This is a genomic window from Streptomyces sp. NPDC058985 (assembly GCF_042740985.1).
Lineage (GTDB): Bacteria > Actinomycetota > Actinomycetes > Streptomycetales > Streptomycetaceae > Streptomyces.
Genome location: NZ_JBHYJX010000007.1, coordinates 111,212 through 224,592 on the forward strand (window position 1 = coordinate 111,212; position 113,381 = coordinate 224,592).

Here is a 113,381-nt window from a genome sequence, read left to right on the forward strand (position 1 = left end):
GTTCGTGGCGCTGACCATCGCGCTCCTCCTCGCCTACTACCTGCTCGGCATCCGGCGCGGCTGGTCCCGCAAGTCCCTGGAGACCGTCTCGACGGCCTCGCTGAAGCCGGTCGGCAACATCCTGCTGGTCGTCGGCGCGGGCGGGGTCTTCGGCGCCGTCCTCAAGGCCAGCGGCGTCGCCCAGGCCCTCTCCGACACCTTCAACGACGTCGGCCTCCCGGTGATCGTCCTGTCGTACCTGATCTCCCTGGTGCTGCGGGTCGCGCAGGGCTCGGCGACCGTGGCCATCGTCACGACGGCGGGCATCGTGGCGCCGCTGCTGGCGGAGGGCGACCACTCGCAGGCGTTCGTCGCGCTGGTCATCATGGCCATCTCGGCGGGCTCGATCTTCGCCTCGCACGTCAACGACGGCGGCTTCTGGATGGTCGCCAAGTACTTCGGCATCAGCGAACGGGACACCCTGAAGACGTGGACCGTCCTGGAGAGCGTGCTGTCGCTGGCGGGCTTCGTGGTCGCGGCGGTACTGAGCCTGTTCGTGTAGGCGCGTGTGTAGGCGTCTGATAACGAAGTCGGGGCCGACTGTGTCCGGCACAGGTTTGTCGACCATACTGCCCGCTGTGGAGCAGCGCAGAGGATCGAGCAGCCAGCCCCTGGAAGGCGCCGGATTCGACCCGGCATTCATCCCCGGGCTCACCGCGCCCGTGTCCGGTGAGCCGGAGGACGTGAGACGCGACAAGGCGGACGCGGACGCGAAGGCGGACGCGGAGACCGGGGTGGAGGCGGACGGCGTCGCGGACGCCGTACCGCCCGCCCGGGAATCCGCCGAGGACTCCGCGGAGTCCGACGAGGAGGAGGCGGCGGCCCCCGTGGACGGCCCCGTCTTCGAGGCCGCCGACCGCCGCGCCCGGATCGTCGCGGACCACAGGGGCGTACGTCTCTCCCTCGACGACCAGGGTTGCGAGTTCCGCTGGGACGAGGTCGGCGCCGTGGAGACCGAGACGGGCCGCTTCGGCAAGCGGTTCACCGTCACGGTGCACACGCCGGACCGCCGTTGGTACCCGATCGAGATCGAGGCGACGTCCCGGAGCCGGTTCGCGGAGTGGGAGTCGGCCCTGGACGAGGTCCTGGACGCGTACTTCGAGGACGAGGAGGCGGAGTCGGAGCCCGAGCCCGAGTCCGAGTCGAAGGCGGACGCCGAGCCGGACGCGAAGACGCCCCTCGCCAAGCCGGACGCCAAGACGGAAGCCAAGACGGAAGCCAAGCCGGAAGCCAAGACGGACGCCAAGCCGGACGCCGAGTCCGACGGGAAGCCCGCGGCGGACGCCGAGGAGTAAGCGCATCGGGTGAAGATCCGCGCACGCCCTCTTGTCCGACCGGCGGCCATGGGCTTTCTTGACCCTCATGGCGGACCTCACGGGCAACACCAGAGACACGGGCGCGGTGGGCGGGACCGACTCGGCCCCGCGTAAGTCCAGTTGGCGCTACATCGGCCCCGGCATCGTCGTCGCGGCGACCGGGGTCGGCGCCGGCGACCTCGTGGCCACCCTGATCGCGGGCAGCAACTTCGGCTACACGCTGCTGTGGGCCGCGGTCATCGGCTGCCTGGTCAAGATCTCCCTGGCCGAGGCGTGCGGCCGGTGGCACCTGTCCACCGGGACCACGGTCTTCGAGGGCTGGGCGAGCCTCGGCCGCTGGACCACGTGGTTCTTCGCGATATACGCCGTGATCTGGGGCTTCGTCTACGGCGCGGCCGCGATGTCGTCCAGCGCGCTGCCGCTCCAGGCCCTCTTCCCGGACGTGATGGACCTCGAGTGGTGGGGCATCGCCTGCGGTCTGGTGGGCCTGGTGTTCGTCTGGTTCAACAAGTACAACGTCTTCGAGAAGGTCATGACGGTCCTGGTGGGCGTCATGTTCGTCGTCACCGTCTACCTGGCGATCCGCGTCACCCCCAACCTCGGCGACGCCTTCGCCGGCCTCCTCCCGGTCATCCCGGACGAGAAGGACTCGGTCCTCAACACCCTCGGTTTGATCGGCGGCGTGGGCGGCACCATCACGCTGGCCGCGTACGGCTACTGGGTCAACGCCAAGGGCTGGACCAACACCGGCTGGATGAGGATCATGCGCCTGGACAACCGGGTCGCGTACGCCACGACGGGCATCTTCGTCGTCGCCATGCTCTTCGTCGGCGCGGAACTGCTGCACTCGGCGAACATCGCGATCGCGAGCGGCGACAAGGGCATGATCCAGCTCGGCGACGTCCTGGAGCAGGAGTACGGCACGGCCACGGGCAAGCTCTTCCTGATCGGCTTCTTCGCCACCTCCTTCACCTCCCTGATCGGCGTCTGGCACGGCGTGAGCCTGATGTTCGCCGACTTCCTGGCCCGGCAGCGCGGCGAGCGCGAGGCACGCGGCGACGAACTGGCCTCCGGCCGCCGCGAACGCTCCTGGACCTTCCGCGCGTACCTGCTCTGGCTCACCTTCCCGCCCATGATCCTGCTCTTCCAGGACGAGCCCTTCCGCCTCATCATCATCTACGGCGTCCTGGGCGCCGCCTTCATGCCCTTCCTCGCCCTGACCCTGATGTGGCTGCTCAACTCCTCACGCACTCCCCGCGAGTGGCGCAACGGCTGGCTGAGCAACGGGATGCTGGCGATCGCGGGCCTGCTGTTCCTGGTCCTGTGCGTGAAGCAGGTCTGGGACCAGCCGTGGTCGGAGTTCTTCGGGTAGCGGCAGCGGCGGCTCAGCCGCGCCCCTGCTGCGGGGGACGCTGCCCGTCCGGGCCTGCCTGGTCTCCGTGGCCGGCGGGTTGCTGCTGCAGGGCCCCGACCAGGTACTCGGTCAGCTCGGCACGTCCGGCCGTGTCCGTTCGCCGGACGGTCCCGCCGGGGCCGGACTTCGTCCGGGGCGGGTGCTTCATCGTCGGCCCCGGGCCGCCCATCTCCGCGTACTGCCCGTGGATCAGAGCCGGTCCCGGGCCGTCCGCCTCGAAGTGTTCGTAGCCTCCCGCGGGAGCGGGAGCGTGCAGCGGCTCGTAGTAGCTCTGCGGTGTCTGCAGCGAGGAGAAGGTCGGGATGACGATGGTCCCTGTCGTGCCCGCGACCGCCGGCCCGTCGTTCTCGTACCAGGGGCGGTCGTAGCGGGACTCGGTGGGCTCCAGATCGTCGCTGGTGAGGTCCAGTCCCTGTCCCCTCTCCAGGGCGTCGGCGATCTGGTTCAGGGACCGTCCGCCCTGGAAGAGCTGGTCCATGTCCTTGAAGATCACCGGCTGGAAGCCGGCCGCCAGGAGCAGTCGCGGCAGGAGCACGTGCACGTTCAGCCGCCGGTTGGTGTCCTCGAACGGGTGGACGATATGGATACTCCGAACCGCTCGCCCGATGGCCTTGAAGCGGTCACGGTCGGTCTCCGACCGGTCGAGTTCCGCATACAGACGGTCGAGGAGCTGCGTGACCAAACGCTCGACCTCGTCGTGCTTGTAGAGGGTCTCGATGAGGACGTTGGGAGCCCCGTGCATGCGGCCGTACCAGGTGAGGGCGTCCGGTCTGACGCCCGTACCGGCGAACCCGTCCCTGTTGACGGTCAGCCGCCTGCCGTCGATCTCCTCGTCCAGCACCGAGGGTGTGGGGGAGCTCGCACGCAGGGGAAAGCTGGTCGCGTAGCCGTCCTTGCCGGAGGGGTCGAAGTCCTTGCCGAGCCCGGACACCACGGAGTCGTGCATCGCCTTGTACTTGGCGAAGTCGACCCGTTCGCCGATGTCCTCGCCGTTGAGGTGCTGGTCGTACGCGGCCGTCATGCTGGACTGGTAACCCGGCGACTCCTGGTGGTCGTACAGTTCCCCGGGGTTCTGCGGGTGCGTCCGCCGTGCCTCTTCGTGGTGGGCCGGGTCGAGTTGGGTCCGCCACCAGCTGTCACGGGTGAGTACCTCCTCCAGCCGCCGGGGCGCGCGTGCGCCCGGAGCCGCCGTGTTGCCGACTCGCTGGACGGGCAGGTCCTGCACCGTACGCGCCACCGCGTCGTTTCCCGCGAGCTGCTGGAGAGACGGAACATCGAGCGGGCGCGACGGGCACATGCCCCGCGACGGGGCCGGGGGCCTCGGAGCGTCGGGGCGCACAGGCGTTTCGTCCGTACGAGAACGACGCAAGTACACGCTTGTCCCTCCGGTTCGGCCTGTCGTCATGCTGGCACTTCCGCAAGATGCCGGAAAAGGGCCGAACGGGCAGCGAGGGTGCCCTGGAAGGACGGTTCGCAACCCCGCAGCCGATCGTGAGCGGCGCAATGGCGACAGGCCCGTCGCGGCCTGGTGAGCCCGAGTGCAGGGCCCGGCCCGCCCGCAACCGCCGTGGGACCGGACCATGGATCAGTCAAGATCCATCTTTTCCCCGTCGCTTGCAAACCTCTCCTTGGCGATGCTCGCCAGATTGTCACGCAAACCGGCGGTACGCGGGTCACCCGCCTTGATGGCCGGCTCGATGTTCGAAGTCCAATAGGCTTCGACATCGGCGGTCGTACGGCACCCGGTCGCCCTCAGAAGGCCGGCCACTTGATTGTCGTCGCCCTTGGCCTTCGCGGTATCGGGCTTCTGGATCATCCGGTCCAGGTAGTTGAGGATCAGTTCGTCGCGCGAGATCTTGTCTCCCGAAATGACGGCATCGCCTTCCACCTGCATCGATTCCTGCAGCTCGAACGGGCTGTTGAAGGCCGTGGTCTCACTGGACACGTCGAACTGGAATTCCGGCACCTTCGCGTTCTTGCAATATATGGACTCGAGCTTGTTGTCCCGCCCACCGGTCTGTCCGGACCAGTCGCCTGAACTCTCCATGGCGTTGAACAGCCGGGTCATGTTGTCGCCGTTCGACACGTCGATGTCGATGTCCTGAGGGGACCTCTCAGCACCGTAGAGGTACGCGATGAGGCTGCCACCGAACCGGTACCCGACCTCGATGCTGCGCATCCATGCGTCGAATTCCTTCAGGACGACGTGCAGCTTTTCCCACCTCGGCCTCTGCTCCTCGGCCAGTTGTGGGTTTTCGGCCGCCAACTTTTTGAACCGCGCTTCCACCTCCGCCAGTGTGAGGTCGATCTTGGCCCCCTCCGGAACAGCGGGGGCATTCGCCGGTGCCCGCTGCACCACCTGGCTGTACGCCTGGTTGCCGATGGCACGCTGCAACACCACGGCCGAGTGCGGAGTGCCGGGCATCCGCGAGGCGGTCACCGCGGCGTCGTCGACGCGGCGGGGCACCGGACGGGTACCCCCGGGCCGGTGAGCTTGGGGGCGTTCGTCTTGGGCGTGCATGATCCGTCCTCCTGGGGGGCAGGGCCTGTTGGCACTCTAGCCTCGTGCCCTCACGGGCGGCCTGCCCGTGGGGCGGAGAAGGGAACATCGGGCATCAGGTGTGCCTCAAAGAGCAGTTGACCCGATCCCCCGGCACCGTCATCCCAACCGGTCCCACTCCTCGCTCAGCGCGATCTCCCGCAGCTGATCCATGGTCAGCGCGGGGGTCTCGCGGGTGGCGGCCTCGTTCTGGTCGCCGGTGTTGAAGGCGCTGACGACCACGCGGAAGCCGTCCGCTCCGGCGCGCAGGGTGTCGGCGGTCCACATCACGACCCCGGAGCCGCCCTTCTCGCCGGGGCTCTGCCGGGTGGCGACGCGGGTGCCGTCGGGCAGGGTCTCGCCGTCGCCGTACAGTTCGTCGGCGGCGCCGCCCATGCCGTGCTGCACGTTGATCTGGACGAGGCTCTCGCCCCGACCGTCGTCCACGACGGCGTACGCGTACTCGGACTCCTGCCCGCCCCGCGCGACGACGCTCAGCTTCCTGGGGAGCAGCCGGGCGAGAGTGTCGGCGACGGCCTTCCCGGAGGCGGCCCGGGGCCGTTCGGCGCTCGGTGTGGCCGACGGCCTGCGGGGCTCCGGGATGGCGTCGGCCACCTCACGCCACACGCCGGCGGTGACAATCTCCCGCAACTGCGCCGTCGTCAGGGGAGGTTCGTCGCGGCTGACCGGGGCGCCCTTCTGGGCCGGGGAGTTCCACTCGGACAGGGTGACGTGGTGCCCCTCGGCGGTGACCAGATCGGCGGACCAGAGCTTGGTGTCCGCGCGGCGGTCCGGATACTCGTAGCCCCGGTACAACCGGAGCAGCGAGCCGTCGGCCAGCCGGTCGGTGACGCAGTCGTCGTATGCCGTGAGGTTCTTGTCGGGGCACTTCCCCACCTCGCGGACATGGTCGCTCCCCGGCCGGAGCCGCTCGACGCCCAGGGAGATCGCGGCGGCCCCGGCGCTGTCGTCGAACACGAGCGCCGCGGTCGGTCCGGGCCAGTCGTGCGTCCCCCTGGCCTCCTCCTGGCTGGTCACGCCCTTGGGGAGCTGAGCCTTGAGTTCCCGCAGCAGGTCGTCGCCCGAGTAGGCGGTGGTGGCGGCGGTCGGAGTGCCGCTCGAGGCGACGCTGGACCGGGTGGGCCCGGCCGGTTCGTCCACCGGCAGGACCAGAGCCCCGCCCACCCCGGCCAGGGCGACCCCGGCCACCCCGCCCACCACGGCTGTCCTGCGCCGCAACAGCGCACGCCGCCCCCGGACCCGCCCGGCGGTGACGAGGGCACCCCGATCGGTCTCGAAGCGGTCACCGGCGTCGCGCAGGGCGCCGGAGAGCCGGTCCTCGAACGCATCCCGGCCATGTTCCTGGGGCATGGCGAAACCACCCTTTCCACGAGGTGAGACGAACCGATCGGCAGCCGCCGCGGCTCTCAAGGTCTGGCGTACTCCGACAGGTCCTCGCCCAGCAGCCCCCGCAGCCGCCCGAGCGCCCGCGAGCACCGGGTCCGCACCGCCGCCGAACTGACGCCGAGTACGTCGGCGGTCTGCTCGACCGACCGGTCCTCCCAGTACCGCAGGACGACGACGGCCCGGTCCTTGGCGGGCAGCCGCGCGAGCGCGTCCAGCAGCGTCAGCCGCAGCGACGCGTCCCCGTCACCGGCACCCGGCAGATCGGGGAAGACGTCGGTCGCCCGCTCCCCGCTGCTGCGCCGCCGCTGGTGGGCGAGAAAGGTCCGCGTGAGCACGGTCTGCGCGTACGCGGCGGGGTTCTCCACCCGCGCCACCCGCCCCCACCGCAGGTACAGCCGGCCGAGGGTCTCCTGCACCAGGTCCTCGGCCAGATGCGTGTCCCCGGCGGTGAGCAGACAGGCGGACCGGTACAGATGCCCGGCCCGCGCCCCCGCGAACTCGGCGTACTCGTCCGCCCGCCCCTGCCTCATGAACACGTTCCCCCGGCCCACCGCTGTCGTGTACTGCCTTCACCTCATTGATGCGGTGAGCCCCGGAAATGTTTCATCCGAATCTCACAGCAGGTGCTCACCCTTCCCGGCAGGCCGACCGCATGGGAAGGCCCCCGCCCGCGTCACCGCGGGCAGGGGCCGGAGCCGGATCAGGATCAGCCGCCCCTACGGGAGGTTGTCCACGTGCGGTCCCACCGCGTTCGACCACGCGTTGCCCGCCGTCGCATCCCAGTTCGTGGACCAGGTCATCGCGCCGCGCAGGGCGGGGTACGTCTTCGACGGCTTGAAGGAGCCGCAGTTGGTCCCCTTGGTGAGGCAGTCCAGGGCGGCGTTGACCACCGACGGGGCCACGTAGCCGCCGCCGGCCGCGCGGGTGGAGGCCGGGAGGCCGAGGCCCACCTGGGACGGGTCGAGGCCGTTCTCCAGCTGGATGCAGGCGAGCGCGGTGAGGAAGTCCACCGTGCCCTGGGCGTAGACCTTGCCGTCGCAGCCCAGCATCGTGCCGCTGTTGTAGTACTGCATGTTGACGACCGTGAGGATGTCCTTCACGTTCAGCGCCGTGCGGAAGTAGCCGCCCGAGGTGGACTGCATGTCGATCGTCTGCGGGGCCATCGTGAGGATCATGTCCGGGCCCGCCTTCGCCGACAGCGCGCGCAGGGCCTGCGTCATGTAGGTCGCGTTGAGGCCGTTCTCCAGGTCGATGTCGACGCCGTCGAAGCCGTACTCCTGCATCACGGCGTACACCGAGTTCGCGAAGTTGGTCGCGGAGGCCGAGTCGTTCACCGAGACGGTGCCCTTCTCGCCGCCCACCGAGATGATGACCTTCTTCCCCGCGGCCTGCTTCGCGCGGACGTCCGCCTTGAACTGGTCGACCGTGTAGCCGCCGAGCCCGGCCGAGTCGAGGTTGAAGGCGACCGCGCCCGGCGTCGCGGTCGCGTCGGCGAAGGCCACCGCGATGATGTCGTACGCGGCCGGTACGTCGGAGATCTTCTGGACCGTCGCCCCGTTGTCGAAGTTCTGCCAGTAGCCGGTCACCGCGTGCTTGGGCAGGTCGCCGCCCCCGCCGCCCTGCTCCGTGGTCCGGGCCGTCACCGCCGCCGACTTCGCGGACTCACCGGCCGCGTTGACCGCCGTGACCTGGAAGGAGTACGACGTCGAGGCCGCGAGGCCGGTCACCGTCGCCGACGTGCCGGTCACCGCCGTCACCTTCGTACCGCCGCGGTAGACGTGGTACCCGGTGGCGCCCGACACCGCGTTCCAGGCCAGCGACGCCGTCGAGGACGTCGTACCGGAGACGCTCAGGCCGGCCGGGGCCGACGGGACGGTGGGCTCGGGGTCCGTGCCGCCGCCTCCGTCGGGGCCGAAGACGGAGAGGTCGTCGACGTGGTAGGCGGACTGCCCGTACCAGCCGTGCGTGTAGACCGACACCGACGTCGTCGAGGAGCCGGTGGTGAAGGTCGTCGTCAGCTGCTTCCAGGAGGCGGAGTCCGGGGTCCAGGTGGACACGTCCGTAGTGCCCGTGCCGGTCACGCCCAGGTAGGAGTACCCGCCCTGCACCCACGCGCTCAGCTTGTACGTCGAATTGGGCTTGACCGCGACGCTCTGCGAACAGCGGGCGTTGTCCTGCCCGGCCGGCGTGGCCTTCAGCGCGGCGGAGCCCGTGCGTGCGGGGGAGGAGACGGTCGTGCCGCTGTTCGCGGAGCAGGTCCAGTTGGAGAGGCCGGCCTCGAAGCCGGCGTTCTTCGCGTTGTTGACGTCGGCGGCGGACGCCTGTCCGACGGCCGTGACCGAGAGGGCGAGCGCGGCGGTGACGGCTCCCGCCCAGAACTTCGTCCGTCTGCCGAGCCGTCTGCCGAGCGGTCTGCCGAGCGGTCTGCGTACGGGCTCCACTGGGGCCTCCGGTGGGGGAGTGGGGACGTTGACGTACAAGTTGGTCCAGACCAATTGCGGTGTCAAGAGGTAGGTCCGGACCAGACCCGTGGCCCGGTGGCTGCCTCGTGGAATTGCTCAACCTGCCCCGGTTTACTGCGCCTTGTGCACCATAAGTTGTTCTGCAGCTGCACAAACGCTGTTCTCCGGTCACAGACGCGTGGTTAGAGTGCTCACGTAGTCACGCAGTGAAGTCATCCGGGTCTGCCGGGGCACCGCCGACGGACCGAACGGGCATGGGAGACGGGGAGCCGCGCGTGCCAACTGCCATTGCCGTGACCAGTGCCGACATGGCGCTGCCGCCGCAGGACGAACGGACCCTGCCCGCGGTCGTGCTCCAGGACGTCGGCCGGCGTCCCCTGGAGCACGTACTGGCCGAGTTCCAGTCCCTCCTCGATCAGTACGGGCACGTCATCGTGGTGTGCTCGCAGGCCGCCCCGGCGAGCGTGGAGCGACGGCTGCACACCGTCCGCGGCCTCCTGGAGAGCGACCGCATCGCCCTGTTCCGGCCGTCCCTGCCACCGCTCGGACTCGCCGTGCTGGCCCGGCAGTTGCGCCAGCTGGCCTCCTGCGACCTCAGTCCCGGCGTGCTCGCCTCGGCCGGCCGCCTCCTCACCCACTACATCCACGCCGGCGCCCTGCTCGGCTCCGTCGCCCGGCTCGACCACGTCCCGGTGGGCCTGAAGACGCACGCCAGGTCCTGGATGCCCGGCAGTCAGTTCGGGGTCGTGGCCCACCCGGTGCCGCAGCTGGTGCGGATCGGTCCCGAAGCGGGCCTGGAGGGACCGGAGTTCGGCACCTGGCTGCTGGTCGCCAAAGGGCAGCAGGGGCAGCATCCGTCCGACTGGGTCACCGGCACCCTCGCCCCGTCCTGGCGCGTGCAGGGGCTGCGCGAGATGCCGCTGCCCGCCGAGTCGCCCGGCTGGTGGGGGACCGGCCGGCTGACCGAGTTCTGCGCCTACCTGCCCGACCTCTCGGTCCTCTACCAACTGGTCACCTCGGTGCGGCAGAGCGTCTGCCACTGGTGCGGCATCGACGTCATCGGCGACCGCTGCGTGTTCTGCTCGGCCACCCCGCCCGTCTACGACGCCCCCGGCGGCAAGGCTCCGGTCCGCGGCGCCGATCCCGCCCTCGGCCACCGCCGCGATCCCGCCCTCGGCCGCCGCCGTGAGAGACGGGCTCTCACCGGGTAGGTCCCCAGCGCCCCGTCCGCCCCGCCATCCGATCCGGTCCGACCGATTCCCCCAATGAGGTTGCACGGCTCATGAACTCCCGTCAGCGCCGCGGCATCATCCTGCTGATCCTTTCCGTCCTCTGCGCCCTGGGCGCGTTCGCCGGCGTGCTGTCCGTCGTGAACGACGTGAAGTCCAAGGTCGGACCGGAGGTCGCCGCCTACCGGCTCAAGTCGGACGTGGAGCCCTACACCCCGCTGAGCGAGGGGCAGTTCGAGGAGATCGAGATGCCGGAGCGCTGGCTGTCGAAGAACGCCGTCACCGACCTCGACCAGGTCCGCGGCAAGATCGCCGTGACGAGACTGAAGGCGGGCTCGCTGCTCCAGACCGACATGGTCGTCGACCAGCCGGCCCTGCGGCCCGGGCAGCAGGAGGTCGCCATCATGATCGACGCGGCCACCGGCGTGGCCGGCAAGATCACGCCGGGCTCCGCCGTCAACGTGTACGCCACCTTCGAGGGCCGGCGCGAGGGCGACCCCGCCCAGTCGAAGATCATCGTCACCAACGCCAGGGTCATCGACGTCGGCGAACTCACCTCACTGGAACCCGACGAGAACAGCCGCGACCGGGAGCCCACCGACGCCGTCCCCATCACCTTCGCACTGTCCACCATCGACGCCCAGCGCATCACCTACGCCGAGTCGTTCGCCCAGCGCGTCCGGCTCGCGCTGGTCGCGCCCGGCGGCGACACCACGGTCCCGGACAAGGACCGGACGTACGAACTCGCGAAGGACAAGTGAGAACCCGTATGGCCACGAGGATCCTCCCCGCAGTCGGCGACGCGGACGCCGTACGGTCCCTCACCACCCTGCTCAGCCAGCTCCCGGACGCCGAACCGGTCGCCCCGGTGGCCGACTCCACCCAGCTCGTCGACACCCTCGCCCGCCTCGCCGCCGAGTCGGTCGACGAACTGCCCGAGGTCGTGATCGTCCACGAGCGGATCGGCCCGGTGCCGGCCCTGGAGCTGATCCGCGAGGTCGCCCTCCGCTTCCCCGCCGTCGGCGTCATCCTCGTCACCTCCGACCCCGGCCCCGGCCTCTTCCAGGCCGCGATGGACTACGGCGCCCGCGGCCTGGTCGCCCTGCCGCTCGGCTACGAGGAACTCGCCAGCCGCGTCCAGGCGGTGGCCCAGTGGTCGGTGGGTGTACGCCGGCACCTGGGCAGCGGCGGCGACGTGTTCACCGGCGCCGGTGGCACCGTCGTGACCGTCAGCGGCGCCAAGGGCGGTGTGGGCACCACCCTCACCGCCATCCAGCTGGCTCTGGCCGCGCAGGCGTCGGGCCGCCCCACCGCGCTGCTCGACATGGACCTCCAGGCGGGCGACGTCGCCTCCTTCCTGGACGTCCAGTTCCGCCGCTCCGTGGCCGACCTCGCCGCCATCACCGACCTCTCCCCGCGGGTCCTGGCCGACGCCGTCTTCCGGCACGACAGCGGCCTCGCCCTGCTGTTGGCCCCCGGCGAGGGCGAACGCGGCGAGGAGGTCACCGACCGCGCCGCCCGGCAGATCGTCGGCGCCCTGCGCCAGCGCTACGAGGTAGTCGTCATCGACTGCGGCGCCCAGCTCGGCGGGGCGGGCGCGGCCGCCGTGGAGATGGCCGACACCGCGCTCCTGGTCACCACGCCGGACGTGGTCGCCGTACGGGGCGCCAAACGGGCGGTGCGGATGTGGGACCGGCTCCAGATCCGCAAGGCGGAGGAGACGACCGTGGTCGTCAACCGGCACACGCGGGGTACGGAGATCCAGCCCCAGCTGATCCAGCGGATCACCGGCACCGCGATCGCGGGCACCGCCGTCCCCGCCAACTTCAAGGAACTCCAGGGCGCCGTGGACGCCGGCCGCGTCCACGCACTCGACTCCCGGTCCACGGTGAAGCAGGCCCTGTGGGCCCTCGCCGGCGAACTGGGCCTGGTCAGCGCCCCCGAGGAGGCCCGCAAGGGCCACGGCCGCTTCCGCGGCGACCGCGGCTCGGCGAGCTTCCGGCGCCGGAAGGACGGTGCGGGATGAGCGGGTTACGGGACGGATCGGGCGGCTCGGGCCGGTCGGCTGAATCGGCTGGATCGGGCGGAGCCGGGGACTCCGGGGACTCGGGGGACTCCGGGGACTCCTGGGACTCCTGGGACTTCGGTCAGGTCACCATCGAGTTCCTCGGCATGATCCCGGCGATCGTCGCCACGCTGGTGGTGCTGTGGCAGCTCGTTCTCGTGGGATACACGTACACGCTCGCGGGGAATGCTGCCGACGAGGCGGTACGGGCGGCCACGGCGGCCGACCGGGGGGCGCGGCAGGGAACCTGCCAGGACGCGGGCCGGGACAAGCTGCCGGGCGCGTGGGAGGGGAGCGCCGGAGTGGACTGCGGCACCGCGGGCGGCTATGTCACCGCCGACGTGCGCATCGAGGTCCCCATCCTCTTCCCGGGCACCGTCAGCTTCCCGTTCACCGTGCACGGGCACGCGGGAGCGGTAGAGGAGGAGGACGACTGAGATGGCGTACTCCAAGGGCTCGTACTCCAGGGGCTCGTACTCCCGAGACTCGTACCCCAGGGGCCCGGGCGGCGGGCGGGCGAGGGACCGGGGCCAGGCGGCCCTCGAGTACCTCGGCTTCGTCCCGGTCCTGATCATCGTCGGCATGGCCGTCGTACAGCTGGGCCTGATCGCCTACACCGCCCAGCAGGCCGGCACCGCGGCCCGCGCCGGGGCCCGCAGCGCCTCGCTCCAGGAGAGCGCCCAGGGCGCCTGCGCGGCGGCCGTCAGCAGCTGGCTGGCGGACGGCACCGACTGTCCGCCCTCGTACGGCGGCGACGAGGTGACGGTCACCGCCACCGTCGACATCCCCTCGATCGTCCCCGGTTGGGACTTCGACCCCGCCACCCGGACGGCCACCATGCCGCTGGACCACTGACCGAGGAGCCGAGGACGCATGAGCCTGCGCGCACGCATCCACTCGCCCGAGGAGCACGGCGGCCGGGGCGAGGACGGACACCTGGTCGCCGCCTACCGGGCCAAGCTCCTGGAGGAGATCGACCTCGCGGAGATGAGTTCCCTCGCGATGGCCGAACGCCGGGCCCGCCTGGAACGGGTCCTCGGCCACATCATCAGCCGCGAGGGCCCGGTCCTGTCCACGGTCGAACGCTCCCAGCTGATCCGCCGGGTGGTGGACGAGGCCCTCGGCCTCGGCATCCTGGAACCGCTCCTGGAGGACGCGTCCGTCACGGAGATCATGGTCAACGGCCCCGACGCGATCTTCGTCGAACGCGGCGGCCGCGTGGAGCAACTGCCCCTCCGCTTCGCCTCCCACGACCAGCTGATGCAGACCATCGAGCGGATCGTCTCCACGGTCAACCGCCGCGTGGACGAGTCGAACCCCATGGTCGACGCCCGCCTCCCCTCCGGCGAGCGCGTCAACGTCATCATCCCCCCGCTCTCCCTCACCGGCGCCACCCTCACCATCCGCCGCTTCCCCCGCTCCTTCACCCTGCACGAGCTGATCGGCCTCGGCTCGCTCGACGAGCACATGCTGTACCTGCTGGCCGGCCTCGTGCAGGCCCGCTTCAACATCATCGTCTCGGGCGCGACCGGCACCGGGAAGACGACGCTCCTGAACGCCCTCTCCGGCCTGATCCCCGAGTCCGACCGCATCATCACCATCGAGGACTCGGCGGAACTCCAGCTCCAGCAGGCCCACGTCATCCGCCTGGAGTCGCGCCCGCCCAACGTCGAGGGCCAGGGCCGCGTCACCATCCGCGACCTGGTCCGCAACTCCCTCCGCATGCGCCCCGACCGCATCGTCGTCGGCGAGGTCCGCGGCGGTGAGTCCCTGGACATGCTCCAGGCCATGTCGACGGGCCACGACGGCTCGCTCGCCACGGTCCACGCCAACAGCGCGGAGGACGCCCTGATGCGCCTCCAGACCCTGGCCTCGATGTCGGACGTGGAGATTCCGTTCGTCGCCCTGCACGACCAGATCAACAGCTCCGTCGACGTCGTCGTCCAGCTCACCCGCTTCGCCGACGGCGCCCGCCGCATCACCGAGATCGCCCTGCTGGCCAGCCACGGGGGCGAGCCGTACCGCCTGGCCACGGTCGCCCGCTTCAACGCCCGCCCGATGACGCCGGACGGCCGCGTGCACGGCGCGTACGAGTACTTCCCCCTCCCGCACCGCACCGCCGAGCGCCTCTACATGGCCAACCAGCCCGTCCCGCAGGCCTTCGGCGTCGCCCACTCCCTGGACCAGCTCACCACCCGAGAGGCCAGGTAGGACGCCCGATGGAACCAGGTATGACGACGCACAGGACGAAACCAGCTAGGACCGCCCGATGAAACTGGAATCGCTCGTCACGCTCACCACCGGCATCACGCTGCTGACCTGCGTCCTGGCGGTCGTCGGCCTGCACTCCTACGCCGCCGGCCGGGCCCAGCGCGCCGCCCTGGTCGACCGCCTCGCGGCCACCGGTCAGATACCCGTCATCGGCCGACGGCGCCGCTTCCCCACCCTGGACCGCCGCCTGCGCCGCACCAAGCCCGGCAGGAAGCTGGAGCGGCGCCTGGCCGCCACCGGCCTGGACGTCACGCCCGGCGAGTTCTTCGCCTACATGGTCGCGGCGGTCGCCGGCCTGTGGCTGGTGGGCCAGGCCGTCCTGGCCCCCTTCTTCGGCCCGCTCGCCGGACTCCTGGGTATCGGCGCCGCCGTCCAGTTCCTCAACTGGCAACGCCAGAAACGCATCGAGAAGTTCATCAACCAGCTCCCCGAACTCGCCCGCATCCTCGCCAACGCCACCCAGGCCGGCCTCGCCCTGCGCACCGCGATCGGCATGGCGGCCGAGGAACTGGAGGCGCCGGCCGGCGAGGAACTGGGCAAGGTCGCCGACCAACTCGCCATCGGCGCCTCGATGGACGACGCCCTCGGTGAACTCGCCGAGCGCCTCCCCTCCCGCGAACTCGTCGTCCTGGTCACCACCCTCGTCCTCTCCAACCGCGCGGGCGGCCAGGTGGTCAGCGCGCTGCGCAACCTCACGGAGACGCTGGAGGAGCGCAAGGAGACCCGGCGGGAGGTCCGTACGCAACTCTCCCAGGTCAACATGACCTCGTACGCCGTCCCCGTCCTGGGTGTCGGCTCGTTGTTCCTGATGAACGGCGTGAAGGACGGCGCCCTGGAACGCATGACGGGCTCCCCGATCGGCCAGGCGGCGGTGATCACCGCCTTCGCCCTGTACGCGGTGGGCTTCGTCCTCATCCGCCGTCTCTCCCGCATCGACGTCTGAGGGAAGCTGGAATGGGACCCGGAATCGAATGGCTCCTCGCCCTCCTCATGGGCGCCGCCGTCTGGGGCGTCTTCGCGGGCGTCCGCATGTACCGGGCGGAGGTGAAACTCCCCGACGACCTCGCCCTCGCCCTGGAGGTCGGCTCGACCCGCGCCGGCCCGGTGGACTCCCTCATCGACCGCATGGGCATGCGCTACGCCCCCGCCGTCCTGCGCCTGATGGGCCCCGCCCTGGTGGTCAAGTACCGCCGCAGGATCGACCTGGCGGGCAACCCCGGCGGCCTGACCATCGACCGCTACGCCGCCCGCCGCGCGGTCTACGGCTTCCTGGGCGCGCTGGGCTTCCTGGTCTTCGTCCTCCGCGGCCAGTTCGTGGTCGCCCTCCTCCTCCTGGCCTTCGGGGCGTTCTGGACGGAGGTCGGCATATGGTCGGCGATCCGCATCCGCAAGGACGTCATCGAGCGCACGCTCCCGGACTTCCTGGACGTACTGGCGGTCGTGGTGAGCGCGGGCCTCGGCTTCCGCCAGGCCCTGGACCGCGTGGCGATGCGCTATGAGGGCCCCTGGGCGGACGAACTCCGCATCACGCTCCGCCAGATGGACCTCGGCATGAGCCGCCGCCAGGCCTTCGCGGAGCTGCGCCGGCGCAACGACTCCGAACAGGTGGCGATGTTCGTGACGGCACTCCAGCAGGGCGAGGAACTGGGCGCCCCCATCGTCGAGACCCTGGTCTCCCTGGCCAAGGACATGCGCCGCACCGACGCCCAGAACGCCCGCCGCAAGGCCGCGCGAGCGGTGCCCAAGGCCACGATGATGATCACGACCTTCATGGTCCCGGCCACGATGATCCTCCTCGGCGCGGGCCTGATCCTGGGTTCGGGGACGGACTTCGGAACGATCACGGGCGAGTAGGGAGGGAGGAGGACGCCATGTCGAACACGCAGCCGGTGAAAGGGGGCGGCGTACACCATCACAGTGCGACTGCACACGAAGCGACGACATCAACAACCAATGATCTATGGCCCAGTCGGGCTACTTCCGTGCAATACCTTTCGCACTTGCAATCTGCTGTGGGAGAGTCGTTGTCTGGTACTCCCGACAGGTCGGGGTCCCAACGGAGCGCGAGGGGGGTGGAGTTCGTGCACAACACGGCACCCGGCACGACCAGCCGGCGGCCCGCTCCCCACATCCGCCGCGCACCGGGGGCGACCTCGATGGACCGACCCACAGCAGCCGTCCACCCTGGAGGGGAACACCATGAACAACTGGCTCCACACCACAGCCGCCTACTTGCACTCCCGCGCCGCCGCCCGCAACGACAGGGGTCAGACGGCTGTGGAGTACCTGGGGATCATCGCGGTGGTGGTGGCGATCGTGCTGGCGATCACGGGGACGGATATCGGGCAGACGATCTTCGACGCCATTACATCGAAGATCGCCGAAGTCACCGGTGGTTGAGGCAGCTCCGTAGGCGCGGCGACACAGGGCAGGCATTCCCCATCTACATCACCGTGGTGGGGGGCCTGCTCTTGCTCGCACTCGCGTACTTCGCGGTCGGGCAAGCCGCGGCGACCCGAAGCGAGGCGCAGACGGCGGCAGACGCTGCCGCCCTGGCCGCGGCTTTGGAAACACGAGACCAGCTTGCCGGCCAGTGGCTCACGGACATCCTCGACCCTGACTCATGGCAGGCCATCTTCGACGGTGAGGCACCGGTGGCCAGCGGATGCTGGCGGGCTCACGAACTCGCGGCCCGCAACGACGCGAGCGTGACATGCCGTCCGGACGGCCTGCTGGGTTACACCGTTGTGGCGGAGACCAATGAGACCGTCGGAGACAGCATCGTCCCGGGTACGGAGGAGCAGAAGGCCACGGAGTCCGCCACAGCCGTCATTGAGGCTCGGTGCTTATTCGAACTGCCTGCTGAGGACGCCGGTGACGAAACGCTGCCCAGCCTCTCGTGCGAGGGGGAGGAATGGGATCTGGACCCAGAAGATCTCGTGGATCTGCCGGAACCCGAAGACCTGTTCGATGTCCACCTGGCCGACTCATAGGCGAATGACGAATGACGAAGGAATCAAGACATGAGCATTCGGTTCACGAAGACGGCCCGTAGGGGGGCGCTCGTGGTGGCCGCCCTGGCCGGACTGACCCTCGGCGCTGTCGGCTGCGGCGGCGGTGGCGACGATGAGAAGCCGAAGGCTTCGACGTCAGCCTCGAAGGAGGACGGGTCCGGACCGAGTGCCCAGGAGGGCGAGTCGGAGGAGCCCTTGGCCGAAATGCGCGGAAGCAACGGCCTGCTCCTGCAGATCACCTCCGCTGAGCGTGATTCAGGTGGCTTCGTGACGGTCAACGGTGAGCTGAAGAATGATGGTGACAAGAGCGTCGCGATTCCCTCCGGTCTGAGCGGCAACGAAACGGAGATCATCAGAAACGGCAGGTCGCTCGGTGGCGCGACACTCGTCGATTCCAAGAGCAAGAAGCGGTACTACGTGCTGCGGGACACGGATGGTCGTCCGCTGACGACCACAGGCTTCTCGACGATCAAGGCGGGCGACCGCCTGGCGGTATTCATGCAGTTCCCAGCCCCGCCGACGGACACCACCGAAGTCACCTTCCAACTGCCGACCTTCGCCAGCGCGACCATCTCCATCGCCGGGTGAGGCCCACCATGACTCCGACCTCGCGCCTCACCCGCACCCTGACCACGGTCACTTTCATGCTCGCCACGACCATGTACGGCACGACGACCTCCCACGCCGACGACGACCCCAACGACCCCCCAGGCACCGAACCCTCCGCCTCCGCCCCCATGGACGTGGACCCCAACGACCCCGACCTGAAGCTCCCCGACGGCGCCACGCTCGCGCAAGCGAAGGTGCTGGACATCAAATCCGTCGTGGAGGAGCAGAGCGGCGACGAACGCCGCGAGGACACCAACACCAGCGTGACCCTCGCGCTCCAGGCGGAGGTCCTCTTCGGCAAGGACAGCGCGAAACTCGGCGCGGAGTCGAAGTCCCGCATCACGGGAATCGCCGAGGAGATCAAGACCCAGAACGCCACCCGCGTCAGGGTCTTCGGCTTCACCGACAACCTGGGCTCCTCCGCCCACGGAGACACCCTGTCCAAGAAGCGCGCCAACGCCGTGCACGACGTCCTGTCCGCGACCCTGAACGACGCCGGCATCACCTACGAGGTCCGCGGCTACGGCGAGCAGTACCCGATCGCCGACAACTCCACGGAGGCCGGCCGCAAGAAGAACCGCAGGGTCGAGGTCTCCTTCCCCCGCACGGAACCGTGATCCCCAAGAAGCAGATGCCGATGCCAATGCCGCCGGGCCGACAGCCCGACAACGCTGTCGCACACTCCCGCCACCGCTACTCCTCCGCCCGCACCGTCACCCGCACCCCGACCCGCACCCCCCACCTGGCCATCACCCCGGCCTCGGCCTCCAGCACATGCCGGGACCGCACCCGGGGCAACCCCAGCCGCCCCGGCCGCATGGTCCGTACGGAGATGACACGGAACCGCCGGTCGAGGTAGGCGACGTCGATGGCCATCCGCATCCGAAAGGTATGCACGCTACTGGCAGGCGTGAGCAGCATCGCCCCGTCGAGCCGATCCCGCCCGAGCAGCCCACGGGCACGCGCACGGTAGGACCGAGCAATCTCCACCGGCACGACCACCTCGCGCCCCCCGCTCTCCGAACCACCCCCCTCCACCACCAGAACCCCCACCCCGTCCCGCCACCGCCTCCCCATCCCGACCTGCCTCCCCGCCACGCCGTGAGCCTTTGCTGCTCCCTCTACGAAATGTTCCCGGAACCACAGGGGGACTACGCACCCGATAGGGCCACAAAGGGCATCACAGGCAACGGCGTTCGCCCTGGTGTGCCCGCCCCTCGGTGGATAGCGTTGCTTCGCTGAAGAGAACCCTCGTCCCACGCAGGAGCCACAGTGACTCGCCGCCCCGTCCGCCTCACAGCGCTCACGCTGACCGCCGCTGTGGCCCTGACGCTGTCCGCATGCGGAGGCGACGACAACTCCTCCGAAGGCAAGGACAAGATCGCCGGCGCGAACACGGGCGACTCTTCCCCCTCGCCCTCACCGGCCACTTCCGATCCGGCGGCGGCGACTCGGCCGAAGATCGACCTTCCGTCGGACCTGTCCTACAAGTTCGAGTGGCCCAAGACGGGCGACAAGGACAAGGACGCGGTGCTGGCCGACAGCGAGCAGTCCATCAAGGCCGTGGACCTGGCCATCGTGAACCAGGACGCGCTCGACAAGGCGTACCTGACCTACTACGAGGGTGAAGCCGCCGCATCCACGCAAGAGTTCATCCAGGCATACGTCGACGAAAACGCGCGGGTAACGGGCTCCTACCGCTATTACGACGCAGTCGCGCAGGTCCGTACGAAGGACACAGCCTCCCTCGTGTACTGCGAAGACCAGAGCAGGGCCTACGACATGTATCTAAAGCCCCAGAAGGTGAACAAGACCCCCGTCACCAAGAACAGCTACGTGCTGTACAACACGCAGCTGGCCAGGACTGACAAGGGAATCTGGGTCGTCCAGAAAATGCTTTCCCAGAGGGGGAGCACAAAGTGCCAGCCCTGAGCGACGTCATCCTCGACCGCCGCCGCGCCGGAAAGTGAAGCGCTGCATGCCGGCCCACCCCACACAGGAGCTGCCCCGACCGTGTTTCACCGCCGCGCACCTCTGTCAGCAGTGCTCATGCTGAGCGCAGCCGTCGTCCTGACCTTGTCGTCGTGCGGGGCCAGTGACGGCTCGGAAGACAGCGACAAAGCCGGGACGGCGGACACGGGTGGCCGTACCCCCTCGCCCTCGCCGCCCGCACCCGAGCCGTCCCGGACGAGTCGTCCGCAGATCTCGCCTCCCGCCGATCTGTCCTACGCCTTCGAGTGGCCGAGAACGGGTGACAAGGAGAGGGATGCCGTCCTCACCGACAGCGAGCAGTCCATCAGGGCGGTGGACCTCGCCATTGTCAAACAGGACGCTCTCGACGGAGCTTATCTCCACTACTACGAGGGCGAAGCAGCCTCCGGCACGCAAGAGTTCATCCAGAACTACGTTTATCAAGAGGCGACTATCACCGGCAGCTACCGGTTCTACGCCCCACAGGTGACTGTCCGCAAAGACGGGACGGCTTCCTTCACGTACTGCGAGGACCAAGGAAAGGCGTACGTGAAGTACCTGAGAAACAATGAGGTCCGGAAAACTGAGATCACAGCGAAGAGCTACGTCGAATATCGCACCTCCCTGAAGAGGGACGGTGACGGTGAGTGGAAGATCCGAGCGGTCTCCTCGCAAAGCGGCAGCGCGGCTTGTCAGCCATGACCTGGGCTGATCCGCCCTCAGTGCGGCAGATGGCCGTGGTCCCCCGGGTGACGAGGGAGGGCGGCACGGACCGCCGGTCGAACTCGCCGGGGGCTGATCAGCATCTGCAACGAGCCACCTCCACCCCGCCCCGGCACGCCCGCCTGTCCCGTCGCGAGACTTTGCTGCTTCCTCTACGAAATGTTCCGGATCAACACGAGGGCACTGCAACCGGAGCGTGGCCCCTCTCGTGTTACGCAACCGTTATGGCCCAAGAAGCCACGCGAAGCCCTGATTTGGCCGCATAGGGTGCCGTCGGCAGCCGGCCTCAGCTCTGGCGTCCCGGTGCCCCGCTGGATAGCGTTGCTTCGCTGAAGAGAACCCTCGTCCCACCCAGGAGCGCACAGTGACTCGCCGCCGCCCCGCCCGCCTCGCAGCGCTCACGCTGACCGCCGCTGCGGCCCTGACGCTGTCCGCATGCGGAGGTGACGACAGCAGCTCCGACGGGAAAGACAAGATCGCGGGCGCGGATACGGGCGACAAGGCGTCTGCTTCGCCCACCCCCAGTGAGTCGACGGCAGAGGGCGCGCCGGAGATCACGTTCCCCTCCGACGCCAAGAACGTCTTCGAGGGCGAGAAGACCGGTGACGCCCAGAAGGACGCAGTCCTTGCCGCCAACACCCTGAGTGTCAACGCGGTGGACGAGGCCATCTTCGAGGGGAGCACCGACACGAAGGCCCTCGGCTTCTACAACGCCGACAAGGCTCTGAGTTCGTCGATCACCTATGTGCAGGGCTACATCGACAGCAATGACACGTGGATCGGTGTGACGCGGTACTTCGACCGGAAAGTCACACTCAAGGGAGATGACAAGGCGTACGTGAGGTACTGCTCCGACGAGAGCAAGTCCTACATCAAGAACAAGAAGAGCGGGAAGGTCGACAAGTCGGCGGCGTCCGCCGACAGTTACGTCCTCTACAACACCGCACTCACCAAGAACGCCGCCGGCGTATGGCAGACCACTGACATCGCGTCGAAGAGGGGGGACGAGGCGTGCCAGCCCTAAGGACCTCAGCGAGAATATTGACCGTACTGACTCTCGTCTGCGTTCCTGTCCTGGCCGCGCAGTCGGCGTATGCCAGTCGCGGCAAGCACGGGAACAACGGTCAGACGGAGCAGAGCGCGGAGACCGGAGACGGCGGCAGCCTCTCGGTCACCGTCGGTGCCGTGGTGTTCGACCACTCCAAGAACGGCAGCGGCGGCTCCGCCGGGGCCTTGACCTCGTCCACGTCATGGACCCCGCCTGCGTGCTGGTACGCCCCCAAGTTCTCCCCGGAGCAGTTGCAGGACTACCTGGAGCCGATCTGGGAGGCGGAGTCCACCGGGTACCAGTGGGACGCCGAGCAGCGGGAGAAGTACAACGCCAAGGACGAGAAGAAGGGCTTCAACAAGGACAAGTCCGGCAAGGGCTACTGGTGGGGCTCCTACGTCAATGACAGCTACCCGCCGGGCTGGGACGCCTGCAACAAGGACTACTTCTGGGTGGACATCGGCGACCCCCCGCCGGCCGACATCCCGAACGCCGTGACCCCGCAGGTCCTCGCCGAACTCGCCTACGAGCAGATTCGAGTTCCGGGCACCGAGGTGACGCTGGCACCCGCGAACGCGACCAAGGTGAACCTGCCCACCTGGGCGTGGCTGGACGGAGCGGCGTTCAAGCCGGTCTCCGTAACCGCCACAGTGGAGGCCATCCAGGTCAGTGCGACGGCCACAGCCGTGCCGGTCTCCCTGGAGATCAAGGCCGGCACCCCGGACGCCGAGACCTACCCGGCTTCGGGCGTGTGCGAAATCAACAACGGACGCATCGGTGAGCCGTGGGCGAAGGGCAAGGCCGACGCCACGCCCCCGTGCGGAGTGAAGTACCTGCGCTCCTCGGGCGATGGCTCCTTCCCGCTCCAGGCCACGGTCAACTGGGAGATCCACTGGACCGGCACCGGCGGCGCGGGCGGTGACCTCCCCGACGGCTCGTTCGGCGCGACGCAGGACGTCGTCGTCCAGGAGATCCAGGCCGTCAACCGCTGATGCGAGGACGTCCCACTGAGGAGCCGATGATGATCCGTCGCCGGCCCGGCGTACTCGCGGCGCTGGCGCTGACCGTGACCAGTGCTCTGGCGCTGTCCGGATGCGCGGTTGACGACAGCGCGTCGCCGGATGCGGGCGAGAGGGAGGGGGCGGAGGCGGACGCCGACAACGGCGCCGCGGGGTCCCCTCGCCCCTCGTCCTCCTCCGCGACAGGCCGGCCGCGGATCGACCTTCCGTCGGATCTGAAACTGATCTTCGACGGCGGGCGCACTGGGGATCAGGTCAAGGATGCGGTGCTCGCCGACAACGCCGAGCGGATGCGTGCCGTGGACGCCGCGATCGCCGGAACGGATCCCGACGGCGAGGCGGTCGGCTTCTACAACACGGGCAAAGCCTTGGAAGCAGCGACGTCGTGGGTCGCGCAGTTCGAGAAGGCAAACGCCACTGTGACCGGTGAAGTCCGATACTTCGACCGGAAGGTCACGCTCAAGGAGGAGGGATCGGCCCTCCTCACGTTCTGCGCGGACGAGAGCAAGGGCTTCAGCAAGGACAGGACCACCGGGAAAATCGCGAAGACGCCCGTCACCCGCAACAGCTTCGTCCGATACAGCACCAGGCTCGACCGAAACTCCGCCGGCGTCTGGCAGACGTCCCAGATCCTGTCCACGCGGGGAGCCGAGGAGTGCCAGTCCTGAGGCATGTCCTCACGGCGAGATCGGCTCCGGGGTGGCGGTCCGTGTTGTGAGCTGACGAGTGGTTCAGCCGCCGGTTCGTGAAATGCCTGAGGATCGGGCAAAGCCGGCGAGGGTGTGAAAGTCGTTTTCCCGCAGCCCGATCCGCGGGTTGACGTGGTGCAGAAGCCCGACTCCCTGGTGGTGGGCGGTCACGTATGTCTGATCCCGCTCGCTCTGCTCGTCGTCCGCCCATGCATAAGTACGGCCGCCCGCGTAGTCCAGTCCACCAGCGGACCAGTCTTCCAGTGGACTCCATCGGGGCGTTGCTTCAGTAGAGCGTCGTCGAAGTCGACGAAGGGCAGTTCTGGAAGGCCGAGGACCGGTGCGATCCCTCTGGGTTGAGCCAGACGCGCAAGGGGCGCCGTCGAGATCACAGGTCCCTGTCGTCCGTACGTGCGTCGTTTCGGGGGACTCTCAGTGTGGTGTAGCCGTGAGGTCGCCTCTCTGGCTGGGCCGCATAGGGGTTGAGTGGTCCGTCCACGTCAAGGAACAGCAGCGGTCGGTCCACGATTCCCCCGGTCAGTCATGCTCACTGTTGCCGCCTGCCCCTGTCAGCGTAGCTGTGCAGTTGCTCCATCCGATGCCCTCCTGGTTCCGCCCCGGGGCAGCCTTACGTCCGCCGTCAACCACTGAGCTGTTGCGGCAGCCCTCAGTGAGGAATCTGCTGCCTCAACGAGGGGCGGGCAGCTGAACGGCGCCACGAAAGGCGGACGACGTCGTTCCTCACATCGGTACAGGTGGGCCGGTGAGAGGGGACGGGGCAGATGGCGGAGCGGCTTGTCGTCGACGGGGATGAGCTCGGGCGGTTCATGAAGTCGCTGAGGCGGTCGTCGGCCTCGCTCAACGGTGTGCGCAAGGCGTTGTCGGACGCGACGATCGTCGGGCTCGGTACGGATGATCTCGACTCCGCGTGCGAGTCCTTCCAGGAGGACTGGAAGTACGGCTCCGAGGAGATCGGCAAGCAGACGGAGGACCTCGCCGAGATCATCGGCAAGAGCAAGGACAGCTACCTCGAGGTCGACAAGGCGCTTGAGGAGGCGGTGCGGGCGGCGCGCGAAGGCAAGGGCGGTGGCGCGAAGTGACCGCCACGGCCGGGAACGACCCGTACGGTGCCGCGCTCGATCCGCGGTCCCGGGAGGACCTGGGCAAGCCGCAAGGGCTGAAGTCCGCACCCCGTATGCCGAACCCGGCCTGTCCGAACCTTGGCTTCAACCCTGTCCCGGGTGACACGGAGGCCGTGCGGGCGCTGGAGAAGAAGCTCAGCGGGTGCGCCAAGGTACTCCAGGAGGCGCACGACCTCGTCACCAAGCTCCTCGACGGCAGCTACTGGAAGGGCGACGCCGCCGTTGCCTTCCGCGAGCAGCTCGATGGCGGGCCGCTGCCACTGAACCTCAAGAACGCCGCGCACTCCATCCGCAAGGCGGCCCGGCAACTCGACCGCTGGGAGGGCGAACTCGGCGACTTCCAGCGGCGGGCCAGAAAGCTGGAGGAGGACGCGAGGGACGCGCGGGCGGCGGTGGAACGGGCACAGGGGCGCGTGGAGAAGCTGGGCGACGCCACTGACCTCAAGGCGGGCGGGGCCGACGGTGATGCCGCCCGGAAGCACCTCACCCGCGCGAACGGCGACCTGGACGACGCCCAGGCTGAGCTGGCCAAAGTCATCGGCAAGGCGAAGCGGCTGGCCGAGGAACACGAGCAGCAGGCCGGACTGCGCGCACGCAAGATCCGCGACGCGACGAAGAAACTCGTACCGCAGGAGCCGGGCTGGTTCGACGAGGCCCTCGACTGGCTGGGCGACAACCTGCCGGACATCCTCAGCTTCACGGCAGGGTTGGTGGGGGTGGCGGCACTGCTTCTGGCGGGGCCTATGGGGTGGGGAGCCGCCACCTTGGCGGCGCTGCTCTTGTCCGCCTCGGGCCTGAGCGCAGGGGCGCTCGCCCTGCGGCTCATGGATCCCGAGGTGAGGGGTTCCATCTTCGACGGCGTCACCAAAGGCGAGCTCGACGCCGACTTCTGGAGTAACACCGTCTCGGTGGGGGCGGACCTTGCGGGTGGACTACCGGGGGTGGGGGCTGTCGCCAAGGGGAGCATCGAGGCGTTGCACGCTACTCGGACAGGCGCCTCGTCACTGAGCTTCTGGCAGAAGGCGGCCACCTGTGGTTCGGGATCACTCGAGGAAGCTGGCCGTATCTCGAGGCTTGAGAACGGTCTGGTGGCCAGGGCAGTGCGCGGCTTCGGTAATCCAGAGAAAGCTGCGAAGGTGGCGGCCGCAGTGTCCGGCCTCACGGGGACTGCCACTGGCGGGTACGGGCTCTATGAAAAAGCCGTTGACGTGGAATCCGACGGCATCAAGGACGGGGCGGTGGCAGCCATCGACGGTTCTCGCTTGATTATCGACAACGGGGGGATCATTGGTCTCGTTCGGCATGTCTTCTGACATCGGCGTCGCACAGAAGGTTGCGCATCGTGGATCCTGTGTCGTGCAGTAGGGCGTGGGCTCATGCGCCCACGCGGTGGTCATGGTTCTCGCACATGGTGGTGAACGTTGTCGGGCTTGTGTGCTGGGCTGGTGGCTGGGTCGCCCTGCTGGGGATTTCGACTTACACGCCGAACTGGGTGGTGTGGGTGTTCATGCCGTACTTCATCTATGGGCCCTATCGAGTTGTCACGCAGCTGAAGTATTTTCCGGCAGCATTTCTGATGCTGCGCATCCTCCGCACGTATCCGTGGCAGGTGGTGCAGGGTGCCCCGCATGGGCTGACGAAGCGTCCCGAAGTGACGGGTAGACAGTATGGCTGGTTCGAGTTCGCCAATCCGGCCAAGAGGGATCAGAACTTGCCGCTCGTATTCCCTCGACATCTCCGGGTGGAGTGGTGGGCCCGCCGTATGGCTCCGCGAGCAGACGCTCGTTTGAAGGCGGACATCGAGACCGTTTGGTTTGCTGGCGATCCACGGTTCATCGGGGTCCTTGCCGCACCCGGCCGCAAAGGCGCGGCTCCTCGCCGCATGCACGTCGTCGAGCAGCGGATCGACGCACGGAGCGGTTGGCGCTTCGCCGACTGGGGTGCCACACACGATGACATCGAGCGCGGGCGCCGGGTCGGCGTCCATCCCGTCAATCCCTGAGGCGGTGCGTGATGAGTTCCGTAACGATCAGTGCCCACGCGTCCGTCTGGGATCCGCACGCGGAACTCTGGTTCGCGGAGCCGGCTGGCTTCACGGCTCTGCCGCTGGACGCTCTGCTTGCCGAACCGGGCGCTCAAGCTGCCGACGGCATGCGTAGGGCCATGGCACCGCTGCTTGCGGCGGCACCCAGCGAAGCGGCTCGGCAGCAGTTCATCGCTCTGGTCGCCTCGGGCCAGCAGATGCTTGCCGCATTGTGTGAGTTCGGAACCGTTCACTGTTCCGTCGGCATGCACCGCGACGACATCGGTCGTGGGTCTCGTCCCCTGCTCTCCTTGTTCTCCATCGCATGGCGAGCCACTGCGACCGCACCAAGGGCGGCGACCGCGGCGCGAGCCGTGACCGGGGCGGTCGGCCACAGTCGTATCGAGTACCTCGAACTGCCCAGCGGTCCCGCAACGCTCAGCGAAACGACCTCACCCCCACCCCCCACCCCCATCCCCGGCCTCGCCCCGCTCTCCCTTCTCCAGATCCACGCCCACCTCCCACACCCCGACTGCAACCGCATGGCCGTTCTCACCTTGAGCACCACAGCTCTCGCGCGTCGGGGCGAGTACCGGGCGATTCTGCGGCAGGTGGTCGAGACGGTCAGGTTTGTGGATCCGCTGGCGGCGGAGGCGTAATGCTGTTGTCCGGTGGGGCGGGGCGCGGGTAGGAAGTGGGGCATGACTGGACTCGGTGCCGTATTCCGCCCCCAGCTCGCCCCCGAGCGGCTGCGTTCCGTGGCTCGTGTCGCCGACGAGACCGGGCTGGAGGAGCTGTGGCTCTGGGAGGACTGCTTCCGTGAGGGTGGGATCTCCACCCTCGCCGCCGCGCTCGCGTGGACCGAACGGGTGCGGGTCGGGGTCGGACTGCTCCCCGTGCCCCTGCGCAACGTGGCCATCACCGCGATGGAGGCCGCGACCCTGCACCGGATGTTCCCCGGCCGGGCCGTTCTCGGCGTCGGGCACGGGGTGCAGGACTGGATGGGGCAGGTGGGGGCGCGGGTCGAGTCGCCTCTGACGCTGTTGCGCGAGTATGTGCTCGCTCTACGGGGCCTGCTGGACGGACAGCGGATGACGACCGAGGGGCGCTACGTCCGGCTCGACGACGTCGCGCTCGACTGGCCGCCCGCCGGAGCCGTCGACGTGTTCGCCGGCGCCGCCGGGCCCCGTTCGCTGCGGCTGGCCGGTGAGGCCGCCGACGGGACCGTGCTCACTGCGTCCACCTCGCCCGACGGGGTCCGACGGGCCCGGCGGCTCATCGACGAGGGGCGGGAGGCCGCCGGGCGGACGGACGCGCACACGGTCGTCGTCTATCTCCTCACCGCCACCGGGTCCGGCGCGGCCGAGCGGCTGCGGGCCGAACTGGTCGCCGAGGGCGACGCCGACGTGCCCGGTCTCGGGGTCGCGGGGGACGCGCAGGCCGTTGCCGAGGCCGTGGGGCGGTTGGCCGAGGCCGGGGCCGACACCGTGATCCTCCAGCCGACCGGGGACGAGCCCGACCCGGAGGCGTTCGTGCGGTTCGCCGCCGAGGCGGTCCGGCCCCTGGTGAAGTAGCAGCCCGCCTTCGCTGCATTGCCCTATCAATTTTCCTAGTTTTGTAATCCCCCTCAGCTCGTTGAACGGATTCGCCCGCATGCTCTCCCAGCCTCACCCCCGGACCTTCGACGAGCTCCTCGCCGAAGGCGCCTCCGTGTCCACCGAAGGGTGGGACTTCTCCTGGTTCGAGGGGCGGGCCACCGAGGCGCGGCCGTCCTGGGGGTACGCGTTGTCCATGGCGGGGCGGCTGACCGAGGCCACCGCCGTGCTGGACGTGCAGACCGGGGGAGGGGAGGTGCTGGACTTCGCCCTCCAGCAGGGCGGGGCCGAGCGCCGGCCCCCGCTCGTCGTCGCCACCGAGGGCTGGGCGCCCAACGTCGCCAAGGCCACCCGGCTGCTCCGCCCGCGCGGTGTCCCCGTCGTCGCCTCGCCCGACGACGCGCCCCTGCCCTTCGCCGAGGGCGCCTTCGATCTCGTCGTCAGCAGGCACCCGGTCCAGCCGCACTGGGACGAGATCGCCCGCGTACTCGCGCCCGGCGGCACGTACTTCGCCCAGCACGTCGGTCCCGCCAGCGTCTTCGAGCTGGTCGAGTACTTTCTGGGGCCGCTGCCCCAGGAGAGCTACGGCCACCGCGACCCCGAGCGTGAGCGTGCCGACGCCGAGGCCGCCGGGCTCGAGGTCGTCGGTCTGCGGGCGGAGCGGCTGCGGATGGAGTTCCGCGAGGTCGGCGCCGTCGTCCACTTCCTGCGCAAGGTCGTCTGGATGGTCCCCGGCTTCACCGTCGAGGCGTACCGCGACCGGCTGCGCCACCTGCACGAGCGCATCGAGGCCGAGGGGCCCTTCGTGGCGCACAGCGCGCGGCACCTCTTCGACCTGCGCAAGCCGCACGGCAGTTGAATTCAACTAGCAGCCGTAGCCGTAGCCGTAGCCGCAGCCGCAGCAGCGGCGGCGGCCGGCTGCGGAGCCGGCCCTCATGCGTGCGCGCCCACCCGTACCTCTCCGATCACCAGCTCCGCCCGCGCCTCCAGGACCGCCCCCACCCGTTCCGCCCGCACCGCCAGTTCCCGTTCTTGCCGTGCCGTCAGGCGGCCGAGCGGTTCCACCGTGACCGTCGTCCGGCGGCCCCGGCGCCGCTGGTGCCAGACGCCCGCCGCGACGCCGTCGACCAGCAGTACGGGGAAGTTGCCGGCCTGCCCGCCCGCGAGCGCCCGCTCGTAGGCCGCGCCGGGGAAGAGCAGCTCCCGGGGCTGGGCGGCGATGAGGTACGCGTCGAAGTACGGGAGCAGGCGTACCCCGCGTACCAGGTCGTCCCGTTCCGGGGCGGCGGGGAAGCCGGTGTCGCCGGCCGCCACCCACGCCGGTGCCCCCTCGAAGTCGACCTCCTCGATCTCGCCCGCGCCGGCCAGCTCCTCGTACAGGCCCCTGGCCCAGGCGGGTGGCGCGGCTAGCCAGCGGGCGAAGTGCTGGGGTGTGGCGGGGCCGTACGCCCGCAGGTAGCGGCCGGCCAGGAGGCGCGTCGCCTCCTCGGGCGGGAGCGGGGTGAAGTGCGGTGGGCGGGTGTACGTCACCTTGCGGCCGCGGTGGGGGCCGAAGGAGAGGGCGCCGCAGTGGCCCGCCCGGTGCAGGACCTGGCGCCAGCGCGGCCACATGGTCTGGAACGCCGGCATCACCAGGTCGCCGGCCCAGGGACCGGTGCGGGCGACGACCTCCTCGCCGAGTTCGTCGATGGTCAGGAACCTGCCGTCGAGCGCGTCGCCGATCGCCGCCACGACCTGCGCGGCCTGGTCCTCGGTGAGGCGTACGCCGGGAGCGAAGGATCCCGAGCCGTCGGGGACGGCGGGCAGCGCGGCGCACCACATCGGGAGGTCGCGGGCCGGGAGCAGGTGCACCGTGCCGCGCGGGCCGTGTGTCTTGATCAGTGACGGGGCCGGGCCGGGCGCGGTGGGTGAGGCGGCCGGCCACAAGGCGTTCCGTACGTCCACCCGGGTGATGTCCTCGGTCCGCAGACCGACCGACAGCTCGGCCGCGGACAGGACCTGGGCGTGGACGCCGAGCATCGCGGCGGCCACGTCGGCGGCCGGGGTGCCCGTTCGGGCGGACTTGGCCAGGAACTGTCGTTCGAGGCGCCGTGCGCTCGCGGCGGCCCAAGTGATCCGCGTCTTCTTCGTCATGAGGTGACGTTAGGGGAGCACTAGGACGGATTTCGTCCCAGTGGACCGGGGCGGGGTGGGAGCTGTCCGGGCGTATGGGGCGTGCCTTCGCAAAGGTCGTGGTGGCCGGAGCAAGGGTGCGAAATCACCCTCTGATCCTCACAGGGTTTCCACATCGTTATTCATCGTTGTCCTCCACGGGTCCGTTCGGTGCGGGTGGGTCACGTAAATTCGAACCACGTGATTCGCGTGAGCAAAGCTGCGCGGGCGGCACCGCGCAGTGGAGGGGGCTGCGCGGTGCCGGGTCAAGCGCGCGTGCCCCTCGTGCGTCACCCGGTCGGGGGATGTGGGGGTGGCCGCGGGGCTGGCTCGGGACCGGCCCTCTCGTCACTCCACTCACCTGTGAATCCGCGGTGTATTCGCCGTGTATCCGGCGTGCGTGCGGGGGTGGCCGTGTTTTGGCCATGATTCAGGGCGGAATGAGCGCTTCCGAGGGCATCTCGGCGTCGCGGGCCGACTCCGGAGAGTAGTTGTGGCACGCCGATGCACGCAGCATCACTTACAAAGGGTTATGGTGGAAACCCCCCCTCGGGCCGGTCCGTATCCCCCCCCACGGACCGGCCCGTTTTTTCTGTCCGGCCGCGGGTCCGCCCGCCCCGCCCCGCCTGCCCGTCGCGCCGCCGGCCCGCTATAAGCCCCTACGGGCTCCCTGCGGGACTCCCGTAACGAGGAGTTCACCGGTGCGCCCTCCTGGGTCGTGGCATGGCTGCGCTCTTTCCAGGGCATAAGGCAAGCAGGTCGACGCCCGAACCACGGGTGTCGGATCCTCAGCGGACGGCACGGAGCCGTCCGCCCGGGAGGCCCTTTGCACCAGCCCCACCGTGCGGTCACGGCACGGAAGACGCGGCGGAGGACCGGCCCACGGTCCGCGCCAGTGCAGGGCGGCCCCAAGGGCCTGCGTCCGCCAGGTCCTGGACCCGTCGGCTCATTGACGCCCTCCCGGCCCAGCGTCCACTCCGTCGCTCCCCGACCTCATCCGAGGGGGTACGTCCTTCCGTGGTGACCAGCACAAAGCGCCACAAGCCAGATCGGCGCACCTACGTTCTCGACACCAGCGTCCTGCTGGCCGACCCGAACGCTCTGCACCGCTTCGACGAGCACGAGGTCGTGCTCCCCATCGTCGTGGTCACGGAGCTGGAGGCCAAACGGCACCATCCCGAACTCGGCTACTTCGCCCGGCAGGCCCTGCGCCTGCTCGACGAGTTCCGCGTCCGGCACGGTCGCCTCGACGCCCCCATTCCGATCGGGGACCTCGGCGGCACCGTCCGTGTCGAGCTCAACCACTCGGACCCCAGCGTGCTGCCCACCGGCTACCGCCTGGGGGACAACGACTCCCGCATCCTCGCGGTCGCCCGCAATCTGCAGGCGGAGGGGTACGACGTCACCGTCGTGTCCAAGGATCTCCCGCTCAGGATCAAGGCGTCCTCCGTCGGTCTGCTCGCCGAGGAGTACCGCGCCGAGCTGGCCATCACGGACGCCTCCGGCTGGACCGGAATGTCCGAAGTGACGCTGCCCGGCGAGCAGGTGGACATCCTCTTCGAGGAGGGGCACGTCTACGTCCCCGAGGCCGCCGAGCTGCCCGTGCACACCGGTCTGACCATCCAGTCGGAGCGCGGCAAGGCCCTCGGCCGGGTCACGCCCGACGGCAACGTCCGGCTGGTGCGCGGCGACCGGGAGGCGTTCGGCATCAAGGGCCGCAGCGCCGAGCAGCGCATCGCGCTCGACCTGCTCCTCGACCCGGACGTCGGGATCGTGTCGATGGGCGGCCGGGCCGGCACCGGCAAGTCGGCGCTGGCGCTGTGCGCGGGCCTGGAAGCGGTCCTGGAGCGCCGGCAGCACCAGAAGGTGATGGTCTTCCGTCCCCTCTACGCGGTCGGCGGGCAGGAGCTCGGCTATCTGCCCGGGTCCGAGGCCGAGAAGATGAGCCCCTGGGCACAGGCGGTCTTCGACACGCTGTCGGCGGTCACCAGCCGCGAGGTCATCGAGGAGGTCACCGCACGCGGGATGCTGGAGGTCCTGCCGCTCACCCACATCCGCGGGCGCTCGCTGCACGACGCGTTCGTCATCGTGGACGAGGCCCAGTCCCTGGAGCGGAACGTCCTGCTGACCGTGCTGTCCCGGGTCGGCGCCAATTCACGGGTCGTGCTGACCCACGACGTGGCCCAGCGGGACAACCTGCGGGTGGGGAGGTACGACGGAGTCGTCGCCGTGGTCGAGAAGCTGAAGGGGCATCCGCTCTTCGCGCACGTCACCCTGACGCGTTCCGAGAGGTCCCAGATCGCGGCGCTGGTGACCGAAATGCTGGAGGACGGTCACATCTGACCCGTCTCTGAACCATCCGCGAACTCCGACCCGTGACGGGTCGGTTGTCCGACAATCGGCGCCGTCCGGAAAGGCCAAGAGCCTAGCCGGGCGGCGCCGCGGTGCGTGTGCGTTTCCGGGAATCCCTTGGGCCAAACGGGATGTGAGCTTTCACACGCAACGCAGAATTGCCTCACCCCGTCGGGTTACGGCAGAGTCTCATTCCTGTCAGGCCCCGCATACGACACACCTGTACCCCCAGCGGTACGGCACCACAGCAGCACCAGCCTCAACTCCATAGCAGCGTCGTATGCCGCCCGAGCACCACACGGCGCTCTCCGTCAGGGGAGTTGTCCACCGGGCCCGTGCCTCCCGTGACCAGTAGTTGAGGAGGCCAGCGTCAGGGGCACGATTGCGTCCGCGAGGGTCACCGAAGCGGGCGATGCTGGAAGGAAACCGTGTGAGCCGGATCTCGGTCCGGGGATTCGCAGTGGCCTCGGCCACGGCAGTCACCGCTGTCGGTAGCGTCGTCGGAGTTGCCTCGGGCAGCACCGCGCAGAGCAACGACGCGGAGGCGACGGCAGCCGGCACGACGCTGCTCGCGGACATCCCCATGGGTGAGCAGGCGCAGGTGCAGACCGCGTCCCTGACTCAGCAGGCCGACGTGCAGGCCATCGCCGCGGACGCGACCGCCAAGAAGGGCGCGGAGGAAGCCGCCCGCAAGGCAGCCGCCAAGACCGCCGTGGCCAAGCAGGAGAAGGCCAAGCAGGCGGCCGAGGAGGCCGCCAAGAAGCGCGAGGAGGAGAAGGAGGCGGCCAGTCGCAGCGCCGAGCGCGACTCCACCAGCTTCGCCGTCCAGAGCTCCTACAGCACGGGCCAGATCCAGGCGATGGCCCGTCAGATGGTGCCCAGCGGCCAGTGGCAGTGCTTCAGCAACATCGTGGACCACGAGTCCAGCTGGAACTACCAGGCCGTCAACCCCTCCTCCGGTGCCTACGGTCTCTTCCAGGCCCTGCCCGCGGGCAAGTACGCCTCCGCGGGTGCCGACTGGCGCACCAACCCGGCCACCCAGATCAAGTGGGGCCTCAGCTACATGGACGGCCGCTACGGCAGCCCGTGTGAGGCCTGGGCCTTCTGGCAGGCCAACCACTGGTACTGAGCCCGCCGTCCGCCCGGCGCGGACCCCGCTCAACCTCGCGCAGCCCCTCTCCGTCCTACGGTGAGGGGCTTTCGCGTTGCCGCCCTGTACGGTCGGACCGGACGACTCCGGGGGGAGTGGTGGGGAAAGACGGGGGAAGAGGACGGATCATGTCGCGAGTGCCAGGGTGGCTCGGCCGGCTCGGCGCCGGACTGACGCAGATGAGCGGGCGGTTGGAGCAGCGCCGCCAGGAGGCGCGGCGGGACGCCGTCGACGACACAGGGGTGGGGTCCTCCGCCCAGGGGCCCCCGACCCCCGAGGAAGCGGCGCACGAGTACGCCGCCACGCACCACGCGGTCGTGGTCCGTGACCGCCCCGACCCCGCGCAGGCCGTGCCCTGGGGCGTACGGGTCGCCGCGGAGGCCGGGTGGCGGCTGCTGGTGCTGGCCGGCACCGTGTGGGTGCTCATGCGGGTCATCAGCGCCGTACAGCTGGTGGTGCTGGCGTTCGTCGCCGCCCTGCTGATCACGGCGCTGCTCCAGCCGGCCGTGGCGTGGCTGCGTCGGCACGGGGTGCCGCGCGGGCCGGCCACCGCCCTGACGGCGATCCTCGGGTTCGTGGTGATGGGCCTGATCGGCTGGTTCGTCACCTGGCAGGTCATGGAGAACATCGACAACCTCTCCGACCAGGTCCAGGACGGCATCGACGAACTGCGCAACTGGCTGCTGAACAGCCCCTTCCACGTCACCGACAAGCAGATCAACGAGATCGCCAAGAACCTGCGCGAGGCGGTCGGCGCCAACACCGACCAGATAACGTCCGCCGGTCTGGAGGGCGTCACGGTCGTCGTCGAGGCGCTCACCGGCATCCTGCTGGCCGCCTTCTCGACGCTCTTCCTGCTCTACGACGGCAAGCGCATCTGGCAGTGGACGCTGAAGCTGGTGCCCGCGGCGGCCCGGCCGGGCGTCGCCGGTGCCGGCCCCCGCGCCTGGCGGACGCTGACGGCGTACGTGCGGGGCACGGTGATCGTGGCGCTGATCGACGCCATCTTCATCGGCCTCGGCATCTACTTCCTCGACGTGCCGATGGCCGTGCCGCTGGCCGTGTTCATCTTCCTGTTCGCCTTCATCCCGCTGGTCGGCGCGGTGGTCTCGGGCGCGCTCGCGGTCGTCGTGGCGCTGGTGACACAGGGCGTGTTCGCGGCGGTCATGACCCTCGTGGTGGTGCTGGCGGTGCAGCAGATCGAGGGGCACATCCTCCAGCCGTTCATCCTCGGGCGCGCGGTGCGGGTCCACCCGCTGGCCGTGGTGCTGTCCGTGGCCGCCGGCGGCATGATCGCCGGCATCGGCGGCGCGGTGGTCGCCGTACCACTGGTGGCGGTGACGAACACCGTCGTGGGCTACCTGCGGGCGTACTCCCGCGAGGCCGCCGTACGGCAGGCGGCCAAGCCGCACGGGGCGACCGCCATGGACGCCTCACCGGCGACGGATGCGCCGCCGAAGCCGCCGCCGCCGGAGGCGGAGCCGCAGTCGGACGCCTCCCCGGCGTAGGTCCCGGCGGCACGACGGTCCCGGCGACGCGACGGGCCCCGCCCACCGGAAGGTGGGCGGGGCCCGTCGTATGCGTGCCGCGTGGCGGGACTACTGGTCGGCCAGGACCGCCTCGGCGTCCAGCGTGACGCCGACGGCCTCGACGACGGCGGCGATCTTGAACGCCTCCTGAATCGTCTCGCGGTCCACACCGGCCTTGCGGAGCACCTGCTCGTGCGAGTCCAGGCACATGCCGCAGCCGTTGATGGCGGAGACCGCGAAGGACCACAGCTCGAAGTCGACCTTGTCGACGCCCGGGTTGCCGATGACGTTCATCCGCAGACCGGCGCGCAGGGTGCCGTACTCGTGGTCCGACAGCAGGTGCCGGGTGCGGTAGAAGACGTTGTTCATCGCCATCACGGCGGCGGCCGACTTGGCGGCCTGGTACGCCTCCGGCGACAGGTTCGCCTTCGCCTCCGGCTCCAGCTCGCGCAGGACGATGGGGGAGCGCGAGGCGATGGCGGTCGCCAGCACGGTGCCCCACAGCTGCTGCGCCGGGAGGTCGGAGTTGCCGATGACCGAGCCCAGGTTGAGCTTCAGGTCCTTGGCGTAGTCCGGGACGGCGGACTTCAGGGAGTCGAGGGACATGTCAGATCACTCTCCCGAGAGCAGCGCGACCGGGTCGAGGGTCTCGTCGCCCTTGCTCCAGTTGCACGGGCACAGCTCGTCGGTCTGCAGGGCGTCGAGGACCCGCAGGACCTCCTTGGGGTTACGGCCGACCGAGCCGGCGGTCACCATGGAGAACTGGATCTCGTTGTTCTGGTCCACGATGAACACGGCGCGCTTGGCGAAGCCGTCCTCGCCCTCGATGCCGAGGTCGCGCATCAGCTCGTGCTTGGAGTCCGCCATCATCGGGAAGGGCAGGTCACGCAGGTCGTCGTGGTCCTTGCGCCAGGCGTGGTGGACGAACTCGGAGTCGCCGGAGAAGCCGAGGACCTGGGCGTCACGGTCGGCGAACTCGTCGTTCAGCTTGCCGAAGGCGGCGATCTCGGTCGGGCACACGAAGGTGAAGTCCTTGGGCCACGCGAAGATGACCTTCCACTGACCCTCGTAGGTCTTGTGGTTGATCTGCTGGAACTCCGCGCCCTTCTCCAGCGAGACGCAGGCGGTCAGATCGAACTCGGGGAACTTGTCACCGACAGTGAGCACACGCTCTCCTTGCAGCGAGGAAACACCCGTTTTGTCGGTGTTTCCCATGGGTTGGACGTTCTTGATGTTGGCACAGGGTGCATTGATTAGTGAAATAGCTACACTCGGTCGAGTTGATCGGAGGTGGCTATTAGTGTCCGGTAAGAAGAGGCAGCCCAGCCTCGCCCAGCTGCGGGCTTTCGACGCGGTCGCGGAGCACCTGCATTTCCGCGACGCCGCCGCGGCGATCGGGATGAGTCAGCCCGCGCTCTCGGGCGCCGTCTCCGCGCTGGAGGAGGCACTGGGTGTCACCCTCCTGGAGCGCACGACGCGCAAGGTGCTGCTCTCCCCGGCCGGCGCCCGGCTCGCGGTGCGAACGAAGGCGGTACTGGCGGAGGTCGGCGCGCTGCTGGAGGAGGCGGAGGCGGTACGGGCGCCCTTCACCGGCGCGCTGCGGCTCGGCGTCATCCCGACCGTGGCGCCGTACCTGCTGCCGACGGTGCTGCGCCTCGTCCACGACCGCTACCCCGACCTCGACCTCCAGGTCCACGAGGAACAGACCGCGAGCCTCCTGGACGGCCTCACCACCGGCCGCCTCGACCTGCTGCTGCTCGCCGTCCCGCTCGGCGTGCCCGGGGTCACGGAACTCCCCCTCTTCGACGAGGACTTCGTACTCGTCACCCCGCTCGACCACCGGCTCGGCGGCCGGGAGGGGATCGACCGCTCGGTGCTGCGCGAGCTGAACCTGCTGCTCCTCGACGAAGGCCACTGCCTGCGCGACCAGGCGCTGGACATCTGCCGGGAGGCGGGCCGCGCGGGTGTCCCCGCGACGACCACGGCCGCCGGTCTGTCCACCCTGGTCCAGCTGGTGGCGGGCGGCCTCGGGGTCACCCTGCTGCCCCGCACCGCGGTCCGCGTGGAGACCTCCCGCTCCACCCAGCTCCTCACCGCCTCCTTCACCGACCCGGCCCCGACCCGCCGCATCGCCCTCGCCATGCGCACGGGCGCGGCCCGCGGCGCGGAGTACGAGGAGCTGGCCGCGGCGCTGAGGGAGGCGATGGGGGACCTGCCGGTACGGACGGTCGCTGCCTGAGGCCCCGCCCGTCCCGTACTTCGGTCGCTGCCTGAGCCCCGCCCGTCCCGTACTCCCTGCGGGCCCGGGCCGGCCCGGGCGCGCGCGTGGGGCCCGTGCCTCGTGGACACGGACCCCAACACCCGCCGCCCGCGCGGCTACTCGGTGCGCAGCCCTTCCGGCCGCATCAGCCGCAGCAGCGGAGGCAGGCTGCACAGCGTCACCGCCAGGACGACCGCCGCGCCGATGCCGGTCATGGACAGGACGCCGGTCCAGTCGACGCGGACCGGGGTGTCCGTCATCTTCAGGAGGACCGTGCCCAGGGCCAGGCCGACCACCGAGGCCAGCAGCAGGCCCAGCGCGATGGGGATCGCCGTCTGCCACAGCACCGACAGGCTCAGGGTGCGGCGCCGGGTGCCGAAGGCGACCAGGGCCGACAGGAGCCTCTTGCGTTCGCGCAACTGCTCCAGCTGCGAGATCAGCAGACTGGCACCGATCAGCGCCAGCACACAGGTCGCCCCGACGAACAGGCCGGTGCGGATGGCGTCGAACCGGTCGGTGCGCTCCGTCGCGGACCACGTCACGGCGTCGGCCAGCGGGTGGACGGCCTCCGTGGTGTTCCGCACGTGGTCCTTCACGTCCGGCACCGACTCGTCGAGCCGGAGGTAGGCGTGCCCGTCGAGGGCGGGAGCCATCGCGGACGACATCGCCTTCGGGGTGAGCAGGAACCCGCCCCGGTCGGTCCCGGCGAGCAGCCCGGGACGCGGCTTCGCCGTCTTCACGCCCTGCGGCACCGTCCAGGGGGCCTCCTGGCTCCTCGGGCCTCCCTCGTAGGACGGGTCGACGTACAGCTTCCGGCCCGCCACGGCCATCTCCATGGGGTCCACGTCGCCGTCCCACTCGGCACCCCGGACGGCGAACACGTCCCCGTCCGCGCACGAGTCCAGCTTGGCGATCTCCCGCAGTGACGCGCAGGTGCCCACCGTCATCGTCGTGCCGTTCTCCGGATCCCGGGCACGGTCGCCGACCCAGCCCTCGGAGTAGTCGAAGACCGCCTTCACACCCTTGGTGTCCCGCAGCTTCTCGGCGGCCGGGGCCACCGGCACGTCGCTCGGCAGCTGCACCTCCATCTGCGCCAGCGACACGTCCTGCCCGGTGGGTTTGGTGTAATCGCCGTCCACGCCGGTGAACAGCATCTGCAGCGCGATCGCCCCGGCGACGGCCACCGCGATGCCGTTGACCATGCGGGCCGCCGTACCGCTGCTCATCTGCAGCCTGCGCACGGCCAGTTGCCAGGCCACCCCGCCCGCACCGAGCCGGGCCACGACCGTCTCCACGATCCACGGCAGCAGCGCGGTCACACCGACCAGGAGCAGGACCACACCGCCGGTGACCATGTACTGGTTGAAGTCACCGCCTTCGCGCCCGTTGCCGATCATCGGGTAGAGCAGCGCCAGCCCGGCCAGCGGCAGCAGCAGCCGCCACCACAGCCGGCGCCGGGCCGGCCGCCCCGAGCGGACCACGCCGAGCGGTTCGATGACCACGCCGCGCAGCGCGAGCAGCGTCACCAGCACCGCCGCCGCCGGCACCGCCACCGCGACCAGCAGCGCCAGCAGCGGAGACGGGTTCAGATAGCTCGGGAACACGCTGATGTCGAAGACCTCGGCCGATCCGGCGAGCTGCCGCCCGACCAGGAAGAATCCGGCGCCGAAGACCAGCCCGAGCACCGCGCCCGCCAGGGCCTCACCGGCGGCGATCCGCCGGGTCATGCGGCTGTCGGAACCCACCAGCCTGAGCGCGGCCAGCCGCCGGTCCCGCCGCTCGCCGCCGAATCGCACGGCCGCGGCGATGAACACCGCGACCGGCATCAGCAGCACCACGAAGACGACCAGGATCAGCAGGAGGAGCACCGGGTCGGAGTCCTCCTCGGTCGGATCCGGGTCCCCGAACCGGTCGATACGGGTGACCCTGCTGCCGTCGATCCGCGGCGCGAGTCCGTCGCCGCCCCGGTAGAAGGCGAGTTCACTGGAGCCGATCAGCCCGCTCTCCCCGATGGTGCCGGCGATCCGGTCCGGCAGCCGCTCACGCAGCAGCGCGCCCGAGTCCGACTCCAGCAGCTCCTTCAGCGCCGGGGAGACCACCATCTCGCCGACCGCCGGGAACTTTTCCAGACCCGGCGGCAGCGGTGCCCGCGGACCCTCGGGCTCCAGCGCCCGGCCCCGCACGTCGTCGTCGCGGAAGTCACTGTCGACGTCGGCGACCACGACGGTGTCGTCGGCCTTCGGTATCCGCTCCAGCGAGAAGGTGAAGTCCGTACGGTCACTCTCCCGTTCGTGCCGGACCTCGAGCGCGTTCGGGACGGCCGTCGTCAGCAGGAGCAGCGCCACACCGAGTCCGACGCCGACGGCCGTCAGCGCGGCCCGGGTCCACCCCTCGCGGCCGCCGGTGAAGGCGAAGCGGACGCCCAGCACCAGGTCCGCGGCCCACTGACGCACGTTCATACGACGCGCTCCATGTCCCGGGACTTGCCGTCCCGTACGACGATCTCGCGGTCGGAGTAGGCCGCCACCCGCGCCTCGTGCGTGACCAGGACCACGGCCGCGTTGGTGGAGCGCGCGGCGTCAGTGAGGAGTTCCATCACGCGCTCGCCGTTGAGGGAGTCCAGCGCGCCGGTCGGCTCGTCGGCGAAGAGCACCCGCGGGTTGGTGACCAGGGACCGCGCCACCGCGACCCGCTGGCCCTGGCCGCCGGAGACCTCGCCGGGCCGCTTCTTGCTCAGGTCGTCGACCTCCAGCCGCTCCATCCAGGACAGTGCGGCCCGCTCGGCCTCCTTGCGGGCGGTGCCGTTCAGGCGGAGCGGGAGGGCGACGTTCTCGACGCAGGTCAGCTCCGGGACGAGCTGGCCGAACTGGAACACGAACCCGAACTCGGAGCGGCGCAGGGCGCTGCGCTCGGAGTCGCTCATGGCCGACAGCTCACGCGCGTTGTACGTGATGGTCCCCGAGTCGGGCGGCACGATGCCGGCGAGGCAGTGCAGCAGCGTCGACTTGCCGGAGCCGGAGGGACCCATCACGGCGACGACCTCGCCGGGGTGGATGGAGAACTCCGCGCCGTCGAGGGCGAGGGTGGGGCCGTACGCCTTGCGCAGCTGTTCGGCCGAGAGCAGGGAACCTGCGGGGGGAGTCATCGGGCTACCGCCTCACGGAGCTTGTCGAGGCGCGCCGCGGTCAGCTCCAGCCACCGCAGGTCGGCCTCCAGATGGAACAGGGCGTGGTCGCAGACGAGCTGGTCGGCGAGGTCGCCCTTGCGCTTGCGGTCGGTGAGGATGCGCATGCTGCGCAGGTGCTCCGACCGCTGGGTGTCGAGGAGGTCGGCGGCGTCGCGGTGGGTGAGCAGCGCGAGGACGACCTTGGTGTACAGCGTCGACTGGAGGTACGGCTCGGGCTTCTCCGGCGTGGCGAGCCACTGCTGTACGTCGGTGATCCCCGCGTCGGTGATGGCGTACCGCTTGCGCTCGGGACCGTCGCCCGCCTCTATGCCGTCGACGACGACGAGGCCGTTCTTCAGCAGGCGGGACATCGTCGAATAGACCTGGCCGTAGTGGAGCGGCCGGTCGTGACCGAACTTCTCGTCGAAGGCGCGCTTCAGGTCGTAACCGTGGCGCGGTCCTGACTCCAGGAGTCCCAGAAGGGTGTGACCGATGGACATGCGGAGCACTCTACACACGGTGTATACGCCGCATGTATACGCCCTGTGCAGAGTTCGTGCCCGGCGGTGCGGGACCGCAGGTCGGAGCCGATTGTCACGGTTCCGAAACTACGGAAGCCGCGCCTCCGCGAGATGCGGGGCGCGGCTCTTCGTCAGGGTCGGTCACGACTGCGGCGTGGGCCCCGGGCCGCCTCTCGGCGGGCGGCCCCTGCGCGGCAACGGCCCCGCGTCGCCGGGCAGCCGCCCGGCCTCGGCCAGCGCCCTGCGCAGCAGGAACTCGATCTGGGCGTTGGCCGAGCGCAGGTCCTCGCCCGCCCAGCGGGCCAGCGCCTCGTACACCTGGGGGTCCAGCCGCAGCAGTACCTGCTTGCGCTGCTGCGGCCGGCGCTTCGGGGTGGGGCCCCCGGACGGGGGGCCCTCGGGCGGCGAGCCCTCGGGCGGGGGCGTCACTGGTAGAGCGTCCCCGTGTTCAGGACCGGCTGGGCGGCGCGGTCCCCGCAGAGCACGACCATCAGGTTGGACACCATGGCCGCCTTCCGCTCGTCGTCCAGTTCCACGATGTCCTGCTCGCTGATCCGGGCGAGCGCGGCCTCGACCATGCCGACGGCGCCGTCCACGATCTGCCGCCGCGCCGCGACCACCGCGCCGGCCTGCTGCCGCTGGAGCATCGCCGAGGCGATCTCCGGTGCGTAGGCGAGGTGGGTGAAGCGGGACTCGATGATCTGCACGCCGGCCGCCTCCACGCGCGCGTGCAGTTCGACGGCGAGCTTCTCGGTGATCTCCTCCGCGTTGCCGCGCAGCGAGAGCCCGTCCTCCTCGTGGGCGTCGTACGGGTACTCGATGGCGATGTGCCGCACGGCCGCCTCGGTCTGGGTGGAGACGAACTCGACGTAGTCGTCCACCTCGAAGGTGGCCTGCGCGGTGTCCTCCACCCGCCACACCACGACCGCGGCCAGCTCGATCGGGTTGCCGTAGGCGTCGTTGACCTTCAGTACGGCCGTCTCGTGGTTGCGCACCCGGGTCGAGATCTTGGTGCGCGAGGTGAACGGGTTCACCCAGCGCAGCCCGTCCTGCCGGATCGTCCCCCGGTACCGGCCGAAGAGCTGCACCACGCGGGCCTCGCCCGGCGCGACCATGTTCAGCCCGCACATCGCGAGGAAGGCCGCGAGGGCGATCACGATGCCTCCGATGATGAGCCCGGCCTTCCCGCCGGTGGAGGACACCGCGGTGGCGGAGGCGATCAGGCCGGCGCCGGCGAGCAGGCCGACCAGCCCCAGCAGCAGCGCGAGGCCGCCGCCGATGCTGTGCGCCTGGTTCTCCCGTACGCGGGGTGCCGGCATCTCGGGCACATCCGCGGTGACCTGCGGGGCATCGTGCGTGGACATGGGTGGTCCCCCTTATCTTCGATCTAGCTAAGTGATATCACTTTACCCGAGAGCGGCAACCTTGAACCCCCTTCGAACGTCGGTTCCTAGGGAACGGGTGCTGATTCTCACGTCCGTACAAGGCCGGATCGGTAGCCGTTTGTCATATCTCCCGGTGTTAGCTTTCTGAGCTGACCTGAGCGACGAACCTGTGTGACGCGTGAGCGAGACGTGCACACGGATGACCGAAGCGGAGCGGATCGGACCCATGGGACGAGCGGAAGAGAGAAGAGCGCGACAGCGCGGTGGCCGCCGCGCGGCGCCCAAAAGCCGCCGTTCGTCGGGCGCGGGCCAGAAGAGCGGCATACGCCGCCTGTTCACCTGGAAGAAGATCGTCGGCACGTTCTTCGGCCTCTGCCTGCTCGGCATGGGCGCCTTCATCGTGCTGTACATGGTGATCGACATCCCCGAGGGCAACCCCGAGGCCGATCTCCAGAGCAACGTCTACAAGTACAGCGACGGCAGCGTCATGGCCCGCACGGGTGAGCGCAACCGCGAGATCGTGGACCTGGCCAAGGTGCCCAAGGACGTCCAGCGCAGCTTCGTCGCCGCCGAGAACAAGACCTTCTACGAGGACGCGGGCGTCGACCTCAAGGGGACCACGCGCGGCGTGCTCAACACGCTCTCCGGCAAGGGCGCGCAGGGCGGTTCGACGATCACCCAGCAGTACGTCAAGAACTACTACCTGTCCCAGGAACAGACCGTCTCCCGCAAGCTCAAGGAGCTGGTCATCTCCCTGAAGCTGGACCGGGAGAAGTCCAAGGACTACATCCTCGCCGGCTACATGAACACCAGCTACTACGGCCGCGGCGCCTACGGCATCCAGGCCGCCGCCCAGGCGTACTACCGCGTCGACGCCGAGGACCTGACGGTCGAGCAGGGCGCCTACCTCTCCGCGCTGCTCCAGGCCCCGAACCAGTACGACTGGGCGATCGCCAGCGAGACCGGCAAGAAGCTGGCCCAGGAGCGCTGGAACTACGTGCTGGACAACATGGTCGAGCAGAAGTGGCTGGGCGCGAGCGAGCGCCAGGGCATGACGTTCCCGGTGCCCAAGGCGCCCAAGGCCGCCGCCGGGATGGAGGGCCAGACCGGATACCTGGTGAAGGCGGCCAACTACACGCTCGAGAAGCAGCTCGTCGCCCAGGGCGCGGCCGAGGACATGAAACAGGCCGAGACCCTGGTGGAACTCGGTGGCTACACCGTCACCCTCAACATCGACAAGAAGAAGCAGGCCGCGCTGGAGGAGTCGGTCAAGGCCAAGCTCACCAGCAAGCTGGACCCGAAGAAGCGGGACGTCGACGCGGACGTCCAGGCCGGCGCCGTCTCCGTCGACCCGAAGACGGGCGGCGTCCTGGCGATGTACGGCGGCGTGGACTACGTGAAGCACTACACGAACAACGCCACCCGCGACGACTACCAGCCCGCCTCCACCTTCAAGCCGGTGATCCTCGCTGCCGCCGTCGACCAGGACGCCGAGACCCAGGACGGCGTGCCGATCACGGCCAACACGATGTACGACGGCACGAGCAGGCGTCCCGTGATGGACGGTGACCAGAAGGTCGGCTTCGCGCCCCCGAACGAGGACGACGTCGACTACGGCGACATCGACGTCCAGGAGGCGATGAACAAGTCCGTCAACTCCGTTTTCGCGCAGATGGGCGTCGACGTCGGCATGACCGAGGTCATGAAGGTCGCCTCCGCGCTCGGCATGAACACCGAAGGTGACGACCCCGTGCCCGCGCAGACCCTGGGCAGTATGGGGGCGAGCCCCCTGGAGATGGCCGGCGTCTACGCCACCCTCGACAACCACGGCAAGAAGGTCACCCCGCAGATCGTCAAGTCGGTCGAGCACAAGGACCGCACCATCGAGATACCCGAGGCCATCGGCGAGCAGGTGATCAGCGAGCAGGCCGCCGACACGGTGACCTCCGTGCTCACCGGCGTGGTCGACGACGGTACGGCCAGGACGTCCGTACGGGAGAACCCGCTGCGCGACGGCCAGCAGGTGGCCGGCAAGACCGGTACGTCCGACGACAACAAGTCGGCCTGGTTCACCGGCTTCACCCCCGGCCTGGTCACCTCGGTGGGTCTGTTCGGCGAGGACGACAAGACCCAGGACCACGTGCCCATGTACAACGCCGCCGGCGTCGACCACCGCGTCAACGGCGGTGGCCCCCCGGCGGAGATCTGGGCCGCGTACACCTTCGGCGTCATGGACGAGGTCACCAAGTTCGACCTGGACACCAAGCAGGGCGCAGCGGTGAAGCCGAGCAGGTCGCCGTCGGTCAGCCAGTCGCCGAGCCAGTCGCCGACGCAGGAGGAGACCCAGGAGGAGTCGCCCTCCCAGGAGCCGACGACCCAGGAGCCGTCGTCCGAGGCGCCGACGACCGAGGCCCCCTCCCAGTCACCGTCGCAGTCGCCGTCGAACAGCCCGTCCACCGAACCGCCGCCGGACGGCGGCGGGTCCGACGAGACAGGAGACCCGGAGGTCCCGGACGGCGACCGGCAGCAGCGATAGGGGGCCTCCCGCGGTGTTCGGGCGGTTCCCGCACGGGAGCCGCCCGAACGGGACGCCACGTCGACGTGCAGTCGTCAGCGGGTCATACGTAGCGGCGAGCGCGACGACGCTGTGCCGGTACGCTCATGTCGGCCTCCTGGCCGGCGCCCTTTCCAGGGGTGACGTCCCAGGCGCGAAGCTTCTCGGCGAGTTCGGCCAGCTTCTCGTCCTCGGGCCCGACGTCGATGGAGAAGAGCGCCTCGTCCGGGGTCCGGTCGTCGCCGCCCCAGGCGACGACGCCTTCGCAGTCCGCGAGGATGTCGCCGATCAGAAGCTCCTGAGTGGGGAAGAAGCCTCCGCGCTGACCGGGCGGGTAGTGGCCGGGGCGGATCTTCACGGCAGTACCGGAGGCGAGATTGGACTCGGCCTGCCGCTGGTGGACCGTGTCCGGCGCCTGCCAGCCGACGACGTCACCGCGGCGCAGCTCGTCGATCTCGTAGTGGAAACGACGTATCACGTGGGCGAGGACGGTCTCGACGTCGCCCATACGGACCTTGATGTCCACACCGGTGCCCGGCACGGGCCGGGTGTAGATGCTGCCCCGGCTGTCGGTGACCTTCTCCATCTCCCATCCGTTCAGGGACCTTCGCCCGGCCAGGGCATGGTCTCTGCGCTCCCGGGCGCGCTTCACGGCCGCACGGACGGCGTCCTTGGTCGGTTTGCCGTCCTGCGCGTAGCCCGGGCGGACCATCGCCTGTGATCCCAGTACCGCGCCGACGGCGACGGCGGTGCCGCGGAACAGGGCCGTGCGACGGGACATACGTGTGGTCACGTGGTCTTCTCCTTCTTGTCGTTGTGTGCTTCGGCGAAGCTGAAGGCGGTCAGGAGGAAGGCGGAGACACCGAGCAGCCCGAAGACCGGAGTGACGTAGCCCGGCACCGCGACGTCATGGGTCTCGCCGTCGTCTGCGACGCACCCGAAGGCGGGGGGGAGGTAGGTCGCCTCGTAGGCCACGAGCTTCCGCCCGTTCAGTGCCTCGTGGCAGGCGTCCGCCTGTCCGCTCTCGTCCAGTACCGCCAGGTGCAGGACGCCCCAGGTGTACATGCCGACCGCGCAGGCGCCGGCCACCAGACCGCCGGTCCGCAGCCCGGCCGTCAGACCGCGGTGTCTGCCGCGAAGAGTGCGGATGCCGCGGACGATGCCGAAGACACCGAGGCCTGTGGTGGCGACGAGTCCGGCGAAGGCCAGGACGATGACTGTGGCCGGGTCGTGTCCGGCGAACGGGGCGTCTGGTGCCATGGCTCCTGTCCTGCCTCACATGTTCCGGGAGATGGAGTGGTACTTCTCCAGCACGTAGTACAACGGCATCCGCTTCTTGGCGTCGGTGAAGGCCGGCTCGAACGGCCCCTGGTAGCGGCGCAGGACCTCGTAGATCTCGTTGTCGGTGTACGACAGGGTGGGCTGGCGCAGCGCCGGTGAGTCGTCGTCGCCGCCGGGCTTCCCGTCGATGTCCCACCGGTCGATCATGACGACGCTGGTCAGTGCGAACTCCTCGTCGTCACGGGCCTTCTTCCAGACGTCGTACTTGTCCTGGTCGCTGGCCGGGTCACGGTAGGGCTGCCCCGTCGCGTAGCCCTTGTCCAAGGCGTGGTTCCACGCGGGAATCAGGGTTTGGGCGCGCTGCTGAGCGATCCCGGTGGAAGGGTCCTGTGCGAGGAACTTGCCGGTGGTGTTGAAGGTGCTGATGACGGCGAGTTCGGCGGCCTCGTCCACCGGGTCGATGTGTCGCATTTCCCAGTAGGCGGTGGCCTGGATCAGGGCCTTGCGCAAGTTGTGCCTGTTGGACAGGCTCGTGATCAGCTCGTCGTGCTCGACGCAGACGGTGTCGAAGCACTTCCAGTGCTGGTAGGTGCGGGTGCCTCCGTCGTTGGGATACCCGATGGACTCCATGTACTTGCCGACGTCCGTCATCATGGCGTCGACGAGCCCGGAGTCGAGCCGCACGTCCGCCTTGACCGCACGAGGCGGATCGAAGGACCCTTGGCCGGTGTCCCGGCCGGAAGCGATGTTGTTGTCGAGGTTGATCGCTCCGGCGCCCGAGCCGATGGTGCGGGTGACGATCTGGTCGTAGGCCCAGTCCGGGGGCAACGGGTAGCCGAAGTTTCCGGAGAAGCCGGACGACATGTCGGACACGAACGACGCCGTGGAGTGACCGGCCTCGCCCACGCGGGTGCACACGTTGCGCGGACCGTACACGCCGATCTCGAACCGGTTGCCGTCGTCGGCCACGGCGTCCTCGATGCCCTTGAAGTGGGGGAGGACGTTGTTGGTGACCTGGTGGTCGAGGGCGTCGAAGTCGACGGCGAAGTAGATCCTCGTCCCGCGCCTGAAACCGTGGTCGAGGGCCGCGTTGATGGCGGCCTGCGCCGCGGCGCGGCCGAGCGGGTAGCTGAAGCCGTCGGCTCCGCGTCCGTAGGTCTGATAGATCGGGTAGCAGCGCAGACCGTTGTCGGCGATCGTCTGCAACTCACCCGGCTGGATGGCCTTCTCGGCGGTGCTGCCGCTCGGCGTGGGATCGGGGTTGGTCAGGTAGCGGCCGACATACGTGATGCCATGGGCCTTCAGCGTCTCGGCACGAGCCGGGGTGATCTTGGTGACGCCGTCGCAGGCTTCGCCTCTGCGGCTCTGGTCGCCGTAGGAGACCAGAAGAGACGCCCAGGTGGAGAAGTCTCCGATGCCGGTGACGGGCAGCTTGACGAACGACTGGAACTTCTCGGTTTCGGTCTTCACCGTGGCGGTGAAGTTACCGAAGGGCACCGGCCGCCTGTTCAGGATCATCGCGGCGGTGAACAGCGACGCCCAGGTGCCGGCCGTACCGGCGGCAACGGTGTGCTGCCTCAAGCCGGCCTGTGTGCCGGGCCCGAAGACACCGTTGGCGACACCGTCGGCCATACCGAGTTCGTACTGGATGGCCAGAAGCATCGACTTCGACACATCACGGGAGTTGTGGCCGTCGCAGGGGATGAGGTAGAAGTCCTGCCGGTCGACGTAACGCCAGTTGAGCCACTGCTGAATGCTGCGGATGGCCTCGGAACCGCCGTTCACCACGACGTAGGCGTCCATGTTCAGCAAGCCCTTGACGACCTTCGGCTCCAGGCTGCCGCCCGGGAACTTGCCGTCTACGCCCATGTTGGCCTTGAGATCCGTCACGCCGCTCTCGACGCGGGAGTTGTACGTCCCGTCGATCTCACCGCCGTCGTAACCCTTGCAGTACAGCGCGGACTGGATGATGCGGCAAAAGTTGGCCGAGGGCACTGTGGAAGCGTCCAGCTTCGGAAACTTTGACCGCAGTGTGCTCAGGGTCGTGGGGCCGAAGTTGTTTGACAGAGAGGAGATGCCCATTTCGTACTGGAGAGCTCTGGTGAGGGCGTACATGACGGGCCAGCCGGTCCGGCCGTTCTCCTCCAGCTTGGATATGCCCAGGGTCGCACCGTCGTTGTACGTCGTGTTCACGAACTTTTGGGCACGCAGCACCATCTCGTCGGCCACTAAATCTCTCCTTTGCAGGGTGTGAGTGAGGTGGAACATGCCCGTCCAGTGGACGGGTGGGGCGAAATAATTCGTGGCACAGGACTCTGCGGCGCGGTCAGGATCCGCAGCTGCGCAGGACCAGGCGCTGTGATGGCGCAGGCCGCCCGGTACGAGTCCTGTGAACGTTTCTGCAAATGCCTGAAGTTGGCGCTGCCCGGCGTGCGGGCATCGTGCAGGAGCTGCTCAGCGCCAAAATTTTGCAGGGCGCACACACATGATCAAGTCCGAAATGACGTCATGTGGCTTTTGTGATCCGTATGTGAAGGTCTTCGTAATGCGAAGGTGACCGCACTGATATGGAGAGTGTGCACAACTGTCAGCAGGGCTGCAGCGTCCGCGCGTTGCTCAACCAGCGTTTTGCAAACGCACGTCGGCTGGTCAATGAGCCTTTTGGTGGTTCAGTCGGGCTGTGTTTAGGATGACGGCTGCTCAGGTGACCCTGTCCGTGCATCACCATCGGACCGTGCAAAAGGGTTGTCTTCTCGTTCCTTGCCTGGGCGGAAATATGCCGGGCAGATTCCCTGACCGACCCCTTCTGAAGAAGAGAAGATTTCATGCGTACTTTCGTCCGCGCCTGTCTGACCGGCTGTGCGGCAGCCCTGCTGGCGGTTACGACTTCGACCTCGGCCCACGCCGGCGAAGACATCGCCGTGTTCGCTCCCGCCGACTGGAACGAGGCCCCGAAGGACACGTGGGGCGGGAAGGCCAACTTCAAGGCATACGGGGAAATACTGTCCATCACTGACATGTCGAGTGACGGCCACTCCGTCGTCGCCGTCATCACGTACCCGGGAGGGGGCACCCAGTACTGGTGGAACAGCAACGGCGCCGGCACGACGAGAAAGGTCGACCTGGAGATCGCGGAGAACGGGGCCGTATACCTCAGGGCCTGTCTCGCTGAGTGGTCCGGGACTCCCACCGGGGGAATCATGTGGGACAAGTGCGGCTCGGGGTCTCAGGGCTCTGCCTGAGCCGACGGAGGTTCGGGTACGGAGCGACTCATCCGCTCCGTACCCGCCGGATTGATGTCTCAGCCGCGGTTCAGCTCGAACCACACCACCTTGCCCGTGCTCAGCCGGGTCGCGCCCCAGCGCCGGGCCAGCCGGTTCACCAGGTACAGCCCGCGCCCGCCCTCGTCGGTGGCGCGCGCCTGCCGCAGCCGGGGCAGCTGGGGCACGTCGTCGCCGACCTCGCAGCGCAGCACGTCCGTGCGCAGCAGCCGCAGGGTGACCGGCCGGGAGGCGTACCGCACGGCGTTGGTCACCACCTCGCTGACGAGCAGCTCCACGGCGTCCGTGAGGTCCTCCATGCCCCAGCGGGCCAGCGCGCGCCGGGCCAGCCGACGGGCCCGGCCGGGCGCCGCGTCCTCCGGGTCCAGGAACCAGTACGCCACGTCGCTGGGCGCGATGCCGTCGAAGCGGGCGGCGAGCAGCGCGATGTCGTCGTCCCGGTCGCCGGGGCCGAGCATGTCGAGGACCTCGTCGCACAGGGCTTCCAGGGGCGGCGGATGGTCCGGGCCGGTGAGCTGCGCGGTCGCCGCGAGGCGCTCCCGCAGCTGCTCTATGCCGGTCCACACGTCCCGCAGCCGGGACTCGACCAGCCCGTCCGTGTAGAGGAGCAGGGTCGCGCCGGCGGGGGCGTCCAGCTCCACGGCCTCGAAGTCCACGCCGCCCACGCCGATCGGGGCGCCGGCCGGCACCCGCAGCACCTCGGCGTGGCCGCCCAGGTGCAGGAGGACGGGCGGCGGATGGCCGGCGTTGGCGACGGTGATGCGGTGCGACACCGGGTCGTACACCGCGTAGAGGCAGGTCGCCATGCGGTCGGTGCCCAGGCGCTGGGCCTGCTCGTCGAGGTGGTGCAGCACCTCCTGCGGGGGCAGGTCGAGCCCGGCCAGAGTCTGCGCGGTGGTCCGCAGCTGGCCCATGATGGCCGCCGACGTCATGGAGTGGCCCATCACGTCCCCGACGACCAGCGCGACCCGGCTGCCGGGCAGCGGGATGGCGTCGTACCAGTCGCCGCCGACCCGCGCGGTCTCGGCGGCCGGGAGGTAGCGGGAGGCCAGCCGTACGCCGGTGCAGCGCGGCAGGTTCTCCGGGAGCATCGTGCGCTGCAGCTCGTCGGCGATGTACGCCTCACGCCCGTACAGCACCGCCTTGTCGATGCCGAGGGCGCTGTGCGTGGCCAGCTGCGCGGCGACCAGCAGGTCGTCGGCCTCGAAGGCGACGCGCTCCGGGCCGCGCAGGAACAGGGCGGCGCCGATCACGCGGCGCCGGCCGCGCAGCGGCGCGAGGATCGCCCGGCGGCCGTCGGGCACGGCGAACTCGCCTCCGTCGCCGAGCAGTTCCGGCAGCGCGGCGCGGGCGGCCGGGGTGTCCGTGAAGACCGGACGGACCCCGCGCAGCACCTCGGCGAGCGCGCTGCCCGGCCGTACCTCGCACAGTTCGGAGCCGACCGCCTCCAGCTCGGAGGGTTCCGGCTGGGCGGCCGGGACGAAGCCGCCCTCGGTGTCCCGCTCGGCCGGTATCCGGTCGGTGCGCCGCAGCCGCAGCACCAGCGGGCCGGTGGGGCGCTCGTCGCCGACCGGCAGTGGCTCGCGCAGGTAGACGAGGATCGCGTCGGCGAACGTCGGCACGGTGGCCCGGCACAGGCCCATCACGATCTCGTCCAGGTCCATGCCCCGGGCGATCCGCCGGGTCGCGGCTCCCACGAACCGCAGCCGGTCCCCGTCCCGCCGCATCGGCGTGGGCTGCCCGGGCGCGGTGGGCTGCCCGGTCCGCCGCTCCGGCTCCGGTGCGGCCCGGCGGTCCGTACCGGGCGGCGGCGCGGGCGCGGACGGCACGCCGCCCGGCTGCACCGGGACGCCCTCGGCCGCGGGCCGCGGGCGGTGCGTGTCGGGCTCGGCGGCCTGCTCGGCAACCGGCTGGGCGTGCTCGTAGGCGCCGGGGGAGTCGGTGGCCGCCGTGGGCGGTGTCTCTCCCGCGCGTCCCTGTGCCGGTAACGCGGACCCGGAGGCGCGCGGCTCCACGGGGGTACGCATGAGCGCCCCGCGGGGATCCGTGGGGTCGGCGCCCGTCATCGGGCGGTCGAAGGAGGTCGGGTGCTCCGTCACGCGTGTCGAATCCATCCGTCCGGGACTGCGCGCGGCGCGTGCAGTTCGTCCCGCAGAAATCCCGATACCCGGAATACGTGCCCGAGGAACGGGGTTCCCGCGTGGTCAGAGGCTGTTGCTGTGTCACCGGCGGGCCGTCGGCGGCCCGTCTCCCTGTTGCCCTCGTACCCCTCGCTCACGTCCTGCCGCCCCTCGGTGACGATCGGTCAAGCACAGCGCACGCTCCGCCGGTTGCCGTTGCCGCGCTCCCTTGCGGAGGACGATCCTACGTTTCTTGCCCGGGGGCACTTCAAGGGTCTCATGAGGACACGTGCGCGGGCGTGCGATCCCAGTCCCCCGGCAGCGACGGTACCGCCCACGCCGGATCGGGGCGCCAGTCCTCCCAGCCGTCGGAGAACGGCGAGCCCCAGGCGCGGATCTCCGCGACCGCGGCCCGGCCCGCCGCCCGCACCCGCTCGGCCTGCCCGGCGTCCATCAGCCGGTCCCGCAGGGCCTGCGCGAACTCGTCCTCGTCCCGCCAGTACCAGGTGCGGTCCGGGTGGACGGAGATGTCCAGGAAGTGGTCCTCGGAGTCGACACCGCCCTCCCAACGGGTCAGCGGCTCCTCCAGGTTCACGTACCAGTTCTTGAACCGCCAGCCCGGATCCCAGAACAGCCACACCGACCAGGGCTCGCCGGGCCGCGCCAGCTTCAGCACCCCGGTGCCGAACCACCGGTCGCGCTGCACGGTGCGCGGCTTGGTGTAGCGCGAGGCCAGCGGCTCCAGGTGCACGGGCGTACCGTCGGCGAGCACCGGCTTCACGCACTCGGTGCCGGGCGCGAGCCAGACCGCGAGCAGGTCGGCGTCGTCCCGTACGACGGTGACGGGGCGCGCGATGTGGAAGCGCGGGCCGCCGTTCTCCCGGTACCGCCACAGGATGTGACTCCCGGGCTCCCAGAACTCCGCCGGGGCCGCCGCACCGCCCGCCTCCGTGGCCTCGCTCACCGCTTCACCGTCTGCCATGCACAGATATTAGGTGCCGTGGCCATCCGGCGCGCCGAAGATCGTGAGAGCGTCCGCGTTCGCGAGGGCGGCCGGGCCGCGGACGGGTCGTCACGGCGGCCGGGCCGCGGACGGGTCTTGACGGTGGTCAGGTCACGGGTCAGGTCACGGACGGGTCATCCGCAGTACGTCCAGCGCCTCGTCCAGCTGCTCGCCGGTGAGGTCGCCGCGCTCGACGTACCCGCCCTCCAGGACGGCCTGACGGATCGTCTTCCGCTCGGCCAGCGCCTTCTTCGCGACCTTCGCCGCCTCCTCGTACCCGATGTACTTGTTGAGCGGAGTGACCACGGAGGGCGAGGACTCGGCGTACTCGCGGGCCCGGTCCCGGTGGGCGGTGACGCCGTCCACGGTCCGGTCGGCGAGCAGCCGCGAGACGTTGGCGAGCAGCCGCACCGACTCCAGTACGTTCTTGGCGATGACCGGCAGCATGACGTTCAGCTCGAAGTTGCCGGCCGCGCCCGCCGCCGCGACGGTCGCGTCGTTGCCGGTGACCTGGGCGGCGACCATGAGGACGGCCTCGGGGATCACCGGGTTGACCTTGCCGGGCATGATGGACGAGCCGGGCTGGAGGTCGGGCAGCGAGATCTCCGCCAGCCCCGTCCGCGGGCCGGACGCCATCCACCGCAGGTCGTTCGCGATCTTTGTCAGCCCGACGCCGATGGTCCGCAGCTGTCCGCTCGTCTCGACGATGCCGTCCCGGGCGCCCTGTGCCTCGAAGTGGTCGCGTGCCTCCGTCAGCGGCAGCCCGGTCGCGCGGGCCACCTCCTCGATGACGGCGGCGGAGAAGCCGGGCGGGGTGTTGATGCCGGTGCCGACGGCGGTGCCGCCCAGCGGCAGCTCGGCGAGGCGGGGGAGCGAGGCGTTGAGCCGCTCGACGCCGTACCGCACCTGCGCCGCGTACCCGCCGAACTCCTGGCCCAGGGTGACCGGCGTCGCGTCCATCAGGTGCGTACGCCCGGACTTCACCACGTCGGCGAATTCCTCCGCCTTGCGCTCCAGGGCGGCCGCGAGGTGGTCGAGGGCCGGGATCAGGTCGCGGGTGACGGCGGCGGTGGCGGCGATGTGGATCGAGGACGGGAAGACGTCGTTGGACGACTGGGAGGCGTTGACGTGGTCGTTGGGGTGCACGTCGCGGCCGAGGCGCTCGGTGGCCAGGGTGGCGAGGACCTCGTTGGTGTTCATGTTGGACGAGGTGCCGGACCCCGTCTGGAACACGTCGACCGGGAAGTGCTCGTCCCACCTGCCCTCGGCGACCTCACCGGCCGCCTCCTGGATCGCGGCGGCGACGTCCTTGTCCAGGACCCCCAGTTCGGCGTTGACCTTCGCCGCCGCGCCCTTGATCCGGGCCAGCGCCTCGATGTGGGCGCGCTCGATCCGCTGACCGGAGACCGGGAAGTTCTCGACGGCGCGCTGCGTCTGCGCCCGCCACTTGGCGTCCGCGGGGACGCGGACCTCGCCCATGGAGTCGTGCTCGATGCGGTAGTCGCTCATACCGGGTACAGCGTGCGGGGCGGTGCGGATGTTCCGGCACCGCCCCGTTCGTGACCGCCTAGGCGAGGCCGGGGCCCCGCACCGGAATGCTCGTGAACGTCGGCGCGGGCGCCGGGTCCTGGAAGAAGTCGTTGCCCTTGTCGTCCACCACGACGAACGCCGGGAAGTCCTCCACCTCGATCTTCCAGACCGCCTCCATGCCGAGTTCCTCGTACTCGACGACCTCGACCTTCTTGATGCAGTCCTGCGCGAGCCGCGCGGCCGGCCCGCCGATGGAGCCGAGGTAGAAGCCGCCGTGCGCGTCGCACGCGTCGGTGACCTGCTTGCTCCGGTTGCCCTTGGCCAGCATCACCTTGGAGCCGCCCGCCGCCTGGAACTGCTCGACGTAGGAGTCCATCCGCCCGGCGGTGGTCGGACCGAAGGAGCCGGAGGCGTAGCCCTCGGGGGTCTTCGCCGGGCCCGCGTAGTACACCGGGTGGTCCTTCAGGTACTGCGGCATCTCCTCGCCCGCGTCCAGCCGCTCCTTGATCTTGGCGTGCGCGATGTCGCGGGCCACGACCAGCGGACCGGTCAGGGAGAGCCGGGTCTTGACCGGGTGCCTGGTCAGCTCGGCGAGGATGTCGTCCATGGGCCGGCTGAGGTCGATCTTGACGACGTCCCCCGCCTCGTCCAGCTGCTCGTCCGTCGTCTCCGGCAGGAACCGCGCCGGGTCGGTCTCCAGCTGCTCCAGGAACACACCTTCGGCGGTGATCTTCGCGACCGCCTGCCGGTCCGCCGAGCACGACACGGCGATGGCGACCGGGCAGGAGGCCCCGTGCCGCGGCAGCCGCACCACGCGCACGTCGTGGCAGAAGTACTTGCCGCCGAACTGCGCGCCGATGCCGATCTTCTGCGTCAGCTCGAAGACCTTCTCCTCCAGGTCCTTGTCCCGGAAGCCGTGCCCGAGCGCCGAACCCTCGGCGGGGATCTCGTCCAGGTAGTGCGCGGAGGCGTACTTCGCGGTCTTCAGCGCGTACTCGGCCGACGTCCCGCCGACGACGATCGCCAGGTGGTACGGCGGGCAGGCGGCCGTACCGAGCGAGCGGATCTTCTCCTCCAGGAACTTCATCATGGAGGACTCGTTGAGGACGGCCTTCGTCTCCTGGTAGAGGAACGACTTGTTGGCCGAGCCGCCGCCCTTCGCCATGAACAGGAACTTGTAGGCGCCGCCGTCGGTCGCGTACAGCTCGATCTGGGCGGGGAGGTTGGAGCCGGTGTTCTTCTCCTCCCACATGGTGAGCGGAGCCATCTGCGAGTAGCGCAGGTTCAGGTTCTGGTAGGCGTCGTGGATGCCGCGGCTCAGGGCCGCCTCGTCGCCGCCCTCGGTGAGCACGTTCTGGCCGCGCTTGCCCATGACGATGGCCGTGCCGGTGTCCTGGCACATGGGCAGCACGCCCGCCGCCGCGATGTTCGCGTTCTTCAGGAGGTCCAGCGCGACGAACTTGTCGTTGCCCGACGCCTCGGGGTCGTCGACGATGCGGCGCAGCTGCGCGAGGTGGGCGGGGCGCAGGTAGTGCTGGATGTCGTGGATGGCCTCCTCGGCCAGCTTGCGCAGCGCCTCCGGCTCCACCTTGAGGAAGGTCCGCCCGTCGGCCTCGAAGGTGGACACGCCCTCGGCGGTCACCAGCCGGTACGGAGTGGTGTCCTCGCCCTGGGGGAGCAGGTCGGTGTACGCGAACTCAGGCATCTCGCCCATTCCTCACTAGACATCGCGCGCGGCTGGATTTCGCTGGATCTCTCAGCAACGACGGCTGGCCTCCGTTGGCAGCGCCAACCAGCGTAGAACCTGCCCGGCGGGCCGGGCTTGTGAGGTAAGGCTCAGTTCGCCGCGACAAGGTTGTCCACAGGGGTAGTCGCGATCTATCGCGTTTCGGTACGCTGCTGCCGTGGACCTTCAGAAGCACGCCCAGCCCGCACCGCGCACCTCCGACCTGCGCGCCTCGGACGCCGACCGCGACCGCGTCGCGGACATGCTCCGCGACGCCCTCGCGGAGGGACGGCTCACCGCCGACGAGCACGCCGAGCGGGTCGAGGGCGTGCTGGCCGCCAAGACCGTGGGTGAGCTGGACGTGTTCGTGCGCGACCTGCCCGCCGCGCACCGCGACCGCCCGGCCGCTGCCCCGGCCCCCAACCGGCCGACCGCCGGCGCCATCCCGCCGGACCCCGACGAGAACGTGGTGGCGGTCTTCAGCAGCGCCGTCCGCAAGGGCCGCTGGCGGGCGAGTCGCCGCATCCACGCCTACGCGGTCTTCGGCAGCGTCGAGATAGACCTGAGCGAGGCCGTCTTCGAGTACCAGCAGGTCGTGATCAAGGCCTTCTCCGTCTTCGGCAGCGTCGAGGTCCGCGTCCCGGAGAACGTGTCGCTGCGCGGCACCGGCGGCGGCGTCCTTGGCAATTTCGAGGTGCACACCCTCGACTCCGACGAGCCCGAGGCCCCCGTCGTCTACGTGGACGGCTGGGCCGTGCTGGGCCATGTGGAGGCGCGTCCGAAGCGCGGCAAGGTCGTGGCGGACCTCCTGGGCCGGGTGCACCGCAGGGTCGAGAAGGGTTTGCGCAAGCACCTCTAGCGCACCGGCCACAGCCGTTGGGAACCCAGTGCATAGGCACGCGCACAACGGGTAAGCCTTGACGCATCGTCTCTCGCTCGCGAAGCCGTCGTCAGGAGTAGACCGTGCTGCAACCGCCGCATTCGTCCCTGCAGGTAGCTGCCGTTCCGGCCCAGCGGGTGCCGGTGCGGGACAGGGACCAAGACGCTCCGTGGCACACCGAGGCGGTGTGCCGGCGCGACGAGGCCGGACTGTTCTTCGCCCCCTCCAAGGAACCGACCGCCGCCCGGCTCTCCCGCGAGGAGGCCGCCAAGCGCGTCTGCGCCCAATGTCCGGTCATGGTCGAGTGCCGCGAGCACGCCCTCCTCCAGCCCGAGCCCTACGGCGTCTGGGGCGGCCTCACCGCCGCCGAACGCCGCGTGGTCCTGGCCAGGCGCCGCCGCCGCGAGGCCGAACTGAAGAAGACCCCACGCACCTCGGCGACCCACATAGCCGCGGCGGGATAGTCACCGACGACGCGAAAAAGGCACCCTCTCCGCACAGAGGGTGCCTTTCTCATGCGCTGACGGTGCTTGTGCCGCCCCGGTCCGGGCATCGCCCGCAGGGGCGCGGGGAACTGCGCGACCAGCCACACTCCACCCGCACCCGCCGGCGGACAGGCACCCCCACCTCGGAAGGCGCTCCCACTTCGGAAGGCGCCCCCCGGACCGACGGAGTCACTTCGCCCGGTCGAAATCCACCGCGCTGTACGCCCGCAGCTTGCTCAGCCGATGCTCGGAGTCGATCCGCCGCACCGTCCCCGACTTGGACCGCATCACGATCGAGTCGGTCGTCGCCGTCTCCGACCGGTACCGCACCCCGCGCAGCAGCTCCCCGTCGGTGATGCCGGTCGCGACGAAGAAGACGTTGTCCCCGGAGACCAGGTCGTCGGTGGTCAGGACGCGGTCCAGGTCGTGCCCGGCACTGATCGCACGCTGCCGCTCCTCGTCGTCCTTCGGCCACAGCTTGCCCTGGATGGTGCCGCCCAGGCACTTCACCGCGCAGGCCGAGATGATGCCCTCGGGGGTGCCGCCGACACCGAGCAGCAGGTCGATGCCGGTGCCCTCGCGCAGCGCCAGGATGGAGCCGGCCACGTCGCCGTCGGAGATCAGCTTGATGCGGGCGCCGGTCTCCCGGACCGCCTTGATCAGGCCCTGGTGGCGGGGCCGGTCGAGGATGACGACGGTGACGTCCTCGGGGGTGCGCCGCTTGGCCTTGGCGATCCGGCGGATGTTCACGGACACCGGCGCGTTGATGTCGACGAAGTCCGCGGCCTCCGGGCCGGTCACCAGCTTGTCCATGTAGAAGACGGCGGACGGGTCGAACATGGAGCCGCGCTCGGCGGCGGCGAGCACCGCGATGGCGTTGGTCATGCCGTTGGCGGTCAGCGTGGTGCCGTCGATCGGGTCGACGGCGATGTCGACCTCGGCGCCGGTCCCGTCGCCGACCCGCTCCCCGTTGAAGAGCATCGGGGCCTCGTCCTTCTCGCCCTCGCCGATGACGACGACGCCGTTCATCGAGACGGTGTGGACGAGGGTCCGCATGGCGCGCACGGCGGCACCGTCGGCGCCGTTCTTGTCACCGCGCCCGACCCAGCGGCCGGCGGCCATCGCCGCGGCCTCGGTGACCCGCACCAGTTCCATGGCGAGGTTGCGGTCGGGGGCCTCTGAGGGGACGTCCAGCTCGGACGGCAAGTGATGCTCGGTCATCGGAGCGCACCTTTCTGATACGACGACGGCCGGATGAGGGTATGGCCATGACTCTATCGTCAGTCCGACAAAATGAGCAGGGGACCCCACGTTTGAGCGGATCAGGCACCTGCGACGATAGGGGGCGTGGCAGGTATGAAAGGCAAGCAGAAGTCGGCCCGGGACATGATCCTCTCCCTCGGGCTCATCGTCCTCGCGGCGGGCGTCATCTGGATCTTCATCCCGCACGACGACGGCGAACCGGACGTCAAGCGGGTCGACTACCGGGTGGAGCTGCTGACCGCGCAGCGCGCCGCGTCGTACCCGGTGGCGGCACCCGAGGGCCTGTCCGAGGACTGGAAGCCGACCTCGGTCCGCTTCCAGGGTGACGAGTTCGACGCCTGGCACCTGGGTTTCCACGCCCCGGACGGCGAGTACGTGGCGGTCGAGCAGTCCACGCAGAAGCCCGCCACGTTCATCGAGGACGCCAGCCAGGGCTCACGGGCCACCGAGCGCACCGAGGAGATCGGCGGCCGCACGTGGACCCGGTACACCGGTGGCCGGTACGACGCGCTGGTGCTGGAGGGTGACTCCGCCATGAAGGGCGCGACGACGGTCGTGGCCGGCACGGGGTCGTTCGAGCAGCTGGGCAGGATGGCGGCGGCGCTGAAGCTGGCGTGACCCCTCGCACGGCGAAGCCCCCGGCCGCTGGGCCGGGGGCTTCGCCGTGGGTCCGTGCGGACCGTGCCGGGGGTCAGACCGTCGTGACGACCTGGTCGTAGGAGAGGCGCGGGGAGCGCGGGAACCAGGCGTCCGGGCCCGGACGGCCGATGTTGACGACCATCAGCGGGGTGTGGTCGTCGTCCAGGAACTCCTTGCGGACGCCCTCGAAGTCGAAGCCGGTCATCGGACCGGCGGCCAGGCCCGCGGCGCGGACGCCGACGATGAAGTACGCGGCCTGGAGGGCGGAGTTCAGCAGGGCGGCGCCCTCGCGCGCCGGGCGCTCGCTGAAGAAGGCGTCCTTGGCCTGCGGGAAGTGCGGGAAGAGCTGCGGCAGCTCGTCGTGGAACTCGTTGTCCGCCGAGAGGATCGCGACCAGCGGGGCGGCGGCGGTCTTGGGCCGGTTGCCCTCGGCCATGTGCTGGACGAGGCGCTCGCGGGCCTCGGCGGAGCGGACCAGCGTGATGCGCAGGGGGGACTGGTTGAAGGCGGTCGGGCCGTACTTGACCAGGTCGTAGATCGCCTGCACCTGCTCGTCGGTCACCGGCTCGTCGGTGAAGGTGTTCGCGGTGCGGGCCTCGCGGAACAGCAGGTCCTGGGCGGCGGGGTCAAGAACGAGAGACATACGTGATCTTCCTCGGTGGTGCGTCGGCTCCACGCCGGTGGGGCGCCGGGAGCCGTTGACCGGACCGACGGTACGGGAGAGAAGTTCAAGGTTCAACCAAAAGAGGAATGCGGTGATCCGCTTCACATGGTGGGTAAAGAAGGGAGTGGCGTGGGTCACATCGCGTCTGCGATGAGTTGCCGCGGGCGCCGGGGTCGTAAAGGGCGGTACACCGCCTCACACAGATGGGACCACTCGACATGACCGCCACCGTGAAGGGCCCGGCCTCCTACTTCCCCGCCATCGAGAAGAAGTACGGCCGTCCGGTCGCCGAGTGGAAGGAACTCATCCGCTCCTCGCCGCTCACCAAGCACATGGAGCTGGTCGGCTGGCTCAAGACCGAGCACGGTCTGGGCCACGGGCACGCGAACGCGCTGGTCGCGCACACGCTGGCGGAGGACACGGCGAAGGAGGGCTAGCGGGTCCCGTCCCCCTCGTCGTCCTCGTCGCCCTCACCCTCCGAGCCCGCCCCCTCGGCCAGCGCCGCGTCCAGGCGGGCCCGGGCGCCGTCCAGCCGGCGGCGGCACACCTTCGCCAGCTCCTCGCCCCGCTCCCACAGGGCGAGGGACTCCTCCAGCGTCGTACCGCCGGCCTCCAGCCGCCGGACGACCTCGATCAGCTCGTCCCGTGCCTGCTCGTACCCGAGCGCCTCGGACATGGCCGTCGGCTGCTCCACCTCGCTGGTCATCCACCCACCCTATGCGTCGACTCGTACGGAGAAATCTCCCTCGGCGACCCGCGCCCGCAGCGTCTCACCGGGCTCCACCTCGCCGGGGTCCCGGACGGCGTGTCCGTCCGCCCGCTGGAGCACGGCGTACCCCCGCGCGAGGGTCGCGGCGGGGGAGAGGGCCACCACGCGCGCGTGCGTGTGCGTCAGCTCGGAGTCGGCCCGGTCCAGGTGGTGCCGCAACGAGCGGCGGCCCCGGTCCAGCAGGGCCGTCACCTGCTCGGCCCGCTCCTCGATCATCCGGTGCGGATCCTGTATCGACGGCCGGGCCAGCGCGTGGGCCAGCCCCCGCTCCTCCCTGTCCACGTAGGCCGCGACACACCGCCGCGCACGGTCCCGCAACTGCCGCACCCGCTCGTACTCCTCGCCGACGTCCGGCACGACCTTCTTCGCGGCGTCGGTCGGTGTGGAGGCGCGCAGGTCGGCGACGTGGTCGAGGAGTGGATTGTCCGGTTCGTGCCCGATCGCCGAGACGACCGGCGTACGGCACGCGGCGACCGCCCGCACCAGCTGTTCGTCGGAGAACGGCAGCAGGTCCTCGACGCTGCCGCCGCCGCGCGCGACGACGATCACGTCCACGTCGTCCCTCGCGTCCAGCTCCTTCACCGCCTGCACCACCTGCGGCACCGCGTGCACGCCCTGCACGGGGACGTTGCGCACCTCGAAGCGGACGGCCGGCCAGCGATGCCTGGAGTTCTCCAGGACGTCCCGCTCGGCCGCCGAGGCGCGGCCGCACACGAGGCCGATCAACCGCGGCAGGAACGGCAGCGGCTTCTTCCGCTCCGGCGCGAAGAGCCCCTCTCGCGCGAGGGCCTTCTTCAGCTGCTCCAGCCGCGCCAGCAGCTCCCCGACACCCACGGGCTTGATCTCGGCGGCCCGCAGCGACAGCTGCCCGCGCGGCGCGTACCACTCCGGCTTGGCGTGCACGACCACCCGCGCGCCCTCGCCGACCACGTCCGCCACCGCGTCGAACACCTGCCGGTAACAGGTGACGCTCACGGAGATGTCGTACGACGGGTCGCGCAGCGTCAGGAAGACGACCCCCGCGCCCGGCCGCCGCGACAGCTGTGTGATCTGCCCCTCGATCCAGACCGCGCCGAGCCGGTCGATCCACCCTCCGATCAGCCGCGACACCTCACCCACGGGCAGCGGGCTTTCGGGAGTGGAGTTAACAGCCATGCGCCCGAGCGTAACGGCCGGGTACGACATCCCTGCGGGGCTTGGGCGGCTGGGGCTCGGCACGCACGCGTGCCGGCCGGCGGTGGATCCGTGCCTCACGCGCGGTGACCGCCGCCTATGTACGCGTCCGAGCACGCCGCCGCGCGGGCGGACGAGGTTCGGGGCGGTGTGCCTGCGCATTCGGCTTGGGTGGCGCGCCTGTGCACACGGCTTGGGCGGCGCGCGGTGCGTTCGGCGTGTCCGTGAGCCTGGGCCGGGGCGTTCCGGCCCGCAGCTCTGTCCCGGCTCGTGTGCCCGGCGCGGCCCGGAGTACCCGGCGCGGCCTGCGTGCCCGGCGCGGCCCGGAGTGCCTGGGCCGGCGTGGGTGCCCGGCCTGGCCTGCGTGCGCGGCCTGGCCCGGAGTGCCCGGCCTGACGTGCGTGCGAGGCCTGGCCCGCGTGCCCGGCCCGGAGTGCACGCACGCGCCTACATCCAGTGCGCGTCGCGCGTGCCGACCGCCCTCGTCGTGGAGCGCACCCTCGTCGCGGGCGCCGCCCACCCCGCCGCGGCGGGTCACATCCCCGCCGAGCGCCTCCCGCGTGCCTGGGCCGCCAGGACCACCAGGCCGACCGCCAGCCAGATCGCCCCGACGACCTGCGCACTGCCCGACGCCTCCACGATCACCGCGACCGTGATCGCCGCGCCCAGGACCGGCACCACCAGGTGCTTCCACCAGTTCACCGGCGCGTCCCCGCGCCGCCGGACCACGAACCAGCCCACCACGCTCGCGTGCAGCAGCGTGAACGCGGTCAGCGCGCCGACGTCGACCACCGAGACCAAGTGGTCGAGGCCGTCGTCCCGGCGGGCCGCCCACACCGCCGCCGCCATCGTGATCACCGCCGAGACCAGCAGCGCCACGCGCGGTACCCCGGAATCCGTCCGCGACAGCACCCCCGGCAGCCGCCGGTCGCGGCCCATCGCGAACAGCAGCCGTCCGGCCGCCGCCTGCCCGGCCAGCGCCGCGAACGCCGCCCCGATCGCCTTGCTGACCGCGACCAGGTCGTGCAGCCACGTCCCCACCGACGCGTCCACGGCGTCGTAGAAGGCCGACCCCTGCCGCTCCGGCTCCGCCGCCAGCTGCGCCGACGACACGGGCTCGAGCAGCGCCACCAGATACGTCTGCGCGACGAACAGCACACCCGCCAGCGCCAGGCAGAACAGCAGGGCCCGCGCGACCTTCGCCGATCCGCCGGTGACCTCCTCCGCGAACGTCGCGATCGCGTCGAAGCCCAGGTACGACAGCACCGCCACCGACACCGCGCCGACCACCGCCGACAGCGCGAAGGCCCCCTGCGTACCGTCCCCGGACAGGGGCGACAGCCAGTCGCGCGCGGCCCCGTCCCGGGCCAGGACCACGATCGCCGCCACCACGAACACCACCAGGACCACGATCTCCATGGCGAGCACCAGGAAGCCCACCCGGGCCGCCGCCCGCACCCCCCACAGGTTCAGCAGCGTCGTGACGATCACCGCGATCGCCGTCCACACCCACCGGGAGACCTCCGGAACCAGCGCCTCCATCGCGATCCCGGAGAACAGGTACGCCACCGCCGGGATGAGGACGTAGTCCAGCATCGCCATCCACCCCGCGACGAACCCCGCCCCGTTGCCGAGCCCCACGCGCGCGTACGCGAACACCGACCCGGCCTGGGGGACCACCCGCACCATCTGCGCGTAGCTGAACGCGGTGAACGCCATCGCGATCGTGGCGACGACGTACACCAGCGCCACTGCGCCGTGCGACTTGGCGTCCAGCGTGCCGAACACGCCGACCGGCGCCATGGGCGCGATGAACAGCAGGCCGTAGACGACCAGGTCCCTGAAGCCCAGACTGCGCCGCAGCTGGTGTTCCTCACCGGCCCCCGGGGCCGTCGTACCGGTCTCCGACATCGTGCCTCCGCCAGCGCCTCGGACTCCGCCTCGAACTCCGCCTCGGAATGTTCCCGTCAGTCTCCCCGGCAACGCCGTACCCACGCGATCTCTGACCCGCCGAACGCGGCCTTACGATGGGTGCCATGACTGCTTCGCCTGGCCGCCGTGTCCTGCTCGCCGCCCCCCGTGGCTACTGCGCGGGTGTGGACCGCGCCGTGATCGCCGTCGAGAAAGCCCTGGAGCAGTACGGGGCTCCGGTGTACGTCCGGCACGAGATCGTTCACAACAAGTACGTCGTCCAGACCCTGGAGAAGAAGGGCGCGATCTTCGTCGAGCAGACGGAGGAGGTCCCCCCGGGGAACATCGTCATGTTCTCCGCCCATGGCGTGGCGCCCGTCGTCCACGAGGAGGCCGAGCGCGGCCGGCTCGCCACCATCGACGCCACCTGCCCGCTCGTCACCAAGGTCCACAAGGAAGCCGTCCGCTTCGCCAATGACGACTACGACATCCTCCTGATCGGCCACGAGGGCCACGAGGAGGTCATCGGCACCTCCGGGGAGGCCCCCGACCACATCCAGCTCGTCGACGGCCCCGAGGACGTCGCGAAGGTCGAGGTCCGCGACCCGTCCAAGGTGGTGTGGCTCTCCCAGACGACCCTGTCCGTCGACGAGACCATGGAGACCGTCGACGCGCTCAAGGACAAGTTCCCGCAGCTCATCTCGCCGCCGAGCGACGACATCTGCTACGCCACGCAGAACCGCCAGCTCGCGGTGAAGCAGATGGGTGCCGAGGCCGACCTGGTGATCGTCGTCGGCTCGCGCAACTCCTCCAACTCCAAGCGGCTCGTCGAGGTCGCCAAGCAGGCGGGCGCCCGCGAGGCGTACCTCGTGGACTTCGCCGACGAGGCCGACGAGGCCTGGCTGGAGGGCGTGACCACGGTCGGCGTCACCTCCGGCGCGTCCGTCCCGGACGTCCTGGTCGAGCAGGTCCTGGAGTGGCTGTCGCAGCGCGGCTTCGAGGACGTGGAGATCGTCAAGGCCGCCGAGGAGTCGATCACCTTCTCGCTGCCCAAGGAACTCCGCCGCGACCTGCGCGAGGAGGCCGCGACCCTGGTGGAGGGCCGGGGCGGCTCGGGTACCGCCGGGGCGTGACCGTCAGTCGCAGGCCGTAACGTGGGTGCCATGCAGATCTTCGGCGTGGACATCGGCGGATCCGGGATCAAGGGCGCCCCTGTGGACCTCGACAGGGGCGACCTGGCCCAGGAGCGCTGCAAGGTACTGACTCCGCAACCGGCGGATCCGGGCGGCGTGGCCGACGGGGTCAAGGAGGTCGTCGAGCACTTCGGCTGGACCGGTCCGGTCGGACTCACCTTCCCGGGCGTGGTGACCGGCGGCGCCATGGTCCGCACCGCGGCCAACGTCGACAAGAGCTGGGTCGACACGGACGCGCGGAGCCTGTTCGCGGAGCGGCTGGGCGGGCTGGACGTGACGGTCGTCAACGACGCGGACGCGGCGGGCGTCGCCGAGATGAACTTCGGCGCCGGGCGCGGCCGGCAGGGCACGGTGGTCCTGCTCACCTTCGGCACGGGCATCGGGAGCGCCGTCTTCCACGGCGGTGTCCTCGTCCCCAACACCGAGCTGGGGCACCTGGAGCTGGACGGCCACGACGCGGAGAAGCGGGCCTCCAGCAAGGTCAAGGAGGACCACGACATGTCGTGGGAGCACTGGGCCCACCGGGTGCGGAAGTACCTCGCCCACGTCGAGATGCTGTTCTCGCCGGAGCTGTTCATCATCGGCGGCGGGGTCAGCCGGAAGTCACACAAGTTCCTGCACTACATCGAGGGCATCCAGGCGGAGATCGTCCCCGCCCAGCTCCAGAACAACGCGGGGATCGTCGGCGCGGCGATGCACGCGTCCCGCTGACCGCGGCCCTCGCACCGTCCGCCGCGGGTCAGCCCGGCGGACGGTTCCGGGCGGCGGCCCGCCGGCGGCGCACCAGCCGGATCCTGCGGACGATCACCGTCGACCCCGCGACCAGCGTCCCGCCGTACAACCACCCGGCCTCGGTGGCCAGCGCGGTCACGATCCCCATCAGCCGCCCCCCGAGGCCGCCGTCCCCGCTCTCGGCCACGGTCACCAGCCCCACCGCGAAGGCGATCGGCACGACGACGGGGGCGGTCAGCAGGTCGCCGCGGCGCACCCAGACCGCGGTGAGCAGGCACACCGGCACGAACAGCACGCCGTAGACGGTCGGGGACGCTCCGAAGAGCAGCGCGTCGAGGTAGCCGAGCACGACCATGACGGCGGCGCAGAACAGACCGCTGCCCAGACCCGTCAGCCGCGGGTTGGGCAGCGTGCGCCGGGCACCCGCCTCCCGCGCCGCCGACGACGGAGCGGGCCGGCCGGCCTGCCGCCCGCCGGCCGCCCGCGCCGTACCGCCGCCCGCCCCCGGACCCGCCGTCCGCCCGACCGGACGGCCGGCAGCGGCGCCGCCCCGCCCCTGCGGGGGCAGCGCCGCCCGGCTCCGTCGCGGTCCGTACTGCGCAGGTCGCGTCCTGTGTTGCTCCACTGGACCAACTTAGGTCGGTTTATGTGCCGAATAGGCCGACAGACACGCCGTCGGCCGGAGCTTGGCCAAGCGTTCGACACCACGCGGGGGCGGTACCGGCCACCCCGTAGACTGGTGGATCGGCCCTGCCTGGCCCGCCCCACCTCCTCCGCATCCTCACGTACGGGAAGTCGCAACGTGTCGCTCACGATCGGAATCGTCGGTCTGCCGAATGTCGGCAAGTCGACCCTGTTCAACGCCCTGACCAAGAACGACGTGCTCGCGGCCAACTACCCGTTCGCCACGATCGAGCCCAACGTCGGCGTCGTGGGAGTCCCGGACCCCCGCCTGACGAAGCTGGCCGAGATCTTCTCCTCGGAGAAGGTCCTCCCGGCCACGGTCGACTTCGTGGACATCGCGGGCATCGTGCGCGGCGCGAGCGAGGGCGAGGGCCTGGGCAACAAGTTCCTCGCGAACATCCGCGAGTCCGACGCGATCTGCCAGGTCATCCGGGCCTTCAAGGACGAGAACGTCGTCCACGTCGACGGCAAGGTCTCGCCCAAGGACGACATCGAGACGATCAACACCGAGCTGATCCTCGCCGACCTCCAGACCATCGAGAAGGTCCTCCCGCGCCTCCAGAAGGAGTCCCGGATCAAGAAGGACATCGCGCCGAAGGTCAAGGCCGTCGAGGAGGCCAAGGAGATCCTGGAGAAGGGCGACACGCTCTTCGCCCACGGCATCGTCCAGGGCACCGAGCGCAACGAGCTCCTCCACGACCTCCACCTCCTCACGACCAAGCCCTTCCTCTACGTCTTCAACGTCGACGAGGACGAGCTGACCGACGAAGACTTCAAGAACGAGCAGCGCGCGCTGGTCGCCCCCGCGGAGGCGATCTTCCTCAACGCCAAGCTGGAGTCGGATCTCGCCGAGCTGGACGAGGACGAGGCCCTGGAACTCCTCCAGTCCGTCGGCCAGGAGGAACCCGGCCTCGCCACCCTCGCCCACGTCGGCTTCCGCACCCTCGGGCTGCAGACCTACCTGACGGCCGGCCCCAAGGAATCCCGCGCCTGGACCATCAAGAAGGGCGCCACCGCCCCGGAGGCCGCCGGTGTCATCCACACCGACTTCCAGAAGGGCTTCATCAAGGCCGAGGTCATCTCCTACGACGACCTGGTCACCACCGGCTCGGTGACGGAGGCCCGCGCCAAGGGCAAGGCGCGGATGGAGGGCAAGGAGTACGTGATGCGGGACGGGGACGTGGTGGAGTTCCGCTTCAACGTGTAGCTGAGAGACGGGTGCCCGCGTCGACACGGTGGCGCGTATTCTGCCGCCGTGGCGCTGCGCTTTGAGACCCGTGGGTCCGACTCGTCGTGGGTCGACGCCGTGTGGACCTGTCGGAGTGAGCGGGTGACGGGGATGACGTCCGTCGCCGGGGTGCGTTGGGGGCTGGTGTTCTGGGAGCAGGACGGGCGGGCGTTCGCGGGGGTGACCGGGCCCGAGACCCGGGCCGGTACGGCGCCGGTGCCGGAGGGGGCGCGGTTCACCGGGATCGAGTTCGCCGTGGGTACGTCGTTGCGGGCCGTGCCCGTGTCGGGGCTGGTCGACGGGGGCGTCGTGCTGCCCGACACCACGCGGCGGACGTTCCGGCTGGACGGGGGGCGCTGGGAGACGCCCGGGGCCGATGACGCCGAGGCTCTGGTGGAGCGTCTGGTCAGGGACGGAGTGCTGGTTCGTGATCCGGTCGTCGCCGAGGTGCTCCGGGGGGCTCGGCCGGAGGTGTCGGGGCGTACGGTCGAGCGGCGGTTCCGGGCTGCGACCGGGCTGACGCGGGGTGCCGTCCGGCAGATCGAGCGGGCTCGCACGGCGGCGGAGCTGCTGGCGGCCGGGGAGCCGGCCGCCGACGTCGTCGGCAAGCTGGAGTACTTCGACGAGCCGCACCTGGCTCGGGCCCTGCGCGCCTATGTCGGGCGCACCGCCGGGCAGCTGCGCGACGGTGCCGGTGGTGCGATCGCCCTCGACCTGGATCAGCGCGCCGATCAGCGCGCCGATTAGCGCTTGACGTCGTAGACCAGCTTCAGGATGCCGTTCGAGTAGCTCTGCGACTCCCGCAGGGTCAGCATCTGCTTGTCGCGGTCGGACCGGCCGAACAGGCTCTTCCCGGCACCGAGCAGCGTGGGGAAGACGAGCAGGTTGTACTGGTCGATCAGGCCCGCGTCCGCCAGCCGCCGGGCCAGTTCCGCGCTTCCGTGGATGAAGATCCCGCCTCCCTCGCCCTCCTTGAGCGCGGCGACGTCCTCGGTCGAGCGCAGGATGGTCGTCGGGCCCCACCCGTCGACGAGGGCGTCTTCCGACAGCGTGGTCGAGACGACGTACTTGGGCATGTCCTTGTAGGCGGCGTGGTCCTCCGAGCCGGGCCAGACCGGCGCGAACGCCTCGTAGCTGCGGCGGCCGAACATCAGCGCCGTCGTGTCGGCCAGCTCCTCGGCCTTCAGCGACCAGGCTTCCGGCACGAACTCGAGGTCCTTGAAGACCCAGCCGCCGCTGCGGTGCCCCTCGGTCGGCCCGCCGCCGGGCGAGTCCACCACGCCGTCGAGCGACATGAAGCCGGTGTAGACCAAGTCACGCATGGTGGTGTCTCCTCAGGGTGGGTGGCCGGCGAGCTGTTGAGGCCACGTTAGAACGCGGGCCGGGGGCTCGTCTTGGACGGAAACGACACGGGAGGGTCGGGCCAGCTCTCCGTGGCGGCCCGAGGCTGCGCCCTATCGGGTGGGGGTCGTGTCCAGCGCGCACTCGGCGGCCGCCACGACCGTCCGTGCCTGGTGTTCCACCTGATGGGACACGGGCACCCAGCGCAGCCGCAGCGCCCGCTCGAAGTCGTCGCACCACGCGGTGTACAGGCCGCTCAGCTCCCGGTGCAGACCCGGGGCGGCCCGGTCGTCCGACGCATCGAGGAGCCGCAGCAGCAGGCCCGCCGCCCGCAGTGGCTGACGTCGGGCGACGACGTCGAGGGCACAGACCTCGGCCCTGGTCAGGGGCGCGGGACCGCCGGTGCGGGAGGCGTCGGCCGCCTGCCGGGCCAGCCGGTTCCAGGAGTCGGCGACCAGGTCGTACAGGTCGTCGGCCATCCACTCCAGTACGCGCCGGGGCGCGTCGTCCTCGGCCCGGGGCAGGAATCCGCGGGCCTGGTCGAAGACGGCGGTCACCTGTCGGCCGCTCTCGCGGACCAGCCAGGACAGGTCCCGCAGAACGTGCGCGGCCTCCGGATGCGGGGAGAGGTCGTCGGCCAGGTCGGTGGCCCACATGGGCACTTCGACGATCGCCGTGACCCCGCCGTACCGCTGGGGCGCGCACCAGGTGGACAGCCCGATGTTCTCGGACCCGGCCGCCAGGCGCGCGGCGCTGTCCGGCGGTGGCAGGACGTGGATCCCGGGAGCGGGGTTGTCCCAGTACAGGGCGTCGTACGTGCCGTGCTGGACCGGGATGCCGAGTTCGGCCGCGGAGGTCCCGAAGGGCGCGGCGAGTGCGGGGAGGTCGCGGGTCAGCTGGACCCAGCCGCCGCCCGCGTCGACGTTGTGCAGGGAGCACTGGAGGTGGGGCCGCAGCTCGTCGATGACGTCGAAGAGCGCCCGGCTCTCCGGGAGGTGTCGCTCGACGATCGGCGCCCACTCCGGCTGCTCCGCGGCGACCGGACGGAAGGCGGCCCGGTAGTAACCGGCCAGGGTGTGGTCGGGGCCGGCGGTCGCCGCCTCGATGCCGTCGCTCAGCGCGGCGCCGTCCGGGTCGAGGCACAGGACGATGTCCCAGGTGACGAGGGAGGGGTCGGTCGCCGCGGAGCGCCCGTCGCCGCGCGCCACCCACTCGGCCAGTACGAGAGCGGTCGCGCCGCCGACCGGCTCGTCCGGGTGCGGCCTCGCGACCACCAGGACGTGACGCGGCCCGTGTCCCACGGACAGCATCTCGATCGCTCGTCCGGCGCGGGACACGCCGATGCGGCGCAGGCGGCAGGCCCCGGGGAACCGGGTGACCAGCCGCCGCGCCGACTCGGTGACTTCCGCGACCGTGGGGTAGCGGTTCATCGTGCGGTGCGTCGCCACGTTCGTCGCGCGGTTCATCGCGTACGGCTCCGCTTCGACTCGCGTGTCAGGTCAGGAACCGCCGTTGCCACCGCTGTCGCCGGTGGTCTCCTTCTTGTCCAGCGGACGGATCTCGATCTTGTTCGCCATGCCGTCTCCTCCCCGTGGGATCGTGGCGCACCGTGTCCGGTGTGCTCTTGTCAGCGTTCGCTCACCGGGTCACAGTTGTCAATGTCCGCTGTTGTCAGGGTAGTTGGGGCTGGCGAGACTGGCGCGAAAGTCGGAGCGCTGGGCCTACCGCACGGTGGACGGCCATGTACGGATCGGCAGCGTCGTCCACGGCATCGGCGCCGAGGTCCGCGACCCCGACGGCTGGGTGTGGACGCTCGTCGAGGCCATGGACGGGACGCGCGTCACCCGGGCCGACGAACCGAGCACCCGGCTGCCCCGCACGAACGCCGGGCCGTGCGGCTCTACAGCCGCGGTGCTGGTGACGCTGGGCGGGATCAACGTCCTGTGGCTGGTCACCTGGTGGCTCGACCGCCGCGCCGCTGACCGCCGTACGCGCTGATCACCGCCCCGTCGCGCCGTCGATCAGCTCGCGCAGGATGTCTGCGTGCCCGGCGTGGCGGCCGGTCTCCTCGATCATGTGGGTGAGGGCCCAGCGGACGCTGGGGGCGGGCTTGCCGGGCGGGTGCCGGGGGAGTGGCGCGGCGAGGTCGGTGCAGGCGTCGAGCATCACGTTCGCGCGGTCGACGGTCTCCCGGTAGCGGGCGACGACCTCGGCCACGCCGTCCTCCGGCGCGGCCCGGAACGTCGCTTGCCAGTTCCGTACCTCCGCGCCGAGGAAGAGCGCGCGCTCGACGTGGGTCAGGTGGTGGAGCAGGCCGAGCAGATTCGTGCCGGACGGCACGGCGGCGGTACGGACCTGGGGCTCGGGGGCGCCGTCGACCTTGCCGGCGACCGAGGTCCGGAGGTAGTCGAGGAACCCGCGCAGGGTCTCGGCCTCGCTGCCTCCGGTCCGGGGCGGCGGGGCGTCCCGGCGGCGGGTGCGTGGAGTGGCGGGGTGCATGGTGGCCTCCTTGGCCGGGGTGGGGCGACCGACCGTTCTCGGCCGCTGCGTCAGGCGTTGCTCGGGCAGGCGTCGCTCGGGCAGGCGTCGCTCGGGCAGGCGTTGCTCGGTCAGGCGTCGCTCGGGCAAGCGGCACGCGGTCAGACGTCGCATCGGGTGACGCCCGGTCAGGAACCGCGTCACCGCCACCGCGTCAGGCCTCGCGCCGGATGAGCAGCACGTGGTCGACGACCTCGGCGGTGCGACCGCCGGGGCCGGTCGCGCGGCGGCGCGGGGAGTCGGCCCGTTCCACCGGGTACGCCGCCGGGTCGAGGCCGATGTCCGCCGCGACCTCGCGCGGGCTCGGGTACCGGGCGTCGGGGTCCTGGTTCCACGACCACGGCGCGGTCGAGCCGTGGTCGACGAGCAGCAGCCGCCCGCCCGGGCGCAGCGCGTGTGCGGCCGTGCGCAGGAGCGTCGCCCGGTTCAGATCGAAGGGCGTGTGCAGGTAGTGGGCGCAGACCAGGTCGAACCGGCCCGCCGGGAAGGACGCGCGCAGGTCGTGCCGTTCGGCGGTGACCAGGTGGCCGAGGCCCTGCGCGCGGGTGTGGGTGGCGAGCCGTTCGGTCGCCACGGCAGAGATGTCGACGGCGGTGACCCGCCAGCCCCGCCGGGCGAGCCACAGCGCGTCGCCGCCGTTGCCGCACCCCAGGTCCAGCGCGTCGCCTGGCGGCACCTCGGAGACCGCCTCCACGAGCCGGTGGTTCGGCCGCGCGCCGTTCGCCGCGGGCCGGGCCGCGTAGAGCCCGTCCCAGAACGTGACCTCGTCGGTGGCGTTCATCGGAACTCCTTCCTCTCCTGTCGGAATGCTCGTGCCGGAATGCCCGTGTCGGACTGCTCGTGCCGCGATGCTCATGCCGTGATGCCGCCAGTCTCAGCGGGCCCACGGCCGGCTGGCACGAAAACTTGCCGTTGTGGCAAGGTGGCCGGATGGACGCCGGAACGGACGAGGTGCTCGACGCGGTGGGCCCGAGGCTGCGTGCGCTGCGCCGGGACCGGGGCATCACCCTGGCCCACCTCGCGACGGCGACCGGGGTGTCGGAGAGCACCCTGTCGCGGCTGGAGAGCGGGCAGCGCCGGGCCACCCTGGAACTGCTGCTGCCGCTCGCGCGGATCTACGACGTCCCGCTGGACGACCTGGTAGGCGCCCCGCGCACGGGTGATCCGCGGATCCACCTGAAGCCCGTCCGGCGCTTCGGCATGGTCTTCGTGCCGCTGTCCCGGCGGCCCGGCGGGACCCAGGCGTTCAAGATGATCATCCCGAGCCGGCCGGCCCCGCTCGAACCGACCCCGCAGACGCACGAGGGCTTCGAGTGGCTGTACGTGCTGAGCGGCAGGCTGCGGCTGCTGGTCGGGGAGCGCGACCTGACGCTGTCCTCCGGTGAGGCCGCCGAGTTCGACACGTCCCTGCCGCACTGGCTGGGCAGCGCCGACGGGGGCGCGGTCGAACTGCTCGTCCTGTTCGGGCTGCAGGGAGTGCGCGCGCATGTGCACAGCGGCTGAACGGCGGGCCGGGGGGACGGCCGAGGAGCGGCCTGGAGGGGGCGCGGTACCGGATGGGGCGCGATGAGCGGGAGGCGGTCGCACGCGGCACCCGGCTGCACGAGGCGGCCCGGTCGCTGGCCGGTGACCACGAGCGGGCCGTCGACGCGGTCCGGGCGGCGCTGAAGCCGCTGCACGACGAGGCGGTGGAGCAGGCCCTCGACACCATCCCCGTGGCCCGGTTGCAGGACGTCACCGGCGGGCGGCTGCGGCTCGGAGCCGTCGAGAAGAGCGGCCTGGAGACCGTCCGCGCGGTCCTGGACGCGGGCCCCTACCGACTGCGGCAGATCCCCGGTGTGGGACAGCGCACCGTCGACCAGATCATCGCCGCCGCACGGCAGTTGGCGGAGGCGGCCGGAGAGGCCGCCGCCGTGCACCTGGACGTGGACCGGCCCGAACCGCGCACGACCGCCCTGGTCGCAGCCCTGCACGTGCTGGTCGGGGCAGGCCCCGAGGCGCGGCGCGCGCTCGACGCGGCGGCCGGGCTGACGCGGCGGCTCGGCCCGCTGCTGGCCGACGCCCGTCCGGTCGCCGGGCGGATCGGGCTGCTGCTGGCCGGGCGGGCGAAGAAGGCCCGTGCGCTGGAGGCCGTGGCGGAGATCCGGTCCGTCACCGAGGAGGCCGAGCGGGCGGACACGCCCGGACTGCTGGCCCAGGCCTCGGTGGACCTGCTGCGCGGACCGGCGGACGACCTCGCGGCCTGGACGGACTTCGAACTGCGCTCCGCCGAGTACTACGGCGTGCTGGGGGAGATCGCCGGACACGCCTCCGACACCGCCGCGGCCGAGGGGTTCCTGCCCGACGACATCGCCGAGCGGGTCCGCGGACTGCGGCTCGACGACTCCCGGCGCCGGGTCTCCCTGCGCGGCTACCAGGCGTTCGGCGCGCGGTTCGCCCTCGCGCGGCGCCGGGTGATCCTCGGCGACGAGATGGGCCTCGGCAAGACGATCCAGGCCATCGCGGCCATGGCGCACCTCGCGGCCGGCGGCCACACGCACTTCCTGGTCGTCTGCCCGGCCGGCGTCCTGGTCAACTGGACGCGCGAGACCGAGACCCGCAGCACCCTGCCGGTCCGCCCGCTGCACGGCCCCGACCGGCAGGACGCCTTCGCCGACTGGTGTGAGCGGGGCGGGGTCGCCGTGACCACCTTCGACTCCCTGCGCGGGTTCCCGGACCCGGGCGGCGACGACGGGCCGGGCGACGGCGAGTCGGCCGGGCCGCCCGCACCGGCGATGCTCGTCGTCGACGAGGCGCACTCCGTGAAGAACCCGCAGGCCCTGCGGTCGCAGGCGGTCGAACGGTGGGCCGGCCGGTGCGAGCACGTCCTGTTCATGACGGGCACGCCGATGGAGAACCGGGTCGCCGAGTTCCGCAACCTGGTCCGGATGCTCGACCCCGCGGTGGCGGACCGGCTGGACGACGGCACCGGGCTGACCGGCTCGGTCGCCTTCCGCAGGGCGGTCGCCCCCGTCTACCTGCGCCGCAACCAGGAGGACGTGCTCTCCGAACTGCCCAGCCTCCAGCACACGGACGAGTGGGAGGAGTTGAGCGCCGCCGACGAGGACGCCTACCGGGAGGCCGTGCGTGAGGGCAACTTCATGGCGATGCGCAGGGCGGCGTACGCCCGCCCCGAGAAGTCCGCCAAGCTCGGCCGGCTCCGGGAGATCGTGCGGGAGGCCGGGGAGAACGGACTGAAGGTCGTCATCTTCTCCAACTTCCGGGACGTCCTGCGCGTGGTCGAGGACGCCCTCGGCGCTCCCGACGGCGCGGAACCCCGGCCGTACGGAACGGTGTTCGGCCCGCTCACCGGCGCGGTGCCGCCCGCCCGCAGGCAGGGGCTCGTCGACGCCTTCACGGCGGTGACCGGGCCGGCGGTGCTGCTGGCGCAGATCCAGGCGGCGGGGATCGGGCTCAACATGCAGGCCGCCTCGGTCGTGGTCGTGTGCGAGCCCCAGATCAAGCCGACCATCGAGCACCAGGCGGTCGCGCGGGCCCATCGCATGGGCCAGGTCAGGCCGGTGCGCGTGCACCGGCTCCTCGCCACCGGCGGGGTGGACGAGCGGATGGTGCGGCTCCTGGAGAGGAAGACCCGCCTCTTCGACGCCTACGCCCGGCGCAGCGCGGTGGCCGAGGCGACGCCGGACGCCGTGGACGTGTCGGACACCGACCTGGCGCGCAGGATCGTCGAGGAGGAACAGGCTCGCCTGGGCACGAACGACGAACAGACCGCCACGCCCGGGCCGCGGCGTTCGCCGACCGGAAGCCGACCGGAAGCCGACTGAAAGCCGATTGAAGACCGACTGAGCGCCGACTGAGCGCCGGCTGAGCGCCAGCTGAGCGCCGGTCGAGTCGGCCGGCGAGTCGGGGCGCTCAAACGACGCAGGGGTCCGCACATCCGTGCAGGCCCCCTTGTGCAATTCCTCTGGAAGCCTCAATCTTTCGGCTGACGCACCAAAACCGCCCCACTTTGACATGGTCATGACCCAGTGGCTCTGCGGGGGCGGTCTGCTCGGCGTGCACGAACCCCACCACGCACCACCGACTGAGGAGGACCCCTCACATGGCAGTGCTGCGTCACAACCCCCCTCGCACCAACCGGCGAAGACTGTCCGCCGTCGGCGCCGTGGCCACCGCGGCCCTCGCCGCGAGCCTCGTCTCCGCGCTCCCCGCCACCGCGGCGGAGGGCCACGTCCAGTACGCGGACGCGGCGAACGCGGTCGCCGGCAGCTACATCGTGACCCTCAAGGCGGACGAGGCGAAGTCCGGCTCCGCGGAGGGCCGCGCGCTGGCGAAGAAGTACGGCGCCGACATCGAACGCACCTACACCAAGGCTCTGAACGGCTACGCGGTCGAGGCCTCCGAGACCGAGGCGAAACGTCTCGCCGCCGACCCGGCCGTCGCCTCCGTCGTCCAGAACCGCACCTTCCACGTCACCGGCACCCAGCCCAACCCGCCGTCCTGGGGCCTGGACCGCATCGACCAGCGCAACCTCCCGCTGAACAGCTCGTACACCTACCCGGCGAGCGCCGGTCAGGGCGTGACCGCGTACGTCATCGACACCGGAGTCCGCATCACCCACAGCGACTTCGGCGGCCGCGCCTCCTACGGCTACGACGCCATCGACAACGACAACACCGCCCAGGACGGCCACGGCCACGGCACCCACGTCGCCGGCACCGTCGCGGGCAGCGCCTACGGCGTGGCCAAGCAGGCGAAGGTCGTCGGCGTGCGCGTGCTGAACAACTCCGGCTCCGGCACCACCGCCCAGGTCGTCGCCGGCATCGACTGGGTCGCCCGCAACGCGGTCAAGCCGGCCGTCGCCAACATGTCCCTCGGCGGTGGCGCCGACAGCGCCCTCGACACGGCGGTGCGCAACGCCATCGCGTCCGGCGTCACCTTCGTCGTCGCCGCCGGCAACGAGTCCACCAACGCCTCCACCAAGTCCCCGGCCCGGGTGACCGAGGCGATCACGGTCGGCGCCACCACGTCGAGCGACGCGCGCGCGAGCTACTCCAACTACGGCTCGGTCCTCGACCTGTTCGCGCCGGGCTCGTCCATCACCTCCGCCTGGAACAGCGGCGACTCGGCCACGAACACCATCTCCGGTACGTCCATGGCCAGCCCGCACGTCGCGGGCGCCGCCGCGCTCCACCTGGCCGACCATCCCTCGGCCACGCCCGCGCAGGTCGCGACCGCGCTGACGTCCGCCGCCACGACCGGCGTCGTCTCGAACCCGGGCAGCGGCTCACCCAACCGCCTGCTGTACGTCGGCGACGGCGACACGCCCCCGCCGACCGGGGACCGCTTCGAGAACACCGGCGACTACACCATCCGGGACAACGCCACCGTCGAGTCCCCGGTGACCGTCTCCGGCGTCTCGGGCAACGCCCCGTCGTCCCTCGCGGTCGAGGTGAACATCGTCCACACCTACATCGGTGACCTCCAGGTCCAGCTGGTCGCCCCGGACGGCACGGCGTACACCCTCAAGGCGTACGGCACCGGCGGCAGTGCGAACGACATCAACACCACGTACACCGTGAACGCCTCCTCGGAGACCGCGAACGGCACGTGGAAGCTCCGCGTCAGCGACAACGCGTCGTGGGACACCGGGCGGATCGACGCCTGGGCCCTGCAGTTCTGACGGAGTTCTGACGGTGCCCTGACGGCAGCTCAGTGAACGGACTCGTCCTCGCGGTAGGGCTCCGGGTCGTCGACCCAGCCCGCCGCGAGGACGAGACGCGAGTGCCGGTGCACGGCGAGAAACCCGAAGGGACGGTCGAAGACGGCCCGGACGGTGGTGCTGAGCCACCGCAACTCGGGTATGCCGCCCCCGATCATCCCGACCGCCGTCACCGCGGCGGCCTCGAAGCCGGAAGCGTCGAACCGGGCCAGCGCGGACTGCCGGGCCGTGTCGACGCACAGCGGATACGCGCTGATGCCCGGGAAGTGACCGGGGACGGGCCGGGAGGCCGCCGTCAGACCGAAGACCCCGGAGTGCTCCAGCAGGTCGTGGTCCGAGGTGACGCCGTACGCGACCGTCGTCACATCGAGCGTCGGAGGCCGGGGCGTCAGAGTCCGTTCCCGTCCGACGACCAGCCCCGGGCCCACCTCCCCGTACGGCAGGCGCGAACCCGGAGTCACCCGGCGGGAGTCCGCGAGGATGCCGACACCCGCCCCCAGCACCCCACCGGGCGTCATGCCCTCCTCGCCGAGCAGCAGGTGGACGTCGACCGCCGTGTCGCCCAGCACCTTCAGCTCGGTCACATGACCACCGGGCGTGTCCGCGACGCCGATCCGGTCCAGCAGCACGCTCTGGCGTTCCAGGCCCCGCAGTTCACGCCCCTGCCACGGCCCGTGCTCCGGGGCGAGGTACGTCTCGTCGAAGGGCTTCAGCCACCGGGTGCGCAGGGCCAGCGCGCTCGCGAGCACCAGCTCGGTCTCCGGGGTCACCGCCACCGGCATCCGCTCGATCAGCCCGCCGGTGCGCTTCGCCGCCCACGCGTCCAGCACCGGACCGTCGGCCCCCGCCTCGCCGGTGAGGACGCCGTGTGCGTCGGCGGGCAGTCCGGCGGTCCACTCGGCGCGCAGCTCCAGCGCGCGCCCGGTCCAGAGGCCGAGGGCGGTCTCCAGGCCGCGCACGGCGCCGAGTCCGGCGAGCAGTTCGCCGGCCGCCGCGGCCGCCCGGCCGGCGGGCACCCCCAACGACTCCTCCAGCTCCGACCGCGCCGCGCCCGCCGCGCCGTCCGCGAGGAAGGCGAGCAGAGGCCAGACACCGGGTGCCGAGAAAGCCGTGCCGCCGTTCTTCACCCCGGCCCAGCGGGCGGTGAGGCCGTTCACCGCCCGGATGGTCGTGTTCGCGACCCGCATACCGTCCCCGCCCCGCCGCACGCTTACCATGCGCTCAGTGATCGGCCGGGCACCGCGACGTCCGGCCGCTGTTCCGCGGCGCCTTCGCGTCACCGTCCGACACAGGAGCACGGTACACGTGTCCATACCGCCGCCGCCCGGGCCCCAGGGGCCCCAAGGACCCCATGGCCAGGGGCCGTACCCGGCGCAGCAGCAGCCGTACCCGGGTGCCTGGGGGTACCCGCCGGCCGGGCAGCCCTACGGGCCCTACGGGGCCTACCCGCCGCGGCCGTCCGTCAACGGGCTCGCGATCGCCGCCTTCGTGCTCGGTGTCCTGTGCTTCGTGCCGGCGGTCGGGCTCGTGCTGGGGCTGGTCGCGCTGGCGCAGATCAGGAAGCGGGGCGAGCGCGGCAAGGGGTTCGCCGTGGCCGGTTCCGTGCTGTCCTCCGTGGGGCTGGCCCTGTGGGCCGTCGCGCTCGCCACGGGCGGCGCCGCCGACTTCTGGGACGGCTTCCGGGACGCCGCGCGCGGCGAGGGCACCGCCTACGGGCTGGAGAAGGGCCAGTGCTTCACCACCCCCAGCGGCTCCCTCCAGGGGGTGACGTACGACGTCGACGAGGTGTCCTGCGACGAGGAGCACGACGGCGAGGTGTTCGCCGCCTTCGAGCTGCCGGGCGGCTCCTTCCCCGGCGACGCGGAGATCACGCGGGCCGCGGACGACCGGTGCTACGCCCTCCAGGACGCCTACGCGATGGCCCGGTGGGCGCTGCCGGCCGACGTCGACGTGTACTACCTGACCCCGACCTCCGAGAGCTGGCGGACCGGCGACCGGGAGATCACCTGCCTCTTCGGGAACACGGACGAGCGGGCCACGCTGACCGGTTCGCTCCGCAACGACGGCGCCGGACTCGACTCGGACCAGCACACGTACCTGGTGGCGGAGGGGTACCTCAACCGGGCGATGGACGAGGTGCCCGACGCGGAGGCCGTCGAGGACGACTTCGCGGGCTACCGGGTCTGGGCGGGGCAGGTGTCGGAGGCGCTCAGGGGCGAGGTCGCGATGCTCGACCGGCACGACTGGCCCGCCGGCGCCGACCGTCCGGTCGCCGAACTGGCCGAGGACCTGAAGGCGGCGCAGAAGGAGTGGGCGCTGGCGGCGAAGGCCCCCGACGTCGACGCGTACTACGAGCACTACGGCAAGGGCTACGACCTCGTCGTCGCCGACACCACGGTCACCGCCCGCAAGGCTCTGGGGCTGGCCACCACGCCGCCGGAGTACGGGAGCGGGGGCGACGGCGGCGGGGGTGACTCCGGTCTGGAGGTGTGACCGCTCCTATAGCGGGGAGAAAGTGCCTGCGTAAAGCCCCCGGGCGGCGCAAGTCATCACATCGAGTGATTCTCTGGCCTTTGCTTGCCTGGTACAACCTACGGTTGCCACGCTGTTGCTGTCTGTACAACCTGATGGGAGCGGCCAGTGACATTCGGTGAGCAGCCGGCGTATCTGCGTGTCGCGGGTGATCTCCGCAAGAAGATCGCCGACGGCCTGCTGCCGCCCCATACGCGCCTGCCCTCGCAGGCGCGGATCCGCGAGGAGTACGGCGTCTCGGACACCGTCGCCCTGGAGGCGCGCAAGGTGCTGATGGCCGAGGGTCTGGTCGAGGGCCGCTCCGGTTCCGGGACGTATGTGCGCGAGCGGCCCGTGCCCCGCCGCGTCGCCCGCTCGGGGTACCGGCCGGCCGGCGGCGCCACCCCCTTCCGGCAGGAGCAGGCCGACGGCGACGCGCACGGCACGTGGGAGTCGCGCAGCGAACAGGCCGAGGCGAGCGTGGCCGTGGCCGAGCGGCTCGCCATCAAGCCCGGCGACCGCGTGATGTGCACGCGGTACGTCTTCCGGGAGGCGGGCGAGGCCATGATGCTCTCCACCTCCTGGGAGCCGCTCGACCTCACCGGCCGCACACCCGTGATGCTGCCCGAGGAGGGGCCGCTCGGCGGCATGGGCGTCGTCGAGCGGATGGCCGCGATCGACGTCGTCGTCGACAACGTCACCGAGGAGGTCGGCGCCCGCCCCGGCCTCGCCGAGGAGTTGCTCGCCCTCGGCGGTGTCCCCGGACACGTCGTCCTGGTCGTCCAGCGCACCTTCTACGCCTCGGGCCGCGCGGTGGAAACGGCCGAGGTGGTCGTCCCCGCCGACCGGTACCGGGTCTCCTACCATCTGCCGGTGAGGTAGCGCGCGCCCTCTTCCACCGGCAGGCTGCGCCGGCTCATCGGTCGGCAGGCTGTGCCGCCTGTCCGTCCGGCGGTCGCGGTCCCACCCGTCATCCGATGGCGCCGCCTGTCCGTCTGGCGGTCGCGGTCCCCACCCGTCATCCGATGGCGCCGTCTGTCCGTCTGCCTGTCACCGCCCCGCCTGTCACCCGGCGGCACCCTCGCCCCTCACCCGCCGGCGCCCCGCCCGTCACCCCGGCGGCGCCCCCCCGCCTGTCACCCGGCGGCGCCCCCCGCCCGTCAACCAGCAGCGCCGCCAGGCGAGTTGGGGAGCCCCGGGGAGGTGTGAGATGGCGCACGCCTCCCGTGCGCCTCCCGCGCCCCTTTCCCCTGTCCGTCGGTCCGGTCGGCCGCTCGGTCCCGCTCTCGGTGCGGCGTATGAATCCGGTCAATCCGGTCGTTCCCGCAGGTGGCCTCCCTTGGCCCCGGCATGCCTCCGACCGGACGCATCGGGGCGCGGAGGCGGCGCGTTCCGCATCGTGCGCCCCCTGCGTTCTGGCTGGTTGCGTACCTCTTTGTGCAAAGCCGTATTCGCTCCGTGAAGGTTGGGCGTAGGCTCGGGCATATGCGGATCGGGGTTTCCTTGGCGGGTGGGGCGCGGCACGAACCGCGGGCGGGAAGTGGAGGGGCGCGATGAACGACAGCACGGTCACTCTTCCCTGGCTGGTCTTCCGGCAGGACGACAACGGCAATCGCTACCGCGTGGGCAGGTACGCCACCCGGGCCGAGGCCCAGAAGATCGCGGACACCCTCGACGACCGCGGCCACCAGCAGCTCTACTGGGTCGAGCGGCTCGGCGCGAACGGGAAGGGCGGGGTGGACTGACCGGGGCCGACGAGCCCGGCCGGCAGCCCGTAGGCTCCGGCGCATGACGGAACGGATCGTGGTGGGCGCCGCCCTGGTCGACGGCGGACGCCTCCTCGCCGCGCGCCGCAGCGCGCCGGCCGAACTGGCCGGACGCTGGGAGTTGCCCGGCGGCAAGGTCGAGGCGGGCGAGACGCCCGAGGCCGCCCTCGTGCGGGAACTGCGCGAGGAACTGGGCGTGGCGGCCGAAGCCGGGGAGCGCGTCCCGGGTCGGTGGCCCCTGAGATCACCCTTCGTCCTGCACGTGTGGACGGCACGGCTGCTCCCCGGTTCCCCCGACCCCGAACCCCTTGAGGACCACGACGTCCTGCGCTGGCTGACCCCCGACCGCGTCTGGGACGTGCCCTGGCTCGACCAGGACGTGCCGGCCGTCGCGCGGGCGCTCGCGCACCTGGGGCTCGGCGCGACGGACGCGTGAGGTGCGTGAGCGGGTCGCCATGAGCGCGCCCGCGCGCCGCGCCTGACACGGTGCGCCCTCTTGAGCGGTACCGAGCCCCGAATCCAGGGTATGTGCCCATTAACCCCATGAAAGCGGACATGGGTGGGGGATCGCCGGCCAGGAAGTGAGCGGCGTGATCGACAGTGAGGGCGGCCGTGCGGAGTGGGTCTTTCCCGCGGTGCCGGACGCCGTGCGGACCGCCCGCCGGCAGGTTCGCGGCGCCCTGCGCGAGTGGGACCTCGACAGTGTCGGCGACATCGCCGTCCTGCTGGTCAGCGAGCTGGTGACCAACGCCCTGCGGCACGCCACCGGCCCCATAGGCGTCGCCCTGCTCCGCCGCCCCGCCGCACCGCCCGGGATCCTGCTGGTGGAGGTCTCCGACCCGCTGCCCGACCCGCCGCGCGAGCGCGTCGCCCGTCCCGAGGACGAGGACGGCCGCGGCCTCCAGCTGGTGGCATCCTCCGTGCACCGCTGGGGCACCCGGGCCGGGGACGCGGGCAAGACGGTGTGGTTCGAACTCACGCTCCCGGGGTGACAGAACGGCCACAACTGGTTCAGGCCAGTGGCAGTTGTGGCACAGCGTGATTCGATGCCGTGTCCGCTGGTTAGAAGACTGGAAGTGTTGGCGCGGTCCGGACCGAAAACCATCGGGGCCGTGCTGTGATCGTGAACACCGTGTTGTGCGGCGCCGTAGTGCTGGATACTGCGGGCAGCCGCCTTTGGTGACCGGTGCCGGACGCGGTGAGCTGGAGGGGACGGTTCGCGTGAGCGAGATACCAGCGAGGCCCACGAAGTCGGAGGGCCCGTCGGAAGACGCGCCACTCGGTGACGCGGTGTGGCAGAGCAGCCCGCCCGGCTCCATCTACGACTACATCAAGGTCGCGTCCTTCTCCATCGGCCCCGACGGGCTCGTCGACCAGTGGAGCCTGCGCGCGGAGCAACTGCTCGGCATCCCCGCCGAACACGCCGTCGGCACCGACCCCATCGACGCCTTCATCGATCCCGACCTGCGGGAGCGCGGCCAGCGGAAAATGGCCGAGATCCTCGACGGCCGGGAGTGGACCGGCGTGGTCCCCTTCCGCGCGCCGGACGCCGACAGCGGCTCCGGGACCGGCTCCGGGACCGGGACCGGTCGCGGGACACGCGGCCTCGCCGAGGTGTACGTCATGCCGACGCGGACGGAGGACGGCGAGAAGGCCGCCGTCTGCATCGTCGTCGACGTGCGCGTCCTGCGCAGCATCGAGACCGATCTCGCCGCCTCGCAGGCCATATTCGGCCAGTCTCCGTTCGGCTTCCTGCTGATCGACCCCGACCTCCGGGTGCGCCGCGCCAACCAGCGGTTCGCCTCCACCTTCGGCGGCACGCCCGACGACCACCGCGGCAAGGGCGTCCACGACTATCTGTCGCGCGCCGAGGCCGACCGGGTCTCCGCGACCCTGCGCCGGGTGCTGGAGAGCGGCGACTCCATCACGGACATGCACGTCACGGGGTTCGTGCCGGGCTCGGAGGAACGCCGCCACTGGTCGGTCAACCTCTACCGCGTCCACAGCGGTTCGGGCCGCCCCATCGGCGTCGCCTGGCTGGGAACCGACATCACCGCCCGCCGCGCCGCCGCCCGCGAGGCCGCCGCCGCCCGCCGCAACCTCGCCCTGCTCAACGAGGCCGGCGCCCGCATCGGCAACTCCCTCGACCTGGAGACCACCGCCCGCGAACTCCTCGACGTCGTCGTCCCCGGCTTCTGCGACCTCGCCACCGTCGACCTCTACCAGGGCCTCCTGGTCGGCGACGAGACCCCCGCCGGCCTGGCCGACGGCAGCGCGGAGCTGCGCCGCGTCGCCTACTCCAGCGCCGTCTCCGACGCGCCCCTGCACGGCGCCGGAGAGCGCGTCCAGCTCGGCGCCGTCCACCACTACCCCTTCAACTCGTCCTGCGCGGACGCCCTGCGTACGGGCCGCCCGCGCACCGTCCCCGCCGAGGACGGCAGCCTCGTACAGTCCACGCTCGCCGTGCCGATGGTCGCCCACGACACGGTCGTCGGACTCGCCCAGTTCGCCCGCACCAAGGGCAGCGAACCCTTCGGCGACCGGGACCGCGACCTCGCCGTGGAGCTGGCCGCGCGCGCCGCCGTCTGCATCGACAACGCCCGCCTCTACCGGCGCGAGCACGAACGCGCGCTGATACTGCAGCGCTCACTCCTCCCGCCCGGCGACCCCGAGGCATCCGGGCTCGACATCGCCTGCCGCTACCTGCCCGGCGAAGCGGCCACCGGCCGGGCCAGCGAAGTCGGCGGCGACTGGTTCGACGTCATCGAACTCCCGGGCCACCGCACCGCGCTGGTCGTCGGCGACGTCATGGGCCGCGGTCTGCGCGCCGCGGTCGCGATGGGCGAACTCCGCACCGCCGTCCGCACCCTGGCCCAGCTCGACCTCGAACCGGCCGAGGTGCTCTCCCAGCTGGACGAGATCGCGCGCGGTCTCGGCGCACCCGGAGGCGTTCAGCAGGCCACCCGGGCCGCCCGACGCCCCCGCGAGGCCGACCTCTCCGAGGTCTACCTGGCGACCTGCGTGTACGCCGTCTACGACTCGGTGACCCGGCGCTGCACCTTCGCCAACGCCGGGCATCTGCCGCCCGTCCTGGTCGAACCCGGCGAGTCCGCGCTGATGCTGGACGTGCCGCCCGGCCTGCCCCTCGGCGTCGGCGGGGAGCCCTTCGAGGAGGTGGAGGTCGAACTGCCCGAGGGCGCCCTCCTCGCCCTCTACACCGACGGCCTGGTCGAGAGCCGCGACCACCCCCTCGACGAGGGACTCCAGGCCTTCGTGGGCGCCCTCACCGACCCCACCCAGCCGTTGGAGGACGTCTGCGACCAGGTCCTCAACACCCTCGACAGCCACCACGGCGAGGACGACATCGCCCTGCTGATGGCCCGCGTCCAGGGCCTGCCCACGGAGTCCGTCGGCGACTGGACCCTGCCGCGCGAGCCGCGCAGCGTCGGCCGGGCCCGCGAGCTGGCCCGCGCCCAGCTGCTCGACTGGGACATGGAACCGCTGGTCGACACGACGGAGCTGCTGGTCAGCGAACTCGTCACCAACGCGCTCCGGTACGGCGAGGGCGAGATCAGGCTCCGCCTGCTGCTCGACCGCACCCTGGTCTGCGAGGTCTGGGACTCCGGCCTGGTCCAGCCCCGCAGGCGCCGCGCCCGCGACACCGACGAGGGCGGCCGGGGCCTGCAACTGGTCGGGCTGCTCAGCGCGGCCTGGGGCTCCCGCCGTACGCCACGCGGCAAGACGGTGTGGTTCGAACTGCCCCTGCCGGGCGGCGACACCCAGCTCACGGACCCGGCGGAGGCCCTGCTGAGCCTGTTCTGACCCACCGCGCCCCCTGACCGCAACCGGAACACCGGTTCGACTCGTCCCCGCAGGCAACACGCGGGGCGCGTCGGCGCTCCGCAGGGAGGGGACCCGGTGGGACACACGGAAGCCAAGGCCGACAGCGCGAGCGAGAGCAAGGGCAAGAGCGAGGGCGAGGGCGAGAGCGCGAGCAAGGGCAGGAGACGGAGACGGATCCGCCGCATCACCCTCGCCGTCCTCCTGGTCCTGCTCCTCCCCCTCCTCACCGCCGAGACCGCCCTGCGCGTCAACTACATGGGCGACCCCGCCGACGGCACGTACACCAGGAACCGCGACGCGATCTGGCTCGGCCACGCCTGGGTCGACGGCCGCAAGGACGACGCGGACCTCGCCGCCTTCGCCCGCCGCGTCAGGACCACCGGCATCCGCGACCTGTACGTCCACACCGGCCCGATGGAGCACGACGGCACCCTGCCGAAGTCGCTGTACCCCAAGGCCCGATGGCTGATCGACGGCGTGCACCGCGAACTGCCCGGCGTCCGCGTCCAGGCCTTCCTCGGCGACGTCCTCGCCACCGAGGGCCCCGACGGCATGCGGCTGGACGACGCCGGCACCCGCGCCGCCGTCGTCGGCTCGGCCCGCCAGGTGCTCGACGCCGGCTACGACGGCGTCCACCTCGACCTGGAACCGCTGCACTCGGGCGACCGGGACTACCTCTCCCTCCTGGACGACGTCCGCGAGGTCACCCGGGCCCGCGACGCGCAGCTGTCCGTCGCCGCCCACCAGATCGACCCGCTCCCGGCCCTGCACTCCGTCTTCGGCTTCTTCACCGAGCACCCCAAGTGGTGGTCCCAGGAGTACTTCGGGCAGGTCGCCCGCCGCGTCGACCAGATCGCCGTGATGTCGTACGACACCGCGCAGCCCCTGGAGGGCACCTACGGCGGGTACGTGGCCCAGCAGACCTCCCTCGCGCTGGAGGTCACGCCGCCCACCACCCACCTGCTGATGGGCCTGCCCTTCTACCACGAGAGCAACTTCGACCACTGGGGCCATGCCGAGACCGTCGCCGCCGCCGTCCGCGGTGTCCGCCTCGGGCTCTCCCGCACGGACGCCGACCGGCAGCTCTTCGGCGTCGCGCCGTACATCGACTTCGCCGCGACGGACACGAACTGGAAGGAGTACCGCGACGGCTGGGTCCGCTAGGAGCGGCGCCGGATCTTCGAACCCAGCCAGACCAGCGGGTCGTACTTGCGGTCCACGGCCCGTTCCTTGAGGGGGATCAGCGCGTTGTCCGTGATCTTGATGCCCTCGGGGCAGACCTCCGTACAGCACTTGGTGATGTTGCAGTAGCCGAGGCCGTGCTCGTCCTGGGCCGTGCGCCCGCGGTCCAGGCCGGTGTCGTCGGCCGCGTCGAGCGGGTGCATGTCCAGTTCGGCGACGCGCATGAGGAAGCGCGGCCCCGCGAAGGCCGGCTTGTTCTCCTCGTGGTCACGCACCACATGGCAGGTGTCCTGGCACAGGAAGCACTCGATGCACTTGCGGAACTCCTGCGAGCGGTCCACGTCCTCCTGCGCCATCCGGTACTCGCCCGGCCCGAGGTCGGCGGGCGGGACGAAGGACGGGACCTCGCGGGCCTTGGTGTAGTTGAAGCCGACGTCCGTCACCAGGTCGCGGACGACGGGGAAGGCGCGCAGGGGCGTGACGGTGATCGTCTCCTCGCGGGTGAAGACGGACATCCGGCTCATGCACAGCAGCCGTGGCCGCCCGTTGACCTCCGCGGAGCACGAACCGCACTTGCCCGCCTTGCAGTTCCAGCGCACGGCGAGGTCGGGGGCCTGGGTGGCCTGGAGGCGGTGGATGATGTCGAGGACCACCTCGCCTTCGTTCACCTCGACCTCGAAGTCCTCCAGTCCGCCGCCCTCGACGTCACCGCGCCACACCTTGAAGCGGGCCTGGTAGCCGCTCATTCGGACCGCCCCTCCAGTTCCTCGTCGGCGAGGTACTTCACCAGCTCCTCCTTCTCGAAGAGGGCGAGCAGGTCGGGCCGGATCGGCTCCGTGGTCTGCCGTTCCAGGGTGATCTGGCCGCGCTCCGGGTCCGTCGTGCCCAGGGTGCCCGCCGGGTCGGCGAGCGAGCACAGCAGGTTGGCCGGGCGCCACCGGCGGTCCATCGACGGATGGTCCTCGCGGGTGTGCCCGCCGCGGGACTCGGTGCGTTCCAGCGCGGCCCGGGCCACGCACTCACTGACCAGCAGCATGTTCCTGAGGTCCAGGGCGAGGTGCCAGCCGGGGTTGAACTGGCGGTGCCCCTCGACGCCGGCCCGGCGGGCCCGTACCCGCAGCTCGGCCAGTTTCTCCAGGGCCTGCTTCATCTCCGGCTCCCGCCGGATGATGCCCACCAGGTCGTTCATCGTCTGCTGGAGTTCCTGGTGGAGGGTGTACGGGTTCTCCGGCGGGCTGTCCTCGTGCGCCTCCGCCTCGGCGGAGAACGGCCGCAGCGCCTCGGCCGCGGCCGCGTCGACCTGGGCGTCGTCCACCCGGGGACGGGTGCCGGACGCGCTGCCCGCCGCGTACTCGGCGGCGTGCCGGCCCGCCCGGCGCCCGAAGACCAGCAGGTCGGAGAGGGAGTTGCCGCCCAGCCGGTTGGAGCCGTGCATGCCGCCGGCCACCTCACCGGCCGCGTACAGCCCCGGCACCCCGCGCGCGGCGGTCGTGTCGGAGTCGACGGCGATACCGCCCATCACGTAGTGGCAGGTGGGCCCGACCTCCATCGCCTCGGCCGTGATGTCGACGTCGGCCAGCTCCTTGAACTGGTGGTACATGGAGGGCAGCCGTCGCTTGATCACCTCGGCGGGCATCCGGGTCGACACGTCCAGGAAGACCCCGCCGTGCGGGGAGCCCCGGCCCTCCTTGACCTCGGCGTTGATCGCGCGGGCGACCTCGTCGCGGGGGAGCAGCTCGGGCGGACGGCGGTTGTGGTCGGGGTCGTCGTACCAGCGGTCGCCCTCTTCCTCGGACTCTGCGTACTTCTCCTTGAAGACGTCCGGGACGTAGTCGAACATGAACCGCTTGCCGTCCGAGTTCCTGAGCACCCCGCCGTCGCCGCGCACCGACTCGGTGACGAGGATGCCCTTCACCGAGGGCGGCCAGACCATGCCCGTCGGATGGAACTGCACGAACTCCATGTTCAGCAGGGGCGCTCCGGCGAGCAGCGCCAGGGAGTGGCCGTCCCCGGTGTACTCCCACGAGTTCGACGTCACCTTGAAGGACTTGCCGATCCCACCGGTGGCGATCACCACCGAGGGTGCCTCCAGCACGAAGAAACGGCCGGTCTCCCGCTCGTAGCCGAAGACGCCGGACACCCGGCGTCCGTCCTTGAGCACGCGGGTGACCGTGCACTCCTGGAAGACCCGCAGCCGGGACTCGTGGTCGCCGGTCTCCCGGAAGTCCTCCTGCTGGAGGGAGACGATCTTCTGCTGGAGGGTGCGGATCAGCTCCAGGCCGGTGCGGTCGCCGACGTGGGCGAGGCGCGGGTACTCGTGGCCGCCGAAGTTCCGCTGGGAGATCCGGCCGTCCTCGGTACGGTCGAACAGCGCGCCCCAGGTCTCCAGCTCCCACACCCGCTGCGGCGCCTCCTGGGCGTGCAGCTCGGCCATCCGCCACTGGTTGAGGAACTTGCCGCCGCGCATGGTGTCGCGGAAGTGGACCTGCCAGTCGTCCCCGGAGTTGACGTTGCCCATGGCGGCCGCGATGCCGCCCTCGGCCATCACCGTGTGCGCCTTGCCGAACAGCGACTTGCAGATCACGGCCGTACGGGCGCCCCGCTCGCGGGCCTCGACGGCGGCGCGCAGCCCGGCGCCGCCCGCGCCCACCACGACGACGTCCCATTGCTGCCGGTCGACCACGGACATCAGAAGAACCTCGGATCGTCGAAGGCACCGGACGCGACGAGATACACGTAGAGGTCGGCGACCCCCACGCTCACCAGCGAAGCCCACGCCAGCTGCATGTGCCGGGCGTTCAGCTTCCCGACCCACTGCCACATCCGGTAGCGCACGGGATGCCGGGAGAAGTGCTTGAGCTTGCCGCCGACGATGTGCCGGCAGGAGTGGCAGGAGAGGGTGTACGCCCAGATCAGGACGATGTTGGCGAGGAACACCAGGGTGCCCAGGCCCATGTGGCCCCACGCGTAGTCCTCGTCGCGGAAGGCGAGCACGGTGTCGTAGGTGAGGATCAGGGCGACCAGCAGCGCCGCGTAGAAGAAATACCGGTGCACGTTCTGCAGGATGAGCGGGAAGCGGGTCTCGCCGGTGTACTTCTGGTGCGGCTCGGCCACGGCGCAGGCGGGCGGGGAGGCCCAGAAGCCGCGGTAGTAGGCCTTGCGGTAGTAGTAGCAGGTCAGGCGGAAGCCGAGTGGGAAGACCAGGATGATGATGGCGGGGGAGATGCCCCACCAGCCGCCGAACAACTCCCAGTTGGGCCCGCCGCGCATCGGCTCGCAGTTCTCCGCCAGACAGGGGGAGTAGAAGGGCGAGACGTACGGGGCCGCGTAGTAGTCCGCGTTGGCGAAGGCCCGCCAGGTCGAGTAGGCGATGAAGGCCAGCAGGCCCGCGGCGGTGGCGGCCGGGGCCAGCCACCAGCGGTCGGTGCGCAGGTGCGGGGCGCGGATGGCGGCGCGCGTCGGGGTGTGGACGCCGCCGCCCCGGGGATGGGGGTCGGTGTCTGGAGGTTCGGTGCCAGTGGCCACTGGGCGACTCCGGTCGTCGGGGCGGGTTCAGGGGGCGTGGCGGTCGCGGGCGCCCAGTCCCTCGTCGTCCGTGTCCGTCCACAGCGAGAGGTCGTACGGATCGTCGGAGATGGTGACGAGGTCGGGCCGCTTCGGCGCGCCCGGCGAGGCGGCGGCCTCCCGCAGCAGCGCGACGCTCTCGCGCAGGTGCTCGGCGTCGGTGCGGACCCGGCGGATCTCCAGGCCACCGCTGCCGACCTGCTGTTCCAGGCGGCCCACCGAGCGGGACAGGTCGTCGAGGGTGTGCTGAATCCTTGTCAGTTCCTCGTGCACGGACATGACGTGACCTCACTTCCTGCGGCCGCGGCCAGGGGCCGGCCTTGGACGGCGACGTTCATGCGCCTGCGAGTGTTGCGCGTCACACCCGCCGCTGGGAAGGGATGTGCACCGATTGACCGAGGCGCGTGGACGCACTCCTGGGTCCGTTGCTCCACTCGGGTGGCCTTACCCACCGTCGCCGCCGTGTCGCCCTCCGTTGCCGAATCCTTTCCCCTTCAGTGGCCAGGGACCGGCTGAATACAAATGATCAACTCCAAATACCGCTAACGCGATCACCGCGCCCGCGGCCCTCCGGAGGTACAGAGATGTCCCACGTCGGCGTCGGACCGCGCGCTGTCATGCGCTCGGTCGCCTTCCTCACCGCGGGCGCGCTCGCGGTCCCCGCGCTGGCCGCCTGCACCTCCGAGGAACCGAAGGGCAAGCCGCTCGCCGGGCAGGACACCGCCGCCGCGGCCCGCGCCCGGATCTCCGACGGCGGCACCCTGCGCTGGGCCGCGGACTCCGTGCCGGAGACCCTGAACGCCTTCCAGTCCGACGCCGACGCGACCACGGCCCGCGTCGCCCAGGCCGTGCTGCCCTCGATGTACCGGATGGACGAGACCGGCCGACCGGTCCGCAACCCCGACTACCTGGAGTCGGCCGAGGTCGTCGACACCGAGCCCAAACAGGTCGTCGTGTACAAGCTGAACCAGCAGGCGGTCTGGAGCGACGGCCGGGAGATCGGCGCCGCCGACTTCGCCGCCCAGTGGCGCGCCCTGTCCGGCAAGGACAGCGCGTACTGGACCGCCCGCAACGCCGGCTACGACCGCATCGAGAAGATCGAGCGCGGCGCCGACGACCTGGAGGTCAAGGTCACCTTCAGCCGTCCCTACGCCGACTGGAAGTCCCTGTTCACGCCGCTGTACCCGAAGGACGTCATGGGCACCCCCGACGCCTTCAACGACGGCGCGCGCCGCGAGCTGAAGACCACCGCCGGGCCCTTCGCGGTCAAGAAGGTCGACACCAAGGAGGACGAGGTCGTCCTCACCGGCAACCCGCGCTGGTGGGGCGAGCCGGCCAAGCTGGAGCAGATCGTCCTGCGCGCCGTCCCCCGCGAGAAGCGGGTCTCCCAGCTCGCGGCGGGCAAGCTCGACCTCGCGGAGATCGACCCGGAGACCGCCGAGGAGGTCGCCGTGGCCGCCGGCCCCCGCGACGCCGGCACCGGCACCCCGCTGATGGGCCCGGAGGCCGGCCCCTCCGCGAGCCGGCAGGGCAGGTCCGCCGCGCAGGCGCTGCGCTCCTGGGCCATCGCCAAGGGCTCCGACGAGGACGCCGCCGAGGAGGAGACCCTCGCCCGCGAGGAGCGGGAGGAGGCGCTGGCCAAGCGGGAACGCAGGCAGCGGGCGCTGAGCGGCTTCGAGGTGCGCAAGTCCCTGGAGCCCGCCTACACCCAGCTCGCCCTCAACGGCGCCGACGGCCCCCTCGCCGACGAGCGCGTCCGGAGGGCCGTGGCCCGCGCCCTGGACCGGGGGAAGCTGGCCAAGGCGGTCCTGGGGCCGCTGGGCCTGCCGGCCAAGCCGGTCGGCAGCCACATCGCGCTGGCCGGCCAGCCCGCCTACGCCGACGGCAGCGGCGCGCTCGGCGAGCAGAACGCCAAGGAGGCCCGGGCCCTGCTCGCGGACGCCGGCTGGGTGCCCGGCGGGCCGGTGAAGAAGCCCGAGGAGGCCGAGAAGGCGGCCGGCGCCGAGGGCGACAAGGACGGCGACGGCAAGAAGTCCGAGGACGGCGACGACGACGGGACGTACATCGTCGGCGAGGACGAAAAGAACGACGGCAAGAACGAGGGCGGCGCCGAGAACGAGGACGACGCCAAGGACGACGGCACCGGCCAGGAGAGCGGCGAGCAGGACAGCAGCGGCAAGAACACCGCGCAGGGCGGCGCCCCCGGCGCGTACGCCCCCAAGGGCACCGCCGCCCCGGCCGCCGCCGAGGCCCCCGTCGCCAAGGACGGCAAGGCGCTCACCCTGCGCTTCGTGCTCCCCTCGGGACCCGGCTCCGACGCGCTGCGCACCGTCGCCGACCGCGTCTCGGACATGCTGGAGAAGATCGGCGTCGGCACCGACATCACCAAGGTGCCGGACGAGAGCTACTTCAAGGACCACATCGCCTCCGGCGAGTACGACCTGGCGCTCTACTCCTGGCCGGCCTCCGCCTTCCCCGCCACCGACGCCCGCCCCATCTACGCCAAGCCCGTCCCGGCCGCCGACGGCTCCCTGAACGTCGCGCAGAACTACACCCGGGTCGGCACCGACCAGGTCGACCAGCTCTTCGACCGGGCCATGGGCACGCTGGACGAGGGGGAGGCGCGGGACCTGCTGCGCAAGGCCGATTCGCGGATCTGGGCGGCGGCCGGCTCCATCCCGCTCTACCAGCGGCCCCAGCTGATCGCGGCCCGCAAGAACCTCGCCAACGCGGGTGCCTTCGGCTTCGAGACGCCGGTCTACCAGGACATGGGCTTCCTGAAGAAGGGCGCGAACGGCTCCCGTCCCTCGGCCACGCCCTCGTCCTGACGCGGCTCCCACCCCTCCCGGCAAGCCCCAGTGCCCGGGGCCCCGTACCATTGGGTGAGGCCGTGGCATGTACCGCCCGGCAGGCCCGCGTGACACGGACGTACGCGAGGGCCGTCCACACACCCTCCGGGAGTACGCCTCATATGGCCACGCGCCACGACATCCGCAACGTAGCCATCGTCGCCCACGTCGACCACGGCAAGACCACCATCGTCGACGGCATGCTGAAGCAGGCCGGTGCCTTCGCCGCCCACCAGCTCGAGGGCGTCGACGACCGCATGATGGACTCGAACGACCTGGAGCGTGAGAAGGGCATCACGATCCTCGCCAAGAACACCGCGGTGAAGTACCACCCGAAGGACGGCGGGGACCCGATCACGATCAACATCATCGACACCCCCGGCCACGCCGACTTCGGCGGCGAGGTCGAGCGGGGTCTGTCGATGGTCGACGGCGTCGTCCTGCTCGTGGACGCCTCCGAGGGCCCGCTCCCGCAGACCCGCTTCGTGCTGCGCAAGGCGCTCAGCCAGCGGCTGCCGATCATCCTCTGCATCAACAAGACGGACCGCCCGGACGCCCGGATCGACGAGGTCGTCAACGAGACCTACGACCTCTTCCTCGACCTGGACGCCGACGAGGAGCAGATCGAGTTCCCGATCGTCTACGCCTGCGGCCGGGACGGCGTCGCCTCCCTGACCAAGCCCGACGACGGCACGGTCCCCTCGGACTCCACCAGCCTGGAGCCCTTCTTCTCGACGATCCTGGACTACATCCCGGCCCCGGTCTACGACGAGGAGGCCCCGCTCCAGGCGCACGTCACCAACCTGGACGCGGACAACTTCCTCGGCCGCATCGCGCTGCTGCGCGTGCACCAGGGCGAGCTGAAGAAGGGGCAGACCGTCGCCTGGATGAAGCGCGACGGCTCCGTGTCCAACGTGCGGATCTCCGAGCTGATGATGACGGAGGCCCTCACCCGCAAGCCCGCCGAGAAGGCCGGCCCGGGCGACATCTGCGCGGTCGCCGGTATCCCCGACATCATGATCGGCGAGACCCTGGCCGACCAGGAGAACCCGGTCCCGCTGCCGCTGATCACGGTGGACGAGCCCGCGATCTCCATGGTGATCGGCACCAACACCTCCCCGCTGGTCGGCCGCGGCGCCACCGGCAAGGGCGCGGACAACAAGGCGGCCGTCAAGGACCGCAAGGTCACCGCCCGCCAGGTCAAGGACCGCCTGGACCGCGAGCTGATCGGCAACGTCTCGCTCCGCGTCCTGGACACCGAGCGCCCGGACGCCTGGGAGGTGCAGGGCCGCGGTGAGCTGGCGCTGGCCATCCTGGTCGAGCAGATGCGCCGTGAGGGCTTCGAGCTGACCATCGGCAAGCCGCAGGTCGTCACCAAGGAGGTCGACGGCAAGACGCACGAGCCCGTCGAGCGCATGACGATCGACGTGCCCGAGGAGCACATGGGCGCGGTCACGCAGCTCATGGGCGTGCGCAAGGGCCGGATGGACAACATGTCCAACCACGGTTCGGGCTGGGTCCGCATGGAGTTCGTGGTGCCCTCCCGCGGTCTGATCGGATTCCGGACGGAGTTCCTCACCCAGACCCGCGGCACGGGTATCGCCCACTCCATCCACGAGGGCCACGAGCCCTGGTTCGGCGCCCTGACGACCCGCAACAACGGCTCGCTGGTCGCCGACCGCTCCGGTGCCGTCACCGCCTTCGCGATGACCAACCTCCAGGAGCGCGGCGTGCTCTTCACCGAGCCCGGCACCGAGGTGTACGAGGGCATGATCGTCGGCGAGAACTCCCGTGCCGACGACATGGACGTCAACATCACCAAGGAGAAGAAGCTCACCAACATGCGGTCGTCCTCGGCCGACTCGTTCGAGGCGATCGTCCCGCCGCGCAAGCTCTCCCTGGAGCAGTCCCTGGAGTTCTGCCGCGACGACGAGTGCGTCGAGGTGACCCCGGAAGCCGTCCGCATCCGCAAGGTGAACCTGGACGCCCGCGAGCGCGCCCGCGCCGCGAGCCGCGCCAAGCACGGCTGATCCGAGCGCGGCCGGCGCACACGGCCGGCCTCGCGCAGAACCCGGGTGCCCCCATGATGGGGGTGCCCGGGTTTTTTTCAACCCGTTTTCAGGGTCGTGGACGGCCCCGCACGTACCCCTCGGCGTCCGAAAAACGGAGATCGCCACCCGATAGCCATGTAACACGTCCGTTTCGCGGCCTTCTTGTCACGATCAGTTTGTCCAGATTTTGGAAGATCTACCCGGCAGCTGTGACTGAATTGAGATTTAAAGACGGTGGTAGGCCCTTCTGCTCATGGCAGATAGTTAGCCGCGTAGCGCTCGGGTCAATGGGTCTCGTGCTGTGGGGACAGCACACGACTCACGAGCACCAGGGGTGTCTGATCTTCCGTCAGGGGTGTCGGGAGGCAGGACATAGGCCCCTCTTGTCGGTGAACACGTGGAGTCATGAGGAGGTACCCATGCGCGGTGTCACGAACACCAGGTGGGTCACACGGTCCGTCGCCCCCAACTGCGCCCTGGCGGACGGCGATCGATTCTGAGGAGTGAGCCGGCCGTGGCAGTCCGGCCATCCGGCTACGCGCGTCCGGCTGCGGGTTTCCCACATCCCCTGGGATTTCCTGACGCTTCTTCATGATCCTTTCCACGTCCGGCCAGATCTGCGCCGGTCGCCGGATCGGTACACCCACACTTGTGAAATGGGCGAATTGTGACAAGTCCGATCGACATCGAGGGCAGCGGAACGTCGGCCATCGCCGATGAGTCGCCGCAGCCCGTCAAGACCGTCGAGGCCGAGAGCCAGGAAGGCCGGTCCCCCGGCCAGCTGATGTGGCTGCGTTTCAAGCGCGACCGGGTCGGCGTCGTCTCCGCGTGCATCGTGATCCTGTACTTCCTCGTCGCCGCGCTGGCCCCGCTCATCGCGAAGGTGTACGGGAAGGACCCCTACACGCTGTACGCCCAGGAACCGGACTATCCCTTCCTGCTGGACGACTTCGCCATGCCCACGGGCTCCTTCGGCGGCATGTCGGGCGACTTCTGGTTCGGCGTCGAACCCAAGCTCGGACGCGACGTGTTCACGATGCTGCTGTACGGCATGCGGACCTCGCTCTACATGGCCGTGGCCGTCACGCTGCTCTGCGTGGTCACGGGCGTGATCATCGGTATGGTCAGCGGCTTCTTCGGGGGCCGTGTCGACTACTGGCTGGGCCGGATCACCGACTTCTTCCTGGCCTTCCCGCAGCAGCTCTTCTTCATCGCCTTCATGCCCGTCGTGACCGCGATGTTCGTCTCCCCGCAGGACGAGACCCCCACCTATCTGCGTGCCGTCGCCATCACGCTGGTGATGTGGTTCCTGGGCTGGATGGGGCTGGCCCGCCTCGTGCGCAGCTCTGTACTGTCGCTGCGCGAGCGGGAGTTCGTCGAGGCGGCGAAGGTGTCGGGTGCCTCGCCCTGGCGCATCGTGCGCAAGGAGATCCTGCCGAACATCGTCACACCGATCCTGGTGCAGGCCACGTACATCCTGCCCAGCACGATCCTGTCCATCGCCTTCCTGTCCTACATCGGCGTCGGGTTCGTCGAACCGACCCCCGACTGGGGCCGCATGTTCGCCATCGGCGCCGACGTGTACGAGCAGGATCCGATGTTCATGTTCTTCCCGGGAGTGGCGCTGGTCGTCTTCGTCCTCTCCTTCAACCTTCTCGGAGACTCCGTCCGAGACGCATTCGACCCCAAGACCGGACGGTAATCGTCCATTGGTGGGTGGGGGAGCTGCCGCCCCCGTGCCGGGCTTCCGGACCGTCAGGCAGCAACTCGTGGACAACTACCTACAGGCAGGTGGATCGGCATCATGAAGCCCATCAGAACGCGCACCACTCGTGCCATAGCCGTGGCCATCGTGGCCGGCACGCTGGTGCTGACCGGCTGCTCCGACAACGGTGGGGACAGCAAGGGCAAGAGCGACGCCAAGAACCAGAAGGACGCCGCGGAGCAGCAGGCTCCCGTGGCCTACGGGGACGCCGCGGCCTCCAACGGTCCGGCCGAGGACGTGGCCGGGGCGAAGCCGGGCGGGTTCATCAACGTCTACATGCAGTCCGACCTGACGCACATGGACCCGGGTCAGATCTACGTCAGCGACGCCGGACAGTTCGCCAACCTCATCCACCGAGGTCTGACGAACTTCCAGGAGGACGAGAAGGGCAACCTGACCGTCGTCGGTGACATCGCGACCGACTCCGGCCAGTCCTCCGACGGCGGCAAGACCTGGACGTACAAGCTCAAGGACGGCGTCAAGGACGACCAGGGCAACGTCATCACCTCGAAGGACGTGCGCCACTCCATCGAGCGCCTGTACTCCAAGGTGATCTTCGACGGCCCCACGTTCGTCCAGTCCTGGCTCTCGGGCAACGACTACCGCAAGGCCCTTCCGGACGGTCCGTACAAGGGCAAGCACCTGCCGGACTCGGTGCTGGAGACCCCCGACGACAAGACCGTGGTCTTCCACTTCTCCCAGCCGCGGCCGGACCTGCCGCAGGCGCTCGCCATGGCCGGTTACGCGGTCGTGCCCGAGAAGCGGGACACGAAGGAGAAGTACGACGACGCCCCGGCGGCACTCGGCCCCTACAAGATCGCCGAGTACAAGCCCGGCAAGTCGATGAAGCTCGTCAAGAACGACCAGTGGGACCCGAAGACGGACTCGGTCCGGCACCAGTACGTCGACGGTTACAACTTCAGCAGCACGATCGACCAGGCCAGCCAGACCAAGCGCCTGGCCGCCGACCAGGGCGAGGCCAAGAACGCGATCCAGTTCACCGACTCGGTGGACCCGGCCCAGATGTCGTCCGTCGTCGGCGACGCGAACGCCAAGAAGCGGACCATCCAGGGCTACCAGCCCTACGTGTGGCAGCTGACCTTCAACCTCGACCGCATGAAGGACAAGAAGGTCCGCGACGCGATCACCTACGCGATCCCGAACCAGTCCATGGTCCAGGCGGACGGCGGACGCTACGGCGGCGAGGTGGCCGGCGGACTGCTCGCCCCGACTCTCCCGAACTTCGACCCGGAGTACGACCCCTTCGGCAAGCTGAAGAAGCCGAACGGCGACCCGGAGAAGGCCAAGAAGCTGCTCGAGGAGGCGGGTGTCAAGGAGGGCACGAAGCTCACCTACGCCTACTCCAACACTCCGCGCGGCCAGGCGCAGATGGTCATCATCAAGGACGCCCTGGCGAAGATCGGCTTCGACGTCCAGGCCAAGGAGATCGACCGGGCCAGCTTCTACGAGCAGGTCGGCAAGCTGAAGAACCCGTACGACCTCTACATGACCGGCTGGGGCCAGGACTGGCCGAACGCCTCCACGGTCATCACCCCGGTCTACGACGGTGAACTGGTCTCGGACGGTGCGTCCAACTACTCGCACATCGACGACCCGGAGGTCAACGCGCTGATCAAGAAGGCGATGACGCAGGAGCCGACGGAGGCGGCCAAGACCTGGGAGCAGGCCCACCACCGCATCGTGGAGGAGATCAACCCGGCGGCCCCGGTCTACTACTCGAAGCAGATCCAGCTCTACGGGTCCAACATCGGTGGCGCCACCTACAGCACCGAGTCGAGCTACATCAACATCAACGACCTGTACCTGAAGCAGCCGTAGCCCTCCAGCCCGGCTGACCGTGGGGGGCGCGCACCAGGCGGAGCGCGCCCCCCGCGGACGGCACTTTCTCCCTGCCGTCGCGTCCCCGAAGAGAGCACCCCCTGCCATGCTTCAGTTCCTCGTTCGCAGGTTGATCGGCGCCTTCGTGATCATGTTTTTGATCGGTGCCTTCACCTTCTTCTTGTTCTATACGATCCCCCAGGACTTCGCCGAGCTGTCCTGCGGCAAGAACTGCACCCCCGAGAACATCGCGGTGATCCGCGAGAACCTCGGTCTGGACAAGCCGATCACCGCCCAGTTCTGGGAATTCATGTCGGGCATCCTCCTCGGCCGTGATTTCGCCCAGGGGCACTGCTCCGCGCCGTGCCTCGGCATGTCCTTCGACACCAAGGAGTTCGTCTGGGACTCGATCATGGACCGGTTCCCCCTGACGCTCTCGCTGACCGTCGGCGGCCTGGTCATCTTCCTGATCCTGGGTCTGGGCTCGGGGCTCCTGGCGGCCTGGAAGCGCGGCACCGTCGTGGACAAGCTGGTCAGTGGCGCGTCCATCGTCCTCAGCTCGTTCCAGATCTACTTCCTCGGCCCGATCGTTCTCGGCATCTTCGTGTACAACGCGGGAATCCTGGACAACCCGCAGTACCAGCCGTTCACCGAGAACCCGTGGGCGTGGGTCGTCGGGCTGATCATCCCCTGGTGCGTGATGGCCACCATCTTCACCGCCCAGTACACCCGTATGTCGCGGTCGACGATGATCGAGCAACTCCAGGAGGAGCACGTCCGCACCGCGCGTGCCAAGGGCATGAAGCAGCGCTATGTCTTCTTCCGCTACGCCTGGCGGGGCTCTCTCATCCCGATCGTCACCATCCTCGGCATGGACCTCAGCGCCCTGCTGTCCGGGGCGGTGGTCACGGAGTTCACCTTCGACCTGGCGGGCATCGGCCGCCTCGCGGTGGATTCGTCGCTGACCAAGGACCTGCCGGTGACGATGGGCGTGATGCTGTTCGGAGCCTTCTTCATCCTGCTCCTGAACATCCTCGTGGACCTCGCCTACGCATACATCGACCCGCGCGTGCGGCTCAGCTAGGAGAATCACCGTGAGTACTCTGACCAAGACCGAAGGCGAGCCGGCCGGGACCGGGCCGGAGTCCTTCCTCTCGGTCCGCGACCTCCGGGTGCAGTTCTCCACAGAGGACGGCATCGTCAAGGCGGTCGACGGCCTGTCCTTCGACGTCGAGCGAGGGCGCACCCTCGGCATCGTCGGAGAGTCGGGATCCGGCAAGTCCGTCACCAACCTCACCGTCCTCGGACTTCACAATCCCAAGAAGACGACGGTGGACGGCGAGATCGTCCTCGACGGCAAGGAACTCGTCACCGCGACCGAGCGGGAGATGGAGAAGCTCCGCGGCAACAAGGTCGCGATGATCTTCCAGGATCCGCTGACCGCGCTGTCCCCGTACTACACCGTGGGCCGGCAGATCGGCGAGCCCTACATGAAGCACACCGGTGCCTCCAAGAAGGAGGCCAGGGCACGCGCGATCGAGATGCTGACCAAGGTCGGCATCCCCCAGCCCAAGTCGCGGGTGGACGACTACCCGCACCAGTTCTCCGGCGGCATGCGCCAGCGCGCGATGATCGCCATGGCACTGGTCTGCGACCCGGACCTGCTGATCGCGGACGAGCCGACCACGGCCCTGGACGTGACCGTCCAGGCCCAGATCCTCGACCTGCTCAAGGACCTCCAGCAGGAGTTCGGGTCCGCCATCGTGTTCATCACCCACGACCTCGGCGTCATTTCCGACATGGCCGACGACCTGCTGGTGATGTACGCGGGCCGGGCCGTGGAGCGCGGCAGTACGGCGGAGGTGCTGCGCCGGCCCCGGCATCCGTACACCTGGGGACTGCTCAGTTCGATGCCGCGGCTCGGCGGCAGCCTGGACCAGGCGCTCACGCCCATCCCCGGCTCGCCACCCAGCCTGCTCACCCCGCCGCCTGGGTGCCCCTTCCACCCGCGGTGCGCGTTCAGGAGCGAGGTGCCCGACGACCGGTGTTCCACCGAGCGGCCGGCGCTCGACGCGGGCCGGTCCGCGGCCTGCCACCTGACGGCGGAGCAGAAGCAGACTTTCTTCATCGACAAGATCCAACCCCGGCTGCGCTAGGGAGACAGAGACATGAGCGACGAACTCACCCTTCCCGCACAGCAGGGTTCCTCCGGCAAGCCGTCCGAGACGCTGCTGAAGGTCAAGGGCCTGACCAAGCACTTTCCGGTGTACGGCGGATTCCCGATCAAACGGAAGGTCGGCGCCGTCCAGGCCGTGGACGACGTCGACCTGACCGTCGGCGCGGGGGAGAGCGTCGGGCTGGTGGGTGAGTCCGGCTGCGGAAAATCCACCACCGGCCGCCTCATCACCCGGCTCCTGGAGCCGACCGGCGGGCAGATCGAGTACGCGGGCCGGGACATTACGCACGCCTCCCGCAGGCAGCTGGCGCCGGTCCGCTCCGAGATCCAGATGATCTTCCAGGACCCGTACTCGTCGTTGAACCCCCGGCAGACCGTCGGAACTATCATCAAATCGCCGATGGAGGTCAACGGGATCAAACCGAAGGGCGGCCAGGACACGAGGGTCCGTGAGCTGCTCGAACTCGTGGGGCTCAACCCCGAGCACTTCAACCGCTTCCCCCACGAGTTCTCCGGCGGCCAGCGCCAGCGCATCGGGGTGGCCCGCGCGCTCGCCCTCGAGCCCAAACTGATCGTGGCCGACGAGCCCGTCTCCGCGCTCGACGTCTCCATTCAGGCCCAGGTCGTGAACCTGCTCCAGAAGGTGCAGGAGGAGCTGGGTATCGCCTTCCTCTTCATCGCGCACGACCTGGCCGTCGTCCGGCACTTCTCGCAGCGTGTCGCGGTCATGTACCTCGGCAAGGTGGTCGAGGTCGGGGACCGGGAGTCCATCTACAGCAGGCCCCGCCACCCCTACACCCACGCTCTGCTGTCGGCCGTTCCCGAGGTGTCGATGGCCGACGAGCCGGATGACCGCGAGCGTATCCGGCTGGCCGGCGACGTGCCCTCGCCGATCATGCCGCCGTCGGGCTGCCGCTTCCGTACCCGCTGCTGGAAGGCGGAGGACAAGTGCGCGAGCGAGGTGCCCCCGCTGGTCCGGATCGCCGGAAACCATGAAGGTCACCTGACGGCATGCCACTTCCCCGAGGCCCCCTCGACCGCGGCGCGCGAGGAGGACATCGTCCTCGACCCGGCGTTGACCGCGCTGGAGGACACGGACAAGGGCTGACCCGCACCAGACAAAGACCGAGGGCCCGTGCCTGGGGAGGCGCGGGCCCTCGGTTTCCCTGGAAGCGGACGTGTCCGGGCTCGGGTCAATGGGCCGTGGACGGTCCCTTCCGCGGGCGGTGCTGACAGAAAGGGGTGTTGTCAGGCTGCCGCCCGGGGGCTTTTGGTGAGACGAGGCGAGGGTACGTCATCCGTCTCGGGGTAGTGGCACGCGGTCAGGTGCCCGGCCCTGTTGCCCTCCGCCTGCACCAAGGGCGGCGTCTCGGACGCGCATTTCTCGGTCGCCTTCCAGCAGCGGGTCCGGAAGACGCAGCCCGACGGCGGCATGATCGGCGAGGGCACGTCGCCGACGAGGCGGATGCGTTCGCGGGGCGTCTCCTCGACCGTGGCCTCGGGCACGGCGGACAGCAGTGCGCGGGTGTAGGGATGACGGGGGTTGTCGTAGAGGTCGTCGCGGTCGGCGATCTCCATGATCTTCCCGAGGTACATGACCGCGACACGCTGCGAGAAGTGCCGGACGACGGCCAGGTCGTGCGCGATGAAGACGAAGGCGATACCCAGCTCTCGCTGCACGTTCTGGAGCAGGTTCACGACCTGGGCCTGAATGGAGACGTCGAGCGCGGAGACGGGCTCGTCGGCCACGATCAGCTTGGGCTCGAGGGCGAGCGCGCGGGCCACCCCGATGCGCTGGCGCTGGCCGCCGGAGAACTCGTGGGGGAAGCGGTTGAAGTGCTCCGGGTTGAGCCCCACGATCTCCAGCAGCTCGCGCACCCGGTTCTCGCGCCCGCCGGCCGGCTTGATGTCGTTGATCTCCATCGGGCCGGCGATGATCTTGCCGACGGTCTGCCGCGGGTTGAGGGACGCATACGGGTCCTGGAAGATCATCTGGATCTCGGACCGGATCGGCGCGAGGGCCCTCCGCCCCGCGTGCGTGATGTCCTGTCCCCGGTACACGATCTTGCCGCCCGTGGGCTCCAGCAGGCGGGTGATCAGACGCCCGGTGGTGGACTTGCCGCAGCCCGACTCGCCGACCAGGCCCAGACTCTCGCCCTCGCGTACCTGGAAGTCCAGGCCGTCCACCGCGCGGACGGCGCCGACCGTGCGCGAGATCGGGAAGCCGCCCTTGATGGGGAAGTGCTTGGTCAGACCGCTGACGTCCAGGAGCGTTTCTGCGTTGCTCATGATGATGAAGTCCTGTCTCTTGTACGTCAGTTGTGCCGGGAACCGGCGAAGTCGGCGAACAGCTGCGGCCGCTGCTCCGGGGGCAGGTGGCAGGCGGAGCCCCGGCCCTTCACCACCTCCAGCGGAGGCTGCTCCGTGGAGCACAGGTCGCCGCCGACCTTCTCGGCGAAGGCGCACCGCGGATGGAACCGGCATCCGGTGGGCGGGTTGAGCAGCGAGGGAGGCGAGCCCGGAATCGGCTCCAGGGGCACGTCCACCGGCCCGTCGAGGCTCGGCATGGAACTCATCAGGCCCAGCGTGTAGGGGTGCTGCGGGTCGCGCAGCACCTCTTCCTTGGTGCCTCGCTCCACGCACCGGCCGCCGTACATGACCAGCACGTCGTCGGCGATGTCCGCGATGACACCGAGGTCGTGGGTGATGAAGATGATGGCGGTGCCGAACTCCTGCTGGAGGTCCTTGAGCAGGTCCATGATCTGTGCCTGGACGGTGACGTCCAGGGCCGTGGTCGGCTCGTCCGCGATGAGCAGCTCGGGGTCGCAGACCAGTGCCATGGCGATCATCGCGCGCTGGCGCATGCCGCCGGAGAACTGGTGCGGGTAGTCGTCCACCCGGATCTCCGGCTGCGGTATGCCCACTCGGCGCAGCATCTCGACCGCCCGGCTCCGGGCCTCCCTCTTCGAGGCGCCCGTGTGCTTGCGGTACGTCTCTCCGATCTGCTTGCCGATGGTGTGGAACGGCGACAGAGAGGCCAGCGCGTCCTGGAAGATCATCGCCATCTTGTTGCCCCGCAGCCGCTCCAGCTCCCGGTCGGTGGCGGTGAGGAGGTCCTTGTCGTCGAGGACGATCTCACCGTCGATCGAGGTGCTGTCCCGGTCGTGCAGACCCAGGATCGTCAGGTTGGTGACCGACTTGCCGGAACCCGATTCGCCGACGATGCCGAGTGTCTTGCCCTTGGCGAGGTCGAAGGAGAGCCCGTCGACGGCCTTGACGGTGCCGTCCTCGGTGGAGAAGTGGACCTTCAGGTCCCTGACGGAGAGGAAGGGCTGCTGTTCGGTGCTCGTCACGGGGACGCTCCAGGAGGTGATGCGGGGGTAGGGGGCTGCGGGCGGAGGTCAGGCGAGCCGGATCCGCGGGTCGATGAGGGCGTAGACCGCGTCGACGACGATGTTGAAGATCACGATTGCTCCGGCGGCCAGCACGGTGACACCGAGCAGCATGGGCAGGTCGCTCTTGAACACGGACTCGATCGCGAGCCGTCCGATGCCCTGGAGGCTGAAGGTCGTCTCGGTGATGATGGCGCCGCCGATCAGGACACCGAGGTCGACGCCGAAGATGGTGACGATCGGTCCCATCGCGCCGCGCCAGGCGAACCTGAAGAACACGTTCCGCTTGGACAGGCCCTTCGCGCGCGCCGTGCGCACGTAGTCCTCGCTGAGTTGTTCCACCATCTGGGAGCGCGTCATACGGGTGTAGTTGGCGGTGAAGATGATCGACAGCACCAGCCAGGGCAGCAGCAGTCCCGACACCCAGGCGGCCGGGTTCTCGGTGAGCGGCGTGTACGACGGCTGGCTGAGCACGCCGAGCTGCGAGACCAGGAAGTACATCGCGATGTAGCCGACGAAGTAGATCTGCAGCGAGGAGCCGAGCAGCGAGACGGAGCTGGCGAACTTGTCGAGGAACCTGCCCTGCTTCGACGCGGCGAGCATCCCCGCGCCGACGCCGATGATCAGGAAGAAGACGGCCGCTCCGAAGGCGAGCGAGAGGGTCAGCGGCAGCCGGTCCATGAGGGTGCCGAAGACCGGTTCGCGGTTGGCGAAGGAGTAGCCGAGGCAGGGGGCGTCGCAGTAGCCGTAGCCGGCGTAGTCGCGACCGGCGAAGATGCCCGCGAGCCAGTGCCAGTACTGCAGGACGATCGACTCGTCGATGCCCAGGTTCTTCCGGATCTGCTCAAGCGCCTCCGGCGTGCAGTTCTTGCCGCAGGACATCATGGCGGGGTCACGCGGAACGGCGTAGAAGAGCCAGAAGGTGATGGCGCTGATGATCAGCAGAATGACCATCGCACCGAAGACTCGGCGGACTAGGAAGCGGAGCATGGGGCGTGACTTTCCGGACGGGGCGCCGTCGCCGGGGGCAAGAGGGGGGTGGGCCGCAGGGGGCGGCCAGGGTGGTGGCCGCCCTCCGAGGGGGTCGCGCGCTTACTTCTTGATGTACAGCTTGCAGAGCGCGATGCAGGTGTTGCCGTAGTCGAACACGACGTTGCCGATCTTGGACCCGTACATCCAGTTGCGGATGGAGTGGTAGTCGGGCACCACCGGTGCCAGCTCCATGATCTGGCGGTCGATGTCGCCCCAGGCCTTGTTGGCCTTCTCCGGGTCGGGGATCGCCGACGCGGCGTCGATCGCCTTGTTGACGCTCGCGTTGTCCAGCTGGGCGTAGTTGCTGCGGCCGTTTCCGATGTTCTCGCCGGACCAGCAGGGGTAGAAGACGGAGTAGCCGTTCGGCCAGTCCGGGCTCCAGCCGGCGGCGAACAGGTCGTAGCCGTTGTCGACCTTGCCGATCTGCGTGTAGAAGGTCGACTTGTCGAGCTGCTTGTTCACGACCTTGAAGCCCGCCGCCTCCAGCGCGTTCTTGATCGCGACGGCCTGCTTCAACGCGTTGTCCGAGGTCTGGTAGGCGATGACCAGTTTCTGGCCGACCTTGCCGGCCTCCTTCAGCAGCGCCTTCGCCTTCTCCGGGTCGCCTCCGGGCTTCTTGGCCACGCCGTACAGGTCGAACTTCTGGTGGCCGGGGGTCACCGGGCTGAGGATCGTGGTGGCGAGTTCGCTGGTGGAGGCGCCGCCGCGGATCGTCTGCAGCTGCTGGTGCGGCCATGCCCAGTTGATGGCCTGGCGCACCTTGACGTCCGTGATGCGCGTGGTGTTGATCGGCCAGTAGTAGGTGACCGTGTCGACCGCGGTGAGGACGCGCTTCTTCAGGGCCGGGTCGGTGAGCACCTTGGCGATGCGCTCCGGCGCGACCTCGTTGAAGATCGCCATCGCCTGCTTGTCCTCGCCCGAGTCCGCGATGAAGCGGTCGGTGGCCGCCAGCGGCTGGAAGCCGAAGCGGAAGCGGTACTCGTCGGGGTAGGCGTTGCGGATCGAGTCCGTCTTCGGGTCCCAGTGCTCGTTGCGCACGTAGGTCAGCGACTTGCCGACCTTGCGCTCGCTGATCTTGTAAGGGCCGCAGGAGAACGGCCGCTTGTCGTACTGCTCCTTGGTGTCCTTCTTCTGCGGCACCAGGGAGAAGCCGCGCATGGCCAGCGTGAAGTTGAAGTCGGCACGCGGCTCGTTGAGGCGGAAGGTGATGGTCTTTCCGTCGATCTCGATGGAGTCGAGGTGCTTGCCCTCGTAGGGCCCCTTGTACTTGTCGCCGCCGACGAGGAACTGCTGGACGTAGCGCGGGCCCTCGGTGACGAAGTCGGCGAAGAGGCGCTCATAGGTGTGACGGACGTCGTCCATCGTGACGTCGGATCCGTCCTCCCACTTCACGCCGTCCTTGATGGTGAACGACCAGGTCTTGCCGCCGTCCTTCATCGTTCCGGCGTCGGTGGCGACATCGCCGACCAGGGTGCAGCCACCCTTCTCGTCCAGCTTGTAACCGGTCAGACCGCGCATGATCGGCACGGTGATCGCGCCCTCGGTCGAGACGTAGATCTGCGCCGGGTCCATGTGGTCCATGTCGAACTGGTCGAGCGAGTAGACGACGCCGCCCTTCACCGCGTCCTTGACCTCGGGCGCCGGACCGGTCGAGTCGGCCTTGGTGCCCACCAGGATCTCGACGGTCTCGCTGCCGCTGACCTTGGGGGCGTCGCTCTTGCCTCCGCCGCTGCCGCTGCCGCCGCCGCATGCGGTCAGCACCGAGGACGAGGCGGCGACGACACCGGTCGCTATGAGGAAGTTTCTACGGGAGAAAGCCATGATGAACCCCAAGAGTGGTCATACGGGACGGAGATGGCCGGCCGGACTGCTGTGTACGGACCGGTGAAAGGGACGGGTCAGCGCTTGGACTTCGGGTCGAGTGCGTCGCGCACCGAGTCACCGAGGAGGTTGAAGGCGAGTACGAAGACCACCATCGAGATGCCCGGGAAGAGCATGAACGTGATGTCCTCGGTGTAGAACTGGGCGCCGCGCTGGATCATGACACCCCAGTCCGGGGTCGGGTCGATCATGCCGACGCCGAGGAATGCCAGTCCCGCCTCCGCGGTGACGAACATCGGGAGCATCAGCGTGGTCTGGATGATGATCGGCGTCCACAGGTTCGGCAGCAGCTCCTTGAAGACGATGCGCCAGGGAGAAGCGCCCGTGACCTTCGCCGCCTCGACGAACTCCCGCTCGCGCAGGCCGAGAACCTGTCCGCGCAGCAACCGCGCGAGGGAGGCCCAGCCGAAGCCCGACAGCACGATGATCAGGGAGATGGCCCGAAGCGAGGTCGGGATGTTCTCGTCGGGGGCGACGAAGAGGCCGTAGATGACCGGCATGAAGGCGATGAAGAACAGCGTCGACGGGAACGACAGCAGGATGTCGATGATCCGGCCGACGAGGTAGTCCGTCTTCCCCCCGAGATAACCCGCGGTGGTGCCGATCACGACGCCGAGAAGCGCGGTGAGCAGGGTGGCGGCCACGGCGAGGCCCAGCGAGGTCCGGATGCCGTAGAGCAGGAAGGTGAAGACGTCCCGTCCGAGCTGCGGCTCGATGCCGAACCAGAACTCCGAGCTCATGCCGCCGTTGGGGCCGGCGGGATACGAGAAGGCGTCGAGCAGTTCGGGGCGCTGGCTCGCGTACGTGGTGTACGGGTCCTTGCCGTAGAGCTTGGCGATGAGCGGTGCCGCGAGCGCGATCACGAAGAAGAAGATCACGATGCACGCGGATATGACGCCCGCGCGGTCACGCTTGAAGCGCTTCCAGGCCAGCCGGCCCGGGGAACGGCTCTCGTTGCCCTGAGGGGTGGTGGGCGCGGGCGACTTCACGACGCTCGCGTCGGTCACCTCGAGCGGGGCGGCCGCTGATGGAGTTGGGGGGGTCATGGTGCTCCTGGCCCAAGGGAGGGGCTGATGACTCCGCAGGGCGTCCCCCTACGGGCTACGCCGGACTTTTTCAACGCAATTCGCTCAAGGTCAATAAAATCTGGTCCGAGTTGACCTTCTCTTTAGTGAATTTGCTATCCATTGATCGTTTCATAGCTACGCGTGTAGCGCATCGTGATCGACCTGTGCCTTACATCGGGCTAACCGGTCAAATCAGTCAAGTTGTTCGTTATGCGGACGCCAGAGGCGCGGAATGCGTACATCGGAGGGGGTGATGTAACGGCTGTGTGCAGCTTTGCGGTGATCCGTTGCGCGTCTGCCCGTACGTGCCGGGGAGTGCCGCCGTGCGTGATCCACGCAGCACAGGTATCGGGCAGTGCAGGGGTTGCCCCCGTCGGCCACTTACCGCGCCCTACGTCGGCCATGGCGCCAACCTCACAGGGCAATACAGCTAGCCCAGGGGCTGTGGCCATGGATTGAGCTCTTCCAGGGGCAGTGCCCGGTAGCCCATACGGGCAGGAGCATCGTAGAGACGAGGGTGCGCGGTGAACTGAGCCAGTGGATCCAGGCTCATCGGCTGGAGGTCTGGGATGACGACGTTGACGGCGGACAGTCCGACGTCCGCCAGCTCCGTCGTGGTCCGATCAACTGCCACTGGTCGCATTCCAGCATCGGCGAGCCGGGAAATGAGCACGTTGAGGGCATCCAGCGGATCGGTGGGCAGCGGGGCGCGAGAGGGAGCAGCGGGTCGGTCCGGACCGTGCAGCAGGAAATCGAAGGCGTGGGAGTGTTCGGCCCGACCCAGGTAGCGGGCTGTGTCGCCGGCGGCTCGCTTGCCGGCCGGAGACCGGTCATCCTCGGACTCGGGGGTGAAGTGGATGAGGGGCGGTGTCGACATCGCTTCCAGGATGGCCTTGTGTGCCGCAGTCGCGAGGTCTCTGGCGCTGCCGGCTCCGACCACCCGGGAGGCCCGCTGGTCGTGGGGGCAGCACAGGAGGCAGTAGACCGTCGGCACGCCCAAGTCGGACGTCGCATCGAAGAGATGAACCTGCATGAACCGGACCCGGCCCCACTCGACCAATTGCATGACCTGGTGGTCCAGACCAGCAGGGTCGAGAATCGGCAGTGGCAGCTGTTGGAGCCACAGTACTGCGTTGGCGTCCCGCTCGATGACTTCGAGCACGCCTCGAACGACAGCCTCCAACGGGTCAGTATGTACGGCGAACCCGGTGGAGATACGGGGTGTGAAGAGTTCTGCGGGCAGGGGATTCGCCAGGCCGTAACACGCTGACACAGCCGGCACCCAAACGTGCTGACGTGAGATCAGGTCCAATCCGGAGGTCCAGCGGATTGCTGCCTCGGGCTCGAACGGGATCACGGGGCACTGAGGATGCGCGTATTCGGCGTCCGAGCAGCGGGGGAAGCGCTCCACTTCGAGACACTCGTCGGCAAGATCCCGCGCACTTGCCGTAATCCGCTCTTCATTGCGGACGTCTAGGCCCACGTATCGCTCCGCGGCCTCGGCGAGTGCGACGAAGCGTGCCAAGTCCGAGTTCTTCCATACGTGTCCGCCTCCGGACCGGCCATCGCCGCCGCACTCCGCTTTCCATTGGTGAACCTCTCTCGGAAGACTGCTTGTGCGAAGTTCGTCGAGCCGAGAGACGAGACCGTACGGCGAGACCAAGGGGTCGAGCGAAACCGCCGGATTCCGACCCGATCGGTTGCCTTCGGCGGCGTTGAAGACCCGCGCATCGGACGTCCGTGTTGAGCGCACTGTCACTCCTGCTTCCATGCGGGTGCTCGTAAACGACATGACGGACGCTGCCAGGGTCGGCGGTCCGCCGGCGGTCCGCCCCAGACCGCCCGCTGACCAAGCCGTGACGGAGGACAGGTTCAGGCTGGATGCGACCAACCCCTACGGGAGGGAGAACCGAAATGGCTGCCGAGCCGACCACCAATCCGGACCTGGACCTCGACCTCGATGAAGGTGACGACTTCATCACCCTTGATGAACCCGCGATGTGCGGGGTTGCCCAGTGCTGCTCGGAGGGCTGCAGCGGCAGCACCAAGTGCAGCTAGGTCCACTCTCAGCAACTGAGGTATCAGGAAGCAACCGCGCCTGCTCGCCGTGTTTCGGCACGCCGGGCAGGCGTGGGTCCTTCGAGGGCTTTCAGGCAAGGAGGTGATCCTTCAGTGTCCCACCGCGCATCAATCATCGACGCGCAGCCAACCGTCCTGCTCGGTGCCGGCCTGTTCGGCCTGCGGTTCGCTGAACTGCTGGCTGAGCTGATCGGTGGCCGGACACTGCCGCCGGGCACAACGCCAAGACGTTTGTTTGCCGGTCGGCCGAATGCAGTTGTGCTCGGTCTGTGGCGTCCCTTCCCTGAGCTGTGCGAGAAAGTCGACGCCTTGGCCCACGAGACATCCACTCCTTGGATGCCTGTTGTCCTGGAGCCGGCGGCTCTCAGAATCGGCCCGCTGGTGGTCCCGGGCACTGGTCCCTGCCATCGGTGCTTCGAGCTGCGTCGCAGTCAGCATGATCGGCAGACCAGGGAGACTGCAGCGCTGTATGCCGCCTATGACCGAGACCCGCAGTGCGGCCCTCGGGGGTATTTGCCCCAGCAGGCCCGCACCGCGTCCGGGGTGGCGACACTCATGCTGCAACATGCCGACCGAGAAGCCGGACACGTGGTCTCGCTGCTGCGTGGCGGTGGCGTTCGCCGGGACCGGGTGATCGGCCGCCATGGCTGCCCCCGTTGTGCGGCCCCCCTGCCCCGTCAAGATCTGCGTGTGCTTCTGAACCCCGAAACGAGGTCTGCGGCCGGCGGAGACGGAAGGGCGCAGCCCAAGGAGGTCATCGGTGTCCAATGACCTTCTCCCCCGCCTGAGCCGCGGATTGACCCTCGTGGCCATGGACGAAGCGCTCGTCATCCAGGGCTCCGGGCGACGCCACGTCTTGCGTGGCCGGGCCGCCGGAAAGCTGCTGCCGGGGCTCCTCCCACTGCTCGACGGCTCGCGGGACGCTGTCGAAGTCGCGGCTGAGCTTGACGTTCCCGTCGACTTCGTGGAGCGGGTACTGGCGTTGCTCGGCGAACGCGACCTGCTGGACTTGACCGGCCCGCTGGATGACACCGAGGTGCCGGAACATGTCATTGACCATCATGCCCGCAGTCTGGATACCAGCGGTGGCCACTTGGGCGTAGCCGCTCTGCTCGGAACTCTGGCAGCGACGGCGGTTCACGTTACCGGTGTACCGGGCGTAGCCTCCGCGATTGCTGCGGACCTACAAGAGTGCGGTATCCGCGATGCTGCCGCCGGGCCGCTCGACCATGTACGGGCCGAGGCGTTGGGTCGAGCCCAGTACTGTCTCGTTGTGGTGGTCGAGGACGGCAGTGACCCGGAGTGCCTCAACAGGACGACAACGCTTTGTGGTCCTCTGGGTGTGCCCGTGCTGCGAGTTGCCACCACTGGTGATCAGCTGGAGGTCGGGCCCTGCTTTCAACTCGGTTTCACAGCCTGCCCAGACTGTCTGCGTCGTGGGCGCCACGATGCCGGGTGGTCCTGTGGTGAGGCAGATGACGACCTCGTGGCGGAGCCTCCGGCCACCCATCGGACCGACCGCGCCGTCACAGAGGCGATGCTTGCCGGGCTGGCTGCTGAAGAGGTATTCGCCCTGGCTTCGGGACGTCCTTCCCAGCGCATGACGATGTTGCGGAGGATACGGGTCGGCGACTGGGAGACCGAGCGATTCGTTGTCGTTCCCGCGACGGCCTGTACATGCTCGAACGTCGGCGGAAGCCGGTCGGAGCCAGATCTCGTCGAGGCGTTCATGTGGCAGACCGAGAATTCGCTGACTCCTCGCTTGCGTCAGAGCGCTCCCTCGCGCTCGTTGCAGGCACGGCGCAAGACACAGGCCGTCCAACGGCCGTCCTATCACTCAAGGCCCTGCCACTCCCTCCCGACGTCAACCCTGCCGATCGCAGGAACGTATGGGGAGGCCCTTGCGTCGGATCGTCGTCCGGCGCCTTGGGGCCTACCGCAAGCGGCCGACCTTCTGGCCAGGGTGGGCGGCCTACGGCGCGGCACGGGAGACAAGCCATCGCAGCGCTGGGTAGCCAGTGGTGGAGGGCGAGGGTCCGTGGAGCTCTATCTCCTCACATCCTCTGGCTTCGCCGAGTTGCCGGGCAATGTGTTCCGATATGACGACCTGGCCCACCGCCTGATTGCGCTGCGGGCCGACCCACTGCACTTGCCCGATGTGCTGGCGGACACCGACCTGGACGCCGACGACTTGGATGCCGTGATGGTGTTCTCCGCCGCCCACGGCCGGCTGGCACGCAAGTACGAGGAGTTCGCCTACCGCCTCGCACATCTGGACGCGGGTTGCGCAGCCACCCAGCTCTCTGCTGTGTCGACGGCCCGAGGATGGACCGTTCGGTTCGCGACCCGCTGGAGCGAAGCGTTCGCCGACCTTCTTGATCTGTCGCCGGACGTGCAGTACGTCACCGCGGTCGCCGGACTCCACACGAGGTGAGAGATGCCGCTTATCCCCTTGGACCGACCTGTGGACGCCATGGCCGAGGCGGTCAGAAGCCGCGTCCCGATGGCCCCTGTCACCGACGACCCGAGCCCTCTCGTCGGAACCCGACGGCCGACCGCTCCCGCAGGCGGTCCGGAA

General features: G+C 70.0%; 104 protein-coding genes and 1 pseudogene (1 of these 105 cut by a window edge). 61 read left to right on the forward strand and 44 right to left on the reverse strand.

Annotated features, from left to right (window positions below):
• The 3 genes from ACFW01_RS08580 to ACFW01_RS08590 all read left to right on the forward strand — a co-directional run.
• Window positions 1–541: the final stretch of a gluconate:H+ symporter gene (locus ACFW01_RS08580; RefSeq protein ID WP_234955051.1), read on the forward strand. 938 nt of this gene lie to the left of the window's left edge; 541 of the gene's 1,479 nt are visible here — the last part of the coding sequence; its start codon lies off the left edge, out of view; it ends in the stop codon at window positions 539–541.
• Between the two features lie 76 nt (window positions 542–617).
• Complete coding sequence (locus tag ACFW01_RS08585) at window positions 618–1,334, forward strand: hypothetical protein (protein WP_384502678.1); 717 nt, start codon at window positions 618–620, stop codon at window positions 1,332–1,334.
• 67 nt (window positions 1,335–1,401) lie between these two features.
• A complete protein-coding gene (locus ACFW01_RS08590; protein ID WP_384502679.1) occupies window positions 1,402–2,727 on the forward strand; it encodes an Nramp family divalent metal transporter in 1,326 nt (441 codons plus the stop codon).
• A 13-nt stretch (window positions 2,728–2,740) separates the two neighbouring features.
• On the opposite strand, the gene ACFW01_RS08595 is transcribed toward ACFW01_RS08590, so the two are convergent.
• The 5 genes from ACFW01_RS08595 to ACFW01_RS08615 all read right to left on the reverse strand — a co-directional run bounded on the left by ACFW01_RS08595 (window position 2,741) and on the right by ACFW01_RS08615 (window position 9,156).
• The gene (locus tag ACFW01_RS08595; RefSeq protein ID WP_384502680.1) at window positions 2,741–4,006 is read right to left on the reverse strand and encodes a hypothetical protein; all 1,266 of its coding nucleotides are present in this window, start codon (window positions 4,004–4,006) and stop codon (window positions 2,741–2,743) included.
• A 348-nt stretch (window positions 4,007–4,354) separates the two neighbouring features.
• Window positions 4,355–5,290, reverse strand: a complete 936-nt coding sequence (locus ACFW01_RS08600) for a hypothetical protein (protein ID WP_384502681.1) — start codon at window positions 5,288–5,290, stop codon at window positions 4,355–4,357.
• 138 nt (window positions 5,291–5,428) lie between these two features.
• A complete protein-coding gene (locus ACFW01_RS08605) occupies window positions 5,429–6,679 on the reverse strand; it encodes a hypothetical protein (protein ID WP_384502682.1) in 1,251 nt (416 codons plus the stop codon).
• 56 nt (window positions 6,680–6,735) lie between these two features.
• Window positions 6,736–7,245 carry a SigE family RNA polymerase sigma factor gene (locus ACFW01_RS08610; RefSeq protein ID WP_384502683.1) on the reverse strand — a complete coding sequence of 170 codons (510 nt, stop codon included), beginning with the start codon at window positions 7,243–7,245 and terminating at the stop codon, window positions 6,736–6,738.
• A gap of 186 nt (window positions 7,246–7,431) precedes the next feature.
• The gene (locus ACFW01_RS08615; RefSeq protein ID WP_234955042.1) at window positions 7,432–9,156 is read right to left on the reverse strand and encodes a glycosyl hydrolase family 18 protein; all 1,725 of its coding nucleotides are present in this window, start codon (window positions 9,154–9,156) and stop codon (window positions 7,432–7,434) included.
• Window positions 9,157–9,431: 275 nt separating this feature from the next.
• Between ACFW01_RS08615 and ACFW01_RS08620 the strand changes: the two genes are divergently transcribed.
• The 12 genes from ACFW01_RS08620 to ACFW01_RS08675 all read left to right on the forward strand — a co-directional run bounded on the left by ACFW01_RS08620 (window position 9,432) and on the right by ACFW01_RS08675 (window position 18,982).
• Window positions 9,432–10,388: a hypothetical protein gene (locus tag ACFW01_RS08620; protein WP_234955040.1), complete on the forward strand. Its 957-nt coding sequence runs from the start codon at window positions 9,432–9,434 to the stop codon at window positions 10,386–10,388.
• 71 nt (window positions 10,389–10,459) lie between these two features.
• The gene (gene cpaB / locus ACFW01_RS08625) at window positions 10,460–11,167 is read left to right on the forward strand and encodes a Flp pilus assembly protein CpaB (protein ID WP_234955038.1); all 708 of its coding nucleotides are present in this window, start codon (window positions 10,460–10,462) and stop codon (window positions 11,165–11,167) included.
• 8 nt (window positions 11,168–11,175) lie between these two features.
• Window positions 11,176–12,432 (forward strand): AAA family ATPase, encoded by a 1,257-nt coding sequence (locus tag ACFW01_RS08630; RefSeq protein WP_234955036.1) that lies wholly within the window; start codon window positions 11,176–11,178, stop codon window positions 12,430–12,432.
• Between the two features lie 146 nt (window positions 12,433–12,578).
• A complete protein-coding gene (locus ACFW01_RS08635) occupies window positions 12,579–12,908 on the forward strand; it encodes a pilus assembly protein (protein WP_384502758.1) in 330 nt (109 codons plus the stop codon).
• A 1-nt stretch (window position 12,909) separates the two neighbouring features.
• A complete protein-coding gene (locus ACFW01_RS08640; RefSeq protein WP_234955034.1) occupies window positions 12,910–13,326 on the forward strand; it encodes a TadE/TadG family type IV pilus assembly protein in 417 nt (138 codons plus the stop codon).
• Between the two features lie 18 nt (window positions 13,327–13,344).
• A complete protein-coding gene (locus ACFW01_RS08645) occupies window positions 13,345–14,682 on the forward strand; it encodes a CpaF family protein (protein WP_234955032.1) in 1,338 nt (445 codons plus the stop codon).
• Window positions 14,683–14,740: 58 nt separating this feature from the next.
• Window positions 14,741–15,685: a type II secretion system F family protein gene (locus ACFW01_RS08650; RefSeq protein ID WP_234955030.1), complete on the forward strand. Its 945-nt coding sequence runs from the start codon at window positions 14,741–14,743 to the stop codon at window positions 15,683–15,685.
• Window positions 15,686–15,696: 11 nt separating this feature from the next.
• Window positions 15,697–16,596, forward strand: coding sequence for a DUF5936 domain-containing protein (locus tag ACFW01_RS08655; RefSeq protein ID WP_234955028.1), 900 nt, complete (start codon window positions 15,697–15,699; stop codon window positions 16,594–16,596).
• 345 nt (window positions 16,597–16,941) lie between these two features.
• A complete protein-coding gene (locus ACFW01_RS08660) occupies window positions 16,942–17,142 on the forward strand; it encodes a Flp family type IVb pilin (RefSeq protein WP_384502684.1) in 201 nt (66 codons plus the stop codon).
• Entirely contained in the window at window positions 17,139–17,735 is a 597-nt protein-coding gene (locus ACFW01_RS08665) for a pilus assembly protein TadG-related protein (protein WP_384502685.1), read from the forward strand. The genes ACFW01_RS08660 and ACFW01_RS08665 overlap by 4 nt, the downstream gene beginning before the upstream one ends.
• A 30-nt stretch (window positions 17,736–17,765) precedes the next feature.
• Window positions 17,766–18,344 carry a hypothetical protein gene (locus tag ACFW01_RS08670; RefSeq protein ID WP_384502686.1) on the forward strand — a complete coding sequence of 193 codons (579 nt, stop codon included), beginning with the start codon at window positions 17,766–17,768 and terminating at the stop codon, window positions 18,342–18,344.
• An 8-nt stretch (window positions 18,345–18,352) separates the two neighbouring features.
• Entirely contained in the window at window positions 18,353–18,982 is a 630-nt protein-coding gene (locus ACFW01_RS08675) for an OmpA family protein (protein WP_384502687.1), read from the forward strand.
• Window positions 18,983–19,058: 76 nt separating this feature from the next.
• On the opposite strand, the gene ACFW01_RS08680 is transcribed toward ACFW01_RS08675, so the two are convergent.
• Complete coding sequence (locus tag ACFW01_RS08680; RefSeq protein ID WP_384502688.1) at window positions 19,059–19,442, reverse strand: DUF192 domain-containing protein; 384 nt, start codon at window positions 19,440–19,442, stop codon at window positions 19,059–19,061.
• A 195-nt stretch (window positions 19,443–19,637) separates the two neighbouring features.
• Between ACFW01_RS08680 and ACFW01_RS08685 the strand changes: the two genes are divergently transcribed.
• From ACFW01_RS08685 to ACFW01_RS08705, 5 genes are all read left to right on the forward strand, one after another.
• On the forward strand, window positions 19,638–20,297 hold the full coding sequence (locus tag ACFW01_RS08685) for a hypothetical protein (RefSeq protein WP_384502689.1): 660 nt from the start codon (window positions 19,638–19,640) through the stop codon (window positions 20,295–20,297).
• Window positions 20,298–20,414: 117 nt separating this feature from the next.
• Window positions 20,415–21,038, forward strand: coding sequence for a hypothetical protein (locus ACFW01_RS08690; protein ID WP_384502690.1), 624 nt, complete (start codon window positions 20,415–20,417; stop codon window positions 21,036–21,038).
• A gap of 385 nt (window positions 21,039–21,423) precedes the next feature.
• Window positions 21,424–22,083: a hypothetical protein gene (locus ACFW01_RS08695; protein WP_384502691.1), complete on the forward strand. Its 660-nt coding sequence runs from the start codon at window positions 21,424–21,426 to the stop codon at window positions 22,081–22,083.
• A gap of 17 nt (window positions 22,084–22,100) precedes the next feature.
• Complete coding sequence (locus tag ACFW01_RS08700; RefSeq protein ID WP_384502692.1) at window positions 22,101–23,099, forward strand: hypothetical protein; 999 nt, start codon at window positions 22,101–22,103, stop codon at window positions 23,097–23,099.
• Window positions 23,100–23,125: 26 nt separating this feature from the next.
• Window positions 23,126–23,794 carry a hypothetical protein gene (locus ACFW01_RS08705; protein ID WP_384502693.1) on the forward strand — a complete coding sequence of 223 codons (669 nt, stop codon included), beginning with the start codon at window positions 23,126–23,128 and terminating at the stop codon, window positions 23,792–23,794.
• A gap of 63 nt (window positions 23,795–23,857) precedes the next feature.
• Here ACFW01_RS08705 and ACFW01_RS08710 read toward each other — a convergent pair.
• Window positions 23,858–24,341 (reverse strand): annotated as a pseudogene (locus ACFW01_RS08710) (hypothetical protein).
• A gap of 256 nt (window positions 24,342–24,597) precedes the next feature.
• Between ACFW01_RS08710 and ACFW01_RS08715 the strand changes: the two are divergent.
• The 6 genes from ACFW01_RS08715 to ACFW01_RS08740 all read left to right on the forward strand — a co-directional run bounded on the left by ACFW01_RS08715 (window position 24,598) and on the right by ACFW01_RS08740 (window position 29,434).
• Window positions 24,598–24,915, forward strand: a complete 318-nt coding sequence (locus ACFW01_RS08715; RefSeq protein WP_384502694.1) for a hypothetical protein — start codon at window positions 24,598–24,600, stop codon at window positions 24,913–24,915.
• Window positions 24,912–26,270 carry a putative T7SS-secreted protein gene (locus tag ACFW01_RS08720; protein ID WP_384502695.1) on the forward strand — a complete coding sequence of 453 codons (1,359 nt, stop codon included), beginning with the start codon at window positions 24,912–24,914 and terminating at the stop codon, window positions 26,268–26,270. The genes ACFW01_RS08715 and ACFW01_RS08720 overlap by 4 nt, the downstream gene beginning before the upstream one ends.
• A 95-nt stretch (window positions 26,271–26,365) precedes the next feature.
• Window positions 26,366–26,959, forward strand: coding sequence for a hypothetical protein (locus ACFW01_RS08725; protein WP_384502696.1), 594 nt, complete (start codon window positions 26,366–26,368; stop codon window positions 26,957–26,959).
• Between the two features lie 11 nt (window positions 26,960–26,970).
• Window positions 26,971–27,639, forward strand: coding sequence for a hypothetical protein (locus ACFW01_RS08730; protein ID WP_384502697.1), 669 nt, complete (start codon window positions 26,971–26,973; stop codon window positions 27,637–27,639).
• Window positions 27,640–27,681: 42 nt separating this feature from the next.
• On the forward strand, window positions 27,682–28,554 hold the full coding sequence (locus ACFW01_RS08735; protein WP_384502698.1) for an LLM class flavin-dependent oxidoreductase: 873 nt from the start codon (window positions 27,682–27,684) through the stop codon (window positions 28,552–28,554).
• 79 nt (window positions 28,555–28,633) lie between these two features.
• Entirely contained in the window at window positions 28,634–29,434 is an 801-nt protein-coding gene (locus ACFW01_RS08740) for a class I SAM-dependent methyltransferase (RefSeq protein ID WP_384502699.1), read from the forward strand.
• Window positions 29,435–29,508: 74 nt separating this feature from the next.
• On the opposite strand, the gene ACFW01_RS08745 is transcribed toward ACFW01_RS08740, so the two are convergent.
• Window positions 29,509–30,708, reverse strand: a complete 1,200-nt coding sequence (locus tag ACFW01_RS08745) for a winged helix DNA-binding domain-containing protein (protein WP_384502700.1) — start codon at window positions 30,706–30,708, stop codon at window positions 29,509–29,511.
• Window positions 30,709–31,743: 1,035 nt separating this feature from the next.
• On the opposite strand from ACFW01_RS08745, the gene ACFW01_RS08750 reads away from it, so the two are divergent.
• The 3 genes from ACFW01_RS08750 to ACFW01_RS08760 all read left to right on the forward strand — a co-directional run bounded on the left by ACFW01_RS08750 (window position 31,744) and on the right by ACFW01_RS08760 (window position 35,736).
• Complete coding sequence (locus tag ACFW01_RS08750; RefSeq protein ID WP_234954997.1) at window positions 31,744–33,069, forward strand: PhoH family protein; 1,326 nt, start codon at window positions 31,744–31,746, stop codon at window positions 33,067–33,069.
• 439 nt (window positions 33,070–33,508) lie between these two features.
• Window positions 33,509–34,207 (forward strand): transglycosylase SLT domain-containing protein, encoded by a 699-nt coding sequence (locus tag ACFW01_RS08755; protein WP_234954995.1) that lies wholly within the window; start codon window positions 33,509–33,511, stop codon window positions 34,205–34,207.
• Between the two features lie 149 nt (window positions 34,208–34,356).
• A complete protein-coding gene (locus ACFW01_RS08760) occupies window positions 34,357–35,736 on the forward strand; it encodes an AI-2E family transporter (protein ID WP_234954994.1) in 1,380 nt (459 codons plus the stop codon).
• A 90-nt stretch (window positions 35,737–35,826) separates the two neighbouring features.
• On the opposite strand, the gene ACFW01_RS08765 is transcribed toward ACFW01_RS08760, so the two are convergent.
• Both ACFW01_RS08765 and ACFW01_RS08770 read right to left on the reverse strand, forming a co-directional pair.
• On the reverse strand, window positions 35,827–36,363 hold the full coding sequence (locus ACFW01_RS08765; protein WP_234954993.1) for an alkyl hydroperoxide reductase: 537 nt from the start codon (window positions 36,361–36,363) through the stop codon (window positions 35,827–35,829).
• A 6-nt stretch (window positions 36,364–36,369) separates the two neighbouring features.
• Window positions 36,370–36,924 (reverse strand): peroxiredoxin, encoded by a 555-nt coding sequence (locus tag ACFW01_RS08770; RefSeq protein ID WP_234954992.1) that lies wholly within the window; start codon window positions 36,922–36,924, stop codon window positions 36,370–36,372.
• 133 nt (window positions 36,925–37,057) lie between these two features.
• On the opposite strand from ACFW01_RS08770, the gene ACFW01_RS08775 reads away from it, so the two are divergent.
• Window positions 37,058–37,996 carry a LysR substrate-binding domain-containing protein gene (locus tag ACFW01_RS08775; protein ID WP_234954991.1) on the forward strand — a complete coding sequence of 313 codons (939 nt, stop codon included), beginning with the start codon at window positions 37,058–37,060 and terminating at the stop codon, window positions 37,994–37,996.
• Window positions 37,997–38,133: 137 nt separating this feature from the next.
• Here ACFW01_RS08775 and ACFW01_RS08780 read toward each other — a convergent pair whose 3' ends face one another.
• The 5 genes from ACFW01_RS08780 to ACFW01_RS08800 form a co-directional block, all read right to left on the reverse strand.
• Window positions 38,134–40,476 (reverse strand): ABC transporter permease, encoded by a 2,343-nt coding sequence (locus ACFW01_RS08780; RefSeq protein WP_384502701.1) that lies wholly within the window; start codon window positions 40,474–40,476, stop codon window positions 38,134–38,136.
• Entirely contained in the window at window positions 40,473–41,162 is a 690-nt protein-coding gene (locus ACFW01_RS08785) for an ABC transporter ATP-binding protein (protein ID WP_234954989.1), read from the reverse strand. Before ACFW01_RS08785 ends, ACFW01_RS08780 begins: the two co-directional genes overlap by 4 nt.
• Window positions 41,159–41,683, reverse strand: coding sequence for a PadR family transcriptional regulator (locus ACFW01_RS08790; RefSeq protein WP_234954988.1), 525 nt, complete (start codon window positions 41,681–41,683; stop codon window positions 41,159–41,161). Before ACFW01_RS08790 ends, ACFW01_RS08785 begins: the two co-directional genes overlap by 4 nt.
• A 162-nt stretch (window positions 41,684–41,845) precedes the next feature.
• Window positions 41,846–42,133, reverse strand: coding sequence for a hypothetical protein (locus tag ACFW01_RS08795; protein ID WP_234954987.1), 288 nt, complete (start codon window positions 42,131–42,133; stop codon window positions 41,846–41,848).
• Complete coding sequence (locus tag ACFW01_RS08800) at window positions 42,130–43,068, reverse strand: SPFH domain-containing protein (RefSeq protein ID WP_384502702.1); 939 nt, start codon at window positions 43,066–43,068, stop codon at window positions 42,130–42,132. Before ACFW01_RS08800 ends, ACFW01_RS08795 begins: the two co-directional genes overlap by 4 nt.
• A 247-nt stretch (window positions 43,069–43,315) precedes the next feature.
• On the opposite strand from ACFW01_RS08800, the gene ACFW01_RS08805 reads away from it, so the two are divergent.
• Entirely contained in the window at window positions 43,316–45,625 is a 2,310-nt protein-coding gene (locus tag ACFW01_RS08805) for a transglycosylase domain-containing protein (RefSeq protein ID WP_384502703.1), read from the forward strand.
• A gap of 82 nt (window positions 45,626–45,707) precedes the next feature.
• Here ACFW01_RS08805 and ACFW01_RS08810 read toward each other — a convergent pair whose 3' ends face one another.
• Genes ACFW01_RS08810 through ACFW01_RS08820 form a run of 3 tightly spaced genes read right to left on the reverse strand, consistent with a single transcriptional unit; the run spans window position 45,708 to window position 49,153 of the window.
• Complete coding sequence (locus ACFW01_RS08810) at window positions 45,708–46,436, reverse strand: hypothetical protein (protein ID WP_384502704.1); 729 nt, start codon at window positions 46,434–46,436, stop codon at window positions 45,708–45,710.
• Window positions 46,433–46,903, reverse strand: coding sequence for a hypothetical protein (locus tag ACFW01_RS08815; RefSeq protein ID WP_384502705.1), 471 nt, complete (start codon window positions 46,901–46,903; stop codon window positions 46,433–46,435). Before ACFW01_RS08815 ends, ACFW01_RS08810 begins: the two co-directional genes overlap by 4 nt.
• A 15-nt stretch (window positions 46,904–46,918) precedes the next feature.
• Window positions 46,919–49,153, reverse strand: coding sequence for a glycoside hydrolase domain-containing protein (locus ACFW01_RS08820; protein ID WP_384502706.1), 2,235 nt, complete (start codon window positions 49,151–49,153; stop codon window positions 46,919–46,921).
• A gap of 596 nt (window positions 49,154–49,749) precedes the next feature.
• On the opposite strand from ACFW01_RS08820, the gene ACFW01_RS08825 reads away from it, so the two are divergent.
• Window positions 49,750–50,166: a hypothetical protein gene (locus ACFW01_RS08825; protein WP_384502707.1), complete on the forward strand. Its 417-nt coding sequence runs from the start codon at window positions 49,750–49,752 to the stop codon at window positions 50,164–50,166.
• A gap of 59 nt (window positions 50,167–50,225) precedes the next feature.
• Here the strand turns inward: ACFW01_RS08825 and ACFW01_RS08830 are convergent, their stop codons facing one another.
• The 4 genes from ACFW01_RS08830 to ACFW01_RS08845 form a co-directional block, all read right to left on the reverse strand.
• Complete coding sequence (locus ACFW01_RS08830) at window positions 50,226–52,319, reverse strand: SpoIIE family protein phosphatase (RefSeq protein ID WP_384502708.1); 2,094 nt, start codon at window positions 52,317–52,319, stop codon at window positions 50,226–50,228.
• Window positions 52,320–52,602: 283 nt separating this feature from the next.
• Window positions 52,603–53,307: a DUF402 domain-containing protein gene (locus ACFW01_RS08835; protein ID WP_234954971.1), complete on the reverse strand. Its 705-nt coding sequence runs from the start codon at window positions 53,305–53,307 to the stop codon at window positions 52,603–52,605.
• Window positions 53,308–53,451: 144 nt separating this feature from the next.
• The gene (locus ACFW01_RS08840; RefSeq protein ID WP_234954969.1) at window positions 53,452–54,837 is read right to left on the reverse strand and encodes a class II fumarate hydratase; all 1,386 of its coding nucleotides are present in this window, start codon (window positions 54,835–54,837) and stop codon (window positions 53,452–53,454) included.
• 58 nt (window positions 54,838–54,895) lie between these two features.
• A complete protein-coding gene (locus ACFW01_RS08845; RefSeq protein WP_384502709.1) occupies window positions 54,896–56,563 on the reverse strand; it encodes a fumarate hydratase in 1,668 nt (555 codons plus the stop codon).
• A 199-nt stretch (window positions 56,564–56,762) separates the two neighbouring features.
• Between ACFW01_RS08845 and ACFW01_RS08850 the strand changes: the two genes are divergently transcribed.
• Window positions 56,763–57,443, forward strand: a complete 681-nt coding sequence (locus ACFW01_RS08850; protein WP_384502710.1) for a DUF1707 domain-containing protein — start codon at window positions 56,763–56,765, stop codon at window positions 57,441–57,443.
• 104 nt (window positions 57,444–57,547) lie between these two features.
• Window positions 57,548–57,928, forward strand: coding sequence for a WhiB family transcriptional regulator (locus ACFW01_RS08855; RefSeq protein ID WP_234954963.1), 381 nt, complete (start codon window positions 57,548–57,550; stop codon window positions 57,926–57,928).
• A gap of 210 nt (window positions 57,929–58,138) precedes the next feature.
• Here the strand turns inward: ACFW01_RS08855 and glpX are convergent, their stop codons facing one another.
• Window positions 58,139–59,170, reverse strand: coding sequence for a class II fructose-bisphosphatase (gene glpX, locus ACFW01_RS08860; protein ID WP_161325871.1), 1,032 nt, complete (start codon window positions 59,168–59,170; stop codon window positions 58,139–58,141).
• Between the two features lie 126 nt (window positions 59,171–59,296).
• Between glpX and ACFW01_RS08865 the strand changes: the two genes are divergently transcribed.
• Window positions 59,297–59,830, forward strand: coding sequence for a DUF4245 domain-containing protein (locus ACFW01_RS08865; protein ID WP_384502711.1), 534 nt, complete (start codon window positions 59,297–59,299; stop codon window positions 59,828–59,830).
• Window positions 59,831–59,903: 73 nt separating this feature from the next.
• On the opposite strand, the gene ACFW01_RS08870 is transcribed toward ACFW01_RS08865, so the two are convergent.
• Window positions 59,904–60,494 carry a malonic semialdehyde reductase gene (locus ACFW01_RS08870; RefSeq protein ID WP_384502712.1) on the reverse strand — a complete coding sequence of 197 codons (591 nt, stop codon included), beginning with the start codon at window positions 60,492–60,494 and terminating at the stop codon, window positions 59,904–59,906.
• 239 nt (window positions 60,495–60,733) lie between these two features.
• On the opposite strand from ACFW01_RS08870, the gene ACFW01_RS08875 reads away from it, so the two are divergent.
• The gene (locus ACFW01_RS08875; protein WP_234954957.1) at window positions 60,734–60,952 is read left to right on the forward strand and encodes a DUF4287 domain-containing protein; all 219 of its coding nucleotides are present in this window, start codon (window positions 60,734–60,736) and stop codon (window positions 60,950–60,952) included.
• Here ACFW01_RS08875 and ACFW01_RS08880 read toward each other — a convergent pair.
• The 3 genes from ACFW01_RS08880 to ACFW01_RS08890 all read right to left on the reverse strand — a co-directional run bounded on the left by ACFW01_RS08880 (window position 60,949) and on the right by ACFW01_RS08890 (window position 64,368).
• A complete protein-coding gene (locus tag ACFW01_RS08880; RefSeq protein ID WP_384502713.1) occupies window positions 60,949–61,221 on the reverse strand; it encodes an exodeoxyribonuclease VII small subunit in 273 nt (90 codons plus the stop codon). The two genes, ACFW01_RS08875 and ACFW01_RS08880, sit on opposite strands and share 4 nt — an antisense overlap.
• A 9-nt stretch (window positions 61,222–61,230) precedes the next feature.
• The gene (xseA, locus tag ACFW01_RS08885) at window positions 61,231–62,439 is read right to left on the reverse strand and encodes an exodeoxyribonuclease VII large subunit (RefSeq protein ID WP_384502714.1); all 1,209 of its coding nucleotides are present in this window, start codon (window positions 62,437–62,439) and stop codon (window positions 61,231–61,233) included.
• A gap of 552 nt (window positions 62,440–62,991) precedes the next feature.
• On the reverse strand, window positions 62,992–64,368 hold the full coding sequence (locus tag ACFW01_RS08890) for an APC family permease (protein WP_234954951.1): 1,377 nt from the start codon (window positions 64,366–64,368) through the stop codon (window positions 62,992–62,994).
• Window positions 64,369–64,484: 116 nt separating this feature from the next.
• On the opposite strand from ACFW01_RS08890, the gene ACFW01_RS08895 reads away from it, so the two are divergent.
• Window positions 64,485–65,501, forward strand: coding sequence for a 4-hydroxy-3-methylbut-2-enyl diphosphate reductase (locus ACFW01_RS08895; RefSeq protein ID WP_234954949.1), 1,017 nt, complete (start codon window positions 64,485–64,487; stop codon window positions 65,499–65,501).
• Window positions 65,502–65,531: 30 nt separating this feature from the next.
• The gene (gene ppgK / locus ACFW01_RS08900; protein ID WP_384502715.1) at window positions 65,532–66,272 is read left to right on the forward strand and encodes a polyphosphate--glucose phosphotransferase; all 741 of its coding nucleotides are present in this window, start codon (window positions 65,532–65,534) and stop codon (window positions 66,270–66,272) included.
• A gap of 28 nt (window positions 66,273–66,300) precedes the next feature.
• Here the strand turns inward: ppgK and ACFW01_RS08905 are convergent, their stop codons facing one another.
• Complete coding sequence (locus tag ACFW01_RS08905) at window positions 66,301–66,918, reverse strand: DUF6542 domain-containing protein (RefSeq protein WP_384502716.1); 618 nt, start codon at window positions 66,916–66,918, stop codon at window positions 66,301–66,303.
• Between the two features lie 177 nt (window positions 66,919–67,095).
• On the opposite strand from ACFW01_RS08905, the gene ychF reads away from it, so the two are divergent.
• Both ychF and ACFW01_RS08915 read left to right on the forward strand, forming a co-directional pair.
• Window positions 67,096–68,184 carry a redox-regulated ATPase YchF gene (gene ychF, locus ACFW01_RS08910; protein WP_384502717.1) on the forward strand — a complete coding sequence of 363 codons (1,089 nt, stop codon included), beginning with the start codon at window positions 67,096–67,098 and terminating at the stop codon, window positions 68,182–68,184.
• 48 nt (window positions 68,185–68,232) lie between these two features.
• Window positions 68,233–68,952 carry a helix-turn-helix domain-containing protein gene (locus ACFW01_RS08915; RefSeq protein WP_384502718.1) on the forward strand — a complete coding sequence of 240 codons (720 nt, stop codon included), beginning with the start codon at window positions 68,233–68,235 and terminating at the stop codon, window positions 68,950–68,952.
• On the opposite strand, the gene ACFW01_RS08920 is transcribed toward ACFW01_RS08915, so the two are convergent.
• Complete coding sequence (locus ACFW01_RS08920; RefSeq protein ID WP_384502719.1) at window positions 68,949–69,527, reverse strand: dihydrofolate reductase family protein; 579 nt, start codon at window positions 69,525–69,527, stop codon at window positions 68,949–68,951. The genes ACFW01_RS08915 and ACFW01_RS08920 overlap by 4 nt on opposite strands.
• A gap of 132 nt (window positions 69,528–69,659) precedes the next feature.
• A complete protein-coding gene (locus ACFW01_RS08925) occupies window positions 69,660–70,976 on the reverse strand; it encodes a M14 family zinc carboxypeptidase (protein WP_234955420.1) in 1,317 nt (438 codons plus the stop codon).
• A 250-nt stretch (window positions 70,977–71,226) separates the two neighbouring features.
• Here ACFW01_RS08925 and ACFW01_RS08930 point away from each other — a divergent pair, with 250 nt between their 5' ends.
• Complete coding sequence (locus ACFW01_RS08930) at window positions 71,227–71,544, forward strand: hypothetical protein (protein WP_384502720.1); 318 nt, start codon at window positions 71,227–71,229, stop codon at window positions 71,542–71,544.
• Here ACFW01_RS08930 and ACFW01_RS08935 read toward each other — a convergent pair whose 3' ends face one another.
• The gene (locus tag ACFW01_RS08935; protein ID WP_234954938.1) at window positions 71,545–72,045 is read right to left on the reverse strand and encodes a DinB family protein; all 501 of its coding nucleotides are present in this window, start codon (window positions 72,043–72,045) and stop codon (window positions 71,545–71,547) included.
• 193 nt (window positions 72,046–72,238) lie between these two features.
• The gene (locus tag ACFW01_RS08940; RefSeq protein ID WP_384502721.1) at window positions 72,239–72,865 is read right to left on the reverse strand and encodes an SAM-dependent methyltransferase; all 627 of its coding nucleotides are present in this window, start codon (window positions 72,863–72,865) and stop codon (window positions 72,239–72,241) included.
• Window positions 72,866–73,014: 149 nt separating this feature from the next.
• Between ACFW01_RS08940 and ACFW01_RS08945 the strand changes: the two genes are divergently transcribed.
• From ACFW01_RS08945 to ACFW01_RS08955, 3 genes are all read left to right on the forward strand, one after another.
• Window positions 73,015–73,587: a helix-turn-helix domain-containing protein gene (locus ACFW01_RS08945; RefSeq protein WP_125492664.1), complete on the forward strand. Its 573-nt coding sequence runs from the start codon at window positions 73,015–73,017 to the stop codon at window positions 73,585–73,587.
• 53 nt (window positions 73,588–73,640) lie between these two features.
• Window positions 73,641–75,908, forward strand: coding sequence for a DEAD/DEAH box helicase (locus ACFW01_RS08950; protein WP_384502722.1), 2,268 nt, complete (start codon window positions 73,641–73,643; stop codon window positions 75,906–75,908).
• A gap of 278 nt (window positions 75,909–76,186) precedes the next feature.
• Entirely contained in the window at window positions 76,187–77,767 is a 1,581-nt protein-coding gene (locus ACFW01_RS08955; RefSeq protein ID WP_234954935.1) for a S8 family peptidase, read from the forward strand.
• 29 nt (window positions 77,768–77,796) lie between these two features.
• On the opposite strand, the gene ACFW01_RS08960 is transcribed toward ACFW01_RS08955, so the two are convergent.
• The gene (locus ACFW01_RS08960) at window positions 77,797–78,993 is read right to left on the reverse strand and encodes a serpin family protein (RefSeq protein ID WP_234954934.1); all 1,197 of its coding nucleotides are present in this window, start codon (window positions 78,991–78,993) and stop codon (window positions 77,797–77,799) included.
• 118 nt (window positions 78,994–79,111) lie between these two features.
• Between ACFW01_RS08960 and ACFW01_RS08965 the strand changes: the two genes are divergently transcribed.
• The 7 genes from ACFW01_RS08965 (at window position 79,112) to ACFW01_RS08995 (ending at window position 87,090) form a co-directional block, all read left to right on the forward strand.
• Window positions 79,112–80,299, forward strand: coding sequence for a DUF4190 domain-containing protein (locus ACFW01_RS08965; protein WP_384502723.1), 1,188 nt, complete (start codon window positions 79,112–79,114; stop codon window positions 80,297–80,299).
• 147 nt (window positions 80,300–80,446) lie between these two features.
• Window positions 80,447–81,199 carry a GntR family transcriptional regulator gene (locus tag ACFW01_RS08970; RefSeq protein WP_161327719.1) on the forward strand — a complete coding sequence of 251 codons (753 nt, stop codon included), beginning with the start codon at window positions 80,447–80,449 and terminating at the stop codon, window positions 81,197–81,199.
• Between the two features lie 671 nt (window positions 81,200–81,870).
• On the forward strand, window positions 81,871–82,062 hold the full coding sequence (locus ACFW01_RS08975) for an SPOR domain-containing protein (RefSeq protein ID WP_384502724.1): 192 nt from the start codon (window positions 81,871–81,873) through the stop codon (window positions 82,060–82,062).
• Window positions 82,063–82,105: 43 nt separating this feature from the next.
• On the forward strand, window positions 82,106–82,519 hold the full coding sequence (locus ACFW01_RS08980; RefSeq protein ID WP_384502725.1) for a (deoxy)nucleoside triphosphate pyrophosphohydrolase: 414 nt from the start codon (window positions 82,106–82,108) through the stop codon (window positions 82,517–82,519).
• A gap of 145 nt (window positions 82,520–82,664) precedes the next feature.
• Window positions 82,665–83,075: an ATP-binding protein gene (locus ACFW01_RS08985; RefSeq protein ID WP_234954929.1), complete on the forward strand. Its 411-nt coding sequence runs from the start codon at window positions 82,665–82,667 to the stop codon at window positions 83,073–83,075.
• A gap of 229 nt (window positions 83,076–83,304) precedes the next feature.
• The gene (locus ACFW01_RS08990; protein ID WP_384502726.1) at window positions 83,305–85,905 is read left to right on the forward strand and encodes a SpoIIE family protein phosphatase; all 2,601 of its coding nucleotides are present in this window, start codon (window positions 83,305–83,307) and stop codon (window positions 85,903–85,905) included.
• Between the two features lie 96 nt (window positions 85,906–86,001).
• Complete coding sequence (locus ACFW01_RS08995; protein ID WP_384502727.1) at window positions 86,002–87,090, forward strand: hypothetical protein; 1,089 nt, start codon at window positions 86,002–86,004, stop codon at window positions 87,088–87,090.
• Here ACFW01_RS08995 and ACFW01_RS09000 read toward each other — a convergent pair.
• Genes ACFW01_RS09000 through ACFW01_RS09015 form a run of 4 tightly spaced genes read right to left on the reverse strand, consistent with a single transcriptional unit; the run spans window position 87,087 to window position 90,951 of the window.
• Window positions 87,087–87,854 carry a succinate dehydrogenase/fumarate reductase iron-sulfur subunit gene (locus tag ACFW01_RS09000; RefSeq protein WP_384502728.1) on the reverse strand — a complete coding sequence of 256 codons (768 nt, stop codon included), beginning with the start codon at window positions 87,852–87,854 and terminating at the stop codon, window positions 87,087–87,089. The genes ACFW01_RS08995 and ACFW01_RS09000 overlap by 4 nt on opposite strands.
• Window positions 87,851–89,797 carry a fumarate reductase/succinate dehydrogenase flavoprotein subunit gene (locus ACFW01_RS09005; RefSeq protein ID WP_384502729.1) on the reverse strand — a complete coding sequence of 649 codons (1,947 nt, stop codon included), beginning with the start codon at window positions 89,795–89,797 and terminating at the stop codon, window positions 87,851–87,853. Before ACFW01_RS09005 ends, ACFW01_RS09000 begins: the two co-directional genes overlap by 4 nt.
• Window positions 89,797–90,633, reverse strand: a complete 837-nt coding sequence (locus ACFW01_RS09010) for a hypothetical protein (protein WP_384502730.1) — start codon at window positions 90,631–90,633, stop codon at window positions 89,797–89,799. The genes ACFW01_RS09005 and ACFW01_RS09010 overlap by 1 nt, the downstream gene beginning before the upstream one ends.
• Before the next feature lie 27 nt (window positions 90,634–90,660).
• Window positions 90,661–90,951: a hypothetical protein gene (locus ACFW01_RS09015; protein ID WP_384502731.1), complete on the reverse strand. Its 291-nt coding sequence runs from the start codon at window positions 90,949–90,951 to the stop codon at window positions 90,661–90,663.
• A gap of 305 nt (window positions 90,952–91,256) precedes the next feature.
• Here ACFW01_RS09015 and ACFW01_RS09020 point away from each other — a divergent pair, with 305 nt between their 5' ends.
• From ACFW01_RS09020 to ACFW01_RS09050, 7 genes are all read left to right on the forward strand, one after another.
• On the forward strand, window positions 91,257–93,500 hold the full coding sequence (locus ACFW01_RS09020) for an ABC transporter family substrate-binding protein (protein WP_384502732.1): 2,244 nt from the start codon (window positions 91,257–91,259) through the stop codon (window positions 93,498–93,500).
• 143 nt (window positions 93,501–93,643) lie between these two features.
• On the forward strand, window positions 93,644–95,551 hold the full coding sequence (gene typA / locus ACFW01_RS09025) for a translational GTPase TypA (RefSeq protein WP_234954918.1): 1,908 nt from the start codon (window positions 93,644–93,646) through the stop codon (window positions 95,549–95,551).
• A gap of 688 nt (window positions 95,552–96,239) precedes the next feature.
• Window positions 96,240–97,274: an ABC transporter permease gene (locus ACFW01_RS09030; protein ID WP_384502733.1), complete on the forward strand. Its 1,035-nt coding sequence runs from the start codon at window positions 96,240–96,242 to the stop codon at window positions 97,272–97,274.
• A 102-nt stretch (window positions 97,275–97,376) separates the two neighbouring features.
• The gene (locus ACFW01_RS09035; RefSeq protein WP_384502734.1) at window positions 97,377–99,176 is read left to right on the forward strand and encodes an ABC transporter substrate-binding protein; all 1,800 of its coding nucleotides are present in this window, start codon (window positions 97,377–97,379) and stop codon (window positions 99,174–99,176) included.
• A 106-nt stretch (window positions 99,177–99,282) separates the two neighbouring features.
• Complete coding sequence (locus ACFW01_RS09040) at window positions 99,283–100,260, forward strand: ABC transporter permease (RefSeq protein WP_384502735.1); 978 nt, start codon at window positions 99,283–99,285, stop codon at window positions 100,258–100,260.
• Window positions 100,261–100,270: 10 nt separating this feature from the next.
• Window positions 100,271–101,332, forward strand: coding sequence for an ABC transporter ATP-binding protein (locus ACFW01_RS09045; RefSeq protein WP_234954914.1), 1,062 nt, complete (start codon window positions 100,271–100,273; stop codon window positions 101,330–101,332).
• Window positions 101,333–101,344: 12 nt separating this feature from the next.
• A complete protein-coding gene (locus ACFW01_RS09050) occupies window positions 101,345–102,460 on the forward strand; it encodes an ABC transporter ATP-binding protein (RefSeq protein WP_384502736.1) in 1,116 nt (371 codons plus the stop codon).
• Window positions 102,461–102,600: 140 nt separating this feature from the next.
• Here ACFW01_RS09050 and ACFW01_RS09055 read toward each other — a convergent pair whose 3' ends face one another.
• The 6 genes from ACFW01_RS09055 to ACFW01_RS09080 all read right to left on the reverse strand — a co-directional run bounded on the left by ACFW01_RS09055 (window position 102,601) and on the right by ACFW01_RS09080 (window position 110,249).
• On the reverse strand, window positions 102,601–103,641 hold the full coding sequence (locus ACFW01_RS09055) for an ABC transporter ATP-binding protein (protein WP_234954912.1): 1,041 nt from the start codon (window positions 103,639–103,641) through the stop codon (window positions 102,601–102,603).
• A gap of 26 nt (window positions 103,642–103,667) precedes the next feature.
• A complete protein-coding gene (locus ACFW01_RS09060; protein WP_234954911.1) occupies window positions 103,668–104,705 on the reverse strand; it encodes an ABC transporter ATP-binding protein in 1,038 nt (345 codons plus the stop codon).
• A 48-nt stretch (window positions 104,706–104,753) separates the two neighbouring features.
• A complete protein-coding gene (locus ACFW01_RS09065) occupies window positions 104,754–105,734 on the reverse strand; it encodes an ABC transporter permease (RefSeq protein ID WP_234954910.1) in 981 nt (326 codons plus the stop codon).
• 102 nt (window positions 105,735–105,836) lie between these two features.
• Window positions 105,837–107,597 (reverse strand): ABC transporter substrate-binding protein, encoded by a 1,761-nt coding sequence (locus ACFW01_RS09070; RefSeq protein WP_384502737.1) that lies wholly within the window; start codon window positions 107,595–107,597, stop codon window positions 105,837–105,839.
• A gap of 77 nt (window positions 107,598–107,674) precedes the next feature.
• Window positions 107,675–108,703 carry an ABC transporter permease gene (locus tag ACFW01_RS09075; protein ID WP_234954908.1) on the reverse strand — a complete coding sequence of 343 codons (1,029 nt, stop codon included), beginning with the start codon at window positions 108,701–108,703 and terminating at the stop codon, window positions 107,675–107,677.
• Window positions 108,704–109,154: 451 nt separating this feature from the next.
• Window positions 109,155–110,249 (reverse strand): YcaO-like family protein, encoded by a 1,095-nt coding sequence (locus tag ACFW01_RS09080; protein WP_234954907.1) that lies wholly within the window; start codon window positions 110,247–110,249, stop codon window positions 109,155–109,157.
• A gap of 389 nt (window positions 110,250–110,638) precedes the next feature.
• On the opposite strand from ACFW01_RS09080, the gene ACFW01_RS09085 reads away from it, so the two are divergent.
• Entirely contained in the window at window positions 110,639–110,782 is a 144-nt protein-coding gene (locus ACFW01_RS09085; protein WP_234954906.1) for a hypothetical protein, read from the forward strand.
• Between the two features lie 129 nt (window positions 110,783–110,911).
• Here ACFW01_RS09085 and ACFW01_RS09090 read toward each other — a convergent pair whose 3' ends face one another.
• Complete coding sequence (locus ACFW01_RS09090; RefSeq protein ID WP_234954904.1) at window positions 110,912–111,121, reverse strand: hypothetical protein; 210 nt, start codon at window positions 111,119–111,121, stop codon at window positions 110,912–110,914.
• Between the two features lie 18 nt (window positions 111,122–111,139).
• Between ACFW01_RS09090 and ACFW01_RS09095 the strand changes: the two genes are divergently transcribed.
• Together ACFW01_RS09095 and ACFW01_RS09100 are read left to right on the forward strand one after the other, a co-directional pair.
• A complete protein-coding gene (locus ACFW01_RS09095) occupies window positions 111,140–111,574 on the forward strand; it encodes a TOMM precursor leader peptide-binding protein (RefSeq protein ID WP_384502759.1) in 435 nt (144 codons plus the stop codon).
• Window positions 111,575–111,614: 40 nt separating this feature from the next.
• Window positions 111,615–113,237 (forward strand): hypothetical protein, encoded by a 1,623-nt coding sequence (locus ACFW01_RS09100; RefSeq protein ID WP_384502738.1) that lies wholly within the window; start codon window positions 111,615–111,617, stop codon window positions 113,235–113,237.
• Window positions 113,238–113,381 lie beyond the last annotated feature (144 nt).

Excerpts from the sequence above, each read along its gene's own strand:
- ACFW01_RS09070 (WP_384502737.1), bottom strand. The coding sequence starts at position 107,597 with ATGGCTTTCTCCCGTAGAAACTTCCTCATAGCGACCGGTGTCGTCGCC.
- ACFW01_RS08675 (WP_384502687.1), top strand. The coding sequence starts at position 18,353 with ATGACTCCGACCTCGCGCCTCACCCGCACCCTGACCACGGTCACTTTC.
- ACFW01_RS08800 (WP_384502702.1), bottom strand. The coding sequence starts at position 43,068 with ATGTCCACGCACGATGCCCCGCAGGTCACCGCGGATGTGCCCGAGATG.
- ACFW01_RS08790 (WP_234954988.1), bottom strand. The coding sequence starts at position 41,683 with ATGTCCATCGGTCACACCCTTCTGGGACTCCTGGAGTCAGGACCGCGC.
- ACFW01_RS09075 (WP_234954908.1), bottom strand. The coding sequence starts at position 108,703 with ATGACCCCCCCAACTCCATCAGCGGCCGCCCCGCTCGAGGTGACCGAC.
- ACFW01_RS08690 (WP_384502690.1), top strand. The coding sequence starts at position 20,415 with ATGCTGAGCGCAGCCGTCGTCCTGACCTTGTCGTCGTGCGGGGCCAGT.
- ACFW01_RS08975 (WP_384502724.1), top strand. The coding sequence starts at position 81,871 with ATGAACGACAGCACGGTCACTCTTCCCTGGCTGGTCTTCCGGCAGGAC.
- ACFW01_RS08765 (WP_234954993.1), bottom strand. The coding sequence starts at position 36,363 with ATGTCCCTCGACTCCCTGAAGTCCGCCGTCCCGGACTACGCCAAGGAC.
- ACFW01_RS08660 (WP_384502684.1), top strand. The coding sequence starts at position 16,942 with ATGAACAACTGGCTCCACACCACAGCCGCCTACTTGCACTCCCGCGCC.
- xseA (WP_384502714.1), bottom strand. The coding sequence starts at position 62,439 with ATGGCTGTTAACTCCACTCCCGAAAGCCCGCTGCCCGTGGGTGAGGTG.
- ACFW01_RS09050 (WP_384502736.1), top strand. The coding sequence starts at position 101,345 with ATGAGCGACGAACTCACCCTTCCCGCACAGCAGGGTTCCTCCGGCAAG.
- ACFW01_RS09015 (WP_384502731.1), bottom strand. The coding sequence starts at position 90,951 with ATGTCCGTGCACGAGGAACTGACAAGGATTCAGCACACCCTCGACGAC.
- ACFW01_RS09005 (WP_384502729.1), bottom strand. The coding sequence starts at position 89,797 with ATGTCCGTGGTCGACCGGCAGCAATGGGACGTCGTCGTGGTGGGCGCG.
- ACFW01_RS08815 (WP_384502705.1), bottom strand. The coding sequence starts at position 46,903 with ATGGCACCAGACGCCCCGTTCGCCGGACACGACCCGGCCACAGTCATC.
- ACFW01_RS08600 (WP_384502681.1), bottom strand. The coding sequence starts at position 5,290 with ATGCACGCCCAAGACGAACGCCCCCAAGCTCACCGGCCCGGGGGTACC.
- ACFW01_RS08645 (WP_234955032.1), top strand. The coding sequence starts at position 13,345 with ATGAGCCTGCGCGCACGCATCCACTCGCCCGAGGAGCACGGCGGCCGG.
- ACFW01_RS08940 (WP_384502721.1), bottom strand. The coding sequence starts at position 72,865 with ATGAACGCCACCGACGAGGTCACGTTCTGGGACGGGCTCTACGCGGCC.
- ACFW01_RS08950 (WP_384502722.1), top strand. The coding sequence starts at position 73,641 with ATGGGGCGCGATGAGCGGGAGGCGGTCGCACGCGGCACCCGGCTGCAC.
- ACFW01_RS08945 (WP_125492664.1), top strand. The coding sequence starts at position 73,015 with ATGGACGCCGGAACGGACGAGGTGCTCGACGCGGTGGGCCCGAGGCTG.
- ACFW01_RS08890 (WP_234954951.1), bottom strand. The coding sequence starts at position 64,368 with ATGTCGGAGACCGGTACGACGGCCCCGGGGGCCGGTGAGGAACACCAG.
- ACFW01_RS08725 (WP_384502696.1), top strand. The coding sequence starts at position 26,366 with ATGGTGGTGAACGTTGTCGGGCTTGTGTGCTGGGCTGGTGGCTGGGTC.
- ACFW01_RS08620 (WP_234955040.1), top strand. The coding sequence starts at position 9,432 with ATGGGAGACGGGGAGCCGCGCGTGCCAACTGCCATTGCCGTGACCAGT.
- cpaB (WP_234955038.1), top strand. The coding sequence starts at position 10,460 with ATGAACTCCCGTCAGCGCCGCGGCATCATCCTGCTGATCCTTTCCGTC.
- ACFW01_RS09040 (WP_384502735.1), top strand. The coding sequence starts at position 99,283 with ATGCTTCAGTTCCTCGTTCGCAGGTTGATCGGCGCCTTCGTGATCATG.
- ACFW01_RS08835 (WP_234954971.1), bottom strand. The coding sequence starts at position 53,307 with ATGGCAGACGGTGAAGCGGTGAGCGAGGCCACGGAGGCGGGCGGTGCG.
- ACFW01_RS08635 (WP_384502758.1), top strand. The coding sequence starts at position 12,579 with ATGATCCCGGCGATCGTCGCCACGCTGGTGGTGCTGTGGCAGCTCGTT.
- ACFW01_RS08680 (WP_384502688.1), bottom strand. The coding sequence starts at position 19,442 with ATGGGGAGGCGGTGGCGGGACGGGGTGGGGGTTCTGGTGGTGGAGGGG.
- ACFW01_RS09085 (WP_234954906.1), top strand. The coding sequence starts at position 110,639 with ATGGCTGCCGAGCCGACCACCAATCCGGACCTGGACCTCGACCTCGAT.
- ACFW01_RS08955 (WP_234954935.1), top strand. The coding sequence starts at position 76,187 with ATGGCAGTGCTGCGTCACAACCCCCCTCGCACCAACCGGCGAAGACTG.
- ACFW01_RS08610 (WP_384502683.1), bottom strand. The coding sequence starts at position 7,245 with ATGAGGCAGGGGCGGGCGGACGAGTACGCCGAGTTCGCGGGGGCGCGG.
- ACFW01_RS08805 (WP_384502703.1), top strand. The coding sequence starts at position 43,316 with ATGGGACGAGCGGAAGAGAGAAGAGCGCGACAGCGCGGTGGCCGCCGC.
- ACFW01_RS08870 (WP_384502712.1), bottom strand. The coding sequence starts at position 60,494 with ATGTCTCTCGTTCTTGACCCCGCCGCCCAGGACCTGCTGTTCCGCGAG.
- ACFW01_RS08830 (WP_384502708.1), bottom strand. The coding sequence starts at position 52,319 with ATGGATTCGACACGCGTGACGGAGCACCCGACCTCCTTCGACCGCCCG.
- ACFW01_RS08715 (WP_384502694.1), top strand. The coding sequence starts at position 24,598 with ATGGCGGAGCGGCTTGTCGTCGACGGGGATGAGCTCGGGCGGTTCATG.
- ACFW01_RS08655 (WP_234955028.1), top strand. The coding sequence starts at position 15,697 with ATGGGACCCGGAATCGAATGGCTCCTCGCCCTCCTCATGGGCGCCGCC.
- ACFW01_RS08740 (WP_384502699.1), top strand. The coding sequence starts at position 28,634 with ATGCTCTCCCAGCCTCACCCCCGGACCTTCGACGAGCTCCTCGCCGAA.
- ACFW01_RS08745 (WP_384502700.1), bottom strand. The coding sequence starts at position 30,708 with ATGACGAAGAAGACGCGGATCACTTGGGCCGCCGCGAGCGCACGGCGC.
- typA (WP_234954918.1), top strand. The coding sequence starts at position 93,644 with ATGGCCACGCGCCACGACATCCGCAACGTAGCCATCGTCGCCCACGTC.
- ACFW01_RS09020 (WP_384502732.1), top strand. The coding sequence starts at position 91,257 with ATGTCCCACGTCGGCGTCGGACCGCGCGCTGTCATGCGCTCGGTCGCC.
- ACFW01_RS08650 (WP_234955030.1), top strand. The coding sequence starts at position 14,741 with ATGAAACTGGAATCGCTCGTCACGCTCACCACCGGCATCACGCTGCTG.
- ACFW01_RS09035 (WP_384502734.1), top strand. The coding sequence starts at position 97,377 with ATGAAGCCCATCAGAACGCGCACCACTCGTGCCATAGCCGTGGCCATC.
- ACFW01_RS08845 (WP_384502709.1), bottom strand. The coding sequence starts at position 56,563 with ATGCCTGAGTTCGCGTACACCGACCTGCTCCCCCAGGGCGAGGACACC.
- ACFW01_RS08825 (WP_384502707.1), top strand. The coding sequence starts at position 49,750 with ATGCGTACTTTCGTCCGCGCCTGTCTGACCGGCTGTGCGGCAGCCCTG.
- ACFW01_RS09065 (WP_234954910.1), bottom strand. The coding sequence starts at position 105,734 with ATGCTCCGCTTCCTAGTCCGCCGAGTCTTCGGTGCGATGGTCATTCTG.
- ACFW01_RS09095 (WP_384502759.1), top strand. The coding sequence starts at position 111,140 with ATGCCTGTTGTCCTGGAGCCGGCGGCTCTCAGAATCGGCCCGCTGGTG.
- ACFW01_RS08590 (WP_384502679.1), top strand. The coding sequence starts at position 1,402 with ATGGCGGACCTCACGGGCAACACCAGAGACACGGGCGCGGTGGGCGGG.
- ACFW01_RS08935 (WP_234954938.1), bottom strand. The coding sequence starts at position 72,045 with ATGCACCCCGCCACTCCACGCACCCGCCGCCGGGACGCCCCGCCGCCC.
- ACFW01_RS08920 (WP_384502719.1), bottom strand. The coding sequence starts at position 69,527 with ATGCGTGACTTGGTCTACACCGGCTTCATGTCGCTCGACGGCGTGGTG.
- ACFW01_RS08925 (WP_234955420.1), bottom strand. The coding sequence starts at position 70,976 with ATGAACCGCTACCCCACGGTCGCGGAAGTCACCGAGTCGGCGCGGCGG.
- ACFW01_RS08630 (WP_234955036.1), top strand. The coding sequence starts at position 11,176 with ATGGCCACGAGGATCCTCCCCGCAGTCGGCGACGCGGACGCCGTACGG.
- ACFW01_RS09000 (WP_384502728.1), bottom strand. The coding sequence starts at position 87,854 with ATGAGCGGCTACCAGGCCCGCTTCAAGGTGTGGCGCGGTGACGTCGAG.
- ACFW01_RS08640 (WP_234955034.1), top strand. The coding sequence starts at position 12,910 with ATGGCGTACTCCAAGGGCTCGTACTCCAGGGGCTCGTACTCCCGAGAC.
- ppgK (WP_384502715.1), top strand. The coding sequence starts at position 65,532 with ATGCAGATCTTCGGCGTGGACATCGGCGGATCCGGGATCAAGGGCGCC.
- ACFW01_RS08960 (WP_234954934.1), bottom strand. The coding sequence starts at position 78,993 with ATGCGGGTCGCGAACACGACCATCCGGGCGGTGAACGGCCTCACCGCC.
- ACFW01_RS08730 (WP_384502697.1), top strand. The coding sequence starts at position 26,971 with ATGAGTTCCGTAACGATCAGTGCCCACGCGTCCGTCTGGGATCCGCAC.
- ACFW01_RS08705 (WP_384502693.1), top strand. The coding sequence starts at position 23,126 with ATGATGATCCGTCGCCGGCCCGGCGTACTCGCGGCGCTGGCGCTGACC.
- ACFW01_RS08760 (WP_234954994.1), top strand. The coding sequence starts at position 34,357 with ATGTCGCGAGTGCCAGGGTGGCTCGGCCGGCTCGGCGCCGGACTGACG.
- ACFW01_RS08880 (WP_384502713.1), bottom strand. The coding sequence starts at position 61,221 with ATGACCAGCGAGGTGGAGCAGCCGACGGCCATGTCCGAGGCGCTCGGG.
- ACFW01_RS08735 (WP_384502698.1), top strand. The coding sequence starts at position 27,682 with ATGACTGGACTCGGTGCCGTATTCCGCCCCCAGCTCGCCCCCGAGCGG.
- ACFW01_RS08840 (WP_234954969.1), bottom strand. The coding sequence starts at position 54,837 with ATGAGCGACTACCGCATCGAGCACGACTCCATGGGCGAGGTCCGCGTC.
- ACFW01_RS08895 (WP_234954949.1), top strand. The coding sequence starts at position 64,485 with ATGGGTGCCATGACTGCTTCGCCTGGCCGCCGTGTCCTGCTCGCCGCC.
- ACFW01_RS08605 (WP_384502682.1), bottom strand. The coding sequence starts at position 6,679 with ATGCCCCAGGAACATGGCCGGGATGCGTTCGAGGACCGGCTCTCCGGC.
- ACFW01_RS09055 (WP_234954912.1), bottom strand. The coding sequence starts at position 103,641 with ATGAGCAACGCAGAAACGCTCCTGGACGTCAGCGGTCTGACCAAGCAC.
- glpX (WP_161325871.1), bottom strand. The coding sequence starts at position 59,170 with ATGACCGAGCATCACTTGCCGTCCGAGCTGGACGTCCCCTCAGAGGCC.
- ACFW01_RS09100 (WP_384502738.1), top strand. The coding sequence starts at position 111,615 with ATGGACGAAGCGCTCGTCATCCAGGGCTCCGGGCGACGCCACGTCTTG.
- ACFW01_RS08980 (WP_384502725.1), top strand. The coding sequence starts at position 82,106 with ATGACGGAACGGATCGTGGTGGGCGCCGCCCTGGTCGACGGCGGACGC.
- ACFW01_RS08875 (WP_234954957.1), top strand. The coding sequence starts at position 60,734 with ATGACCGCCACCGTGAAGGGCCCGGCCTCCTACTTCCCCGCCATCGAG.
- ACFW01_RS08785 (WP_234954989.1), bottom strand. The coding sequence starts at position 41,162 with ATGACTCCCCCCGCAGGTTCCCTGCTCTCGGCCGAACAGCTGCGCAAG.
- ACFW01_RS08780 (WP_384502701.1), bottom strand. The coding sequence starts at position 40,476 with ATGAACGTGCGTCAGTGGGCCGCGGACCTGGTGCTGGGCGTCCGCTTC.
- ACFW01_RS08670 (WP_384502686.1), top strand. The coding sequence starts at position 17,766 with ATGAGCATTCGGTTCACGAAGACGGCCCGTAGGGGGGCGCTCGTGGTG.